This window comes from Pedobacter sp. B4-66, assembly GCF_018492665.1.
Lineage (GTDB): Bacteria > Bacteroidota > Bacteroidia > Sphingobacteriales > Sphingobacteriaceae > Pedobacter.
This window is the reverse complement of the sequence record NZ_JAFVME010000003.1, coordinates 346,029-461,371: the sequence shown is the minus strand read 5'-3', so window position 1 is coordinate 461,371 and position 115,343 is coordinate 346,029. Positions and strand designations below refer to the sequence as shown.

Sequence of the window (115,343 nt, the reverse complement as noted above, 5' to 3'; positions counted from 1 at the left end):
AGGGCCAGGTATTTTTTAGAACCACTTGTTATTTCAAACAATACTATAAATACTTTATTAAAACTAAAACATTAATTTAAAATATTACAATGAAAGCGGAATTAACCAATAAATTCTTTGAAAAGTATGGACAGCAAGCAACAGCACATTATTTTACTCCGGGTCGCGTAAATTTAATTGGCGAACATATTGATTACAATGGTGGCTTAGTAATGCCTTGTGCAGTTACTTTAGGTACGTGGTTAATTATGGCTCCAAATAACGATAATGTAATCAGATTTAAAAGTTTAAATTTCGAAGAAACCGCAGAAATTGAATTACAGCCATCTTATACCAAAACAGGTTCAGAATGGTTTAACTATCCACTAGGGGTTTTTAACGAAATCTCAAAAACACACACCATACCTACAGGTTTAGACCTTTTGTTTTTTGGTAATATTCCAATCGGTTCCGGCTTATCCTCTTCTGCTTCTATTGAAGTAACAATGGCTTATGCCTTAAATGATTACTTTAATTTAGGTTATGAAAAAATTGAGATTCCTTTGTTGGCTCAAAAAGTAGAAAACGAATTCATTGGCGTTAATTGTGGTATCATGGATCAGTTTGCTGTTGCTTTTGGAGAAACCGACAAAGCAATAGTTCTTAGCTGTGATACTTTAAAATATAAAATAGTTGACTGCAATCTTGATGGTTATTCATTGGCTATCATCAATACCAATAAACCTCGAAAACTGGCCGAATCTAAATATAATGAAAGAGTTTCTGAATGCCAGACCGCCCTTGAACAAATCAATCAGGAAATTAAACTTAATAATTTATGTGAGTTAAATGCAGAGAAATTTGCATTACACAGCCATTTAATTACTGACGAAACTGTCTTAAAAAGGGCAACTCACGTAGTTAAAGAAAATGACCGGGTAAACTTAGCAGCTAAAGCACTGAACGAAGGAAACTTACAAGAATTCGGTCGCTTAATGTATGCCTCTCACCAATCATTAAAAGATTTGTATGAAGTAACTGGAGAAGAACTTGATGCAGTGGTAGATTTCTGTACTGACTATGAGCATGTTATTGGTGCACGTATGACTGGTGCCGGTTTCGGTGGTTGTGCTATCGCTTTGCTTAAAAAAGGACAGGAAGATGATTTTGCTAAACAACTTACAGACTTCTATGCAGCGCGTATTGGCTACAATCCTGCAATATATATAAGCGAAATTGGTAACGGCGCATCTGCTATTTAATCTTAATTTTGCTGCTTAAATAGATTAAAGGTATTTGATGAAGAAGCTAAAGTTAGATGAGCTAAACCGAGTTGGGGTTGATGAATTTAAAGAACAGGAAAAATTACCGGTAATTGTGGTATTGGATAATGTGCGAAGTATGCACAATATCGGTTCTGTTTTTAGAACTGCAGATGGTTTTGCTATCGAAAAATTATATCTGTGCGGAATTACGGCTCAGCCTCCGCACAGAGAAATTGAAAAAACTGCACTCGGCGCTACCCAGTCTGTAGAGTGGGTTCATTTCGAAACTACTTTGGATGCCGTAGCTTCTTTGAGAGCTGATGGTTATCGGATTATTGGAATTGAACAGGCAGCCGGTAGTATTATGCTAAATACTTACAAACCTGATTTTTCTGAAAAATATGCGTTGATTTTTGGAAATGAGGTTAACGGAGTTAGTGATGAGGTTATGGCTCAAATTGATGAGTGTATTGAGATTCCGCAATTTGGCACAAAGCATTCTTTTAATATCGTGATCTCTGCAGGTATTGTTCTTTGGGATTTCTTTGCTAAATTAAGGCTATAAAAATATTTCAACATCTTATGGAGAACGGGTTATTAAAGAAAATGTATTTCAAACCTGGTTTTAAGGTTTTGCTTGCAAATGCTCCGGAAAATGGTGTTGCTATTTTAGGCGACACTAGTTCTATAACTTTAGTTGGCAAAGATGCTGATGACTATAATGGATTGTTACTTTTTGTAAAGGATAGTTCGGAATTAATCAGAGAGCTAAAAACCTGGGCTCCAAAAATTGATGATAAAAAAACAGTTTGGGTGGCCTATCCAAAAAAGACTTCGGGAATAGTTACTGACTTGAAGATGGAAAAATGGAAAGAGCTGGATTTGTATAAACTCACTCCTTGTGGTTCGGCTGCAATTGACGACACTTGGACGGGTCTTCGAATTAAACCAATTGATCAGGTAAAAACTTCAGGAGTTGGAAACAACGAAATTAAGAACAACGAGTTTTCTGAATTTATTGATGTAGAAAATAAAAAGGTAACTGCACCACGTGAATTGGCTGCCTTATTTTTGCGATATCCAGAAGCTCAGATTTTTTTTGACGCTCTAGCCTATTCTCACAAAAAAGAATATGTGCTATGGATACTTACTGCCAAACAAGAACTGACCAAAGATACCAGATTGCAAAAAACTATTGAAATGTTATTGGCGGGTAAAAAAAATCCGACTATGAAATAGTTTTGACATAGCTTATTCGCATATCCCCTTTCTTTGTGGTATGCGAATATTTTTACTGTTTCTACTCTGTGCTGCTTTAGCAAGTTGTAACCATTTCGAGTTTAGCCCAAATCAATCATTTGATAGACTTTCTTTAAAAGATGTAAATGCCACCAATCTTAAAAAATTGGGTAACGGGGAAAATGATGATACAGTAACTTTTGTTTTAACTGGCGATACTCAGAAATCCCGCGATGAAACTGTTCAGTTTTGTAAAGCTGTGAATGCCATTAAAGGTATTGATTTTGTTGTTCTGGCCGGTGACATTACCGAATTTGGAGTTTTAAAAGAAATGCTTTGGATTTCAAGAACCCTTGAAGATCTTAATCCTCCTTATGTTGCTGTTATTGGAAATCATGATGAAACCGCGAGAGGTAAAGAAACCTTTTTGCGCATGTTTGGCGAACTTGATTATTCTTTTGTATATGGTGGTATAAAATTTATTGGTCACAACACCAATAGTCGGGAGTATAATTTTAATGGTCAGGTACCCAATATCCCCTGGTTAAAAAATGAGTTAAAACCATCACCCGGTGTTACTGGTTTTGTCGCTATTTCCCATGTTCCGGTTAATTCACCTGATTTTGATGGTAAATTAATCAAGGATTATACAAGCACGTTTGCCGAAACTCCGGGTTTTTTGGCCTCACTTCATGCACATAATCATCGTTATGAGCTCTTTTATCCGGACAATTCAGGTATCCCCTACGTAATTACCAGCGCAATGTCGGGTAATGAATTTTTAGTTGTACAGATTGTAAATAATAAAATAAGTTTTGAGAGAGTATATTTTTAGGTTCCGTTTCGTTTTTTTACTGCTGTTAGCAACCAGTTTTAAAGTATCAGCACAAAGTTTTAAATTTTTAATTCCTGATGAAGCGATTGTACAGTATGCCGGTAGTATAGGTTATTTTAGCGGAGGCGTGGGTTATGAGCTATTTGGGAACAAAAAAGGTAATTTAGATTTGCTTTACGGATTTGTACCAGGTAGCAAAGGTGGTGTTTTGAATATAGCTACTGCTAAATTTGGCTATAAACCTTGGAGCATTAAAGTAAAGGATTGGGGAAAATTTTATCCTTTTAATCCGGCAATATTTGCTACTTATACTTTTCACAAAGACCTGTCATTCAAGTTTCCAAGCGGACAATATGCCCATGATTATTATTATTGGTCGGAAGCTTTGCGCCCCCACCTTGCTTTTAGTAGCGAGATTGAGCTAGATGCAAAAAAACTTTTGAAAAATACTGGTATCCGAGCGGTTGGCATCTACATAGAGGCAAATACCAATGATTTTTATGTGATCAACTATTTTCAAAATATGTCTGCACTAACTGCGACTGATATTTTTCAGTTAGGAATAGGTATGAGGGTTAAGTTTTAAAACGGAGGCGCTGTAAAAAATAAAAGGCTCCGGTAAATTTACCGGAGCCTTTATCTTATAATTTTTATAGAAACTTAAGCGTATGGAATACCATCTTTAGATGGTAAGCTGCTGTGTCCCATTAAATATTGATCTACTTTTCTGGCTGTTTCTCTTCCTTCAGATATTGCCCAAACTACTAGTGATTGTCCACGGCGTACGTCACCGGCAGCAAAAATCTTAGCGATATTTGTTTGGTATTTACCTTCTTCAGCTTTTACATTACCTCTGTTGTCAAGTTCAACACCAAGTTTTTCAATCAATCCTTCTTTTTGTGGATGTAAGAAACCCATAGCTAAAAGTACCAACTGACAAGGAAGATCGCGTTCTGTTCCTGCTTTTTCTTTGAAATTCATCGGGCGACCATTTGCGTCGATTTCCCATTCAACATCAACTACTTTTACAGCTTTCAGATTTCCGTTTTCATCTTTGATAAATTCCTTAGTGTTTACTCCCCATCCTCTTTCGCATCCTTCTTCGTGCGAAGAAGTTACTTTTAAAAGCATTGGGTAAGTTGGCCAAGGCATATTGTTTGTACGTTTTTCAGCTGGCATTGGCATAATCTCAAACTGAGTTACCGACTTAGCACCCTGACGGTTAGAAGTACCGATACAATCAGATCCGGTATCACCACCACCAATTACGATAACATCTTTTCCTGTTGCTAAAATGTCTTCGCCACCAACTGCGAAACCTTTAACACGTTTGTTTTGCTGTTTTAAGAAATCCATAGCAAAGTGAACACCTTTCGCATCTCTTCCTGTTGCAGGCAAATCTCTTGGAATGGTTGAACCACCTGCAAGAATAATCGATTGGTAATCTCTAAGTAATGTATTTATTTCAACATTTACACCAACGTTTGAGTTACATTTAAATACGATACCTTCTTTTTCCATTAAAGCGATGCGTCTTGTAACAACATCCTTTTGTAACTTAAAATCAGGAATACCGTAGTTAAGCAAACCACCCGGTGTGTCGTCACGTTCGTAAACAACAACCTCATGTCCGGCTCTGTTCAATTGAGCAGCGGCAGCTAAACCTGCAGGTCCCGAACCAATAACAGCAACTTTTTTACCAGTGCGAATTAGTGGTTGCTCAGCTTTGATGTAACCTTTTTCGAAGGCAATTTCAATAATGTGTTTCTCAATTTCCTCAATTGATACAGGCGATTTGTTGATCCCTAACACACATGCAGACTCGCATGGTGCAGGGCAAATTCTACCTGTAAATTCAGGAAAGTTGTTTGTGCTCAATAAGATAGTGCTAGCTAAATGCCAGTCGCCTTTATATACGGCTTCATTGAATTCAGGAATCACGTTACCTAGAGGGCAACCCGACTGACAGAAAGGAACACCGCAGTCCATACATCTGGCTGCTTCTTTGTTTACTTCTTCCAGTTCAAAATTCTTTACGAATTCATTATAGTGTTTTAAACGCTCTTTTGCATCTTCTTTTAAAGGAGCAGTTCTTTCAAATTCTAAAAATCCAGTTACTTTTCCCATTATTTAAGATATTTTCAGTTTGTTACTTTTGTTCATTAATACTGCTTTGTATTCTTTAGGGAATACTTTGATGAAATGTGCAGATTGAGTAGCCCAGTCGTCTAATAAGAATTTAGCTACTGTACTTTCGGTAAGCTGAAGGTGTTTCTTTAATAATTGGTTGATACGTAATTCGTCTTGTTCATCAAGAGGATCAAGATCTACCATTTCTTTATTGCATTTGTTTGCAAAATCACCTTTAACATTATAAATCCATGCAACACCACCGCTCATACCAGCAGCAAAGTTGCTACCTGTATCACCAATTACAAGCACTTCACCACCAGTCATGTACTCACAACCGTGATCACCAAGTCCTTCAACAACGGCAGTTGCACCAGAGTTACGAACAGCAAATCTTTCACCTGCTTGTCCTCTAACAAACAACTCACCAGAAGTTGCACCGTAAAGTGCTACGTTACCGATAATGATGTTTTGCTCAGGAACATATTTAGTAGTACTGAAAGGGAAAATTGATAATCTTGCTCCCGATAGTCCTTTACCTACATAGTCATTGGCCTCACCTTCAAGATGTAACGAGATACCTTTTGTTGCAAATCCACCGAAACTCTGACCAGCAGAACCTTTGAATTTGAAATTGATTGTATCAGCAGGTAAACCTTGAGATTTGTAAACTTTCGAAACCTCGTTTGAAAGCATGGTACCAATTGAACGATTGGTATTTTTAACTTCGAACTCTTTATATATAGGTTCTTTGTTAAACAATGCAGGCTGTGCAGCTTTGATTAATTCGTGATCTAAAATATCTGCTAAACCATGATCCTGATCTTCTGTTTTGAATAAGCTTAATCCATTATCTGGAGCTTTATATAAAATTGCAGAAAAATCAAGGTCTTTTTGTTTCCAATCTTCCTGATCTACAGCGCGCACTTTTAATGCATCAGATTGACCAACCATTTCTTCAACACTTCTGAAACCAAGTTCAGCCATTGTTTCTCTTAACTCCTGAGCTAAGAAATAGAATAGGTTAACTACGTGATCAGCCTCACCTGTGAATAGTTTTCTTAAGTTAGGATCTTGAGTAGCAACACCAACCGGACAAGTATTTAAGTGGCATTTACGCATCATAATACATCCAGCTGTTACCAAGGCTGCAGTTGCAACACCCCATTCTTCAGCTCCAAGTAAAGTTGCAATAGCAATATCTCTACCTGTTTTTAGCTGACCATCTGTTTGTAATACTACTCTGCTACGCAAACGGTTTTTAACAAGCGTTTGGTGTGCTTCGGCTAATCCAAGTTCCCAAGGTAAACCAGCATGTTGAATAGAGGTTAACGGAGATGCACCAGTTCCGCCATCAAATCCTGAAACCAAGATTACATCAGCGTGAGCTTTAGCAACACCGGCAGCGATAGTACCAACACCAGCTTTAGAAACTAGTTTTACGTTGATTCTTGCTTCTCTGTTCGCATTCTTTAAGTCGAATATTAGCTGTGCTAAATCCTCTATAGAGTATATATCGTGGTGTGGCGGAGGAGAGATCAAGCCTACTCCTGGAGTAGCGTGACGAACTTTTGCAATCCAGTCATCTACTTTGTGTCCAGGTAACTGACCACCTTCACCAGGTTTTGCACCTTGTGCCATTTTAATTTGTAACTCATCTGCATTAGTTAGGTAGTAACTGGTTACACCAAAGCGTGCAGAGGCGATTTGCTTAATTGCCGAGCGCATTGAGTCGCCGTTTTCAAGCACATCATATCTCAGTTCATCTTCCCCTCCTTCTCCTGTATTGCTTTTTCCACCGATACGGTTCATTGCAATAGCTAATGTAGAGTGAGCTTCGTGAGAGATGGAACCGAATGACATTGCTCCGGTAGCAAATCTTTTAAAGATGTTTTCAACTGGTTCAACCTCCTCTAAAGAAACAGCCGGACGGTTGTAGTTGAATTCGAATAAACCTCTAATGGTATAAGCCTGATTTGTTTGCTCATTTACCAATTTAGAGTATTGTTTATATGTACTGTAGTCGTTTTTCCTTGTAGCATTTTGTAACAAGTGGATGGTTTGAGGGTTGAACAAATGCTGCTCACCTTTACGTTTCCATTTGTAGTTACCACCTGTAGGTAAAATTGGGTCAGGACGGTTGGCCAATTTAAATACTCTGTTGTGTTTAATCAACGTTTCTTTAGCTATTTCGTCTAAACCTAATCCACCGATTCTTGAAACAGCTCCGGTAAAGTAGTTGTCTACTACAGTTTTATTTAATCCAAGAATTTCGAATATCTGAGCACCATGGTATGATTGTAAAGTAGAGATACCCATTTTAGAGAATATCTTTAATAAACCATTGTTAACTGCGTATACGTAATTTTGGAATAGTTTTTCTTTTTTCTCTTCTAATTCAGTTTCAAAACCAGCGATAGTTTCTAAAGCCAGGTAAGGGTTTACTGCAGTTGCACCAAAACCAATTAAGGTTGCAAAGTGGTGAACTTCCCAAACATCACCAGCCTCAACAACAATACCAACAGCACCTCTGTATCCTTTACGGATTAAGTGATGATGAACTGCAGATACAGCTAATAGAGAAGGGATGGCAGCATGCTCAGAATCTAAAGCCCTGTCTGAAAGGATAATTACCTGGAAGCCATCTTCAACAGCATCAACAGCGTAACGACAAAGCCTTTCTATACCTTTAGCTAAAGCACCTGGTTTACCATCAGCTCTGAAATAAGTTTGAAGTGTTTTAGCCTGGAATACTCCCGTATCTATACTTCTTACTTTCTCTAGCTCAATATTGGTTAATATTGGATGTTTAATACCTACACAATGACATTGCATCGCGTTTTCTTCCAATAAGTTACCATTATTACCCATAAATCCGGCTAAACTCATTACCACTTTTTCCCTGATCGGGTCAATTGGCGGGTTAGTAACCTGAGCAAATAACTGCTTAAAGTATGAAGATAAGTGTTGAGGTTTTTGAGAAAGAACTGCCAATGGAATGTCTGTACCCATTGAACCGATTGGTTCTTTGCCATCCTGAGCCATTGGTTTTAAGATTAGATCGATATCCTCTCTGCTGTAACCAAACACTTGTTGGTATCTAAAAATTGACTCCTGAGATAGGTTGCTAAATACCAATCTTGGATCAGGAAGTTCTTCCAGTCTGATTTGGTATTTATTGATCCAGTCGCCATAAGGTTTGCTACCGCATACCTGTTGTTTAATTTCGGCATCACTAATGATTCGGCCTTGCTCCATATCAACCACAAACATTTTTCCAGGAGTTAATCTTCCTTTCTCAATGATTTTGCTTTGATCTAGTGCTAATGCACCAGCTTCAGAAGCCATGATTACACGGTCGTCTTCAGTGATTGCATATCTTTGTGGACGAAGTCCGTTTCTATCTAATGTAGCACCGATAAGGTTTCCATCAGTAAATGAAACTGCAGCTGGTCCATCCCATGGCTCCATTAAAGTAGCATGGAATTTATAGAAAGCTTGTTTCAACTCATCCATATCATCATTACCATCCCACGCCTCAGGAATTAACATCATAAGAACGTGTGGTAAAGAACGACCAGAGTGAAGTAGCAATTCTACTATATTATCTAAACATCCTGAATCTGAGTTAGACTCATCAATAACAGGAAGTAAAATATTTAATTCTTCAGGAGTAAAGTAAGACGAGGCAAAAGATTTAACGCTTGCTCTGAACCAGTTAAGGTTACCTTGCAAAGTATTGATCTCTCCATTATGGGCAATGTACCTGAAAGGCTGTGCTAACCTCCATGACGGGAAAGTGTTTGTAGCAAAACGCGAGTGAACTAAACCAAATGCAGAAACTACACGCTTATCGCTAAGCTCAGTAAAGTAGCTTCTAACTTGTAATGAAGTTAACTGACCTTTATATACTATTGTTCTTGATGAAAAAGAAGCAATATAAAAGTCGCCGTTAATACCTTTTACAGTACTATTAATGGTTTTAGATAGGTAGTTTTTAAATACGTAAAGTTTACGTTCAAAATCAGCACCTGCTGCAATTGCGTGAGGACGGGCAACAAATACTTGTTCCATTTCCGGCTCTACTGATAAAGCCATGTCGCCAATACCATTAGTATTGGTTAATACTCTTCTAAAGCCTAGAACTTCCAGTCCTAGTTTTTCTGCAGCGCGGTAAATAATTTCCCTACATTCTTCTCTTGCCTTCACATCTTTGGGTAGGAATAGCATTCCGACGCCGTAATCTCCAGATTCATTTAAGCTGAATCCGATTTTGAGACACTCGTCATACAGGAATTCATGGGGTATTTGTATCATAATACCAGCCCCATCGCCCGTATTGATTTCAGCACCGACAGCCCCGCGGTGATCAAGATTTTCAAGAATGGTTATAGCGTCAGAAATTATTTGCTGTGATTTTCTACCCTTAATGTGGGCAACAAATCCGATACCGCAGGCATCGTGCTCAAAACGCTGGTCATATAACCCTTGGTTATCTTGTTTTGGTTCCATAAGTCTCGTTTAAATATTAGTTTTGGTATAGTGTATTTAGGACACTAAGATACGAATAAAAATCAATGAATTATAATATTTACATATTTTTTAGAAAAAAAGCAGTACTTCATAATAAAGCTAACGCTTAATTGCCATATTTATAAATTAGCTTGTTTTAATTTGCGATCTTAATAATGGTGTTATTTAGAATTATTTTGCATAACAAAAAATTTACAATGAGGTTTTTAAGGCCCAAATGTTCTTTTCTGCTTTTATTTGCCATGTTTTTCCAATTTGGCATTGTACAATTTGGCTATTTCTTCCTTTAAGTTATTTTAATATAACGGAAATATTAAATTTTTTCTCAGCTCAATCTCTTTAACGTCAATTGATTATCTTTATTTCCCTAAAAAAGTTTAAATTTTTAATGATTTTCCTTTCGTAGATTCAGGTCTTTTGCTACTTTTGTGGCGGGCAAGTCTTTTACGATCAGCTCCTTTTGAACTCCCCCAGGTCGGGAACGAAGCAAGGGTAGAAAGTTGTAGCGATGCGATAAGAGGTGCTTGCCCTTTTTTTACTTTCAATGTAAAAAAAGGCACTCCTCTCCCATTTATTCCACATTTTCTTACGAAGACCTCAATGTAATTACCTAATTTAGGCGTTTAATAATTGAGAACTTATAACATTAACCAATTTTCTAAATTAAATAACATGAAATTTTTTATTGACACAGCTAATCTTGATCAAATAAAAGAAGCACAAGATCTTGGAGTTTTAGATGGTGTAACCACTAATCCTAGTCTTATGGCTAAAGAAGGTATTACAGGTGATGCTAATGTACTTGCGCATTATAAAGCTATCTGTTCTATCGTTGATGACAATGTAAGTGCTGAAGTAATCTCTACTACTTTTGATGAAATGATCAAAGAAGGTGAAGCTTTAGCTAAATTAGATCCAAAGATTGTTGTTAAAGTTCCTATGATTAAAGATGGTGTTAAAGCAATTAAATATCTTTCATCAAAAGGAATCAGAACTAACTGTACATTGATTTTCTCTGCTGGACAGGCATTATTGGCTGCTAAAGCAGGTGCTACCTATGTATCTCCATTTTTAGGTCGTTTAGATGACATATCTACTGATGGTTTGCAATTAATTGAAGATATCAGATTAATATTTGATAACTACGAGTACCCAACTCAAATTTTAGCTGCTTCTATCCGTGGCCCATTACATATTGTTAACTGCGCTAAATTAGGTGCTGATGTAATTACAGGTCCTTTATCTGCAATTACTGCTTTGTTAAAACACCCATTAACTGATAGCGGTTTAGCTCAGTTCCTTGCAGATCACAAAAAAGCTGCTGAAGCGAAATAGTATTTCTTTAATGCATTAAAAAAGGGCTTTATCGTATGATAAAGCCCTTTTTTAATTATCAGGAAACTACTTATTCTTCAACCCTGCGCTAAGCGTTTGAAATTCACTTCCGGCAAGTACTTCTTTAACTAAGTCGTAATCTATTTGTTCATCAGGCAGAATCTCTATTCCTCTCACTCCTGCCCCATTTGCGGCTTCTACATCTCTTGGCTTATCACCGATCATTACAGAAAGTGCCGGATCAATGTTGTATGTTGCAATAGCCTCTAACAGCATTCCTGATTTAGGTTTTCTGCATTCGCAATCACCAGATACTGTAGGATGATGTGGGCAGTAGTAAGCGTGGGTTATAAGCGCTCCCTGCTCTTCAAACTTATTAGCTAATACTTTGTGCATCTCTGCCAATGTTTCTTCAGTATAACGCTTTTGAGCAATTCCGCCCTGATTTGTGATTACGATTAACAAATAACCTTCGTCGTATAGTTTCTTTAGAGGGGGTATCTGATATTCTAATACTTCAAAATCTTCTAATTTGGTAATGTAGTCGTAGATTTCGTGATTCAGGACGCCATCGCGATCCAAAAAAATAGCTTTATTCATTATTTATAGTTATTCCTTTCGGTATTAATTATACCTTACGGTGTTAGTTTATTGCCCCAAATATGGGAATATAAAGTTTATTATAGCCAGCTATTGTTTGTTTTTGTTAAACAAATGACCTTTGCTTATGTTATTAGAAGAGTTAAACATTAAATAAAATTTTATGCCTTACATTAAAAAGAACCCAGAGAGCAGCTCATCGGTTAATATATTTTTTGAAGATATAGGTTCAGGTAAACCTGTGATTTTAATACACGGATGGCCAGTTTCTCATGAAATGTGGGAATACCAAATAGATGCACTGGTAAATGCCGGATATAGATGTATAGCTTATGACAGACGTGGCTTCGGTCAATCAGATAAGCCTTGGGATGGTTATGACTACGATACCTTGGCGGCCGATTTACACGAAGTAATTACAGCGTTAAACCTTACAGATGTTGCATTGGTAGGTTTTTCTATGGGCGGTGGTGAAGTAGTTAGGTATTTAGGTAAGTACGGATCATCAAGAATAAGTAAAGCAGTACTTTTGGGTTCAGTTGTTCCAATGCTGTTAAAGACAGAAGAGCATGAAGATGGTGTGCCTCAGGAAGTATTTGATGGCATGATAGCCGGTCTGCAAAATGACAGACCTACTTTCTTAAGTGAATTTGGTAAGCAGTTTTTTAGTGGAGCTGCAGATAGCTCGCCGGTAAGCCAGGGAATTCAGAATTGGATGCATCAGCTAGCTATGGTTGCCAGTCCTCGCGCCACAACAGAATGTGTTCGTTCGTTTTCTGAAACTAATTTCAGAACAGATTTGAATGTAATTACTATTCCGGTAATGATTATTCATGGTAGCGATGATAAGATAGTGCCTATTAATATTACCAGCGAGGTAACGGCTTCTTTGTTGCCTAATTCAGATTATCATGTGATTGAAGGAGCATCTCACGGATTATTCTTTACCCATAAGGATGAGATAAACAAAGCACTGATTAAGTTTTTGAATAAATAAGCATTGTTTTTCCTCATGTTCTATGAGGAAAAACTCTTTTTTTATATAGCAGAGGGTGTTAATTGGATATGAAGAAAAGGTTAAATGTAAATAATCAGGCTAGGAATCAGCGTTCTATGCGATTTAAGGATATATTATTTGCAGAATATATATCGTAATCCTATATTTGCATCACTTTAAAGGGAAACGCTTTAGAGTAAAGTTCAGGAAAGAACTTTGATTCCGTAGCTCAGCTGGTAGAGCATTACACTTTTAATGTAGTGGTCCTGGGTTCGAATCCCAGCGGGATCACAAGAGTAAAATTAAACCCTTGCCAATTAATATGTTGCAAGGGTTTTTTGTTTTCCGGAATTTCCACCTGGTGTTTTCAGTCAGCATACCATATGGATGGTAAATAATTTTAAATCAATAGTTTATAACCTTTTTGTTAGAATATTTGTGATTTGCAGATGTTTCTATATTTTCATATATTAGCTATATCAGCGAATAGGGAGGCTGATTTATTAAATTATTTAAACACATTTAGCTATGGGGATTTTGGCAAAACAAATATCATCTATCATACCGGAAAATGTTAAGAACCCAGCAAAGAAATTACTTCAACAATTATTTTATACAGCTTTAACAAAGGTGTCAGGAGGCAAGAGCAAAGCTTTACTTTGGTCGTATACCCAGTTTGAATTATCACCCTTTATTCTTTACCAGGCATATTTATTGGGGACATATCCTATGCCAAATATGAAAAGTGGTAAAATTAGAGAGTGGTATGACCCTGAGATAAGAGGAATCATCCCCATACAAGATTTTAGACTGCGTAATGATTTATTACGTAATTTAAAAAAAGAAAAGCTTAAAGGAATAGATGAGCGATTTGAAATTAGAATAAATACCAACTTTCAGGGAGTGATAGCAGGTTGTTCAAACCCAAGAGGGGAAAATGCAAAAACATGGCTAACTTCTGAATTTATTAAAGTTGTATTAGAGCTTCATGAAATGGGTGTCGCACATAGCATTGAGACCTATCAAAATGATATACTTGTTGGTGGTGTTTTTGGAATCTCAATAAATGGTTACTTTGCTACTTTAAGTTTATTTCATTCTGTTGATAATGCGAGTAAAATTGCCTTTTATTATTTATTGGTTAAGCTCAGAGACGATGGGTTTAAATTACATGTTAGTGGGGATGCAAATTCCTGGTTCACCCAATACGGTAGTATTAATATATCAAAGGATGAATTTCGGAAAAATTTGGTAAAAGCGACTATGGCTCCTGTTACATTTTCTACCAACGTACCCAAACTGGAATTTTAGTTTATGCTATCAGCTACAGCATCTAAAATATTGTTTAAATAACTAGTTCCGGGATTCTCTGACTAAAAGTAACCGGAGTTGTAATAGCGGTCATCAGCTCTTGTCTAAAATCATTTTTAGTCATTTTAACCAATCCAAACTGTGTAAGCCAGCTATCAGGAGCTCCACTGAGATGTAGCTTAAATCCATCCTCTTTAAGCTTAACCAATAAATAATAGAAGGCAATTTTACTGGCATTGTCAACCGTTCTAAATAGACTTAAACCTACAAAGTAACCATTTAAAGCAACACCAACAAGACCACCGACAAGTTCACCATTCTGGTAGGTTTCCACACTATGGGCTAAACCCATTCTATGAAGCTCTAATATAGCCTGAATGTATTCAGGCGTTATCCAAGCGGTCATTTTCTCTCCTCTTGGTTTGGAGCAGTTTTTGAGGGTTAGTTCGAAATTGGTATTCACCTTTATTTCAAATCGCTTGTCTGCTTCTTGCAATCTGTTTTTTCTTACAAGGCGTAGTATATCACTACTTAACTTAAAATCATTTATGGGGATAACTCCTCTTGGATCTGGATCGTACCAAGTAAATATCTTGTTGTCATTTACTTTTGGCATGGGGAAGGCCCCTTGTAAAAAACCTTGGAACACCATGTAAGGGCTTAGTTTAATCTGAGCAGAGGCCCAGAACAAAGCCTCCTCCTGTCCTCCGGATACATTTACCAAACCTGCATGAAATAACTTTTGGAGCATCCTCATTGTTGGAGCTTTAAGTTTGCTAGGAATAACTGATGATACTACTTTTCGAACAACCCCCATAGCTGTAAAATTTTAGAAAGTGAAACAGAAGACTTTGCTTTAAATTTAATAAAAAATAATTATCAATAACACATATGATTAATAATGAATATTTATTTTACACTTTGTAAAGTGCAAAGCCAATTAAACATTTGGTCGCAAATTCCCCGTTAAATTGTCTTATCATTTTACTTCTTGAAACAAAGCTACCCTCCTAAATAATAACTGTAAGCTATTTGGCTTAAATCACCCTCTTTTTGTCGCGGATACCCCTCACCCCTATGAGCTGCATCACTTATTTTTGTAGTATGAGAAAGGTATCATTTTGTATGAATATTAGTCTGGATGGCTATTGCGATCACACCCTAGGCGAACCAAGCGAAGAGCTGATGGAGTATTTCGTTGGAATGATGGATGATGTGGATCTGCTCTTTTATGGTCGCGTCATGTATCAACTCATGTTTCCCTACTGGGCCGATGTTGCAAAAGATCGTTCCGGTTCTGCCGCTGAGGTACGGTTCGCGGAAAGGCTTGTCTCTATTGATAAGGTGGTGGTGTCTCGATCCCTGGAAAACGTGGACGGCAATACAACGATTATCCGGAAGGACCCGGTAACTGAATTACGGAAACTGAAACAGCAGCCCGGCAAAACGATTTCGGTGGACACCGTAAGCATGTTGCCGGAACTGATGGCAGTGGGCCTGGTCGATGAATTTCATTTAGTGGTGCACCCCGTCATGGCGGGCAGTGGAAGACATTTACTCGATGCCGGCAGCCTCCCAGAGAACTTTAAGCTGGAACTGGTAGAAACACAGACTTTCAAAAACGGCTGCGTAGCACTTTACTATCGCAAAAGAGAATAGCCATATTCTAAAGTAGAAATCTATTGCCAAACACATGCCTGGCTCCTATTCTTTTTCTTTAAAGCTCCTGACAAGAAAGTAAACCGACATTATAAAGGTTAATACATATACAATTGCCAATGCTGGTTTTTCGAATTTTAAAGTTTCAAAATCGAATTGTTTAAAAATAGTCCATCCTAAAATGATAGCTACAATTGCGAATACAAATGTTAGTCCTTTTTTATTGCCCATAAGTTTTAATATTTAATTATTAGATCTGTTATTATCCCAATTATTATGGCTGTCAATGCAAAAGTAATCATGCCTAAAATGTAAGCGAAAAAGGCTTTAACATAATTGATAGCTCTCCCCTTTTCATAAAATTGTCCAATTGCCCAAGTCGAATAAACAAACCCAATAATGCCTGCAACTTGCATTACTTTAAAATGTGTTAAACCTTGAACAATTGCAAAAACGGCATAAATCAACATTCCCATTCCAATCACGAAACAAAGAAGTATTAGAATTTCAAAGATGTTTAATTTATATTTTCTGAAAAATAGCTTTGTCCATAACGCAATAAAAACACCCATGATTATATTCGCATAACCATAATGTCCCTGTATCCATTTAAAAATTGTACTCGTTGAAGATTCTTTGCTACCCGAATAATTTATATAATCACCTTCAATATGGAAAAAGTGACTGCATGTTGAATAAATAAGAGAAGTAACAATAATGAAAATTATTGGTTTAACAAGTCGACTTCTGTTTTCTGAAAGATAATTTCTTACGTTTTGCCCCGGATTTGCTATAAGTTCTCTTATCGTGTATAAAATCCCACGTTCAAAATGCAAAACATGTTCAATTTCGTGAACGATGTAATGCCCATCAATCCTTTTAAGTTGGCTAGATTGTCCGCAGTTTGGGCAATATTTTGAAGTTAATTCGATGTTGCACGATTTACAATTCGTCATCTGTTTTTCTGTCTGTATTTTGGTTGTTAGTTTGGTTCTATATAATAACGGCCAACACACCTGCTTAGGAAAGCCTTCTCTTGTCCGTCCAAAAATTGTTTCTTGTAAAAATGGACACAAAAAAAATTTCAAAGACTACACTTTAGTGTAAATTTGCTGCTAAGCCCTAGCTACTAATGAAAAACAACATTAATTCAAGCCTGCTTACCAAGAATAGGGTTGGAAAAATATCAGAAGAGGACCATCTGCAGCAGCAACATTATTTGGATGTCGTAAAATCTTTTGCAAGGTTAACATATGAAAGTATATATGTTATTGATTATGAAAAGATGGCCTTTGAATACGTTTCGGAAAATCCATTGTTTTTATGTGGGCATTCTTCTGAGGAAGTGATGGATATGGGCTATGATTTCTATTTCAAAAATGTTCCTGAAAGTGATTTGGAATTGTTAAGTCTAATTAATGAGGCAGGATTTGATTTCTACAAGAAATTGCCTGGCAATGCGAAAAAATTGTATAGCATAACTTACGATTTTCATTTGATTAATACGGATGGCAAACATATTCTCATCAATCATAAGCTTACTCCGTTGTTTTTGACAAGCGATGATCAGTTATGGAAAGCAATGTGCATAGTTTCTATTTCGCACCATAAAAATGTTGGTAATGTTTGTATTCATAAACAAGGCACCGATGAAACCTGGGAACTAAATTTAGAAAATAACGTTTGGCGTAAATCAGAGAAGCCGAAACTCACAAAAAGAGAGATAGAGATATTGCGCTTGCATGCACAAGGATTAACAATTAACCAAATTGCAGAAAGAATATTTGTTTCTTCTGATACAGTGAAGTATTATAGGAGGCGAATTTTTGAGCGTTTAGGTGTGAGTAACGTGGTGGAAGCACTTTCTTACACGGTTAGTAACAAGATTATTTAACTTTTCATATTTAATTCGTAAATTTAGGTAACGAATTTCTGCTGCAGGCATCCTGAATTTTCTACAGCTTACTAAGTCTTAAGTTTCTCACTCCTGCAGTCACAAACTTTAACTTTCTCTGTTAAACTGGATTATTAGAAAATTTAAAAACTATTGCCATGCCTAAATATGTAATTGAACGGGAAATTCCTGGAGCAGGAAAACTAACCGCAGAACAATTGAAAGAAATTTCGCAAACATCCTGCGGAGTTCTAAGTAAAATGGGACCAGAAATACAATGGGTAAACAGCTTCGTAACAACTGATAAAATCTATTGCATATACAACGCTCCAAATGAAGAAATGGTTCGTGAACATGCAAAACAAGGCGGATTTCCTGCAAATTCGATAAATAAGGTTTCAACGGTTATTGATCCCATAACGGCTGAGTAGCCTACCCTGAGAACTGATAGAGGTTATAATCAAACCAATACCTGGGTCACATCCGAGGGCAAGGCTAGTAAAAAAGTCTTGTCCTTTTTTGTTTCCAGTCAATTATCTTTATATCAAACCAAAATTCAAAAGTTGTGAACTTTGGTTTGATATAACACACGTCACAATTACCCCCTTAATTTGTCGTTTTTCGCATTTGCACGTATATGGTATTGCTGTACATTTGAATAAAACATTTTCCTGATTTTTACTAATAAAGAAATTGTAAAAACGATAAAAAATAGAATAATATGAGAAAAATAATTTCATTTATGCACATGTCGCTTGACGGTTTTGTGGCTGGACTGAACGGAGAAATGAATTGGATTAAAGTTGATGAAGAAATTTTTGATTATGTTGGTAAGCGAATAAGCGAAGGCGATACTGCACTATATGGACGATTAACTTATCAGATGATGGAAAATTACTGGCCTACCGCAGGAGATAAACCAGAAGCGAGTAAGCACGATATTGAACATTCAAAATGGTATAGCAAAGTTCACAAAGTCGTTTTATCAAAAACACTGAAAGATGAGAGTTTGGCTAACACTGAAATTATTAGCGACAATCTATTCGACAAAATAAATGAAATAAAACAACAGGCAGGTAATGATATTTTGCTTTTTGGCAGCCCTAGAGCAACACATTCACTTATTCAACTGAACTTAATTGATGGCTTCTGGTTATTTGTTAATCCAATTATTCTTGGAAGTGGCATTCCATTGTTTGTAGATGTTAAAGACAAAATAAAACTAAATCTATTGAATACCCGACAATTTACTTCTGGAGTAACTGAACTGAATTACACTGTAGAAAGACAATAGCTATGAAAACAAAAATTTTAGTTTTGCTTATTTTACCATTGTTAATAGCCTGCAAAAAGAAAGAGACGGAGAAAGATATGATTTCTATAATAGGGAAATGGGAATTAAGAACAGATATTAATGGTTTAACAGGAAAAAAAACGGACTACCCTAATGGCAATGGAAATATCATTGTTTTTACTAAAAGTAATTATCAAAATTATTCTGGCCAGAAATTAATAAAATCTGGTACATATAAAATTGTTAGGGAAATTAGTACAACTACAAAAGTGTTGGGTAATAGAATAATTTATGATGGCGAAACCGATGCTGTTAGGTTGTTTATCGATATACATGATGGTAATCTCAATTTGAATATTGATGCTGTTGATGGACCGGGTTCGATTTATAAGGGCATTGAAAACAATAATTAATAGACAGTAAAAAAGTGCCAATTGGGTTTATGGGGTTTCACAGTCACTAACAGAAGTATAACATGTTGTCTTTCGATAAATGTTATTAAATTTGCCACCCAAATCCACAAACGGTGCTGATGCTCCGGAATACTTTAAATAATTACAAAAAAATAAATGGAAGAGAACGATTTTGTATCCATCTGGTTGGAAGAAAACGGAAACCCTGCTATAGAGGAATTGACACAATTGAATCTGGATGTTGCCAGTAAAAGCACAAAAGCGTTAGCTGATAAAGGCCTTTCGGCAAATGATCTCGCTGTCTCACTTGATATTAATCCAGACGAAATCAAAAGGTGGCTGATGGGCAGGCATACTTTCAGTATAAAAATAATAAAGGAAATCTCTGATACACTTGCAGATTATTCTATGAAGTCAGTATAACGTTGGCGCTCTCTTCTATTGTACCAAAAACATTTAATGGTATCCCTTAACTCCTCAGGAAGCTCAGATTCTTGATGATGCATTTTGAAAGATAATATATTTTCGTTTAATTTAACATCAGTTTGCAAAAAATTAGTGTAAACTGCAAACAATTATATAACTTGTGCATGTAAACAGTGTAATTTCCTTTTATTACTGTTTTGGGGTTATAAATGAAGTAATTTACAAACGTTCCTTTGCTATTTAAACTATTAAATTAATGCCTGATAAACCATTATCTGCTCCACTCTTGCTTACCGACAATGAGCTTAGCGCCATTGCTATGTTCAATGACACAATTTCTGCTTACCCTCTGGATAAAACACTGCACAGTATTTTTGAAGAACAGGTATTAAGAACTCCTGATCATACTGCCTTACAATTGGGCGACCAGTCTCTAACCTATAAAGAACTGAATGACCGCTCCAATCAATTGGCAAGACTGATAATTGAACAAGGGATAAAACCAGGAGACCAGATTGGATTACGCGTTAATCGCAGTTTTGAGATGATAATTGGACTGTATGCAATCTTAAAAAGCGGAGCTTCATATGTACCTGTGGATCCTGACTATCCTTTGGACAGGCAAGTTTACATACTATCGAATTCTAATATTAATTTGCTGCTTACAGATTCACTGCAAACACCAGATCAGCTTGTTTCAGAACTTAAGATTTTAAATATTAAGGAGACAGTGCTTTCAGGATATGAATCTACTAACTTAAATTTGGCTATTGATAGCCGACAGCTAGCCTATACAATTTATACCTCAGGCTCTACTGGAAAGCCTAAAGGGGTAATGATTGAACATCATTCTGCTATTAACCTGATTTTATGGGTAAACAATACCTTTAACGTAGGTGAAAAGGATCGTTTGCTCTTTATCACTTCAATGTGTTTTGACCTTTCTGTTTATGATATATTTGGGATTTTAGCCTGTGGTGGCACCCTTGTAATTGCTGAGCAAGCACAGGTAACTGATATCAATCAGTTACAGTATATGTTGCAACATTTTCAGATCACTTTTTGGGATTCGGTACCTTCTACTCTAGATTATCTGATTAAGGAACTGGAATTAACAGACCCTAATTATAGACAACATTCATTGAGAGTAGTCTTTTTGAGTGGGGATTGGATTCCTGTAAGCCTTCCTGATAAAATAAAGCGTTTTTTCCCATCAGCACAAGTAGTTAGTCTTGGAGGAGCAACAGAGGCTACTGTATGGTCAAATTATTTCATTGTAGAAAAAACATTGCCGGAATGGAACAGCGTTCCTTACGGCAGACCTATAACTAATAACTTTTTTTACATCCTCGATGATCAGCTTAGACCGGTAGCCCCTGGAGTTACCGGAGAACTATTTATAGGGGGCGTTGGTGTAGCTGTAGGGTATGCCAATGATCCGGAAAAAACGGCTGCATCATTCTTAAATGATCCATTTAATACTTCTTGTGGCGGCAAGATGTATCGTACAGGAGATTTAGGGCGTATGCTGCCGGATATGAATATGGAATTTATTGGGCGAAAAGATAATCAGGTAAAAATAAGAGGATTTAGAGTTGAGCTTGGGGAAATTGAACATGTACTACACCATTTTGAGCATCTTGAAAGTGCAGTGGTATTGGCCAAAGACAATAAGGATGGAAAAAAAGAATTAATAGCTTATGTAGTTCCTTTACAAGCCTTTGATAAGACTGCTGCCATAGACCATCTAAAGGTTAAGTTACCCGAGTATATGATTCCTTCGATATGGATAGAATTGCAAAGTCTTCCGCTGAATATTAATGGAAAAATAGACCGAAAGGCCCTCCTTAATATTGAATTTCAACCGCAATCGGAGAATGACTCTTATACTGAACCCGTAACACAGCTTGAAAAGGAAATGACAGCTATTTGGCAACAGGTGTTTGGTATAGAAAAGATTGGCACCAGTGACAATTTCTTTGAACTCGGCGGTCACTCACTGATGGCTTTACAAATTATGTCTCGCTTTGAAAAACAAACAGGGATAAAACTTCCTGCCGCGGCATTGTTTAAGAATCCAAGTATAGGGCCCTTATTAAATTCTGTGAGCAATGAGAATGCAGAAAAAAAATGGAAATCATTGATCCCTATTAAATCAACGGGAAATAAGATGCCGCTATACATTATTCATGGGGATGGTCTTTACGTATTAAGCTTCAAAGACCTTGCTAAATACATTGACAAGGAACAACCTTTATATGGCCTGCAACCGGCAGACCTTAATGAGGTAGATAATAGTATTGAAACCATGGCCGACATTGCTAAACGTTATGTGGCAGAAATATTAGAACACAACCCAGACGGCCCTTACGCAATTGCAGGATATTCATTTGGTGGATATATTGCAATTGAGATGCAAAAGCAATTGAAAGCTATGGGCAAAGAAATCAAAATGTTGGGCATTTTTGATACTGATGCGGAAAACAATTTCTATAGCAAATCCTTGCGGGTTACGCTGCCCAAAAAAATTGGAAGGCAGTTTCCTAAAATGATTTGGATGCTTAAATCCTTCGCTAAAAATCCTTCAGCTATTGTTAGCTACCAATACAAGTTGTCAGTGAGGAGACTTCATAAGTTATTGAATAAACTTGGCCTAGAAAAACCAGTAAAAACTGACGAAGTTTTTAACCAAATTAGGTTAATCAAACAAAGACACCAAAATGCGTTTAAAGCCTATACATTGCAACCATTTGACAATACCGTATATCTTTTTAAAGCAAAAAAACGGGTCTATTTTGTCGATGATTTTAAAACGCTGAGTTGGAAAAAATATGCTCAAAAAGGTGTAAAAATTTATGATGTACCCGGGGATCATGCAACAATGCTTCAATATCCCAATGTTGCCGAGTTTGGAAGAGTACTTCAGGATGCCCTTAATAATTGTTAATGCGACAATCTCAAATCATACATTATGACTATTAAACCCATCACTGAAAGTGATATTGAAATGTGCACAAAGGTCTTTATGGAAGCCTATAACCAACCACCCTGGAATTATCAATGGCAGTTTGAAGACGCATTCAAATATTTAAAAGAATACTATGTATCGCCAGATTTCAAAGGATTTCTTCTATTTGACGGTGAAGTTTTCGCAGGTGCAATGTTTGCTCATTCGAAAACCTGGTGGACTGGACCCCAGTTGTATATTGACGAACTTTTCATTGCACCTTATGAGCAAAAAAAAGGATATGGAAAAGCAATCATCAGGTTTGCTGAAGAAGTTGCATTGAAAGAAGGCCTAGGGACTATCACTTTAATGACTCATAAATTCATGCCAGCAATGAAATTTTATGAAAATATTGATTTTTTGCATGCTCAACCTCTAGTAATACTATTTAAACAACTGGAAGATTAATAATGAAAACAGCTCGCTATCGGACGTAAATCTGAAAACAAAGCCAGCTTATGAAAACTTAATTAGTAAGCTTTATTACTGTAGTTGAGGTTTCAATAAATAGGTTATACTCAAATTTAAATTCTAAAACTGTTCTAATCTTCTGCTTATCCCATTCACATGTTATGATTATATAATTGTAATATGAAAAAGCAGTATAACAACAATATAGTTTTAGCCGCCATATGATGATGCGTCGTGTAGTTACAAACGCCATCATATACGGTCTACCCCTACCTGTTCTTGTGATTTCTTTACTTATTGGATCATCTGATAATATTGGTTTAGGGGCATTTTGGGATTTGATAAGAAGCAAAATAGATAGCAACTATCCAAGCTCAACCATTGTAGAAAATGTGATCCTTAATGTTCGGTTGCCAAGAGCATTGATGACTTTCCTAGTAGGTGCAGCACTAGCTACCGCTGGAGGTGTGTTACAAGCCATCTTCAGAAACCCTCTGGTAGATCCATATATTTTGGGGATCTCATCCGGGGCGGCATTCGGTGCCTCACTTGCCATACTAATACCATTGTTGTCTCTTCATATATCTGCCTTTGTTTTTGGAGCTGCGGCAGTCACATTAACTTATATATTTGGCTATACCAAAAACTCATCTACTATAACCATTATACTGGCGGGTATGATAGTATCGGGCTTATTTACTGCCAGCCTGGCTTTGGTTCAATATTTAAGTGATCCTTTCAAATTACAAGCTATCGTACAATGGACAATGGGAAGTCTGCACCTGAGCTCCTGGCATAAGGTTCAACAAAGCGTACTTCCAATCTGTATTGGACTACTCGGCTTATATTTAATCCGCTGGAAACTTAATCTACTTTCCTTAGGAGATGATGAAGCCAGAGCCGTTGGTGTCAATCCGCTATATATCAAAATCATTGCAGTATTATTAACTACTTTGGTTACAGCAGTTGCAGTGGCGGGGGCAGGTATAATAAGCTTGTATGGCCTCTTTGTACCACATATTACCCGTATGTTGGTGGGTGCAAGTAATGCCAAAACAACTCCGGCAAACATATTCTTTGGCGGAACTTTTCTCCTCATTATTGATAATTTTTGCAGAACAGTATTCCCCTACGAAATTCCAATTGGAATCTTTACGATGATTATAGGTGCGCCCTTTTTTATATTCCTTATCAAAAAAAGAAAAATCAATTGGTCATGAACATAGCAGCAATTAATATAGAAAATCTGTCTTACTCCATACAAGACAAATGCATCCTTAATGAGATCTCCCTTTCTTTACCTGCTGACAGATTTAGCGTGTTACTAGGCAGAAATGGAAGTGGAAAATCTACTTTGTTTAATCTGATCACTGGCAAGTATCCCTATAAATCGGGTGTTATAGACCTACTAGGACAAGAGCGTTCCACAATATCGGAAAAAACGTTGGCCAGAACCATTGGGTTCTTACCCCAGTTTCATCAAGGTGTATTTCCCTTTTCAGTGTACGATGTTGTACTTACCGGAAGAGCTGCCTTTTACAGATTCGGCCCTTCTCGGCAAGATCATGAAATCGTTGTACAAACACTCCAGAACATGGGGATTTTGCATCTTAAAGAAAAAGCGTATACCGACCTCTCAGGGGGGGAGCGCCAATTGGTACTCATTAGTCGTGTTATGGCACAAGGGCCGCAAATCATGGTACTCGATGAGCCGACCAATCATTTGGATTTACACTTTCAGACATTGGTTTTGGAAAAATTAAAGCGTTATTCCCGTAGCGGTCACACTGTGATCTGCATTATGCACGACCCCAATATGGCCAACATTTATGCAGATCACTGTTATTTTATAAAAGACAAGAAGGTTTATGATAGCAAGTTCTTGAAACCAGAGGGTCAGTCATTGAATATATATGAGGATCTGTACAATACGCCACTAATGCAGGTGGAGGTTAAAGATAAAACCATCATTATTCCAAGATTTTAATATTATTTAATATCTTTATACTATCGATATATTTGACCAATTGATGCCAAATTAAATGGATTCTGCTGCTTACCTAAATTCTTATTGTTTTAGTTTTGAATCGGAAGATGTTTTGAAATTGCGCCTAAAATATAGTCGTCTTATGCACCACCTTTAAACGTACCTTGTTCGTACCTCGTTCGACCAGGGCCGAACGAAGTCCGAACAAGGTACGTCGCAAAGCCGAAGCAGACTTCGGACCAAAAAAAATCTACAATCTGTCTATACTAACCCTTCACCTTCAATATCTGCTGGTAAATATTGCCATAGCAATTAACGATCTGAGATGGATTTAATCTATAATTAGCCAAAGTAACCGATGAGCCATACTTTTGCTGAAGTGCAGGAAACAACCTACCGTCATAAGCAATTGCGATCTTGTTTTCATCGATCATATAAATTGGCAAATGCCTGTTTCCTACATCAAAGCAAAACAGGCCCACCACTTCCATATTATTAGAATGCAGTACTATACAAGTACAGGGTTTAATGAATATCCGGATAACTACATGTTCATCCTGATAAATCACTAAACCCTGTTTAAGTACTACTGATGAAGGTTTATCCAGATGAATCATCCTGCCTGCCATGCTTTTTCTTTTGATAATGGTACGATTTACTTCATACCATTCCAGGATCAGACTATCTTCTTCCTGATGATTCAAAGGTTGTACGACAGGCAATCTGTCTATCCTGATCACTTCATTATTTAGCATTCTTCGCTCTTTTTTCTTCTACTTTCGCTTTCAGCCAGTTACACCATTCATCCATACCTGTATTGTGTAGACTGCTGATAGAGATTACATCCAAATTAGGATTAACTTCTCTGGCATCCTTGGCTGCTGCTTCTACTGAAAAAGGAACGTATGGCAGTAAATCTGCTTTTGACACCAACATCAATTCGCTAGTCAAAAACATACGAGGGTATTTCTTTGGTTTATCGTCACCTTCAGTTGAAGCCAATACAGTTACTCTATAATCTTCTCCAAGATCGAAGGCTGCCGGACATACCAGATTACCAACGTTTTCTATAAACAACAAATCAGTTTCCGACAGGTCTATATGATCTAAAGCTTGTAAGATCATCTGTGCTTCAATATGGCACATTCCTCCAGTTACAATTTGTAAGGCATTGATACCAACTTCGCGCATGCGAACCGCATCTCGTTCTGTCTCTGGATCCCCTACCAGTACCGCAATACGAAGGTCTTTTCCTAAACGTTTACCAGTTTCCTGCATTAAAGTTGTCTTTCCAGAACCTGGTGAAGAACAAATATTGATTACACAAAGGTTAGGAATTCTATCTCTGATTGCTTTAGCTACAAAATCATTAGCTTTCAACAAATTCAGGGTTGTATTGTCACATTGTACCGACCCTACCGGCATTTGATTACTTTTCGGTGTTGCTGTCATGTTTATATTGTTATTTAATCTTTAAAAATTACTTGACTAATACGAAGTTCTTCTCCCTGCACAATCTGATCTGAAGACTGACCACACACGCACACAAATTTGTGAAAGCGGACCTCGAACTGAGATTCACATTGCGAACAATGTGCTATGATTGGTAGTAATTCAATCTCTAATTCCGTCTCCTTGAACCTCGTTTCTTCTAAAACAAATGCTTCAAATGCATTTTGAATCAGAATAGGCTGTATGTTACATAATAACCCCGCCTGTACTGTTATTTTGTCGATATTTTCATAAGTTTCTGGATAGGTTTGCTCCAGTGTTTTAAAAATATCCTTCACTATTGCTATTTCGTGCATAATTCAGGTGTTTTATGTTCTATAAAATCTGTACACATACCGGCAACCGTTTTCAGGAAATTATAAAGCAGGTCGCCATTGTTTCCTAAGGCGCGCACAAGAACCATATCGTTTGCACACATGGTAAATCCAAAAGTGATATCTTCATATTCACCGATAAAGATTTCATCCATTTCCTTTTTAAATTCTAAAGCAAAGTCAGAAGCAATAATCAGCGTAGCCTGATGGGTATATCCCTCATGAAACAGCATTTTATCGATAGGCTGATCTTTAGGCTTCAACACCTGATTATCTATGTAAACGATTTTGCCCTCTTTATATATCTTCGTAGTACTGTGCAGTTTTTGAAACTGAAAAACCTCATCACGATGTACCCTACCTGCACAGATGATATCTCCCCAAAGCAAAGTAGTTCCCTTTTCAAGATGCACCTCGTTCACAGTGTGAAATATAGAATCCTTAAAGGGAGTAATCGGGTATGGGATATATTGAAAAAAGGCATCTTGCCCGACGTTAACTACCGTCTGTTGCGTTGCCCCGGTTTTCATGGGATGCAGCTTATTATAGGATTGAGAGTACAGATGAAGATTGGCCTGCTCTCCTACCTGAATATCAATTTTCAAATGATCCCCATCCATAATTCCTGGAGACGAACTCATGATGATTAACTCCAGATACTGGTGATCACGCTGACCACCGTAAGGCACTATTTTGTATGGCATATTGTAAAAGCTGTCCTTCATAACAGTCTTTTCCTCTTCTACACATACACTAATCTTTATTGCACTATCCATGATGTTTATCTTTTACCCTTCTAATAAAGCATATTTCTTAATCCAATTCTGTACCTCATCTAAACCTTGTAGTGTCATCATATTGGTCAGAATAAAAGGACGTTCTCCACGCATGCGTTTCGCATCGCTTTGCATGATCGAAAGATCTGCACCAACATAAGGCGCAAGGTCAATCTTATTAATCAACAGCAGGTCTGATCTGGTAATTCCAGGACCGCCTTTTCTAGGAATCTTTTCACCTTCAGCTACATCAATCACGAAAATGGTCAAATCGGCCAAATCCGGACTGAATGTAGCAGTTAGGTTATCCCCTCCACTCTCTACAAAAATCAACTCCACATCGGGAAATTTCTCGGCCAGTTCCTCTACCGCTTCAATATTCATGGAACAATCTTCACGAATTGCAGTATGCGGACAACCGCCAGTCTCTACACCAGCAATACGTTCTGCTGGTAGTGAAGAATTTTTCTGAAGAAAATCAGCATCCTCACGTGTATAAATATCATTGGTTACAACGCAGATGCTGTATGTGTTACACATTGCCCTGGTCAACCTTTCGATTAATGCGGTCTTTCCTGACCCTACAGGGCCTGCGACCCCTATTTTTACATATTTTCTCTTTGCCATTTTATCTCATTATGAAATGTAAATCCGTGTATATAATTTTTCATGCTGCATACATCTGATATCCTGAGCGATACAGCAGCTTCCTAATAGTTCTTGGGGCATTTGCTCCTGTGTATCCACCAATTGATCTATCAAACCGTGAAGGTTGTACAAGATCTTTTGAGCGTCCATTTGACTGATAGGCACTAGCTTGGCGCAATTGGTTACAATCCCATTGAGTGTGTTGTAATAAAATGCGTGTAAGGCATCTTTCACCGGAATCTTTGCTGCATGTGCATACATAGCAAAAGCCATCGCATAATGTCCGTGTACCTCGCCTTTTTTAATCGACTGAAGGTATTTTGTACAGCGTGGTACGGGCTTAAGATTCTCTGTCACTTTTAAAAAGCGGATACCTAGTTTCTTGCTCGCGTCTCTGATTTCAAAAGGCGCCTTATACGCGCTGATCAAATTATCCAGCTCCTGCACTTTTGCTTTAGTAGCATTACTTTCACACATCTTCCAGGCCAGCATAAAAAATGCGGCATCATTGTAATAAAAGTTGTGTTGCAGCATAGTTTCAGCGTATACTTTTACGGCTTTACTATCTTTCACAATCCCTTTGCTTACATATGTTTCCAATCCATAAGATTGGGTAAAGCTGCCGATTGGAAATGCAGAGTCATTAATCTGTAACAGTGTCAGTAGTGCATTCATCTTACTTGCTTGCTAAAGAAATTACCTGTCCCGAAGTGCTCCATTTATGGATCATCAACGTAGAGGTTCTTTCAATTATTCTAGTCTCTTTACGCGGTTCAAATCCCCCCCTTTTCAGAAACAGATATAGGGGGGACTCAAATGCGATAATGACTTCTTTATCTTTATTTATAAAGACCGGGATATGCTTATTGCCAATTTCAAAACATACGATGGCCATGTCTCTCAACGTTTTCGGTTGAAACACGATACAATCAGAGGGTATGATCTGTACAACGATGATATCTTTGCCTTCCTGGTAAACAATATCACCATGATAAAGCTCCTCTTGCACCAGATGATGGATCGCGATTTCACGACCACCATCTGTTAGCACGCGCAGGATTCTCTTAGTTGTATCATACCACTCCACCTGTAAAACATCAATTTTACAGTTAGAGTAACGCTTAGCATCATCATATAGATTAGCAATAACCCGATCTACCTTTATCATACTAGAAAAGGAAATAACGTTGTGCCATTGGAAGTACAGCCAAAGGCTCGCAGGTAGCAATTACGCCATCTACACGTACATCATAAGTTTCCGGATCTACCGAAATATCTGGCATGGCATCATTATGAACCATGTCTTTTTTCATCACAGTTCTACATCCTTTTACCGGTAAGCTGGTACGCGCCAAACCGTATTTCTTGATGCTTCCATTTTCTAAAGAAACCTTAGAAACAAAGTTGAAACAGGTGCTTGACAATGCTTTACCGTGGTTACCAAACATCATTCTATATACAATAGGCTGAGGCGTTGGAATAGACGCATTTGCATCTCCCATTTTTGCACCAAGGATCATTCCTCCTTTAATTACGATCTCTGGTTTTACACCAAACATCTCTGCTTTCCATAAAATCAAATCGGCAATTTTACCTGGTTCAATTGATCCTACATAGGTATCAATTCCATGCGCTTTAGCCGGGTTGATGGTGTATTTAGAGATGTAACGTTTTACCCTGAAGTTATCGTTACCTTTTCCTTCATCTTCCTTAAGCGGACCTCTCTGTATTTTCATTTTGTGAGCAGTCTGGAAGGTTCTTGTGATTACTTCACCAACTCTACCCATTGCCTGACTATCAGAACTCATAATACTAAACACACCCATATCCTGAAGAATATCTTCGGCAGCGATGGTTTGAGGACGAATTCTTGAATCTGCAAAAGCCACATCTTCTTTTACATTTTTATCTAAGTGATGGCACACCATCAACATATCTAAATGCTCTTCTGCCGTGTTAATGGTGTATGGCTTAGTTGGGTTGGTTGAAGCAGGTAAGATATTAGGATACATCGCGATCTTCATAATATCTGGAGCGTGTCCACCTCCAGCACCTTCAGTGTGGAAAGTATGGATTACACGACCGTCAATTGCGCGAACTGTATCTTCGAGGAAACCAGCCTCATTTAATGTATCAGAGTGAATTGCTACCTGTACATCATATTTGTCTGCTACCTTAAGGGCTGTGTCGATTGTTACAGGATTAGCTCCCCAATCTTCGTGAATCTTCACACCAAGTGCACCAGCCTCTACCATTTCTTCAATAGGTGCCATGGTTGATACGTTTCCTTTACCGAACAAACCAACATTTATTGGCAATGTCTCAAATGCCTGAAGCATTTTTTCCATATACCATTTACCAGAAGTTACTGTTGTAGCATGCGTACCATCTGCCGGTCCGGCACCACCACCAATGAAGGTAGTTACTCCGCTATAAAGTGCAGTATCAACTTGCGTTGGACTGATAAAGTGGATGTGGGTATCAATACCACCTGCGGTAAGGATCATCCCTACACCACTGTGTACTTCTGTTGATGCACCAATTACCATGTTTGGAGTTATGCCATCCTGAACATCAGGGTTTCCTGCTTTTCCAACACCTACAATTTTTCCATCTTTAATTCCAACATCACCCTTTACGATACCCCAATGATCGATAACCATAACGTTGGTGATACAAAAATCCAATACGCCTTCATCTCCAAGTGCACGGGCAGATTGCCCCATACCATCTCTGATGGTTTTACCACCACCAAACTTGTTCTCTTCTCCATATACGGCGAAATCTTTTTCAATCTCAATAAATAACTCCGTATCGGCCAATCGTACTTTATCACCTGTAGTAGGGCCAAATAGCGCTACATACTTCGCTCTTGGTATGTAAAGTTCTCCATTTATATATTTAACTGAACCTGCTTCAATGCCAAGTTTGTCTAATCCTAAAGACCTCAAACCAACAACACTGCCTATTGCAGTCATACCGACTACCTTAATCCATTCTCTTCTATTCCAGTCTGCCATAATATCTTATTTTACGGTTTTATACTTTTCTGTTTTCATTTTTGTAATCGCAGAGGCTTTCACTTTTTCATCTGTATACTTGCCATTAGTCAAGCCGTTAAATCCGTGAATCTCTTTGTTGCCACCTATCTCTACAAGAATAATGTCTTTACTTTCTCCAGGTTCAAAACGTATCGCTGTACTTGCCGGAATGTTTAATCTCATCCCAAATGAAAGCTCTCTATTAAATTGTAAATGTCGATTCACCTCAAAAAAATGATAGTGTGAACCTACCTGTATCGGTCTATCACCAGTATTTGTAACTGCCATTGAAGCCGTACGGTAACCAACATTAGCCTTAATGTCTTCTTTTTCTATAATGTATTCTCCTGGTATCATGTCTTATTTATTTTAAAGATTAGCGAATAGGATTGTGAACGGTTACTAACTTAGTTCCATCTGGAAATGTTACCTCGATCTGCACATCATGGATCATTTCAGGAACACCTTCCATTACCTGCTTTTTAGTCAACAGCTTGGTGCCGTAATCCATAAGGGAGGCTACGGTTTTTCCATCTCTTGCTTTCTCCATGATTTCGGCACTGATGTAGGCGATACTCTCAGGGTAGTTTAGCTTCACTCCTCTTTTTAGTCGTTTGCTGGCAAGCTCACCTGCAAAATGCAGCATCAATTTTTCGGTTTCTCTGGGTGTTAAACGCATAAAATTTTATAGTGTTAAATTTATTATCTGTATGATTTGATTTGAGGGCACTAAATGGCACTTAGGTTAAAATATGTACCTAGAATAAATCGGTTGTGCTTTTCTGTTGGCAATCCAACCCTGTTTTTGTAAGAAATGGTGTTACCTATATAACCTGCAAAAAGTTTCCAGTCTTTATTGGCAATTGGTTTGTGTTCTAATGCCGCATAGCCAGTCCAGTTTTGTCTAAAATCCTGACCTATTTGTTTGTCTTTTCTGGCGCTCGCTGTTTCATAGGCGCCTTTTACCGAAATGCCCCAGTGATTAGTCAACTGTTGATCTAACCTCAATACGGCTGTTTTATAAACAATATCTCTAAGCATTGTTCTATCCGTACCGGTATTTCCATAAAATGTATGGATAGGATTAGATGCCAGCATCGTATGATCGACACCGTAGTCAGAATATTGAAGATCTAAATACACTTTTGTGCGGGCAGACTTATACATATTTGCCAGTGAAACGCCGTGGTTATCTCCTCCTGCTGCCAACTGAGAGTAATTATACGACCATTTGGTATGGAAGGTTTTGTTAAGGAAATTTCCTTCCCAGGTTAAATAAGCGCCAAGTGGACGATCAGATTGCTTAAGCTCACCTGCGGTATAGCCAGCACTTTTAATCAGCTGATCGAAACTCTCTGTAGAGGTGTTATATACCTGAAGATGAAATGTGTTTGTAGGGTTTACTTTGTAGGAAAAGTTAGCACCTACCACGAAAAGATTTAGAATACGATCTACATAGTCTGTAAAAACATACTCGTAAACCGGATTATTCACAAATTCATAGCTACCTACTGCGGCGGCCTGTTTACCTAGAATTACTTCCCACTCTTTTTGCTTACCGAATCGGTAGTTAACATGTGCAAAGTCGAGCGCTCTCGACCCATTGTCTTGTGAAGTTGTGCTGAATGCTCTATTCAGTCGGTAGCGAACCTTATAGGAAAGATCCGGATTAATATGTCCAGTTAATAATAACCTGGTTTCATCCAGTCTGAAACTGGCGTTTAAATCACGATCACTATTTTGGCCAATATTAAGTGATGTACGCCCCAGCACATTAAGGTTAAAAACAGAGGAATCTGCTTTAGCTTTTTCGGCTTTTAGGGTTACACTATCTGGAGCTTGTGCAAATGCTATTATTGGACAAATTGCACATAAACCTACTCCTATACTCGTTCTGATTTTCATATCGCTATACTTAATATTACAAGTATAGACGACCAATCTAAAAATTCGCTAAACTGAATATTAACGCAGTCTTAGCGAAAAATAAGAGCGAAATTAGAGAACTGCGATTGGGCAGTGTATGGTGACTGTAGTTCCCTCTCCCTCAGTAGAATCAATAGTTAAGGTTGCATCATGAAGTTCAAATATGTTCTTGGCAAGCACCAATCCTAATCCATTTCCATAAATACTACCTACGTTTGAAGCCCTGAAAAAGGACTCGAAAATATGTGGTTTATCCCGATCGGGTATTCCTATTCCACGATCAATTACACGGATCACAATCTTCGAATCAACCACCTCAATACTTACCTTCACTTCTTGTTCATTTCCATACTTACATGCGTTGGAAATAATATTAGAAAGGCCTATGAAAAACAGGTCCTGATTCACATAAACGGTTAACAGGTTACTATCATCCGGGATGTTCGAGAAATCAAGGAATATCCGATGATTATCATTCAAATACCCTTCAGACTCTTTTACACTGTATAATAATTCATCAATCCTTACGTGGCTCATGTTCTGTACCTTACCATCATACCCGGTTCGCGACAATAAGAGCAGGTTATTGACTATAAGATTCATCCTATCTACTTCTCTGGATACCATCTCCAAAGAGTAATGTGCTGGGTGTTTATTATCCAAAGAGTTCAGTGCCAATTCTGATTCGCCACTGATAATGGTCATAGGAGTTCTCAATGAGTGTGATGCGTTACTAATAAAACTACGCTGTGATTTCACTGCAGTCTCCAGTCGATTAAGCATGTCATTGATGTTTGAAATAAGGACTTCAATCTCGTCTTTCTCCTTTGTTTCTTTACTTGGTAACCTCAGATTAAGGTTACTGATATTGATTAACCCTATTCGTTTATTAATTGATGCTATCGGATTCAATAGCTTATCTGCAAAATAGAATGAAATTACGAAGATGAAAAACAAGAAAATCACTACTCCTGATACCAGTGCCTGATTAAGATCGGCATGTTCAGCTTTCCCAAAATCGTCAACTGCAGAGGATACCACTACCAGGTTTTTATCATGATCCTTATCTTCAAAAAACAGCGCAACATATGCTGTATCATTGAACATCAACTCAGACCTGCCCCGTTCAATGGCTTCTTCAAAAAAAGCATTGCCCATAGGTAATAGTGGTTCATAGTGAGGTTGTTTCTTATTTTTAGAAACCCTCACCAGGAAATTCTTTCCAAAAGAAAACTGATTGATGAACTTATTACTCAATTCGTAATAGCTCTTATCTTTATAAGTTTTAGAATTTAAAACATGCGTACCTACCATTCGGGCATTTTCTTCTAACCTGATAAAGAATTTGCTTTCTAGGGTCTTAGAGGTAAAATAAGAAACATACACTGCAAAAGACAGCAGGATCAAACTGCCTATTGCCGAAGACAGTAGGATGATTTTGGTTCTAATCTTCATAGTTTTCCTGCACTCTCAATACATAGCCCATACCAATTACGGTATGAATCAACTTGGGCGTAAAGTTCTTGTCTATTTTTTTTCGCAGATAATTAAGGTATACATCCACTACATTAGTACTGAGGTTGAAATCCATCCCCCAAACCTCTTCCAGAATATCAATACGAGTGATAATTCTATTCATGTTCTGCATTAAATATTCAAGTAGTCTATATTCTGTAGCTGTAAGCACAATGGTTTTCCCTGCACGGGTAACTGTTTTGCTGTCCTTATCCAAAACCAGATCTGCTATAGTCAGCAGATTTGCAGGTGTGGCACGTACAGTTCCAGATTTACGAGACTTGCGGTATACACGAGCTTTTAATTCGTCAATCTTGAAGGGTTTGGTCAAATAATCATCGGCATCTTGATTGAAAGCTGCGACAATATCTTCCGTTTGATTTAAGGCTGAAAGGATAATAATAGGAACATCAGGATCTGTTAATCTAATGTTTCGGCACACTTCTAATCCATCCATACCCGGCAGCATTACATCAAGAATAATCAGATCAAATTGATTCATTCCAGCCATTTTTAACCCTGTAAGGCCATCCATGGCTACACTAATATCCAATTCGTTATCCTCATCACTTAAGCCTCTTTTTATCAAAGAAACCACCGCTATTTCATCCTCTATCAAAAGTACCTTCATATCAACCCCTTATTGTTACTATTATAAAATTGGATGTGCAAATTTAGCGAAAATTGACTGCCCCATATTTGCACCACACAAAAAAAGACATAAAATCAATAAAGTGAGGCACCTTATGAGAGAAAACATTAACTTACAAAAGAAAAACAATTAACTATTAAGATTACAAAATCCCCCATTACAAGATTGTTGAATGGGTTTTTTATTATAGCAAATAACAAATTAATGAAAAGAGCTTTCCTTTTTTATGGTCTCCTTTTAGTAGCTGGGTTTGAAACCTTTGCTCAATCGAACAAAAACACATTATGGTATAAACAACCCGCAAGTAATTGGAATGAAGCCTTGCCTGTAGGAAACGGCCGATTAGGTGCAATGGTTTTTGGAAATCCCGAACACGAACTTTTGCAATTGAACGAAGAAAGTGTCTGGGCAGGCGCTAAGGTGAATGCCAATAATCCCAAAGCACTGCAATATCTGCCTGAAATTCAAAAAGCCATTTTTGACAATAAATTTAAGCAAGCTGATAGTTTAGCTCAGCTATATATGGTTGGAACACCGTCTCGCGTTCGCTCATACCAACCTTTAGGAGATTTAAAGTTAGATTTTCAATGGAATGCTAAACCAGAAAACTACACTCGCTCCTTAAACATTCAAACTGGAATATCAACTACCAAATATAGTATTAATGGAAACCCAATTAGCCAACAAGTTTTAGTTTCTGCTCCTGATAATTGTGTTTTCTATAGAATTGAAGGCGGTAAAAACGCATTAATCAATACTACTATTTCTCTTAGTCGCGAGAAAGACGTGAAAGTAAAAGCCTATCCTGATGGTCGCATAGAGATGGAAGGCCAGATTATTGATGAAGTTAGTGATAAAAACAACTCAAATGGTCCGGCTGGAGCGCATATGAAGTTTGCAGCTGAAGCTAGAATAAAACTTCAAAAAGGAACTTTAGAAGTGAGCGGAAGTAATTTGATTATTCGTAATGCAGAGGCAGTAGAGATCGTGTTAACTGGTGCTACTGATTATTCTCTGGCGAAACTAGACTTCGATCGCTCAATTAGTCCAATTGCATCTTGCAAAACGATACTGAACAAAGTAAAAAATAGTGATATTATACTGAGACATACAGCCGAACATCGCGCGATGTTTGACCGTGTGAATCTGGATTTTGGTGCAGATTCATTAGCGAAATATCCAACTGATGTTCGCTTAAATCAGGTGAAACAGGGAAAGCCTGACAATGGATTAATTGCTTTATATTTTCAGTATGGGCGTTACTTATTGATGGGATCATCACGCAAACCCGGAGTATTACCAGCTAATTTGCAAGGCATTTGGAACAAAGAAATGGATGCGCCATGGAATTCCGATTTCCACACCAATATCAATTTACAAATGAATTATTGGCCGGCAGAAATTTGTAATCTTTCTGAGACAAGTGAAGTGCTGGCTAGTTTTATGCAGCAAATAACCATCCCTGGAGCGACGACAGCAAAAGAAAGCTATGGCACTAAAGGTTGGACTATGCACCACCTTACAGATCCTTTTGGTCGCACAAGTATTTGTGATGGTACCTGGGGAATGACGCCAACGAATGGCGCATGGATGGCATTCCCGGTTTATGAGCATTATTTGTTTACCGGCGACAAGAAATACCTTAAAAACACTGCTTACCCATTGTTAAAAGGGGCTTGCGAATTCTTAATGGGTTTTCTTACTTTATCACCTGAGGGTTATCTGGTTACTAACCCATCTACTTCTCCTGAAAACAAATTCAAACTTCCAAATAGCAACGAAACCTCAACACTTACTTACGCTGCAACTATAGATATTCAAACTATAAATGCAGCTTTTGATTACTGTATTGAGGCTGCAGGGATTTTGGGTATTGATGCAGACTTTATAGCAACAATTAAAGCTGCACAAAAGAAACTTCCGCCGGTAAAAATATCTTCTTCCGGCACCATTCAGGAATGGATAAAGGATTATGAAGAAACGGAAATTGGCCATCGTCACATATCTCATCTTTTGGGCTTGTATCCTTTAAGTCAAATAAACCCTGAAACTCCTGAGTTTTTTGAGGCGGCTAAAAAGACCATTGCCCGTCGTTTGTCGCAAAAAGGTGGCGGTACAGGATGGAGCCGTGCATGGATCATTAACTTCTATGCTCGCTTGCTGGATGGTGATAAAGTATATGAAAACATCAATTTATTATTAAGTAATTCTACGCTGAACAATTTGTTCGACACCCATCCTCCTTTTCAGATAGACGGTAATTTTGGTGGAACGGCAGGTATTGCAGAAATGCTTTTACAAAGCACGAATGGAACCGTTCGTTTATTGCCCGCATTACCAAAAGCTATACCCAATGGTCAAATGAAAGGACTTGTTGCCCGTGGTGGTTTTGTGGTAGATATGGATTGGAAAAATGGAGAACTGATAAGTGCCACTATTTTATCTAAACAGGGCAATCCTTTAAAGCTTAGTTATAAAGGTAAAAGTGTCGATTTTAAAACAACCAAAGGTGGGAAATATACTTTATCAAAAGATTTGAAATTGGTAAAAAGTACACGCTAAGATGCTTAAAAATCTAGTAAATATGGCTTCTATACTGAGAGGGCTTCATACCTGTTATCTGCTTAAAAAACTTATTAAAGTTTGTTAAGTTATTATATCCGCTTGAGTAGCAAACATCAGCAATGGAATGTTCAGCATTCTGCAAAAGTTTACATGCATGACCGATCCTAATCTCATTAACAAACTGCGTTAATGACTTTTGGGATCGATCTTTAAAAAACCTACAGAATGAATTTGTTGTCATGTTGCACAAATCTGCTACTTCTTTCAAATTTATATCACGCTGAAAATTCTGCATTAAAAACTGATATACTCTGTTGATTCTATTGGTGTCTTTTTCGTCGTAAGGATTTTTAAAAGTAACACTGGCAAGGTATTCATACTCACTGGAAAGTGATAAAATATCTATAATCTGGAGAAAGGATATTACCTTATCAATTGCTTTTTTTTGATGCAATTTAGCCAGTAATCTTGTAACCTTACTATTTGTTTTACCATAAAATCTTATTCCTCTCCCAGCCTTTTTTATCAAATCCTGCATTAGGTTTAGTGCATTTTGGTCGTCGGTTAATCCAGAAAGGAAATCCGGAGGGAAATAAATGACAGTTGATTTTACTTTATTGTTTTCTTCAGATAAAAAGTTGTTGTCGTTTTGCCAGATATGGGGTAAGTCAGGGCCCATTAAAACAAGATCATTGTCTTCGAAATTACCAATATGATCTCCAACAATACGCTTACCATAGCTCTTTTCTACCCAAACCAATTCACAAGACTCGTGAAAATGAAAGGATGCGATTAAGGAATTCGTTTCCAGGCGTTTTACCTTAATTGTTTTTATTCCTAAAGGGTTTACTTCGATTAATTCTGGTTTCATTTAATGATTAACAACAGCCCAAAGTTAAACTAAATTAAACATTCTAGGAGAAATTGGAATATTCAAGGTAAAATACTTCTATTATTTGTTTTGTTCTTTGGCCCAATCTTTAAATTGTGCAATTGATTTACTTAGAACACCGGCTGAACCTTTAAATTTACCAGAACCACTAGGAGTCCCTCCTTTTCCATACCATTCGTAGAAACCTTTGTTTTTTATGACAAGGTCAATCATCGGCTGAACTTCCTCGTAAGCTTCTTTTACAAATCCATTTGCAATCAGTTGTTGAATCATTCTACCTCCGAACCATGTCCAATCTCCCCCATTTTGATAATAATAAGGGGCTGACATACCTCCACGGAAAAAACCTTTTGGGTAAGTAGGGTAAATTGTAAGACCAATACTTGGCATACCTGATAATTTTACATTCTCAACCATCTGCTTGTTTACAGTTTTAATTTCATCTTTTGATAATAAACCAGCTTCAATAGCAACAGCAGTTCCTCCGTGATAATGAATGTTGTTTTCATCAAATCCTGCTGGAATGGGAGATTTATCAGGATAAATATGAGGGATGAATTTCTCCCTTTTTTCATCCCACAAATACTTTCTTACGTTCAATCGAACGGATTTCTGTAATTCTTTCCATTTTTCAATCTGGCCCTTGTCTGCAGTCATTTCCTGAAGATAGTTTAATGCAATAATGAGCATCGCATTATCATAAACATCTATAGCTTCATTAGATAGCTTATTCCAATCACAACCAAAATCGTCGTTAGGCTGTACATCACCCCAATCAGCGGTCATCGCTCCATTTAATAGACCGTACTTTTTATTGTATTTGTTGTTAAGTAAATAGTCGATCATAAGTTCCATTCTGTTAAGTACAGATATGTCGGCAACCTTCTCTGTTAAAATACTTGTATCTCCAGTCTTTTTAACATACTTACCAACCAGTTGAATTAAAGAAGTTTCCTGATCTGTTTCTACAGTATTCTTGAATCCTACATGATTAGGAGCTGCATCTGAATAGTATGGAGTATCATCATTCCAGGTAAAATCCTTTTTAAGGACATAACCATCCACCATTTCATTATTTTTTTGCTGAAGTGCAAAGAAAAGAAGAATAGCGCCTCTTACTTCTTCTTTAGATGTTTCTTCAAGTGCAGTTTCAATAAATGTATTCATATCACGCGCCCAGATTTGCGAGTAACCACTTCCTGCATTAAAACCCTCTTTTATCACCCCTCTTGCCATGCTGTCTACCTTTTGGAATGATTTATCTGATAAGATCGATTGCGCCAATTTATGATCTGTTACCTGGTGATTAGATGCACATGAGCTCATAAATAAGGCTAACGGTAGAAATATAAAATAAAAGAAAACTGAAATTTTACTCATAGACTTAGGTTTGTGTTGATTTGTATATATGTATGTACAAATATAATAAAACTTCAGTTAACTATCCTGCATTAGTGCACTTCTTCCGCCATCAATCAAATAGGTTGTGCCTGATGCAAAAGCAGCGTATTCACTTGCCAGGAAAGCGCACCAGCCTCCTATCTCTTCGGGAGTACCTAAATTCTTTACCGGATGTAGCTCAATGGTTCTTTGTCTTTCTTTTGCAGGATCTAAAAATGAATCGAACCATAGTTGATTTCCGGGAGTATCAATAAAGCCCGGGGCAATTCCTACAGTCCTAATTTTAGGTCCCCATTCAATGGCTAAACTTCTTACCAGTCCTGTTAGGGCTGTTTTGGTAATGTTATATGGGAAACAACCGGGCATAGTTGAATAAGCATGATTAGAGCTCATTAAAATGATTACTCCGTTATTTTTTTCTAGATATGGCCTGCAAAGTTTTGCAATCCGCCAATGTGACGCAAGATTCAGATTCATATTGAAATCCCAGTCCATTTCACTACATCCTTCAGGCCTGTCAAAAACATTCTTACCTGCATTAGAGACAAGAATATCTATTTTACCTTTTTCGCGTTCAGTAACTGATTGAACAAGCTCCCTGATATCTTCTGGATTACGCATATCTGTTTTATTGTAACTAGCGTTGCCCCCTTCACTCCTTATTATTTCTAAAAAATTGCTTGCTTCAGGACTGTTATTTAAATGTTCAGCGCAACCTGCAATAGTACATCCAGCTTTAGCCAAAACTTTCGCAATACCCAATCCAATACCAGATGTAACGCCTGTAATAAGGGCCACTTTCCCTTTTAAATCAATTTGTAGCGCCATAATTTAATTCTAATGTTTTATAATTTTATACATAAAATCCAGATCTTGCCTCTAGAATCCCCGGGTGTTTCTCCATTTCTGATTCAACCAAATCTACTCCTAGCCCCGGACGATCGCTCAATTTCAAATGCCCTTCTACAATCATTTCTTTTATTGGATGATTGATAACAGTATCTCTCCATGGGACATCATTAAACATAAATTCCTGTCTGAAAAAATTTGGGACAGAGGCGCATACATGAGCTGAAGCCAAGGTAGAAAGTGGTCCGTTAGGATTATGTGGAGCAAGTAGAACATTATATGCCTCCATCATTGTAGCCATCCTCTTCATTTCTGAGGGGCCGCCACAACGTGTAATGTCAGGCATCATGAAATCGCATACATGTTTTTCCAGTAGGTCTCGTATGCCATGACGAGTATAATGCCGCTCACCAACACAAATAGAAACGTTCGAAGGAATTCTGTCTCTCATGGCTCTGAGTGTATTTGCATTTTCAGGTCCCGCAGGTTCCTCATACCAGGTAATATTTAGTTCCGAAAGACGCTTAGCCATTTTAACAGCAACACTATAATTAAGCATAGCGTGCGTCTCAATCATAATGTCAAAATTTGGCCCCACAGCATCACGTACAGCTTTACTTACATTGAACGCCAGATCCTGCTGTTCATTAGTTAGTTGCAAATTTGATGATAAGTCTTCGCCATATAAGTAGTTAGTATGGGCAAAAGGATCAAATTTGAGCCCTGTAAATCCTGCTTCCTTTACTTTTATAGCTTGAGCAGCATAATCTTCTGCATTATGTTCACCGCCGGTAAACCAATAGTTTGCGTATAGCTGAATATCTGTTCTAAACGCTCCTCCTAAAAGCTCATAGCAAGGCGTACCTAGCACTTTACCTTTCAAGTCAAGTAAAGCCATGTCAATCCCACTTATCGCACACATGCTGGCACCAAACGGCCCCATCCAATTAAGATCTCTGTACAGCTTGGTCCAGATAAAGTCCGTTCTCATAGGATCGAGCCCTATAATTCTTTCCCCTACATGTTTTGCAGCATGGTATACAATTGGGCTACCCGGCCAATTTGTTGCTTCTCCAACTCCGGAATGCCCTGTATCAGTATAAATTTTGAGTAAAGTCCAGTTGTACTTAACACCCTCAACCAGCCATACTTTTACATCTGTAATTTTCATATCTAATTTTCTTTTTAACGCAACCTGAATATCACGTTTCCTATTAATTGTTTGCCTTTAATATTAATTCTTTGGTCAGTAAATGGAGATCCATAAAATGGTTCAGATCCGCTGTTACTATAATCAGCAATCAGAAACTGTATGTTACTATCTTGCAACCAGCTTCTCGAAGATTGTTTTGCATCTGAAAGCACTGTAATACCATTGTTGTTACTGTTAGTAAGCTCAGCGTGAATGATGTGCTGTTTTGTAGACCTAAAATCATTAGATCCCATTTCATTTGCATCATCTTTCCAAAGAGCTGACGGCTGCTTGCCTTGCTCTTCTACCGAAGACAGCCACTTTGCATTCAGTTTTGTTGTTCCGCTATCTCTTGCTATATCATCAGGAGAATAAACTGTAAAGTCTCCGCGGCGTTTCCAGCTCAACTGATCAAAAGCGGGAGGTAACTGAAATAACATCCCATACTGGTAGGGCTTTGCAGTGGCCTCGTCCCAACATTTAATATCATAATCTACCTTTACATTACCATTCTTCATAAAAGAATACTTTATGCTTCCGTTTGCACTTTTGTAAGTAGTCTCCATAGAGATTATGATGGCATCTTCAGTTTGTTGAGTGGTTATATTTTTTACGTACAAGGTATATAGCGGATAATTCTTTATTGGGTAAATGTTATTCTGATAAGTTTCTCCTGCAACATTTGGTTTTCCTCCATCTTCGTTATTCATTGGCACTACACAAAACACGGGACCCTGGCTAAGAATCCTTTGCCCTTTACTTTCTGCGCCTGATATTATTCCGTTCGCTTTATCAACTGTATATCTGACATCTCCCTGCTGAATAAAATAAGCAGAAGGATTCTCTTCCAGGGCAAGTGATTCAATTGTTTTATATTGTACCTCTTCGGTTTTCTTTAAAACGATATGTTCTTCGTTGGTAATAAATCCGCCTGGATCCTTAAAAGTGATGTATACCTCTTTTGTTTGTTCATTAACAGGTATTTTTAAAAACCCATTTTGATGTGGCCCTATCTGTGAACTGATTTTTCCAGTGGTAACATTGGTTTTGTAGCTGATGGAAACATCCTGAAGTGATACAAAATCGTAACGGTTTTCTACCTGAAGGATCAACTGATTGTTTTGTACTTTTAGATCGTTTAAATTTTTAATTACTACCGGTGCATAAGCTTTTTTCATGCCCCAGTATTCAGGCTTTGGCCTGCGCCAGCCATCTATTGGACCCCAAGGGCCATAGCCTACAATACGTCCATCAGGAAGGTGAAAAGTATCGTCTATTCCACTCCATATTGCACCACCCAGATTGCCTTTATGATAGTACATTGAATCGTACATTTTTACCAATGGAAGTGCATAGGCACTTCTTACCCCTGGATCGGTAGCCAGCTCTCTTCTATTGTAGGTGCTAACATGCGCATATTCTCCAAACAAGGTAGGTCGGCTCATGGTATCAGTAGCTGCCGGGCCATTCATCCCCGGATAGTGATAATTGGCAATATCGGCTTTGCTTCCTGCGTTATTGAAACCACCCCAGCATTGGTCATGAAAGGAAGTTGGTCTGGTACTATCAAACTCCTTTACTTTATCCAATACTTTCTGCCACAACGGGCTCCATCTTGATTCATTTCCTAGCGACCAGATGATAACTGAAGGATGATTCTTTGCTGCCTGCATTTTTTCCAGATTTGCGGAGATCATATAAGGTAAGAATTTTTCGTCCTTATAATCCCATAGACCCCACATTGGAGAGGCATGATGCTGAATCCAGGTTAATGAAGATTCATTTTCGACAAACAAACCAATTCTATCTGCTTCTTCCAAAAACTCTTGTGAAGGAGGATAATGAGAACTACGTATGTAATTGCAGTTTGCCTGCTTAAAAAGTCCAGCATCCTTTATTTCAAGTTCAGGACTTATGCTTCGACCGGTAAGTGGGTGAACAGAATGTCTATTTACCCCTCTTAACTTAATGGGATGGCCATTTACAAAAAGCTGATTTCCTTTAATCTCCACCTGTCTGAAACCAATTTTTTGAGTATTCTTTTGAATGGCTTTGCCATTAACAATCAGTTCAGTTGTTAAATTATATAAGTAAGGATGCTCGGTATTCCATTGTCTGGGATTTTTGATAAAGAAACTCTTCCTTGATAGAGTTGATTCCCCCGGAGCGAGCGCTTTATCCAGAGGTATTATTTTTTTTAAAACAATTTTATCATCGTTATCAGTTAACATATAGCTTATTTGAGCACTTGAGGTTATTTTCGATTCATTAACGACTTTAGTCTTAAGCTGAAGGCTTGAATTCTTATAATTGCTGTCAAAACTTGTGGTTGCACTTATGTCTGCAATATTTACTTCAGGCAATGCAAATAAAGTGACCTTTCTAAGAATACCTCCTACTGTGTGTGCTGCATACTGAGAAGTACAAGCAAGGATATCACTAACAGTTAATGCTTGAACTTCGACTTCTAGTAAATTATCTCCAGAATGTAGAAAGTCTGTAATGTCAGATTCAAAAGGCACAAAACTCCCTTCATGCTCTGATACTTTGCGACCGTTTATCTTTACAACAGCATGAGAACTAACCCCATCGAACTTCAATTTTATTCTCTTACCTTGCCATGAAGCAGGTATATTGAGGTTTTTACTATAGTTTGCCGTTTCTCCTGCATTTACCGTAAAGCCCTGCATAACCCACTCTCCAGGAACCTGAATTCGCTTCCTGTAGGACTCAATTTTTGTATTTTCAGAAAATAACCACTCTCCATTTAGAGAAACTTTTAAGTCCTTTTCTGAGGGAATTGGAGATAAGCGAGCAACCTCAGTTTTTTTACCATCAGCTATTGGTAAAGCCATTTTCTGAATCTGGGCGCTAGTGCTACTTCCGATAAATAATAGACAGGCAAAAACTATATTATAGGATGTCTTCATTTTTTAATATTACTTTTTCTTATACACTTGTGGTTACATAATTCCATACTTTTCAAAAGCTTCTGTGGCACTCATTCCTTCCTGAATTTTGATTTGAACCAGCTTTTCACCTCTTGCCTTTTCAATGGCCAGATTGAAAACCTCGACTTCATGAATCTTAGGAATGATGCAAACCCCATCAATATCACCAACCACAATGTCTCCCGGATTAATAAGTACTCCGCGTATTTCAAGTGGAACCCTAAAATCAATTACCTTTCCCCTAGGTGCCTGGTCTTGAGCGTAGCTGCCATAAGAAAATGTAGGAAAGTTAAGTTCAAGAATTCCCTTCGTATCCCTGGAGTACCCATCAACGACTGCCCCAGCAGCCCCAAGCTTTAATGCTCTTGTACTCATTAATTCGCCCCATAATGCATAATTGGGAGAAGCTCCTCCACAGATATAAACTTCATCTTTTTTTAAGTCATCTAGGGCCTCTAACATAAGCCCGAAAGATTTTTTTAAGATAGGATTATTACCTGCATACTCCTTTGATTCCAGAACATCTGCCTCTAAAACAGGCATTGCCCTTCCTACTACGAACATATCTTTTCTAAGCGGCTGTATAGCTGCTGGTAAAAATTGATGCAGCAGCCCCATTTTATCCATGATGTCACCGATTACTGCAGTATAAAGTTCCCTACGAATGATCTCAAAAAGCTCAGTGTCAGTATGCCATTTCATATTTATTAATATTTTCTCCAAAATTCATTAATTCAACATGAATTTTGTACACCAAATTTACCTGTTACCTAAACTATTTTAACATATTTAATGTTGCTAAACTGCATTTTTTGCATATATGATTGTAGAACACTTAAAGCAAATGCTTAATTTAGCACACCAAAAGCAATATTTTATGAAAACACTTTTTCCAATTATTGGTATGCTTATCAGCCTGTTGTTTTTTAGCTGTAACTCTTCAGAAAACCAGGCTAAGAGTAGTGATACTTTAGTTATAGTTCATAAACCAGAAGAGCTTAGAAAGGATTCTGTTAGTAATCAAAAAGAAATGGTTAGTGAAAACACACTTAATCTCATAAAGATAGGCTTAGGTGAAATGTTTAAGGATGACCTATCCAAAAATTTGATTGATGAACAAAGTAGAAAGTTTAAAGTTTTTGAACATAACATTAATGAAGAACCTAAAAAGGAAATTTTTGTTGGGTTAACAGGGTCTTATTTTTGCGGATCCGGAGGATGTACCGTTTTGCTGCTTCATCCCGATGGAGAATTAATAACTAAATTTACTGTTACGGAATATCCACTTTTAATAGCTGAAACCTATACAAAAGGATGGAATGATTTAATACTTCATAGTCAAGGGAAAGATCACCTTATGAAATTTAATGGCAAAACTTATCCGTCTAATCCAAGTATACAACCTGATTATACCCTGGTTTCATCACAAAACCCAGTTATGGGCTTAGAGTCCTCTGATCAATCTTATTCCTGGTGACAAAGAAGATTAATCAATAAATTACTGCGTAACTATTCTTCGGCTGGTTTGTCTGTTGTATCTGCATGATGTAGATAAATATCCTGTTGAGGGAATGGGATGGCAATGCCATTGGCTTTGAAAGCAGCCACAATAGCTATGATTAAATCGCTTCTGGTAGCTGAAATGTCTCCAATATGTTTTGTCCAGAAATATATCCTCAGATCAATGGAACTATTACTGAGTTGCTCAAATTGCACAGCAGGTTCAGGATTTTTACTAATTCGCTGATCATTATTTAGAATCTCGCTGAGTATTGTCCTGGCTTTTTCAAGATCTGCATCGTAGGCAATCCCAATCAGAATGGATATGCGCTTACGGTTTCCACCAAGAGACCAGTTGACTAGGTGAGAATTAAGCAAGTCGCCATTAGGCATAACAAGATCTGCTCCATCCCAGGTTGAGATTACACTACTTCGAAAGCCAATGGATTTCATCTTGCCGCCTTGTCCGTCGACATCTACGATATCTCCTACATTTACAGGCTTTTCAAATGCGATGATAAGTCCGCTTACCAGATTATTGACTAAAGTTTGTAATCCGAAACCAATACCTACACCGAGTGCGCCCAAAACGATGGTGATCCTGTCTATTGGAATGCCTGCTGCGGCAATGGCTAAAAACAACCCAATGCAAAGTATCGAGATACGCACCAATAGTAGCCAACTGCCTATTCCTCGTTTTTCATGCTTGCTATCTGTTCCGGAAAGCTGTTTGTCTGAGGCAAAAAATGATACAATTTTTGATATCAATACCGAAATGCCCATGATTGTAAAGAACAAGATCATGTTATTGATGCTGAAAGTATAATTACCTAAGGTTCTTTCTTGACTAAAAAAGTTTTGTAAAGGTTCTGACAGGTAATCAAATGCAGGAAAATTACGACCAAATAAAACTATCCAGCCTAGAATTAACAGTATGTAAAAAAGTGCTGGTGCCCTATTGCCTACCCTTTCGAAATTAAGATAAAAAAGTTTCCTGTCTTGTCCTGAATATACGTTGAAGGCTAGAAACAGTCCTTCATTAATGAGTCGGATAGTCCATAAAAAAAGGATCGCAATGATAACATTTAAAAAGCCACTGATAAACAATGTTTTTGCGATATTATACCTTCCAAAAAGGTTCGCGATTGTAGAAACTAATTCCAGGAATGTCATAAAAGCGATTGACCAAATAATCCATTTTTCCCTGAGTTCTTCGCGATGCCCTTTTAACAGTATAGCCAATCCTGCAATTACTGCAAACATTGAAGTAAGCAACATAAACCATCTTTCGATTCTGGACGCTTGCAGTACCAGATTTCCAAAGGCCGAGATTAGGAAAAGAAGTACCATTAATAACCAGATTCGCATCCAGTATTTGCTAACATAGGCATTGAAAATTATACTGAGACAAACGCAGGAAACCAACCAAAAGATCACATTTAAAATAAATGGTGGTGATAAGAAAAAGAACTGGAAAAGGCTAATAACAATCAGCATAGCAGAAAGCAGTGGATACCGTAATACGAGTTGCCCCTCAAAACTTGACTTTAGCAGCTTATTATCAATATAAATATGTTTAAGTGAGCGTAAATAAATAAAAGAAGTTATGATAAGTAATATCAAAACGATTAATTTTCCAGTATTGTTCTCTGCATAAAAACTAAGTGTAAGTAAACCTTTTATTTTTGAAAAATTGAGTATCTCTCCAAACGGACGGTAATAAGCTTGGGGCTCCCATAAATTGTTAAATTCTCTCTTAAAGGTATGGTTCGCCATTTCTTTTTGATAGGAATCTATTTCCTCTAAACTGCTCTCCAATTTAAAAACAGTCATATTTACCTGATTCAGCAGTGTCTGGATATTATTACTTGCTACATTGAGGGTGTTATCTATTGGCCCTGTTTCGTAAGCAATCACTTTGATTTTTTGCAAGTACTTCATCAGGGTAGTCGAATCGGATGGAAACTTAAACAAAGCAGGCACGCTCAAAAGTGAATCCAGTTGATATCTGAATTGATGGAGTTCTTGTTGACGGACTTCTAGTCTGACTTTTCGTGCATTTGCTTTGTTAAGTAATTCAGCCAATATTTTAGAGGTAGCAGTTAAATTGCGGAAGGTTTGTGTAGTTCCCTTGTTTGTGAAAACTCCATCTCCAGACAAAACAAAATCCCTTTCTATTTCCTGTAGTTCAACCTTAGTTCCGGGGGTATCCAGTTTTCCTTTTAGGTAGATTTTTGCTTTTTGCATGGTTTGTTTAATCTCTTCAAAAGTCTTAATCTGACTGATAGCTGCTTTGTCGGCGTTAAATTCATCAGCGCTTTTCTTTGAAGCATTTTTAGCAAAGGCCTGCATCTTGGCAACAAAATTAAGTTGTGAGCTGTCTGGTGTAGGCCTTGAATTAAGGCTGTCTTTCTTTTGAGCATACAAGAAACCAGGGCTTAAAACAAATGTACAACATAGAAAAAAATTGATTATTTTCTTAAGAGTCATAACTTAAAGGGATTTTAAGTCAATAATACGTAAAAAATGATATTTATTTTAAGGTTTGCTTGAGGATAGCTTAGATTTCAAAACCATTGCAGCTTGAGTATAACCTCCATCTGACCCATCTACAAAGTGAATATGTCCATCTTTGAGGTCACGAACATAGCAAGACATTACCGCATCATTACTTACATGGATGCCATAAATAATCTCACCCAATTTTTCCAAATCGTCCAATGCTTCAAGCAGTTTTAACCTTTGTGCTTTATTACCAGAAATTACAGTATTGATTTTTCCATCAATGACCAGCGTATCTGACATTTCCACCAAACGGTTCAGGTAGTTTTTACCACGTTCAGTTCGAAAATAGATATATCCATATAAATTTACTAACCAAGTTTCCATGAGCTTAAGAAGTCTAACTTTGCCTATTCTGGCACGCATTTCCATGCTCAATCGGTTAAAAGTGCTTTTTAACCTAAGTTTACCTACAGAAATTGGTTGTCTTTTTTTTTGGTCTCCATAAAAATCATCCATATAGCTTACAACTTTACTGAACACAGATGCCTGATGACTTGCATTACAAGCAATAATTAAAAGTGTAACAACTTCATTGCTGTTTTCTGGCGGCCCGATTTTGTCCCAACGGCACTGCATTCCGCTAAGATCCAGTTCATCAGCTCTTCCCCATTTCTGATCCAATAAATAGTTTTCCGCCTTGATCAGTCTTTCTGCGTAACCCAAACCAGCACCTAAAACAACAGGGATAGAAAAAGATTTCGATATATTGAATTTACTTATGCTAATCTCATATCCCAGATCATAAATTTGGTGTATAGGCAAAGTTCCTACGCGAAGTTGAAGATCAAAGTTCAATTGTGTATTTTCCTGGTATAGCAGTAACAATTCCATCGCCATTTCTAATACTGAAGGGGGTACTAAAAAGGTAGCTCCGTCTCCTCCAAAAAAGAAAGGAATTTCAATTCCTTTGCTAAAGACAAAATTCAAAACAGTAACAATGCTGCCTGTTGCAATCAGGTTTATTGTTTCATGTTGTCCTTTAAATACAGCCTTAGTGGAACCTTTTATATCAGTAATGATCACATGCCAGTCTGCAGGCACTTGTAGAAATAGCTGCTTATGTTTTAACAATTCGTAAAGAGGAAGGTTGCTTCCTAACAATTGATGATAAAACTGATCATTAGTTACTGACATATGAGAGATGTTTTTTTACTAAATCAGCGATCGAGTTTTGTTGTGATTTAAGATAAATTTACAAATAAAAATCCCTTAGCCTATAGCTGACAAATAAAATTGTGTGATCTTTGTGCCAGAATACCACAACAGCATCTGTAATGCAAGATTTAATTTATGAAGATTCAGTGTTTTGCGCTTTCGAAGAAACAGCAGAAATAAATGCACTGGCCAAAGGACTAGTCTTTTCTCTAAAAGAAGAAGTCGATCCACTTTGCCTGCTGGCTGCTGATAAATTGCAACTTCACTTGCAGCATCAGCAAGATTGGATTCATAATTTTGGTTTATCTGAGGGGATTGAAGGAATAGTTATAGGAAAAATGTTTGGTGTATTAATTGTTCGGACAAAGGCTGGTAGACTTGGTTACCTTGCTGCATTTTCGGGGAAATTGGCTGGAAAAAATCATCACTCCAAATTTGTACCACCAATTTTTGATGGCTTGGAGGAAGGAGGCTTTTTAAATGCCGGAATGGAAAAATTGACTCAGATAAACGAGGAAATTAACCAACTTGAATCTTATAGAGATGAATGTTTTAAAGATGAGATTCATAGCTTAAAGTTATTACGCAAGCACCACTCGCATTCGTTACAGAATAAGATCTTTGAACAGTATCATTTTTTAAATAAAGCAGGCGAATCGAAAAGCTTAATTAAAGCATTTGAGAATACATCAGCAGGAAAACCACCTGCAGGCGCCGGAGAATGTGCTGCTCCAAAATTATTGCAATATGCTTTTAGTCATGAAATGGAGCCTTTGGCTCTCGCGGAATTTTGGTGGGGTTTATCTCCTAAATCAGCGAATTGGAAACACGGTCATTTCTATAAGCCTTGTTTAGAAAAATGTGCTCCAATATTAGCTCATATGCTAAACTAATTGGCCTGATTGATTGTCTTATAATAGTTTTATTAAAAAAGAATCAATAAGTTTAAGTCTATTTTGCCACTATTCATTTAAATACATAAAAGATTAAACACTCGATAAAAATAAAAGCATTACTACTGGTCTCATTTATGAGCGTCCAAATGTATAGCCACGGACAAGTAATAGCATCCACAGATTCGGTTAAGAAGGATTCAACAACAAAGGAATATGACGTGGTTGACTTAGCTCGTAATATTTTTCGTCCTGGGAAACCACCTAAACCAGCTCATAAATCATCAGGCATCACTCCAATGCCAAGCATTGCTTATAATCCTAGTATTGGTGCTCAGATAGGACTTAAAGCTGTAATTGGAAAGGTATTAGGGCATGAGCCAAAAACACTGATGTCTGTTGCTGCAACATCTGCATCAATTACAACCAAGGGGATTATTTACTTTTACTTTAGCCACAACGTGTACACTCCTGGTAATAGATGGAATTTACAGGGCAGTTTGGTGGCAGCCAAAACTGTTACTCCAGATTTTGGATTAGGTATTGGTAAACCTGCAACGGGGACAGACGATGAAGTAATACTATCCAATCCAGATCGTAAAGGCTATGCTATTCATGGGGAGTATTATAATTTTAGAGAAAAGATTTATAAGCAAATTCAGGATCACTTATTCATTGGAGCCGGTGCATCATTTGAGATCAGAAGGAATCTTAAAGACCCTAATAATGCTAATGGTAAGACTCCGTATCATGTGTATAGTGAGCAGCATGGTTTTGATAAAGACCACTATATGGCCAATGGCTTTTTAATGAACTTGCAATACACTACTCGTGACAATCAGAACCGCGCCTTTAAAGGTATATATGCTGATGCTGGTCTTCGAGTGAACCAAAGTTGGATTGAAAGTACAAAAAATGCAGTACAGGTAACAACTGACTTTAGGAAATACTGGAGCCTTTCTACCAGAAATCCTGAACATGTACTTGCATTTTGGAATTGGGGATCTTATCTGATAAGCGGGACACTACCCTATCTGGAACTTCCTGGGACAGGCAAGGATGCTAATTTTAGAAGTGGCAGAGGGTATACCGTTGGTTATTTTAAGGGCACTCAGTACTGTTATTCTGAAATGGAGTATCGCTTTCCAATAACGAGAAATAATTTTATTAGTGGTGTTACTTTCTTCAATGTTCAGACCGCTAACGATGAATCGGGGACCAAGCTGTTTCAAAAATGGCAACCTGCTGGTGGTGCCGGCTTACGCATCTTGTTCAATAAGGCTACTAGAACAAACCTGTGTGTAGATTATGCTTTTGGTAATTTTGGTGCAAAAGGGTTGTTTTTAGGACTAAATGAAGTCTTTTAGTACAAATTAATCTTAAAAATCGATTTTGCAGTTTAACTGAAGCAATGCATTTGTTTTCTTCATACTAGAAAAATGAGAATTAAAAGTAAGTTTATGACAACCAGCAGGTTTATTTCTTTTCTATTGTTAAATACCTTTGAGTAAAAGATACCTGAATTTTAATGCCGCTCACCTAATGAATTTTCGCTGTTTCCTGCCTAGTATAATATGCCATACATTGTTGAACGTCCCTAGCGTTTGATCAAATGATTATTTAATAGAATAAAGTTATGGAACATAATGCCGGAGAAATTGTTGAACTTGCAGTTCGCAGAAAAAATGTAAACATCAGTGATTTGTCACGACGATTACATGTAAACAGGAGAACCTTATATAATTGGTTTAGCCAGAAGAAACTACATACAGAAGTAATTGTTGAAATTGGAAAGGCTATTGACTACGATTTCTCCCGTGATTTTGACGGAGAACTTGTTGGTTTAAATTATATGGGAGATATACCCGCTTTCAAAAATGACATTAATGCAGATCATTCGAATTCAGTATACTACTGGATGGAAAAATACATTGCATTACTTGAAGATTATAAGAAGCTAGTTAGAAAAATGGCATCTTAACTCCTGATAGTTCAATTATTATCATAAAATTGTAAATACTATTTGATAGTAATAATTAGAAACTTTAATATTTTACCTTTGGAAAAGGTATGTTTATCAAAATATTTCATTTTTTATCGCTGTTCGCGTACATGAACATTATTGCTTATGAAGCTAGAGATACTTCCATAAACAATAATCAGTATATGTATGCCGGTGAATCATTTCTTGAAATTGTTCTTGATGATATATTGGATATTCCCGGAAATACTCATGATGATATTGAAATTCCAAATGAGAGTTATCGCCTGTTTAATGTAGGAGTTTATATACTTCCTGCTATCGTATTATTTTTATCCTTTTTCCTGGTTAAGCAAATTGGAAAAATAATAATAATCTTTCATCCGTTATATAAAGCAAAGAGCTTCTGCTTACCTAGCTATTATTCTCACCTATTCAGATTAAAACCATTCTAGGTATTTTTTCTTGTAAATAGTTTATGTTGGTATTTTAATTGCAAGACCCTGGTTTTGTACAGGGTAATTTTTGCTTTCGCCACCTTAAGCGTCTACCAATATCAGCTGCCATATAATGATCTCCGGTTCATTGGCTTAAAAATCTTTTTAAGTTATTTCTTAATCTTATTTCCATATCAAATAATCCATATACATGGGCGTATTGTGCGCTCAGCAAAATCATTATTATCATGAAACTTAATTATTTAGCTTATTTCCCCCTATTCATTGCTATTGGGTCAATTATTGGCTGTTCTTCTCAAAGTAAAGAGAATACTAGCGCCGACAAAGCCAAACAGGTACCAATTGCTGCTGTAAGTGTTTTGGACACCATTATTTACAAAGATTATGTAGCGGATATTCAGGCCGTAAAAAATGTTGAAGTGAGATCCCGTCTATCTGGATTTTTAGAGAAAATCTATGTTGAGGAGGGCTCAGAAGTTAAAGAAGGTCAGATTCTATTTAAAATAAATGATGAGGAATACAAAGCAGATTTCAGCAAAGCTCAAGCAGTATTAAATAATGCGATTGCAGATGCAAAAACAGTAGAATTGGAACAGCAAAGAACAAGTATTCTGGTTAAAAACAATATCGTCTCAAAATCAGAACTTGATTTGGCTGCTGCCAAAATTAAAGCAGCAGAATCGCGTGTTGCCGAAGCGAAATCAGTACTTCAGTATGCTAAATCCAGATTAGCTCATACGGAAATAAAATCCCCGTTTACTGGTCGTATTGATAGAATACCACTAAAAGCAGGTAGCTTACTTGAAGAAGGATCTTTGCTTACTACTGTATCAGATTTGAGTGCTGTAAATGTCTATTTTTCAATATCAGAAAAGGAATATTTAAGTATTGCCAGCGACTCCGCTTACACTAAAAACAGTTTTAAAAAGAGTGTTAAGTTAACACTTGCAAATGGAAGCATTTATCCTTTTGCCGGTATAGCTAAATTTGCGGAAAGCGAATTTGCGATCCAAACAGGTTCTCTCTCTCTTAAGGCAAATTTCCCAAATCCTGAAGGTTTGTTAAAACACGGTGCTTCTGGAAAGATTAGTGTTCCGGTAGAAACCGGAGAAATTCTGGTTGTACACCAAAAATCTGTTTTTGAAATTCAAGACAGAACTTATGTATATGTTTTAACCTCAAACAACACCTTAAAAATGACTCCTTTCTTAGCAGGACAAAGGGTTGGCCATTATTATATTGTTGATTCTGGTCTTAATAAATCTGAGAAAATAGTTTTCGAAGGAACCCAGAGTTTACGTGATGGTATACTAGTAAAACCTATCGAATTAAACATTAAAGAGGCGGTTAGCTCAATTTAAAACTAAATCCCAAGAAGAATTTCGCCTTAACAACGTATTATTATGTTTGAACAATTTATAAAACGACCAGTATTATCATTGGTCATATCGCTTTTTATTGTCCTTTTGGGACTATTAGCGTTATTTACATTGCCGGTCACCCAATTTCCGGATATAGTACCTCCGTCTGTAGTTGTTACAGCCAATTACACCGGTGCAAATGCCGAAGTGAGTACAAATGCTGTTGCTATTCCCCTGGAAAGAGCCATTAATGGTGTAGCAGGAATGACTTATATGAACTCCGTATCTACTAATAATGGGACTACACTAATCCAGGTCTTTTTTAAAGTAGGAACAGACCCTGATATTGCTTCTGTAAATGTTCAGAATCGGGTGACTACCGTTTTGGATGAACTACCTGAAGAGGTAATTAAGGCCGGAGTTACCACGGAAAAAGAAGTTAACAGTATGTTGATGTATTTAAATGTGTATAGTGAGGACAAATCTGCTGATGAACGCTTTATATACAATTTCACAGATATCAATATTTTAAAAGAGCTTAAGCGTATTGAAGGAGTAGGTTTTGCCCAAATTATGGGTTTAAGGGATTATGCGATGCGTGTATGGCTTAAACCAGATCGTCTTGCATCTTACAAAATTTCGAGTGATGACGTAATTGCAGCATTAAGAAGGCAAAACGTAGAAGCTGCTCCAGGGCAAACAGGGATAGGTTCTGACAAGTCTATCAATATGCAACAGTATGTTTTGCGCTACCCGGGTAAATTCTCTAATGCGGAGGAATATAAAAATATTCCTATAAGGGCAAATTCTGATGGTTCTATTATTCGTATCAAAGATATTGCTGATGTAGAATTTGGCTCATTAGATTATGAGATGGTCTCCAAAACTGATGGGCGGCCTTCGGCTTCAATAATGCTGAAACAGCTACCAGGTTCCAATGCACAGGAAGTTATTAAGAATGTGAAGGAAAAAATGGCTTCTCTTCAGGAGAACTCGTTTCCTCCCGGTATGAAGTATACTATGGGTTATGATGTATCCCGCTTTCTTGATGCTTCTATTTCAAGTGTACTGGTTACTTTATTAGAAGCTTTTATTCTGGTATTTATTGTAGTTTTCATTTTTTTACAGGATTTCCGTTCTACCCTTATCCCTGCTCTTGCAGTTCCCGTATGTTTAATTGGAGCCCTGTTTTTTATGCAGATGCTTGGTTTCTCCATTAACCTGCTCACTCTTTTTGCATTGGTTCTTGCTATAGGTATAGTGGTTGATAATGCGATTGTTGTAGTTGAAGCAGTATATGCTAAAATGGAAGAAGAGCATCTGCAGCCTATGGAGGCCACACTTGCAGCAATGAAAGAAATAACCAAGCCGGTTATAGCAATCACGCTGGTAATGTCTGCTGTATTTATTCCTGTGGCCTTTCTATCAGGACCTGTAGGTATTTTTTACAGGCAGTTTTCTTTAACCCTCGCTTCTGCAATTATCATTTCCGGAATAAATGCATTAACCCTTACTCCTGCCCTTTGCGCAATTATTTTGCGTTCGCCACATGACAATAAGGTTTCTAACGGTTGGCTGGCCAGATTCTTTTCACGGTTTAACCACAATTACAATAAGATGGCTAATGGTTATAAAGGATTATTAGGACGAATTGCAGGACGCAGAGTTTTAACCTTTGGACTATTAATAACCTTCTTTGTGGCAACCTGGGGAATTGCCAGTATTCTTCCATCTGGATTTATTCCTACTGAAGATCAGGGAATGATTTATGTAAATGTAACAACCCCACCAGGTGCAACAGTGGATAGAACAGAAACTGTTCTTAATGAAATCGACGCTATAAGTCGTAAAATGAAGGCGGTGGAGACAGTTTCAATTCTTGCTGGTTACAGTTTGGTTAACGAAGTTTCCGGCGCTTCTTACGGTATGGGGATGATCAACCTTGTATCCTGGGACAATCGAAAGGAGTCTGTTAAGGATATGATTGATGAGCTTAAAAAAGCTACGGCTCATATTATGGATGCTGAAATAGAATTCTTCCCTCCACCTACTGTGCCCGGTTTTGGTAACTCTTCGGGTTTTGAATTACGTGTTCTGGATAAAACAGGTGCAGATGATCTGAACAAAACATCAGAAGTAGTAGGTAAATTCATTGAAGATTTAAAGGCAACTCCCGAAATAGGGAATGTATTCACCACTTTTGACGTTAGTTTTCCTCAATATCTCATTAAAGTGGACCACGATCTGGCAGCAAAAAAAGGAATAAGTGTAGAAAATGCAATGAATACCTTGCAAACTTTAATGGGAAGTTATTATGCTACAAACTTTATCAGATATGGACAAATGTATAAAGTTATGGTGCAAGCTGGACCAAATTATCGTGAAAAGCCTGAAGATGTACTTAACCTTTTCATCAAAAACGACAAAGAAGAGATGCTTCCATTTTCATCTTTTATAACGATGGAACGTGTTTATGGGCCAGAACAGATCACGCGTTACAACATGTTTTCTTCTGCAATGTTAAATGGTGATGCAGCATCTGGATTTAGTAGTGGAGAAGCAATTAAAGCTGTAGAAGAGGTTTCAAAAAAATTACCGGCCGGTTATGAAATTGAGTGGTCAGGGATGACACGTGAGCAGATTCTCTCCGGAAATCAGGCTGTATACATTTTCGCCTTGTGTTTGTTGTTTGTATATTTAATTTTAGCGGCGCAATATGAGAGTTTCTTGCTTCCTATGCCAGTGCTGCTTTCCTTACCGGCAGGTATTTTTGGTGCCTTCCTGTTTTTATGGATTTTTGGATTAGAAAACAATATTTATGCTCAGGTTGCACTTGTAATGCTGATTGGTTTGCTCGGTAAAAATGCCATTCTGATTGTGGAATATGCGATCATAAAACAACAAGAAGGTATGAGTTTCTTAAAGGCGGCAATTGAGGGTTCGGTAGCTAGATTGCGTCCAATATTAATGACTTCATTTGCTTTTGCTGCAGGATTAATTCCACTAATGATTGCCAGTGGAGCTGGAGCCCTGGGTAATCGTTCTATCGGAACAGCAGCCGTAGGTGGAATGATTATCGGTACCGTAGTCGGTGTTATTGTAATTCCTGGACTTTACGTTCTTTTTTCTTCGTTATCGAGAAAGAAGACAGGCGAAAAATCCAAAGTTATTGCGGTAATTGCAGTTGTAGTATTTATTAGCAGTTGTTCTGTAAAAAAGGATGCTCCAAATTATAAACATCAAGGTGTTCCAGTAACCTACAATCAAAATACGGATACTACCACAATTGCTACAACAAAATGGAAGGATTTTTTTAAGGATAATCATTTAATTTCGCTAATTGATACCGCCTTATTAAACAATGCGGATATGAAGCAAGCCTTGCACCATATAGAAATGGCAAAGGCAAATTTACGTATGCGTAAGGGGGCTACTTTGCCCAACTTAGATCTTGCGGTTGAGGCTGGCTTGCATAGATTTGGTTTCTACACGGCAGATGGTATTGGAAATTACGATACTAATTTTTCAGGAAATTTAAAAGAAAATGAACGTTTACCTAATCCTCTTCCTGATTATTTTGTAGGTATAAGAGCTTCATGGGAAATAGATTTATGGGGTAAGTTAAAAAACAAAAAACAGGCTGCTTTAAATAAATTTCTGGCTTCTTATGAAGGACAGAAATTGGTGCAGACAGAACTGATCACTAATGTGGCGACTGCCTATTTTGAATTGCTTACCTTAAATGAGGAACTTGAAATTTTAAATAGAAATATCAACCTTCAACAAAATGGACTTAAATTAATTCAAGTTCAAAAGGAAGCCGGGGTAGCTACAGAATTAGGTGTACAGCAGTTTAAAGCAGTACTTGCCAATTCAAAAACTAAGGAACAGGAAGTTTTGCAACAAATAAGCTTAATGCAAAATCATTTGAATTTTTTAACAGGAAGGTTCGAATCTCCTATCAGTTTAAATGAAAATGGCCTTGAGCAACTTTTGTCGGAAAAAACGCTGGATAATGGCACTCCACTTCAAATGATTGCCTTACGACCAGACATCAGACAGGCAGGATTAGAATTAATCGCCTCGCAAAAAGAGATCAAAGCGGCTAAAGCGGCATTCTTACCTGCAATTGTGTTAGCACCTCGCATTGGCTTGCAATCATTCGATTTTAGCAAGCTATTTCAAACACAAACAGCATTAGCTTACGGTTTGGTTGGTGGTTTAACCGCTCCTGTTTTTAATCAACATACTATCCGTGCCGAATACGAAGCTTATAAAGCTTCGTATGGAATAGCCTTTCAAAACTACGAAAAGATTGTTTTAAAAGCATATAATGAAGTACAGGATGCTTTAAAATCACATCAATTCATCAACCAGAAAAGAGTTTATATCTCAGATGAAGTAAAGGCGCTAAATTCTTCTGTTAGAGCTGCTAATGATCTTTTTCTTGCAGGGAGAGTTACCTATTTAGACATCATTACTACTCAGAGAAATGTATTGGATGCAGAGCTTAATGAAGTTCAGGCAAAGAAACAACAAATTCTTAATCAAATATCTTTATACAAAGCCTTAGGAGGAGGTTGGAAATAAACTCGGCAATGTATTGATTTTTAATTGTAAGGGTGCGCTTAAAAAACGCACCTTTATTGTTTATGTAATTTTTCATTGAATTTAATAATTGGAATTATTTAAAAACAAATCATAGGAAAAAAAGGTATACTAATTAGATAAGTTATCTAAATTAACTACTAATCAAAGTATTATGAAAATAAGCTCCTATTTCCATCTGTTCCTTGTTATTCTATTACTTCTTAGCTGTCAAACCAAACCAACGAACGATAAGGGCGATGCCATTTATTATGGTGGCACAATTTTAACCATGGAAGATGCCGATCCAACAGTGGAAGCTGTAGTCGTAAAAACAGGAAAAATAATTTTTACAGGGAAAAAGGAAGAGGCTGACAAATTTGTCGATGATAAAACGAAAATAATCGATCTAAAAGGTGAAACGCTATTGCCTGGTTTTATAGATGCACATGGTCATATTACCTCAAGGGCGGGAATGATACAGGCGGTAGACTTATCCCCTACACCTTATGGTACTGTAAATTCAATCCCAGACTTACAGGAAGCTATCAGGAAATATATTAGAGATAAGAAAATACTATCCACCCAGCCCATTATGGGAAATGGTTATGATGATGCCATTATGATTGAGCACAGACATCCTACACGTGATGAACTGGATGCAATCAGTACAACTAACCCAATCATTGTGATACATGCTTCAGGTCATTCAAGTGTTGCCAATTCAGCTATGTTAAAGTTAGTTGGTATTGACGAAAATACAAAGGAGCCTGAGGGAGGGCATTTTGGACGTGATCCAAAGACGAAAAAATTAAGTGGAAAATTAGAGGAGAATGCCAGTTTTGGGGCGCTCATTGCCTTGATGAAGAAAATGCCTGTGAGTAAGTCAGAGGGCGAATCTCAAGCGATTAAAGACTTAATGAAAGCGCAGGAAGAATGGTTGAGCTATGGACAAACTACAATCTGTGACGGAAGGACAATGGGTGAAAGCGTGTCACTTTTAAAAGAAGCTGCGGCTAAACACTTATTTAAAGCTGATGTTTTATATTTTCCTGACTACGAACAGTTCAAAAGCCAGTTGGATAAATTTAAGCCTGAATACATGAAGTACAATAACAGGCTAAAGTTAGGTGGTTTCAAATTCTCTGATGATGGCTCTCCACAGGCCAAAACAGCTTGGTTAACCAAGCCTTATTTTGTGCCTCCTGCTGGAAAAGGTCCTGACTACAAAGGTTTTCCTATATTTACTGATGATGTTCTGTATAATGACTTAAAAACTCTTTTTCAGAACAATATCACAGCTCAACTACATGTTAATGGAGATGCAGCTATAGATCAGGCAATCAGAGTAATTAAGAGATTAAAAGATGAGGGGATTTATAAGCCAGAATTAAGGGTGACGCTAATCCATGTTCAAAATAGTCGCCCCGATCATATACAGAAAATTAAAGATCTTGGTGTAATTCCCTCTTACTTCTCTACTCATGCTTATCTATGGGGAGATTGGCATTATTCCAGTGTTTTTGGTCCAGAAAGAGCAGCTTTCATTAGTCCGGCAAACTCTGCTCTAAAAGCAGGTATTCTTTTTACAATGCACCACGACTCCCCTGTTACGCCACCAGACCTCCTTACTGCTGTTTACGCTGCAGTAAATAGAAAAACACGATCAGGAATGATTCTTGGTCCTGATGAGCGCATAAAACCATTAGAAGCTTTAAAAGCGATTACCATTAATGCCGCTCTCCAGTATCATGAAGAGGACATGAAGGGGTCGTTAAAAGTGGGTAAATTGGCTGATATGGTAATTTTAGATCAAGATCCAATAACAATTGATCCAGAGAAAATAAGAGATATTAAAGTATTGGAAACGATAAAAGAAGGAAAAACCGTTTACCAGCGAGCAAATTAAAAGATTATTTTTTCGAGTATATTTATAGTCCAAAATGTAAAAACTATGAATATTGAAATACATCAAGTTGGTGATGAAAAAATAGCGGAAGTAATTTCTGATGAAATACTGATAAAGAATGCTGAGGATGGTCTGCAAATAATGATCGACCTTTACTATCAGGATTTCGATAAGATCATCATTCATGAAAATAACATTACACCTGATTTCTTTGATTTGAAGACCGGAATAGCTGGAGAACTTTTACAGAAATTCTCTAATTATAGGTTGCGGTTGGTAATTGTCGGGGATTTTTCTAAGTATGATAGTAATAGCTTAAGAGACTTTATTTACGAAAGTAATAAGGGTAGACAGATTAATTTTTTGGCTACAGTGTCATTTCCTTAATTTCATTAAAGATTTCTTTTCATGTGTACCTCATTCACTTTTTGTTGAACGAGGCACGTATGAAAATGATTTTATTTAGCCGGTGTAATCACTATTTTTTTGAATTCAATTGGGCCGTGATCTCCTTGTATATATATTGGTCCAGGTTCCCCCTCATTGCTGTCTAAGGCACCACCTGTTATACCAGGGATTTCCTGATTGTTAATTACAGTTTTTCCGTTAACTACCACAGTAACCATTCGGCCAATTAAGGTGATATCGTAAGTTTGCCAAGTGTTGGGGCCAAGGGCATTAATCTCACTTGGTGTAAGAAAACCATAAATACCGCTAAACAGTACATTTGATGGATGTTGGTCTTTCGGGCTATCTTCAATCTGAACCTCATGACGACCTCTTAAATACACACCACTGTTACTTCCTTTTTGGTATCTGAATTCTACGTGTAATTTGAAATCGTTAAATTTCTGGTTAGAAATTAGGTTGGCTCCTGATTTAGGACTGGTTAAAATGCCATTTCTTACCTCCCATTGGTTTTCTCCCATTGCTTTCCATCCGGTTAAGTCTTTTCCATTAAACAGGTTAATGCTTTTTTCCCAAACCGGAGCAGCGGTTCTCTTTAAATATGGAGCCTTTACTCCTTTCCAGCTATATTTTTTTCCTTCACTGGTTGTCATAGTTCCTTGAATTCCACCATTCATCACTTCTCCTTCTATTACGAAATCCTGATCTCCGGCTTCCCATTGTGGAGGAATAGTGAAACTAAATTTCCCATTGTCGAAATTTACTTTTGCAACTGGTCGAGCACTTCCACTAGGTGCGACAAAGTAGCCTACTAATGTTTTGATACCTGAAAGCTTTACTTCTAACCAGCCTGGTGCCGATTTTCCATTTTCATCAATTGTAATGTCCCAGCGACCGATTAAGTCTTTAGGAGTTACTTCTGTTTTAGAGCTTAAAGGTGCATTGTTTCCTGATGCCAATAGAGATTCAACCGAACCCAGCATCAACAAACAACTCATACCAAATACAAAGAGATTTTTACGCATAATTTTCTTTTAATAATATTATTACTAATTATTTTAAAGTTAGTTTAAAAAGTTTAGCTTTTAAAATCAGGTTGGTATTGGAGTTGGTAGTTTAAGATATTAACCATTATGAATGAAATGTAGCTGTTTGGTTTACAGGTTAGTGAATCTTATTTTTGGTATTGAAACATCAGTGTTAACACACTTTTTAATATTAGGTATGCTTTAGCAAGAATCGGGTTGAATACCTTTAATTTAACCGATTTCTTTGCCTAATAAATATTGAAAATATGAAATCAATAAGTGAAAGAATTGTTGATCTTGACTGGCCAGCTATAAGGCAAGAGTTGCATGATAAAGGTTTTGCTAGTGTAAAGAATGTACTTACCAAAGAAGAATGCGACAATATGATAGCAGCTTATAATACAAGTGATACCTATCGGAAGACAATAAAAATGGAGCGTTATCGATTTGGATTAGGGGAATATAAATATTTCAGCTATCCCCTTCCTCAAATCATTACTGAATTGAGAGAGAATGTATACACTCAAATCGTACCAGTAGCCAATGCGTGGATGCAAGAATTGAAACTTGATAAGCGTTTTCCTTTAACTCAACAGGAGCTTAAGGATGTCTGCCGGAATCACGAGCAGACTAAACCTACTGTGTTGATACTAAAATATGGTGAAGGGGGATTTAATACCCTTCATCAGGATTTATACGGTGAAATCTACTTTCCAATGCAAATGGTTTTTATGCTAGATCAGGTAGACGAGGACTATAAGGGAGGCGAGTTTGTGATTACTGAGCAAATTCCAAGAGCACAATCTAAGGCAAATGTGTTAAAACCAATGCGAGGTGAGATGGTTGTCTTTACTACCAATTTCAGACCAGTGAAAGGGAGTGTTGGCTATTATCGTGTAAATATGAAACATGGTGTTAGTCCGGTTCATAGTGGGAATCGTCATAGCCTTGGGATCATTTTTCATGACGCCCTTAGCTAATTGCGGAATCTCTGTTTTTGCGTAGTTAATTAGTGCTTTTTGCTGAAATAATAGGAAGAAAAGCTAAATAAGGACTATCTTCAAAGAAATATTTGATTCCATATAAACCAATTGTATTAGCCAACATAGTTGGAACGCTGTATCAATTTAATAATATCTAAAATCTGAATGATGCGACCGGTTGTAGAAATAATTCCTTCAGACTTGAAGTCTTTTAACAAACGAATAACATTTTCTGTTGCAATTCCAGCTATTCCTGCAAGATCATTTCTGGATATATCTATCTGAATGACTTTGTTTTCAATAGTGTCAATTTTAAACTTTTCACGAAGTATAATTAAAGCGATAGCCAATCGCTCAACGGCTGTTCGCTGACCAAATATTGAAATTTTATTTGCAAAAACAGCTAATTCATTACTTAAAACTTTAAGTAAACGTTTGTTTAAAAGTGGTGATCTATTTAGGACGGTTAAAAAGTCTTCTTTAGGGATAAAGCTAATTACGCATGATTGCAGAGCTGATGCCGAATCAGTATATCTTTCTTCCGCCAAAATGGGATGATAACCTATCAATTCTCCTTTGTTAATAATATAAAGAATTTGCTCCCTGTCATTTTGATCGGCTTTATACTTCTTTACTTTGCCATAATGGATGAAAAATAGTCCTGATGGGAAAACACCTTCTTTATAAATGACTTCTCCCTTTTTATACTTCTGTTTTTCTTGTCTTGAAATAAGAAAAGCATAGTCATCCTCAGAAAGTGAATCGAGAACAGACTGTGTGCTGAAATACCAATTTTTTATGGGAAAAATTGCATCGAGGCTCATTACGCAAATGTACAAGATTTATATCTTTTCCGTGTATTCGAAAATAGAAGAAATTGTGTATCTGGAGAAATTGAATTTAGCATTAGCAAAGCCAAATAACCTTTTTAAAGTAGTTTCACTAACATTTCTGCTGGTCGCTTTATTAATTTCCAGAGATATCCTTTTGCAGTCTGCGGGAGTAATTGATCTAAGGCCAGCTTTAATACATATTTGCGATCTCAGTTCAGCTAAATCTAAATCACTCATTAAAATTGAAAATGTGGGTTTGATCGGGATTCATTAATTATAGAATCTACCTGTCTGTAGTTTTGTGCTTTCTCTAATTTTAGTTTAGTGAATGATACATATTCCTTTAACACCATTGCCGCTTAATTGATGAGGCAAAGTTACCGCTAAAATGATTTAGGTATTATAGAAATAAGTCAAGTGGAAAACTGATATATGTCAGTTTTTGAGCATTCCTTAGATTTTATTGAATTAAGCACTGCATGTGATAATAAGTTCCACCCATAAATTGTCTCTCATTAACGATTTGAAACCCCAACTTTGTATATAGTCTTTCTGCATTTGGGTTATCTTTACTTACCAATAGCCCAGCTTTGGTATGTTTTGTTGTTTTTAATTGTTCAATTAGGCTATTGATTAATTTTTTACCAATACCTTGCCCCTGCTTGTCTGCTGCAACACTAATACAATCAATATAATATTCTCCGGGTTGGGTTTCGTCTTCAGGTTCGCCTTTAAAACCATATGTTAAAGCAATATATTTTAAGAATGGCGCTCTAAGAAGGTCGAGGTCTGCTCCATCATAACCACTTATAACTCCACATATTCCCGACTCATCCTCATATAGTAGTATGTTCTCATAGCTATATTGATTGCCAGGCAATGCTGCGAAATGTTGAAACAGCGGTATGGCTTTTAGAGGATCGGGTTGTCCAACAAATTTTGAAGCCAAATCTTCCATAGCATGAATAATTAATCTTGCTATCTGAGCTGCATCGGTAGGTATAGCTGGTCTTATCATATTGTAAATAAGTATTTGAAAATTAGTTTCCTATGCCTATGACCTTATAGGTTACTTTATCTCCATCCGCAATTTTTTCATAGTAAACACCATCCTCCGAAACGTAGTATTGAGCTCCTTTAATCATCACATCTCTAGTTCCGTCTGGAAGCTGATCAACAACATCTCCAATCTGCGGTAAGTTGCCTGCATCATCTACAGCGGTTCCATTGTCGGTATCTAATACTCCATCTTTACCTGCTACTATATAAACTGTTTTGCCATCTGCATCAACTGATGTACTGTAATAAACTCCTTTATACTCGTAATAACTTTGGCCATTAATAACTATTTGTTTTGCTTCTGAAGGGATGCTTGGTACTTGAGCACCTACAGGAGGTACAACAACTTTATATCCGTCATCATATTGTCTGTAAAAGAATCCGCCTGAATAGTAGAATTGATCAGATTCAAAATAAAACGGATAATATCCATAGGGTAAAACACTTAAGCTAATACCTAAGAATGGCCTATAATAGTTGTAATAATAGCCATAATAAGGTCTGCGGTAATTATATCCAGGTCTGTAATGATACCCAGGACGGTATCCGTTGCCTGGTCTGTATCCATAACCCGGACGATTAGCCGGACGTGTTGGTCTGCTAGGTCTGTAATCAGGACGCGAGCCCGTTCCTACAGATGGTCTGGAAGGCCTGTTTCCCGGAGATATCGCTCCCTGAGAAGGTCTTGAAGGTCTATTCCCTCCCCCCGCTGATACGTGACTACCTCCACCTGCACTACCTCCACCACGCGCGGATCTTTGAGCCGAAACACTATCAGCTGTGAAACCACTAATGAGGATGATGGCTCCTGCTATAATTAACGATTTAAACTTTGAGGTTCCCATAATAATAAATTATATCAATTTTTACTATATGACATAATATAAACGAAAAGGATTATTCCATATTTATCAATTGCTTTAAACTGACAAATAAATGATAATCCTTTTCGTTTGGATGTGTTTAAAAGGCTCCTTCAATTTCCCAACCTTTTCTGTATTTTCTACGAAGGTACTTATTGGCTTCAGGGTAATTAGGGAATTTCATTTTAGCTGCATCCCATTGTAAAAGTTGATTAGGAACCTTAATGGCTACAGTGCCAAGCAGTATTGCTTCTGTCATTGGGCCTGACTGTGCAAAATGAGACTCTGTTTTTTCTCCTCCTAAACATGCGTCTACGAAGTGATGGTAATGGTTGCGGCTTTCAAATTTTTTGAAAGATTTGTCTTTAAATTTAGCTTCAGGTAAAAGTACAGGCATTTCGCCACCATGTGGTATAAGCAGAGCACCCTCAGTTCCGATAAGCATCGCACATTCGCCTGGATAATTATCTAAAGAATAAAGCGCGCGAACATCCGCGGGTGGGTATATTTCTCCATCAAACCATTCTAGTGTTAGCTTATCTGATTCTGTATAAGCGTTACCAGGGAAAATCCAGGTCATATGATCTCCCTGTGGCCAAGTGTCTCCTCTCCGTTCAGGAGAATCTTTCCAACTTTGTTGAACCTCAGCAATTACAGAAATTGGAGCTTTTAGGCCTAGACCTTTCCATACTGCATCAAATATATGACATCCGATGTCGCCAGACCATCCAGTTCCAAAGTCCTGCCAAGCTCTCCATTTAGCAGGATGATATATGGCTGGTGCATATGGGCGCATAGGTGCTGAACCGATCCATAAATCCCAGTTCAGGTTTGCAGGAGCTTCCTGACTTTCTGCTGGTCGGGGGCCAACAAGGCGATAATCTGCAATAGCCCCTGGACGGTTAGAACATAAATAAGCATGTTTGATTTTGCCAATTACACCGTCTTTTATTAACTGGACCCCAGTGCGATCGCAGGCTGTGGAAGCAACCTGTGTCCCGAGTTGAGTGACTACCCCTTTTTTTATTGCTATATTGGTAAGCGAACGAACTTCGGCAACATTGTGACACATTGGTTTCTGGCAATAAACATGCTTGCCTGCTTTAATGGCTTGATAGGCAACAGAAAAGTGGGTATGATCAGGCACTGTTACATTAACTGAATCAATGTTTTTTCCCTCTTTCTTAAGAAGTTCACGCCAGTCTGTATAGGTTCTAACTCCAGGAAGGCCTTCTGCTGCAGTTTTAAGTATGTTGCTGTCAACATCGCAGATAGCAACAATTTCTACATCAGGATGAGATTTGAAATTACTTAAATCGTGACCTCCCATTCCGCCAACACCAATGCAGGCATGTCTGAGCTTACGACCAGGGATCTTTGCCGAGGCTACAGTGTTCATTAAAAATGATGGTGCAACGGCCACGGCTGCGGCCGACATCAGGAAATTTCTACGGGAAAATTGTGGTTTTTGTTTGTTCATGTTCATTACAGATTTAGATCGTTTAAAGCTGGAGGGATCCGACTTTAAACCAGGGTTCATTTATATTTGGTTTGGGCTACTGTGTGGTTATTAGTGGCTTAATAACAAATATATAATATTTTGCTTCTTGTAAAGCACCACAATTACTATCGTTTGTAACAATTTAAATTGATTGTTCAGCAGTAAAATATTAATTCTATTTACATTTACTTTCTTATGATACATGCAAACCTACTTCTGATCCTGGCATTATTTTTTGCAATGGCGCTGCTTTACCTTTTAAGTCAGCGGTGGAAAATATCTTATCCAATTTTTCTGGTTATAGGGGGCTTAGCAATTAGTTTTATTCCCGGTGTTCCTGCAATAAGTGTTAACCCAGATATTGTATTTCTTATTTTTCTTCCTCCGCTCCTATTTGAAGCAGCGTGGTATACTTCGTGGAACGATTTTTGGAAATGGAAACGTTCCATCTTTTTATTGGGCTTTGGACTAGTTTTAATTACCTCACTTGCTATCGCCTACTTCTCAGTAAGTATTATTCCCGGTTTTACCCTTGCGTTTGGTTTTCTCCTGGGAGGGATTATTTCTCCTCCTGATGCAGTAGCAGCAACCTCAGTATTAAAGGGATTAAATATGCCAAAAAGAGGTTTGACGATGCTGGAAGGTGAAAGCCTGGTAAATGATGCTGCTTCTTTAACAGTGTTTAGATTTGCTATTGCAGCCATTCTGACCGGACAATTTGTTTTACGGGATGCCGTAACCGATTTTTTTGTTTTAGCATTTATGGGAGTTGTCGTAGGTCTTGCGATAGCTCATATTCTTTATTTTGTGTTGCGCTACTGGGCTAAATCTTCAAGTATTACTACTCCTATTACCTTAATTGCACCCTATCTGATGTATATTGTAGCTGAGGAGTTTCATTGGTCAGGTGTTTTAGCTGTTGTGAGTGGTGGACTATTCTTATCGTTTAGATCGAATGATTTTCTTAATTATCATACCCGTTTGCAGACTAAAGAAGTATGGGCTACGGTAGGCTTTTTACTCAATGGTTTTGTTTTTATTTTGATTGGATTAGAGCTGCCTGTGATTGTTCAAGGTCTGGAAGGTTACTCAATGGAAGAAGCAATAAAGGATGCATTAGTTATAAGTGCCATAGTGATTTTGGTTAGAATTATTTTGGTGTATGTTGTCGGCTATCTTCCAAGATTTTTGAGTGCAAGGATTAGAAAAAAAGAAAATAGTCCTGGCTTAAAATTGCCTTTCATTATAGGATGGGCAGGAATGCGAGGTGTAGTCTCTCTGGCTTCAGCACTTGCTATTCCTTTAACACTAAATACAGGTGAAGCATTTCCTCATCGAAACATGATTCTCTTCATTACGTTCGTAGTAATACTTGTTACACTTGTTTTCCAGGGGTTAACCTTGCCTTTGTTTTTGAAATGGTTAAAGATTGAGGAAACCGAAGAGCGTGTGCCTGAGGATGAGCAGATCGAATCTATTCGTTTACAGCTTGCCAAAGATTGCGTCAACTATCTTGATGATAAATATGATAAGGAGATGAATCAGTTTGAGACCATTGCAAGAATTAAAGAGCAACTTGAGCGAAGTATCAGAGCAACAGAGCGAACATTAATTGAGCAAACTCAAAAAGAAGAGGTGGGATCGGTAAGAAAATTATACAGGAAGATTATGCTTGAGTTAGTTACACTGAGAAGAGTTGGCCTTGAAAGACTTAAAGCTACTAAGCAATATGATCATGAGGTTCTTCGTGATATGGAAGATAACCTGGATTTAGAAGAAGCAAGATTGAATAAACACTAATTAAGTGTTAAGGAAAAAGATTATTCTTCTATAACGATTTTTGTTCTCAGAACTTCTAGGTTTTGAAGATGATCAACCATGGCAGCTGTAAACGCATCCGGTCCGCATATGTAGTACCACGTGTTTTGGTCTCCAATATATGCTTTTAGTAAAGCTTTATCAATGGTTTTACTTCGGTTTTCGGGATTCAGTGGTGCTTTTAATACGTCTAAGTAATTATTACCAAGTATATATTTTAGCTCGGCTTTGTTGATGACATCATCCTCATTATGATTGGCAAATAACAATTTATTGCCTGATAAGGAATTTTCGAGCTTAAGCTGTCTGAGGATTGCTAAAAATGGAGTAATACCAGCTCCTCCTGCTATAAAAACACCCGGTCCTTTATATCTTATTGTGCCAAATACATCATGAACAATCAGTTCATCCATTGGATTCAATAAAGAAAGTTTTGAGGTTAGACCATCATGTTCTTTATATATTTTGATTGTGAATTCCAGATATTCCGATTGATTAAGGGAAGTAAAGGTAAAGGGCCCAACAGTAGTTTCAAGGCCTGGTTTGTTAATAGAAATATCTGTTGCCTGCCCAGGTATAAATTTATAGCCCAGTGGTTTCTCTACTGTGAAACGTTTCACATTGTGTGTTACATCTTCAACGCTTAGTATTTTAACAATATGGCTGTTGGCCTTATTTAAATCTTCCATAACAACGGCTATTTCTTATATTAGAGATAAGTAACCAGAAAAGGGTTACAAATATCGTGCTGTGTTATGATTAAAATTAAAAGAATTTATGACTCAATGCTATTAGAAGATGGTTTCAGAATTCTTATAGATCGATTATGGCCACGTGGATTAAAAAAGGAGGATGCCCATTTTGATTTATGGCTGAAAGAAATCGCTCCTTCGACAGAGCTACGTAAGTGGTTTAATCATGAGCCGGAAAAATGGCAAGAATTTAAGAATAAGTACTTTGAAGAGTTGTCAACTAATAAAGCTGTTCAATTGATTCTTGAGGAATGTGAAAAGAACTCTCTCGTTACACTTCTTTATGCCGCTCATGATCATCAATTTAATCATGCTGTTGTACTTCAAAATTTTTTAATAAACGAGATTGGTTATTAGAAAATTGACTTAATCAAGTTGAATAAAATAAATACTCATGGTAAAATGTTATTTCGTTATTTTTAATAAAACTATAAGCTTATGGAGAATTTAGCTTATCCTGAAAAAGACCTTCCAAAAATAAGTCCTACTTCTGGTGATATCATTCAGACCTTAATTAAAAAAATAATTGAAGAATCAGAAAAACTGCTCCATCCTGACAAACATTAAGGTGGGTTCATTTCTGTACCCTAGTATAATATTCCCTAGTACTTGTGAATGAATGATATCGTCATACAATAGCAATTTGTGTCTTGTAAAATGATATATGAAAGAAAGATTCTAGTTGAATATTGGAATAGTTGTTATATTGTGAGGCAGATTAATTTGCATCTGGATATAATTGGAAAAGAAGATTAGTTTAAAGAAAGGGGTTATTTCCTCGTTTATTTTTGCACTCATTTTTTGTTTTGCACAAAGCGCTGTTTTCTTTGATACAGGAGTTATAAGGCAAGACCTAATTTCTGAACCCTGTTCCCATGATCCATTTTTTGAGGAAATCCCAATGGATTTCGGATACTCATTTTCAGTTAAAAAGATAAACCATTTTAAACAGCATGTCAACAGAATAAATGCTGACACATGGTATTATAAGTATCTTTTTTCTATCCCAAGGGTAGCTATAGCTTCCTGGAGCTGGCCCCAGCACGGTGAGTACAAGTTCTTATTTAGATTTACTCCTTTTTAATTCTTTCAATATATAATTAAGGCTATTCTAGTCTTGTTAGGGCTGTTTTACAGCTAAAGAATTGCTGTAATTAAAAACTACAGCATAAGTAATTAACTATTTTATATATAAAGAGATAAATTGAATTATGAATTGTCCAAACTGTCAGGAAACTTTATTGATGACTGTAAGAAACAACGTTGAAATTGACTATTGCCCTAAATGCAGAGGTATATGGTTAGACAGAGGTGAATTAGACAAATTGCTATCACACGAAGGTACTAAAAGCGAGTATGTAAAAGATCATGAGCCTTTCAGACCAGAACATCGTGATCAGCATAACTATCGTAATGGTCATGGATACCCCAAAAAGAAAAAATCCTTTTTAGAGGACCTCTTTGATTTTTAGTTAATTAAGCTCAGAGTTGTTTGTTGGAGCAGGTGATCTAATTAGATGCCTGCTATCATCTTTAATTTATATAGAAATCTTCGAATATTTAAGCATAGAAATACACAAAAAAGCATATATATTTGGGCTCAAATTTTTAGAAATATATTTTTATGGCAAAGGCATCCGAAATTAAAGTTGGAAATATTTTACGTTTCAATAACGAACTGGTAACGGTTACAGAGATTTTACACCGTACACCAGGTAAAGGTGGTGCATTCTATTTGGGAAAATTTCGTAATATTAAAACAGGGAAAATTGTAGAAGCCCGTTTAGGAACTGATGAGCAGGTTGAAATTTGCCGCGTAGAGACTAATGATTTTCAATATTTATATGAGGAAGGTGATTATTTTGTAGTAATGGATAATGTTACTTTTGAGCAGTTCAATGTTCCTAAAGCATTATTTGGACCATCTGCGAAATTTCTAAAGGAAGGAATGGATGTAATAGTCTCTTTTGAAAGTGAAGAACCTATTATGGCGCAAGCACCGAACTTTGTGGAATTAGAAATTACATATGCTGAGCCTGCAGTTAAAGGTGATACTTCTTCTGGTGCATTGAAATATGCTACTACTGAAAATGGCATCGAAATTAAGGTTCCATTATTCGTGAATCAAGGCGATAAAGTAAAGGTAGATACACGTACTGGTGACTATGTTGAACGCGTGAAATAAGTTTAAATAACTAAAAACAAAAAGCCGGCTTAAATTTCTTTAAGCCGGCTTTTTGTTTTTAGTACTTACGAGGTTAAATTCTTATGGTGTGTAAATGATGAATGCTAAGTGGAAGTTTCAAATTGACCTCAATATGTTTATTAAAACGGCTTTTTATCTGACTATTTATCTGACCAATTAGCCCATTCAATTTATCAATTTCTTCATGAAAATATTTTTTTTCCTCTAGTGTTTTAGGAGGTGTAATTGTAGTTTCAAAATAAATGCTATCATTTTCTTTAGATACATTTATATCATGATATGGATTATTATTTTTTAAAAAATCGAGAATATGATTTATAAGTTGATTATAGTGATAACTAACAATATTATCATTAGTCATAGAGGAAGGTACACTAAAGATCGAATGAGTATTTAACTTTACTTCGTTCTCACTAACTAGTTGATCGTTGAAATCTAATGTGTACAATTCTTTTTTATCATTAACTTCTTTGATGACTGTATAGATTTGATCAGCTTTTGGGGTAAAATATATTACTCTAGTTGATTTCTTAAGTTTCATTTCAATACCTCCTTTAGAGGTAAAATAAAATAAACGGAAAAAAGTTTTAAATAAAATGAAAAGCTTCAGGAAATCTGAAGCTTTTCATTTTAGTATCCACCGCCTCCATTGTTTCCACCACCCCCGGTACTGGCAGCAACGAGAACAATATTACCTCTCAATTCGCCACTTGTAAAATCTGAACTATGGATATTAATATACCATTTTCCTGATAAAAGCTGGCTGATCTCAGTAGCATTCAGTGCTCTTGTTGTTCCTGTTAGCGTACCGGAACTGCCGGTACTAAAACCTGGGATTTCAATTACAATCGGAGAGTTGACCGAATTTGATCCGTTATCTGCACCATGAAAGTGCATACCTGTTGTAGTTACAGCTGAAGAACCCAGTTGCCAATTAATGGTATAGGCAATAGTTTTAGATTGTTCACTATAAGTAATATTTGCTGTGGCTGTGCCTGTTGTTGTGACCATAGGGACCTCATTAGCACCATTTAACTGGACCGTTGCTGAATAAGTCCGGTAGGTAATATCAGGCATGTTACTTTTCTTTTTACAACCAGAAAACACAGATAAGAAGATGGCTGCAATTGTAAAAATCGCAGTAAGGGGTTTGACTGAATAAGTTTTCATCGCGAATAAATTAAATTATCTATTAATTACTCCGATTGACAGTACATGAAGGGCGATAGTTTTAGTAGACTGTAAAGGCTGTTCTGTCATCCTCGCTTCAGTCTATAATACGTTATATCTTGTAAGAAGGTTGCCTGAATACAGTGTCCACAAAAAATGTTTTTATTGAGTCTGATCTTATTTGGTGGTGCCGATTAACTTTAATCCCTTAAGCTGTATACTACAATCAAATGTTCCAGGTACCTCCCACCCTAAATTTGTGCTTTCGATACTCATGTCACTGATGGAAGAAGTTTTTAAGTATCCCTTTTCTTTTGCCTGATTGAAAGCTGCCAGCAATTGGGGATAGATATCTTTGTTAATGGAAATCCATTGTTTATCATGTAAAGATCCTGAAAACAGAGTTTCTGACGCAACATTCAAAATATATTTTTTCGTAGCATCTTCTTTGCCTAGATCTTGCGCGCCATACTCCTCTAGATTCCGATATCGGTAGTCATATAAAGGAAGACCAAACCAAAAATAGTCACCACGGCCAGTGGATTGATTATTATTGTTTTGAACTAACAGATATACCGTTATTTGACAGGTGTGTAAACCCGGATTGTAATCTTCGCCCATTTTGTTGACTGCATAGTTTAACTTGGCATCAATGTTATAGGTTAATTTTTTTAGGTTAACAAGTTTGATGGAGTTAGTTTTTTGTTCTAATAATAAGTGTGGCCATGATTCACCTTCTTTCCTGGGGGTTAAATATTCTTTTGAAGCATAAACTTCCATGTTAACAATTGCTTCTCCATTTTTCAATAAAAAGGATACTTTTTTTCCTTCATTTTTATAGATAACACTGTCATCTTTTATCTCGGGTTTCACCCCCTGTAGGTTAAATATACTACCCCATTGCGGCATTTTCCATATTGGCTGTAAATTAGTCTTCCCGAAAGGATAAAGTACTTCAATAGGTCTTGGATCAGATGAGCTAATCCCTAGCAAATTTATACCATCTCTAAAAAGATTATCAGTAATAATTTTTATAGTGTTAGCATTCTTATCATTAGTATCGATGGTAGACGACTGACTTTTGCAATTGCCTACTATTAATAAATTGATAAGGAATATCAGGGAAATATTTTTTAACATGATGAAAGTTAGTGTTTTTCTCACTTTCAAAGAAACAATGTAAGACTTCAAGCTTCATTAAGCTTGAAGTCTTGCTTGGATATAATTAACTAAATAATTCTTGCATATCACGATCGGCTGTGGGTATTTTCTTAAGAAAATCATCAAATCCAGCATTTTCCTGTGAACTATACATCCCATAAGCATCCAAAATATAGCCTATCTGCCTATCCTTATCTTCTAGTAAATAAAGAATAGAGTTGTCAGCGGGATCAGAATCTCCTTCAAAGCGATAGGTCTTAATTATTGTAAGATCATCAGGATTATAAATTTTGTTAATCCCTACACCTTGCATTTTGCCATGATCCGTCATCTTTATTTCGTTATCTAAACCTTTGGTTCTTAGCTTCTCTAAGATCTGACTAAGGCTGTTCATTTCTATCGGGTTTTCCATAATAAATCTTGTTTGTTGCAAGTAGAACAAGAACAATTACAAATGGTTTTCTTTTCTTGCAATCAACCGGCGTTGAAAACTATTAATATAACTTTATCCATATCTTGCAGGCATGATCCCCAGAGGCAAACTATACATCAGTAATAAAGATTTATTTACAGGTATTTATTATTGTTTTACTGATTATTTTAAACCTCAAAAAGTGTACATTCCTGAGCAAAATACAAGTAAGCTGTTCTGTCTTTCTGTACGCACAGGTTTCGACTTGGTTTTAAGTGCTTTAAATTTTCCGGTTGACTCGGAAATTTTAGTAACGGACATTAATATTCCGGATATGTTTAGGATCATCACTGCTCATAATTTAATCCCAATTCCTTTACCAGTAAATAAGCGAACCTTAAACGTATCGCCAACTAACCTGGAATCAGCAATAACACCAGCAACCAAAGCCATATTGATTACCCATCTTTTTGGTGGAATTATGGAAACTGATGAAATAAATGCTATTGCCAGAAAGCACAACCTAATTGTGTTTGAGGACTGTGCCCAAGCTTATGCAGGAAATGCCTATGAGGGTAATCCTACATCGGATGTAGTAATGTTTAGCTTTGGCCTCATTAAAACTAATACTGCCGTACGTGGGGCTGTAATCAATATAAAAAAAACTGCTTTACATCAAGATGTTTTATGTAGAAGTGAGCAGTATGATAAGCAAGATGTTTCAAGTTTTTTAAATAAACTGTTTAAGGTTTTATTGATAAAGCTGGTTAATATTAAAACTGTTTATACCAGTTTTTATCATCTTGTAAAAGCCGCAGGGAAAGATTTTGATGAAGTATTGGCTAGCTTTACCAAGGGTTTTCCAGGTGATGATATTTTTAAACAAATTCGTTATCGCCCTTGCTTGCCAAACAATAAACTACTACGCAAAAAACTGAATAACTTTTGTATGAATAGCATTGTTGCCAGAAAGCAATTAGCGAGTGACATTTTACTACATCTACCTAACGATTACAAAATTGGGATGCTAAATACAAAACATACCCATTGGGTTTTGCCTATCGAAACCAAGCACCCCAAGGAACTTATCAGTTTTCTAAGGAGTAATGGTTTTGATGCATCACAAAAAGCATCCAGTTTAATAAAACTGAGCGCGCCATCTACTATCCCGAATCCTGAAGATTTGGTGCTGGAGAATATTGTTTATTTGCCATCCTACCCTGCTATGAGCAAGAAAGACCGAAATAAGCTAGTTCAACTATTGGTAAGTTACGAATTGACTGCAAATTAATTTCCGAATGTTTAAGAAGTGGTCAGCTGAAAAAACTCAGCTATCGCTTTTTTATCTTTGAAGATTTCCCCAAGCTGAAAATGTAGGCACTAATATCTGCCAGGTCATTTTTGGAAAGCGCTAGTCCTCGTGGATCTGGCATAATGCTGGTGGTCAACTGTTTCTTTTCCTTCACTTTTTGAACATCTAAAACGTGCTGGTTCCCTGCAAGGTCTTTAATCACCAAAGTGTTTCCTTGAGATAACATAAAACCAGAAACAACAGTTTCATCTTTCATCGTGACTACCCAGGGCTCGTAACCAAAAACTATAGCAGCACTTGGATTAATGATGGCATCCAGTAAACTAACCTTATCATATTTCTTATTAATGTTAGTCAAGTCAGGCCCAATGGTTTTTCCGAAATCACCCACCTTATGGCAAATAGCACATTTGGTATTGAAAATAATATGACCCTTTCTAATATTCCCGGCAATTTTATTAATCTCAGGTATGGAAAAGGCTATACTTTCATGGTCCTTAGGTGATGATCCTGATCTTTCTAAATTAGCCTGAAGCTTATCCAGTTCCTTATTAGTTTTTGAGTCAGTATCTTTCTTTTCAGAAATTTTTGACCAATCATATAGAGAAAACCAATCATTGCTCTTTCTGAAATTGATCCAGTATCCTGCATTTTCTTTTACATCTGCAAGTGCACTGTTCTGAAGTTCCAGCATAGATTCTACGCTTTTTGTTGTATTGCTAAAGGCCAGGGCAGTTATTGCTCTCTTTCGTTCTTCCTTACTTATTTTCGGACTTCCTGCCCTTACAGTCAGGTCTTTGATAGCTGTAGCAGGATGGATCCTCCAGGCTATTTTAGCGAATTTATTACTCCATTGTAAGGGGTCATCATTTCCAATGGCTTTTTTTATTGCGGTATACACCAGGTCTTCTTTTCCTGTAGCGGCAATTCCCAGAGCATTTAAATACCAAGGGTCATTTCCATCAAATCCGGCAGCAAGACTTACAATTAACTTAGTCGATTCAGCAGCAGGTAAATCCCTTAGAGCAATGGCTACTTCACGTCTTACAGCTGCAGAAGTATCGTTTACTGCAATCTTTAATAACTCTGGTATTGCTGCTTTATCTTGCTTTAACGCCCGGAATGCAGTCAAACGAATAGCTGCATCTTTATCATTCAATAACTGCTTTACTTCAGCTTTACCACTTTCGCCTAATTGTGCCATAAGCCATACTGCACGGGCTCGGTGAAATGCATTAGTTGATTTCAGGACGTCTCTTACCTGATCAATCACCTGGCTGCCCTGAGCTTTTAATGCCACGAAGCCAGCGTTTCTAACATTAATTGCGGGATTAAGTAAAGCTTGAATTTGACCATTTACCGAGTTTAAATCGATACGAGGAAGTTTAAGGTTTTTTCCAGTTGGAGTAATTCTATAAATCCTACCAAAACCTTTTGGGTCATCCATCTTATGTCCGCCTACTACTGGGTCATACCAGTCTGCGATATACAGCGCGCCATCTGTACCAACTGAGATATCACTAGGACGGAACCATTTACTTTCACTGGTTACTTTTTCATCCCATTTATAATTATCATCTACTGTTTTTAGTGTAGAAATGAAATTCTTCCTTTTGAGTTCAAAACCTGCCCCTTTAGGCTTAGGCTTGTATCCATAGATTACATTTTTACCAGCTTCACAACTTAAAAGCATACCGCGGTATTGGTTACCAAAGGCATCTCCCTCGTAAACTACCATTCCAGTTGGTGATCCGGCTCCTGTATTGTCACCAGCTGGCATTACTCCCGGATCTTCCTGATGCCAATGTGCTGTAAAGGTTGATTGCCCCGGGCGTTGGTCTGCCTGCCAATATCGATTACCGTCTGCGCTAAAATAACCGGCATTACCACCCTCCATTACATAACTAGTGCGACAGGTAACTACCTGGTCATCATTATCACTTTGCCACATATTGCCATAAGAATCGAGAGCCAGTTCATAAGCATTCCTAAAATTGTGCGCCATAACCTCAAGCCCTTTTCCATCTTCCCCAATACGCAAAGCCAATCCCCCTACCCAAACTTTGCCATCATCACTTTTTTGTCCTCCGTTGTTTTCTTTGTTATAAGGGCTCCCTCCAGTGTAAAGACTTCCTGAGCGAAGATTCCATCCTGCTTTATCCTTTACCTCATGTGGGCCAGCATTTCCGACGTTAAAATACCATTTTCCATCAGGACCGGCTACCAGAGAATGAAGACTATGGTCATGGTCTTTTCCGCCAAACCCAGTAAGAAATATCTCCTTTGAATCCGGTTTGTCATCCCCATCATTATCCGTATAGACAATAATTGAAGGTGCACATGAAACGATTACTTTATTACCTATTACGGCAATTCCTAATGGTGACACTAAATCCTTATCCTCGACAAAGACTTTAGAATGGTCACTCTTCCCATCCCCATCGGTATCTTCAAGTATCATTACCCTATCCCCTTTAGCGTGATGAATAAACTTAGTAGAATCGTTGTTGTAATTACGATAATTTACCGCCTCGGTTACCCAAACGCGTCCTTTGGCATCTACATCCATATTTGTTGGGTTATAGAATTGTGGTGATTCTGCCCAAACTGTAGCAGTAAAGCCTTTAGGAAGGTACAGGCCTGCATGAACATTAGTCGAATCCAGGCCAGGAATATCCGAATGATCATCACGCTCTAACTTAAAAAATAGAAATGAAACGGCAATCAAAATCAGTAACAGATATTTTATCATAATAGTTTTTTTCTTATTCGACCTGATAGAGGTCTGGTTTTATTTTGTTTCAGGAAAAATGGAATGTAAATAATCAAGGTTCTTTACATAGCTTTCAAAAATGGGTTGATTTGCTGGAACAGCACCTTCAATCTGGATCCAGCCATTATAATCGATGTCTTCAATAGCAGAGCGGACCTTTTTAAAGTCAACCTTTCCGGCACCGAGCAAAAAGCCATTCTCCTTCATGTGAAATTCACAGATCTGACCCTGCTTACCTAGCCAGCGTATCTCTTTGTAGATATCGTACCCCATTTGCTCAGAATTACAAACATCATAATATACCTTTATGCTCTTAGAACCGACAGCATCAATAATCCTCATGTGCTCTTCAGCGCTTAACCAGGATTCTATACCAAGGACAATCCCCGCCCGTTCCGCTTTTTGAGCTACTCTTTTAAGTCGGCTTATCACCTCCTTTTGACCAGCGGCATCATTTTTTAAATCTCCCTTGCTAAAAAAAGCCAACAGGACAACTTTAACTCCCAAATCTCTGGCAACATCAATGCTGTCGCTTACCCATTCTTCTGCACGAGGATCAGATTTGTAAGGAACATCATTCAATTCTCCCAATGCCAGACCAGAAAACTGCATATTAAATTTAGTAGCAGCAGCCTTATAATTTTGTTGCACAGCCTTTTGTCTCAAATGCATTTGATTGCCTGCATTCCCCATGCTCAGTTGCACACCATCAAGGCCTATTTTTTTGCCTAATTCCATTGCCTCAACATCATTTGCTTTACCAATAGACCAATCACAGGCACCTATTTTGATCACGTTTTTACTGGCTGCAAACAATTCTGATAAATTGCCAAACGTACTTATACTAAATCCCGCTGCGCTTAACTTTAAAAGTTCTCTCCTATTCATTTTTATCTAAGGATGTATTTACATTAACAACCATTTGCCAATAGTTTTGCTTCAATAAATGCTTTGGCACGTGGCACATCGCTTTCATCAAGGTGTTCTATAATCAGCGGAATATCTGGATAGTCTTTACTCAAACGGCGCAAGTACAAGTCATAATTCAACGATCCTAAACCTGGTGCAGGCAAATCTATCAAACCTACCCCCCTTAAAGCATGTGCTTCGCTTGCATCAATATTGGCCATCTTTACACCATTCATTCCTGAAGAACGTTTTACATCTTTTGCATGCGAAACTTTAATTTTATCAGATAAGGCATCAAAAATATGGTTTAGCGTAAGATCCATATTGTCAATATTATGATCCTCAAAATAATTAGTAGGATCCATCAGCAGGCCCAGATGCGGATCATTAATATCACCAAATAATCTAAGTGTTTCCTCAACAGAGCCAATCACGTTGTTCACATAAGTTTCAGTCAAAAATATAACCCCATGTGCTCTTGCATGCTCAACAAGGTCAGCTATCACTGATCTACATTCTTCATATCCCTCCTCAGTTTTATTTTTAGGGTGATGTACCCAATCACTATCAGGATCAAAGGTTCCCGTTTCACTGATCACATAAGGAGAACCCAGATCGTGTGCAAAACGGATGATCTTTTTTAAATGATCCAGATTTTTCTTTCTTTTAGCCAAATTAGGATGAACCAGGTTTGTATATCCCGAAATGCAGCTGATAGGCAAATCATAGCGCTCAAAAGTATTGCGGATCAGCATACACTTTTCCTTAGTAATACTGTCAGTATCCAGATCCATATCTTTAAAACTCAGGTCGAGTTGAACGGTATTAAAATTGAGTGCTTTTATCCGTTTAGCAGTTTCTTCCAAAGCGTAAGGAAAATATCCCGTAAATATGCCAGTCTGTATCATTAATCAATTATTTCATTTATTTCCACTGCCCTATGTTCCTTTGCAGAAAGATAGCAAGCGTCTACTAAGGCCATTGTTTTTAGATTATCCCTCCCGCTGATTTCCGGTTCACAATTTTCTTCGACTGCACAAAGTAATTGAGCCATGGGGCCTGCAAATGCGTCAGGAAACCACACCTCATTCCACCTTGGCTTTATCCATTGTTCAGGGAGCTGAGTTGTTGTGAGGTCTAATGTGCTTGGTACACGATCAGGGTAAAATGGCCAGCCTATTGACCCTTTTGCCATTCCTTCCGTACCTTCAACTCGCCAGTTGATATAGTTGTCCTGCATAGCTCCCTCTCTTGAAGGACCTGTCCATACGTCGTCCCATGAAGATGCCCTGAATCCATTTTCATACTCTAAGATATAAAGTGCTATTCCATCTTCATGATCAAACTTTTTGCTTGTTCTCGGGTCTTTACATACACTGGTAAAAACTCTTTTCGGATCACCAAACAAGTATCTAAATGTATCCAGATGATGAATGCTCATGGTACGTAAAGTAACAAATCCCAAAGCTTCCTGCCATGGTGCCCAGTGTGGTATAGCTCGCATATCAATGGAAGCAAATACAGGAAGACCTAAAAAGCCTTGATCCAAAGCCGACTTACATGCTCTGATGGACTGGTCATAACGCATATTTTGGTTCACGCTAAGTTTGATTCCTGCTTCCTCACATAGAGATACAATTTCCTTCGCCTCGGCATAACTTGTTCCCATAGGCTTTTGAATTAAAATTCCTTTGATATGGTCAGCATGTTTTACTGCATTTCGAATCACTTCCAACTGAACATCAGGTGGCACAGCAATGTCTAAAATCTCCACTTCAGGATCTTTAAACAGGTCGATATAAGAATCATAAATTTTACCGATATCGTGACGTGCTGCAACTTTTCGTGTGTTTTCCGGAGAGCGGGATGAAATAGCAATTGGGTTAAATCCTGCCTGCCTATAAGCTACCAGTTGACAATCTGCCATAATAAAACCAGCGCCGATACATCCAATTCCAAAATGCTTATTTTTTGGTAATTGTGGCAGGTAATCTAAAACAATATCTAATGCAGAATTGATCATTAATTTTCTTTTAACGTGATTTCATTCTCCTTTTTAAGGAAGTCTGTATCAGGTGATAATCCGGCTGTGCCTGATGCTAAAAATGCAGTATCTGCTACAACTTTTACAGGAGTGATGCAGGATTTATTTTTTTCCCTGAAAGGTACATTATAACTTAGATTATATGCTGAAATAAGTGACCAGCGTGGCTTTTCAGATAAATTTGCTTCAGACATGTGCAACAGATTACTATGAAAAAACAAGATGTCTCCCGGCTTTAGCACCACTTCTACCCTTTCAAACCGTTCGAGTGCCTGTTCTACAAAATTCATATCAGCACCTTGTTGTTCACCGGCAAAAGAATGTTCCAGACGTCCCATTTTGTGTGAACCTTTTAAAACCTGTAAACAACCGTTTTGACTGTTGGCTTCAGTGAGCGCAAGCATAACACTAATCATGGCCTCAGGATATAAAAATCCATTCTTATACCAATATCCATAATCCTGATGCCATTCCCATGCTCCACCAACCTTAGGTTCCTTCTGCATCAATTTAGAATGAAAATGGCATACTTCACCTTCACCCAGCAAAGTTTGTACTGCATTTATAATTCTTTCACTTCTGATTAGCAAACCATAAACATCATCACCAGGTGTAAACCATAAGGTCAGTTTGGTGCTTTTGTTCGATTGATCGTTAAAGTCCATTGCATTGGAGCGCATCACCTGATCTTCGGTTGCAATACTGTAAAGCAATTCTACACCTTTTGTACTAATAAAATCCGGTATAATCAGGTATCCGTCATTCAGATACTGTTCCCGTTGTTGTTGCGTTAAAATTTCACCGGCCATCATTCAGGGTTTAAATTATAATTTAAACGAATATAAAGATACACCATCCTTCATTCTGATACTTTTTGATCAGTTGTTGCAATTTTCTTGCACATACCTACTTGGCGCTTACGAATTGGCTTGTCACTTTCCTGCGATGTGATCTGTCAATGGCACACAAAATAAAATATATTCGTAGCTTTAGCCTTGACCAAATATTTATTTTACAAGTTGTCTGAGTGTTACTCTTATGAAACCATTGCATGAAAAGTTAATTCTAGAGCCAAAGAATTCTTTTGTTCTACAGAAAGATATATACCCCTATTATCCTACACCATGGCATTATCACCCCGAATATGAACTTGTACTTGTAGTAAAAAGTTCAGGGATGAGGACGGTTGGCGATCATAATGAACATTTCACAGATGGGGATTTGGTGTTTTTAGGTCCAAACCTGCCACATTCATATCAAAATGATTCAATATATTATCAAGACGATTCTTCGCTTAAGGCTGAAGCTATAGTTATTCATTTCAAAGAGGACTTCCTGGGGAAAGACTTTTTTAATCTTCCTGAAATGATTCAAGTAGTGCAACTGTTTAACAAAGCTAAATATGGGATAAAGATTACAGGAAATACCCGTCAGCAGATTTCAGACATCATGCTTCAAATGCATACTGTTAACGGGCATAAAAGAATACTGCAGTTACTTTCTATCCTTGAGATACTTTCCACTTCTGATGAAATTGAGCTTCTTACCAATCCCGGGTTTGTTCAACAGCATTTAATTTCGGATGATGACAGGATCACAAAAGTACACGAGTATATCATGAAAAACTTTCAAAAAGATATTTCATTGGCCGAGGTAGCCGAGATCGCAAATATGTCAATCCCATCTTTTTGTCGGCTCTTTAAGTCCTCCACCAGAAAGGCCTTCTCTAATTTTGTAAATGAGATAAGAGTAGGTCATGCCTGCAGATTGCTTCTTGAAGACAGGGAAAGTATAGCCCAAATCTGCTACAAAAGTGGCTTTAATAATATGTCCAATTTTAATCGTCAGTTTAAACGACTAAAAGAACGATCACCCTTGCAATATAGGCAAAGAATTTCCCGATGAGTTTTAAAGCTTAGTTTTAAAAAATGGAGAGCATTACTTTAAAACACAAAAGGGGGGATGTCATTCAATGACATCCCCCCTTTTACTTTATCTGTTTTAAGCATTATAAGCAATAGCAAACTGCTTTGCAAAATCTTCAAGCTTTATCTTACCAATCGGAACATTGTTATTCAAGTCGAAGTCTTCCCAAAGTACACCACTTCTAATTGCCGTACCCATCTCTTCATAATTCTTTGCAATCTCTTCAGGAAGTCCCGCTCCTACCATTCCCTCGAATGCCTGAGCATCATCAAAAGCTACCCAAGGTAGTTCTGGTTTACCAATTGCTTTTCCTATCTGCTCAGCAACCTCTTTAAGCAAACGTCTGTCGCTTGCAATGTAAACAATGCTTTTTCCGCTAAAACCTTCCTGAATTTTACTTGCAGCAACAGCAGCGATATCTTTTGGATCTACCATAATAATCCCCTGATCTGCTCCATAGTTACCACCAATGATTCCAGCATGTTTAATCATATCTATATTCCCATACAAGTTATTGTAAAAATAGGCCGGACGCAAAATCAGGATATCGATATTTTCAAGTTTACCAAAGGTCTGTTCAACTTCATAAAGCCCGGCAATAGGTCCTGTACCTTTAGGAAGATGCGCTCCTATACTACTCAATAAAGCTACTTTTTTAACACCTGCAGCTTTTATTGCATTGGCATAATGCTCACCAATTTGTTTTATATGCCCCCTAAGATCATTAGTAGAAAAATCATTGGGTACCATTAAATACACTACGTCTGCTCCAGTAAAAACATCGGTCAAAAAGCGCTCATCAGTCACAGACCCAATTGCCGGTATACCGCCAAGATTTGTAATTTCATCTGCTTTATCTTTGTTACTGCTAACTATTGTTACCTGATGTCCTTGAGAGATCAGATTAATTGAAAGTGGCCTGCTGATATTGCCCAGCGACCCGGTTATAATTATTTTCATGATTATTCTGTTTTTATTTAATGACAAAGTTATATTTGTACTTACTTTTATACAAGTACTTACCCCAAAGTATGTAACATGACAGCAATCAAAGAAAGTTCAACTTTAAACGCCAACAGAGAAAATAACAAGGCTACCTGCCCTATCAGTTTTGTAATGAGCAAAATTGGTGGTCACTGGAAACCGATTATACTTTACCACCTTATGAGTGGTCCAAAAAGATACAGTGAGTTAAAGAAATTGATTCCTGCAATAACCGAAAAAATGCTGATACAGCACCTAAAACAGATGCAGCAAGAGGATTTGGTTATCCGTAAAGCAGAAAACATTGTTCCTCCTTTTGTAACCTATAGCTTAAGCCCTGAAGGAGAAGAATTAAGGCCTATCCTGGATGCAATGGTCGAATGGGCATTTGCACGTGATTTCTTTGCCGCTTAAATTACCCACAGGTAACCTACCAAAATGCAGGGAAATAATATTGAAATCAAATTTAAGGTACCAGCAGCACAGCTGTCAGACTTTGTAGAAAGCTTTTGGATGATCACCAATCATTCGGAAATTGCCTATGAAATAGTGATTTTACCTGACGGCAGATTTGACATTATCTTTTCCTATTCTCTGGCAGATCCCTACCATGTAACCATGATTGGATTGGGTACTGAACCTCAGAAAGCAGTTATTCCTCCCAAACTCGTAATGCTTGCCGTAAGTTTTAAACTACTTGCCATTGAATATTTGTTGGATGTAAAAGTCTCTTCCCTATTAAATGGCGCTCAACCTTTGCCTGCCGAATTTTGGGGAATAGCTAAAAACGATCTGGACAATTTCGAGAGCTTCTGCTCAAAGGTTTCTGAAAGAATGTGCGAACTGATCAAACCCAACATTGACAGCAGAAAGCAAAAACTGTTTGAATTAATCTATTCCTCTAAAGGTTCATTACCTGTAAAGGTACTATCCGAAAAAGTTTTCTGGAGCAGTCGACAAATAAACCGTTACTTTAACCAACAGTTTGGAATTCCTTTAAAAGCCTACTGTAATATTTTACGATTCAGAGCATCCCTCTCTCACATCAAAAACGGAAAACTATATCCAGAACAAAATTTCACAGATCAAAATCACTTCATAAAAGAAATAAAGAAGTTTTCGGGTGTGGTACCTAAAGAACTGTCACAAAACCATAACGACCGATTTATACTATTATCAGCATTGCCAGAGAAGTAATTTTACACCATCAAAATAAATTTAAAAATGATGGTAATACAGGATAAGAAAATTGCAATTGTTGGTGGTGGCCCCGGTGGTTTAACCCTTGCACGACTACTGCAACTAAAAGGAGTTGATGTAAAAGTTTACGAAAGAGATATCAACAAAGATGTAAGATTACAAGGCGGTGCACTTGACTTACATACAGAATCAGGTTTGGCTGCACTGGGTAAAGCAGGCTTGCTCAATGAATTCAAAGTACACTACAGACCGGGTGCTGAACTAACCCGAGTGGTAGACAATCAGGCAAAAATCCATTCAGACCAACACAACGAAGGAACAAATGCGAAATTTGGAGATAAAGATCATAGACCTGAAATTGACAGAGGGCCTTTAAGAGATATTTTATTAAATTCATTAAAACCTGATACGGTTGTTTGGGACACTCATATTCTATCAATTGAACAAATAGGAAATAGCTGGAAATTAGCTTTTAAAAATGGCGAGAGTGTTATTACTGATATCGTAATTGGCGCAGATGGGGCCAATTCTAAAATCCGACCGTTTGTTACAAATATAAAACCGTATTGGACGGGCATCACCATGTTAGAAGGCTCTATCAAAGACGCTAAAAAAACAGCACCAGTTATTCACGATCTTTTAAAAGGCGGAAAAATATTTGCCTATGGAAATGAAAAAACACTCATTGTAAGTTCAAAAGGTGACGGCAGTTTAGGTTTTGCTACAAGTTGTAAAACAGATGAGTTTTGGCACAAAGAAAGCAGAATAGATTTTAAAGACAATAAACAAGTTTTAGCATGGTTTAAAAAGACGTTCCCTGAGTGGAGCAGTGTTTGGTGGGAATTGTTTGAAGGCGAAAAAACACTTTTCATCCCGCGACCTCAATATTGTATGCCATTAAATCAGAAGTGGGAAGCCAAATCCAACATCACTCTCATTGGAGACGCTGCTCATTTGATGCCCCCTTTTGCTGGTGAAGGTGTAAACATGGCCATGTTTGATGCGCTGCAACTAAGTGAATCACTAACCAACCCCAAGTATTTAAACACACAAGCAGCCATAGGAAATTATGAGCAGCAAATGTTTAAGCGATTTGCCAAAATAGGACAAGGTACTTTATTCAATACTGAATGGATGCACCAACCCAATGCCCTTAACGATATGCTGGCGATGTTTGGTAAAAACATATTCAAGCAAAGCGTATTCTTAGGCAAAATGTGGCTAAACGTATACCTAGTTCCTTCGGTACGTAAAGCTATCGGATTTGCACCGGTGCAAAAGGTTTTTTGATGCAGAATAAAGATAATCGATTACTAATGGTTTCGAAACTTTTCAATTTCCTGGCTTGTTGCCGGAATCATCTCTGCAACTTCAGCTTGATTGTCCTTATAAACCCTCACCTTAACAGGAACATCAGCCTTATTTGCTTTTTTAATCAAATCGATGTATGAATCACTATTCTTTAATCCAAGATCAATATAGAAAAAACGGGCATGAGGATAAAGAGCTAACATAACAGTGTCATTCTTTGCTGTCCTTACTTCAGGAAAAACAAGACCAATTTCAATGGTTTCTCCCTCCTTTATCCGCTTCTCTTTTGCTTTTCCATTTTGTTTTGCACAAGAGAAAAAGAACGAAAGAAAAACAACACTTAAGGCTCTAAAAATAAAAATACTAATTGTTTTGAACTGAAGCATATAACAGGCGTTTATGCCCCCAATTTATAAATTATTTATTGATCTGCATATAGGTAAAATGGAAGTGCATATCACTCAAATTTGTTACAATAAAACAACTTACTAAAGCCATACTCTTATATTTTTTTTACTAATTTAGAATGTTGCTAAAGAAGTTCTGGGAAATAAAGTAATGACATTTTCCAACACAATTATAAAATGTAACCAGCGTTTAGACTGATAATAATTAATGGGGAAACCCGATTCAATAACTTACAAAATCAGAATTCAATGAAAAAACTGAGGTCAAAAGTAGTAAAAGCACTGAAAAGAGAATTTACCTTCGAATGTACCATTTCATCAAGAATGAATCAGGTTATTCTAAACGTTAAAAACATTGATTTTGAACAGCACCTTGGGCAGTTGATACAACAGACTCAGCAGATCATCGACAAATACTTCCCTCAAAGAGAAGAGCACCTTTGCCTGGTTATAAGGGAGATTGGTGGGAATAATCAGAATACATTTAAAATCTGGAAATCAGTATATTAAAAAAATGCCTGTAGCTTACAAACAAACTACAGGCGTTAATAATATTTGCTATGCTTTCTTTAAGCGGAAAATCTTGGTTTCATGAGAGGTTACTTTACCCGCCCATTTATTGCCTTTTCCTACAACCTTGTGTTGCCATAAATCTCTGATTTCATATTTATCAGCTAAGCCCAAATCGCTGAAAGTAATTTTAGCATTTTGAGCTGTTGCAGCTTTATTAAGTATAGCAACTGCAAAATCGCCATTTGCAAGCGGGCGAACGAATACATCCCATGTATCGTTTTTAATTTTTCGCTCCCCTTGTTTACCTAATGAATCCTGATTCAAAGCAATAACTTCTTTGTTTAATAAAATCCGTTTGGTGGTTTCATTCATCGTTCTGATATCGCTACTGGCATACAATGGCGAGTTTAACATACACCACATACTCATTTGACTTTGATATTCTGCATCAGTACAGCCATTAGCACCAAACGCACCCGATGGACCCTTAACCCCTTTTAAACCTACATTTAGCATATCGCCATCATTCCAATGTCCGGGGCCAGAAAAGCTTGCCAAACCAGCATTTTTATCAATCACATTATAAATACCAACTCCACCTTTACCATCTGTATCGTTCCATTTATCTCTGATATCAAAAGTGGTACGCCAGCTTTGTCCGCCAACTTCAGCGCCCCAGTTCCAAGCCTCACGAGGTCCCCATTCGCAAATACCTAGCGTAATATCCCTGCCAGAGTTGCGTAAAGCCTTTGCCATTTTTCCGTAGCGCTGCTTTGCTGTAGCCACATCTTCTGGCGCGTTACAGTAATCGTATTTTAAGTAATCGATATCCCACGAAGCAAATGTTTTTGCATCCTGTTCTTCAAAGTTTAAACTCGCAGTATATCCTGCACAGGTTAAAGGAGCCGCATCTGAATAAATACCCATCTTCATTCCCTTGCTATGGATGTATTCTGCTAATGCCTTAATGCCTGAGGGGAATTTTTTGGGATCAGCAATAATGTTATTCTGGTTATCCCTTCCACCCTGCCAGCAATCATCCAGAAATATATATTTGTAGCCGGCTTTCACCATACCGGTAGATACCATCGCGTCCACCATTTCTTTAATGTCTTTTTCATTCGGGTTCTCAGACATAATGTTCCAGCTCATCCATCCCATTGGTGGTGTTGCTGCTAATTTTACTTGTTGAGCAAAGGTTGTTGCGCTCAATAAAAGCAGGGCAATACTTAATTTAATTTTCATTTATTGTTTATTGGTTTATTATGAAAATAAAGGTAATGCTATTATCTATATAGTTATACATAATACTGAAATAGTCCGTAGATCATACTGAGTAAAATTAAGTAAACAATGTTTATCCGTAATTTAAAGATCAGGAGTATAGAAACTCCTATCCACATCAAGGCCATTAAATCTATTTTTCCTAATGAAAGACCATGAGGAAATAGTACATCTTTTCCTAAATAAAGTGCGAGATTTAAGATCACGCCAACAACTGCCGCTGTTACAAAAGTTAGTACATCACTAATCACTGCACTACCTCTGGAATGCTCTAACACTGGTCCGCCGACAAAGATGAACAGGAACGAGGGTAAAAAGGTATAAAACGTAGTTGCAAAAAGCCCTACAGTTCCCATCAATAAAGAGCCATCAAAATGATTAAATCCAGCCATAAAACCCACATAACAAACCACAATGATTAAAGGTCCTGGTGTAGTCTCGGCAAGCGCAAATCCATCAACCATCTGTGATTTACTTAACCAGTTAAACTTTGAAACGCTAAATTGGGCTACATAAGGTAAAACAGTATAAGAGCCGCCAATTGTAAACAGCGCGGTTTGTGTAAAAAACAAGATTAAACCTTTCCAGAAAGAAAAATCTCCACTAAAAAGGTAAAACAACAGCAATGGCAATCCCCAAATCAGAAAAAAGATTAAGCCTTGTTTAATTAATAACCCAGTATTAAAATCCTTTCCAAGCCCTTCTGTGTTCTTATTAATGTAGTACCCCTCCTCATTCAACTCCTCTTCAGCTTGATCCGTAGGCTTTCTGTAAACAAGACCAGGCCAGAAATACCTGAACAGCAATGCCAAAATGATAGTGCCGACAATGATATAAGGCATCGAGATGTTAAAGAAAAAAATACAGGAAAAGGCTACTGCAGCCAGTAAATAATGTAAAATACCATGAAGTGCCTTATTACCCACACTCCAAACTGCATGAAAAATAATGGCTACCACTGCGGGTTTTAAGCCACTAAAAATAGCATCCATCCATCCCTGATTTCCGAAAGTCACATAAAGTAGGCTAAGCCCCAACAGGATAAACATGGAAGGCAGAATAAAAAGCAAACCAGCCAACAGTCCACCACGCTTACCATGAAGCTGCCAGCCGATGTAAATCGCCAGCTGCTGTGCCTCTGGTCCCGGTAAAAGCATACACAAACTGAGCGCATGAAAAAACCTGCTGCTGCTAATCCATTTCTTTCTTTCAACCAGAAAATCATGCATAATGTTGATATGCCCGAGAGTTCCTCCGAAACTGATCCATCCTAATTTAAACCAAAATTTTAAAGCTTCTCTGAAAGTGGGTTTGGATAAAGTATCTTCTTTTTGCATACGGGGATTTCGTGTTCAATAAAGCTTCCTTTCTAAACATAGAAATGTTTAAGGGATAGAAAAATAGATAAAATTTGTAGTGATTTTCTTGATGCTAAAGATACGAAAACTATTACTTATATGGTTGTTATTGCCTTTAGAAGGATAGGGAAATACATACGTTTTAGGTCTAAATTTGAAACTAATTGACTTCAAGTGAAAATTTTATTTGGTTTGTAGTGAATACTTTATTGGCTTAGGCGAGATTTTAATTTGCAGATTCCCCTTAACTGTGACATATTGCAATACAATAGATTGCTGATGATAGATGTTACGGTACTTCCAATGATTGATGTGATGCCAAAACCAGGGACTCCTTTGGTGAAGGTAATGAATGATCGCCTTGCTGTTATGGCAGAAGAGCTTCAAAACTCTTTACAAAAGGAATTCTCTCATGAAAATGCTTGCGAAGATTTAGTAATCTATATGAGTTATAACAGTAAGTATGCAGTGCGCTGGAAGATTGTTAATGATGTTCCTTCGTCAATTCAGAATAATGTTGCAAAGTGCTGTGGCAATTTAGGCTACATTCAGTGGAAAGAGCTTGACTTGTATAGCTATAAAGTGAAAAGGTAATGAATTTTAAGATCCTCCACCTTTTCGAAAGCGCTAAACTGGTGATTATTGAGATTAAGCGCAATGACTTACCTGAAGATGCAGTAAATGCGGAGATTTATCATTGGCTCTATCTGGATAAACAAAACGGGGCCCTGTTAAAGCTATGGTTTCGTTCATTGGACTCTTCAGGCGAAATTGAAGAAAGATATTTCGAACAAGGTTTTTTAAAATTCAACAGCACTCAGGCTACCTTTATAGAAAAGTACAATTCCGCTCAGCATACATTAAACAACCATAGTATTAAGGAGCTCTCTGCTGAATTAGCAACGGTATTGGAAGACTATCTAAAGGAACCAAATCTCCAAAGTTTATAAACACCACTACTTTAAAGTTCTTATTTGGCTTTAATATAGCTCTTATTATAGCCTAATGCCTTTCTTTTTTCTTTGTAAGAAATAAAAAAAGGTATATAATGAAACACAAGAGCAGTATTATTCTAGTCGTTGTCTTAGGTTTTTCTTTGTCAGTTAATGCACAATACAAACAGCCTGACACTGTAAAAGCACACAGTTTAGATGAGATATCAATCTCCTCGAAATACTATAAAAGATATAAATCATCTCAGTTATCTGATATGTTGCGATTAACGACTCCTTTGTTAAACGTACCTCAGAATATTCAAATCCTCAGTTCAGAGATACTAAGAGATCAGGCTGCTTACAATCTCAATGAGAGTGTGACTCGTAATGTGAGTGGTACACTGCGCGAAGAACTCCATAATGGTATATCTCCTGATATTTATTCCAGAGGAGGCTATATTACTGCGCAGCGAAACGGTGTAGACATGCGTCCACTTGGCAAAGGACCATTGGCAGACGACCTCTCTATTATTGAAAACATCGAGTTTCTTAAAGGTCCTAGTAATTTCATGCAAGCCATGAGCGATCCATCCGGTTCCTATAATATAGTAACAAAGAAGCCTACCGGACAGACTAAAAAAAGTGCAGATGTTCTAATGGGTGGCTTTGGTATGCTTCGTGCTGCTGTAGATTTGGATGGCCAATTAGACGATAAGAATAAGCTTCAATACCGTGTTAACGTGATGGGAATGAAAGCTAAAGGATTTTTAAAGCACGATCGTAGCAATAGGATACTGTTTGCCCCATCCTTAAAGTACAACTTCAACAGTAATACCTCTTTAACAGGAGAATACATCTATCAGCATCTAAATTACCTGATGCTAAGTGAAGCGCAATCATCTCCATACGGTTACGGCACACTTCCTGTAAATTTTAGTATGACCGATCCGAGTATCAGACCTTTTATCGGGCAAGACCACAATGCGTTCCTTACCTTTCAAAACAAGTTTAAGAAAGACTGGCAGCTGACCGCTAAAGTATCGTATGTAAATAGCGGCTACGATGGTACATTGTTTTGGGTGTATGCGGCCGATCCTACAGACAACGATATATTGAATCGTAATCTTGTTTACGATTCAAACAAATACACTGTTTTTTCTACTCAGGCCTATGTGAATGGTTCTTACAAAACTGGAAGCATAAACCACAAATTTATGGCAGGTATAGATGTAAACAGTAAAACATCCAGAAGCAGAGATACCTGGGGAACTGCTACTACCATCTATCCGTTAAGCATCTCCAATCCGGTGTATTCTGATGTGATTTTAAACAATGGGATCGGTGGAAGCTTTGATTCTGAGAACAATGCCTCCTTAGATGCCAATAAGATCTACAGAAGCCTTAATTATACCTCCTTGTACGCTATGAACGAGCTAGCCTTATTAGACGAGAAATTAAGAGTTTCGATTGGTTTGCGTTTAACTTCGTCAGCTGGCGAAACAAATGACTATGGCCAGCAAAGTCAATCTAATGATTGGGCGCTTACGCCTCGCCTTGGTGTAAATTATGCCATTGACAATAGGTCGGCTTTATATTTCTTATACGACCAAACTTTTCTCCCTCAGGCAGGTATATCTATAGAAGGAAAAACGCTTAAACCTCAAAAAGGGATCAGCTATGAAGTTGGAGTAAAACGAGACTGGGCAGATGGCAACTGGAATACCACATTGTCGCTGTACACCATAAACCGGGACAGATTAATTACCCCCGACCCCATCTCCAATTTACTTTATCAAACCGGAAAAAGTCGGTCTAAAGGTGTCGAATTTGATTTGAAAGGCCGTATTGCAAAAGGCGCAAACGTAATAGTCAATTATGCTTATACAGATTCGAAAATTACCAAAGATGATCTCCATCCGGCAAACATTGGTATGGCTACACCCAATCGGGTAAAACACATCCAAAATACCTGGATAAACTACTTACTACCAATAGAAAAACTAGAGGGATTTAATGTATCCCTTGGGTACCAGCTATTAATTGGAAGAAGCGAACGCATGACAACCACTACTCCCGATAAGCTGAAAGATATATTCAGACTAGACAGTGGAATAGGTTGGAGTAACTCAAAATACAACATTAACCTCCTTGTAAACAATGTGCTGAATTCAAAAATTTACTCAACGGCCTGGAGAAATAATACCGGAGATATGTACTACTGGGTACAACAGGCCCCTGTTAATGCCAGACTCTCATTTCGTGTTAATCTTTAAATAATTAAGACTATGAATAAAATTACCTCAATACTATTTGTTTTAGGAACGATGATATTCATCGGATGTACAAATAACACTAAAAACAATGCTAAACAAGAGAAAGCGATAGCTGTGAAGGATGCTACCGGACACGCTGTAGAATTGGATAAACCTGCTGAAAGAGTTGTATGCTTATATGAGCCTGCCCTGGATGCCCTCTATATGTTAAAGGCAGAAGAGAAAATAGTAGGCATTTTTAACGACATTTATAGCAGCAACGAATTGTATCCTTATTACTCCAAATTGGACAATAGGATTCAGCAGAAACAACTGCCGGCCCCTGGTAGTAATGGTAATGCCAGTATAGAGAGCATCATGAAACTTAATCCCGATGTTGTCATTCTGCAATCCGCACATGAAGATCTTGCAAAAGCTTTGCGGTCGGTTGGTGTCCAGGTTTATACAACCAAAGTAGAACAATACAATGAAGTGTTTCAAACGGTTCATGATCTGGCTTTGCTTACCGGAACTAAAGAAAGAGGCGAACAGTTGGTTACCTACGTTCAAGAGGAATATGCATTGATGAAAAATAAGGTTGATACAGTACAGGCAAAGAAAAAAGCTTATTTCTCATGGGCTTATGGTCGTATATTTTCAACCGCAGGCCGCAACAGCATGATGAACTTTTGTCTTGAAGTAGCCGGTGTAGAAAATGCATGTACTTTTGAGTTAGATCAACCCAATATCAATGCTGAAACCTTGATCGGTTGGAATCCTGATTTGATTATCATATGGAACGACAGCCCAAATGAATTCTACAAAAAGAAAGAATTGGGTGGGATATCAGCAATAAAGAATAAGCAAATCTATAACCTGCTGCCTATGTTTTTCTACAACCCACATACGCTAAAGTCTCTTTCAACCGCGGTCAGCATTCATAATTGGGCTTATCCTAATAAGAATGCGGATGTGAAGAATAAAGTAGGGCAAATTATCTTAAAGCTTTATGGAGAGAAAGGCAAGTTGCTTATCCCCTTAATTTGATAATGAGGATTTACTATGTTAGAAGGCTTTATTTTAGTATTTTGGTTTTACTAAAGAATGTTATTATAGAGCTTATTTCATATGCACACACTTCTACCCTTTCTACTGGCTATGATAGCCGCAATAGTACTATTGAATATGTGGGCTACGAAACTGAAAATTGCCTACCCTATTCTATTGGTTATCGCTGGGTTATTGATCAGCTTTATTCCAGGGCTGCCAGTAGTGAAAATCGATCCTGACCTTATCTTTTTCCTATTTCTTCCACCTTTACTGTTTGAGGCTGCGTGGTCAATCTCTTTTAAGGAAATGAAAAAATGGTGGCGGATCATAGGTAGTTTTGCCTTTCTGGTGGTATTTTTTACGGCACTCTCTGTAGCATTGGTTACAAATCACATCATTCCTGGCTTTACGATTGCCTTAGGGTTTTTATTAGGTGGTATTGTCTCGCCTCCTGATGCGGTTAGTACTGGAGCAATTACAAAGTTTGTGAAAATTCCGAAATCCACTTCAGCCATTCTGGAGGGAGAAAGCTTACTAAATGATGCTTCTTCACTCATCATTTTTCGCTTTGCTTTAGTAGCAGTTGGAACAGGTCAATTCATTTGGCGAGAAGCAACACTCAGTTTTTTATGGATGGTAATTGGCGGTGTGGGTATTGGTTTATTATTGGGGTGGATATTTGTTCAGGCTCATAAACGTTTGCCGACAGACGCACCCTCAGACATTGCACTTACACTGATTGAACCATACTTTATGTATTGGATAGCCGAGCAGGTTCATAGTTCAGGTGTTTTAGCTGTTGTAGCAGGTGGTTTGTTTATGTCTTCGAAAAGGTTGATTTTTTTGAACAGCGCCAGCCGGATCAAAGGCTACAGTGTATGGGAAAGCTTTGTGTTTATACTCAACGGTATCGTTTTTTTAATCATAGGACTTGAACTTCCGGAAATCGTAGATGGACTACGTTCAAAAGGCATCCCTTTAGGTACTGCCATCGGCTATGGCTTATTGGTAACAGGCGTGTTAGTCGGCGCCAGAATCATCAGCTCTTATGCGGCAATGGTGACCACCTTTATTTTTCGGCCTAGTGTAGCCCCACGTGCTACTTCCAGGAAAAGGCAAATGCTCATGCCACTCCTATTAGGCTGGACAGGAATGCGAGGGGTGGTATCTTTGGCTGCCGCATTAGCTATACCAGTTACTCTTGCCGATGGTACCGCATTTCCGTACAGAAACCTGATTCTGTTTATCACTTTTGTAGTTATATTAGTCACCTTGGTGGTACAAGGGCTTACACTTCCATATTTCATATCAAGAACACAATTGTTTGTAGGACTTAATACAGGGAAGGAAGAGGAAACGAGTCATGAAATAAAACAAAAACTAAGGCAACATATTTATCAGTTCCTGAAAAGCAAATATGACAATGAATTGCAGGGGAATAAGGGAATGGAGAAAATGTTACATCATTGGGAAGAAAAAACTAAAGCAGCTGATGACGATTGGATGAATGACAAAACCAAAGCTATATTTGTTGAGATGCTCGAAAGCCAAAGACAATTTCTGGCAGAACTAAATAAAGACCCCTCTATTAATGAAGAAACCATTCGTCAGCAATTGTACCAGATTGACCTGGAAGAAGAACGATTGAAAATAATTTAGTATAATCGAAAAAAACTGGTTGATATTTGATACGAACGAACTCTGGGCGATCCTAAGAACCTGGGTAAAAAAGATTGACAACTTGAAATGTTTATCCATATGAAGCAATGGCTTTTCTAAGTAAATACTGTACAATTCTTCATCCTGTAGCATTCGCTACCGCTGTAGAGAAAATAAACCCCGAATTTAAAAACACATTGAAGCTTCAGCGGAAGCACAAAAGAAGTTTGACTACTTCTTCTCTGAAACCGGTTTAAATACAAAGAAACTGATCAGTGCCAGGGAGATTACCCCAATCCCGCTGGACAAAGTCAGCAGTTTAAAGCCGTTGGCCAATGCCTCATGTGTAATATCACCGGTTGGGTCTGCAGCTGCAATACCGGGTATTTTTTCCAGAATGTCTGTGAAATTGCCTGCTGCGATTTTTTCGGCTGCTAAATGTAGCTGAAGGGCGCTGAAAGTTTCCACAAATGCAAGCTTTAAATGGATGAACACACCTTTGCTTAACAAAAGTCCCATCAAAGCAATATTGATTGCAAGAGTGATTAGTCTCGCACTCATGTCTATCCCCGAGGCCATACCTGCACGGTCTTGACTCACTGAGCCTGTGGTGGTATTCGTAACTGTGGTATTGGACAATCCCAGGCCGATGCCGGACAACAGCATGCCTGGCATCATACTCCAGTGCCCAAGATGCGCGGCATGAATGCCAAACCACATCAGTATAAATCCCAATCCGATGATAAAGAGGCCTAGTGGAATGACAATACCAGGACGATATTTCAACAGGAGCCGCTCAGCCAGTGGTGGAATCACTAATGTAGGCAAAGTATAGGCCAGCAGTGCTGTACCAGCCATGAGGCTACTATATCCCAGGACACCCTGAAAATAGATGGGAAGGTAGATCATAAAGGGCCAAAAACAGAAATTCATTCCGATAGAACCAATGATGGCTCCGGAAAAGTCCCGTATTCTGAATACAGTAAAATCAAACATAGGCTGGATACTTGTCTTTTCTGCATATAAAAAAAGTAGAAAGCAAGCTGCAGATGAGCCGATGATCATTAGGCCGTGGATACTTGTAAAACCCACTTCAGGTCCTTGGGTAATGAAATAGATCAGTGTGAAAATGCTTATGGAAAGGCTAACCATCCCTAAGGTATCCAATCGCTGTATTTGAATAGACTTTGATTCCCGTACACCGGCCCATGCAAGTGCTATTGTGAGGATACTTAGTGGGACGTGTGCGAGGAAAACCCATTTCCAGCTTAAAAATGTGAGGATTAAGCCGCCAATTAGCGGTCCGAAACCCAAGCCTATTCCAAAAACAATACCCCAGGCGGCAAAGGCGAAACTGCGTTCGCGCCCATCCTGAAACTGATGAGAAAGAATCGCAACCTGGCAGATCAGCATAATCCCACCTCCGAGTCCCTGCAAAAAACGTCCGGCAATGAGTAAAGGCATTGCAGAAGCCAGTCCGCAAAGCAGGGAGGTTATACCAAAAAGTACAAGCCCGATTATGAAAACAAGTTTGCGGCCATAGCGGTCGGCAAGAGTGCCGGACGCCATCAGTACCGTGGTACAAGCAATAGTATAGGCATTCATAATCCATTGTACATCACTGAAATTACCCTTTAATATTTTTTCGAGTGTAGGCAGCAATATCGGTACACTTGAAATTTCCAATCCGAACATCAGTGAGGAAAGGCAAACGGCGGCCAGGGTTAATGTATTCTTTTTGTCTTTAAGCATATTCTTTTTTGAGGTTATTTTTAACAAAAATAGACCGAAATACTGATGCATGTTCGGTTCATTTCTATGATAAATAGGTATGTTTGCACTATGGTTCAACAGAATATGCACCAGCATGTAGAGCTGGAATACCTCAAAACTGATCATTGCCCGTTAAGTGATCGCCAGTATAGTTTTTTCGAAATGGTGTACCTTATTTCCGGTAAGGGCACCGTTAGCATCAACGGCAACCGCATGGCTTATCGTGACGGGAATCTGTTGTTGCTTACTCCCAACGACCGCCATACCTTCGAGATTACTGAAGTAACGGAGTTCCTGCTGATTCGGTTTAGTGACAGTTATATTCGCAGTTACCCCTGGAAAAGTATTCATCACCTGGAATGTCTGCTCTTTTATGCCACCCATTTGTCGGGTTGCGTAATGCGTTGCAAGGACGACAGCCGCCTGGTTGAAATGATTGTTGAATCACTCCTGTTTGGAATGAAGGTTGGCGGTGTTTATCAGCAGGATCTTGACATGAATCTAGTGAACGCGCTGATTGTTATTGCGGCAAGGAATATTTCAAAGGTAAGGCCTGAAAATGTCCGTACCAATACGGATAAGCGGATACTCCAAATCATCAACCATATTGAACGGCATATTTTTATGCCAGATCAATTGACTGCTGCGGCAATAAGTAAGACCTTTGGGATTTCACAGGCTTACCTGGGTGTCTATTTTAAGAAGCAATGCGGAGAAACGATTCAGCAGTTCATTTCCAGCTACAGAATCCGGCTGATCGAATGGCGATTAAAGTTTAGTGATCTACGGATCAATGAGTTGGCTGATGAATTTGGTTTTGCCGATGGTAGTCACCTGAACAAATTCTTTAAGAAGCAGAAAGGCATAAGCTTAACCGGATATCGACAGCGTTTGCGCTAAAGTTTGGCAAGTTTTTCTATTAATTAGGTAGATTATTTTCAATAAAAACTTTGAAATAGAAAATGACTTACTTAGCTTTGTATTGCAAAGTACTTTTTGTCATAACAAAATCTCAATAGAATGAAGATATCAAGAACAAAATTCGTCATACTATTCCTCATTTTCGGGTTTGCGTTTCAATTTATCTCAAATTCACTTTTGGGACCCGAAATTCAGCTCTTTCCTGGAAACGGTGAACCCTTCCTCGGGACTGGATCACCAATAGTTTGGAAGAGCACCGTATCTACAATTCTATTACCTATAAAAATGGTTTTGATCGGGCCTTTGTCGCCTTTGTTTGAATTGCCGGATCCCCCACCCCCATTTTTAGTTCTTGCCTTTGCTATTTACTGGACTGTCATTGCATTAGTTCTTCATTATCTCTTAAGTAAAATATACGCTCACAAAAAAAAATGATCTTTAGTGGGATCAGAATATTCTGTATTGGTTATTTCGAGAATTTGGAGTAAATAGTATTTTTTTACCATCTAAGTAAATCCTGAATTAGTAAAGCGCAGAGTCAACCTGTATATTCTAAATATTTTTGATTAGTTTTATCAAAAAAATACAGATATGAACAGAAAGAGTTGTCTTCCTCCTCCTACACCTTAATTGTTAACCTACACTGTAAAGTCAAGATTTTTGTGGGTCAATTGATTTACGTCTATTGCCTTGGCATGCACATTTAGTTTATTTATTAATTTTTAGTTCCTGTTTTTAAGAACAGGCAGACAATTCTTTTATGAAAAAATCATATTTGGTACTACACTTCGCTGTATTACTTGCGGGCTTTACCGGAGTATTCGGTAAACTCATCTCTCTTAACGAAGGACTCTTGGTTTGGTATAGAGTGTTTTTCTCTTCTATCATCCTCTTATTGATTTTAAAACTGTTTAAAATCCGGCCCGCCATGACTTCCAAAGAGAAATTTGGGATTGCAAAAATTGGGCTTTTTATTACCATACACTGGATATTCTTTTACGCTAGTATCAAGTACGCTAACATTTCTGTAGGTGTGGTGTGTTACTGTCTGACCAGCTTTTTTACCGCCATATTTAGTCCGATGATTAACAGGCAAAAATTCAATCTTAGGGAGCTTTTTTTAAGCCTTTTCACCTTGGCAGGGATTGCTCTGATCTTCCATTTCGATTCTTCCTATCAGCTAGGAATAGTTCTGGGTATAATCTCCTCTGCTTTTGCTGCCTTATACACCATTTATAATGAGCGGCTAGTCAGAAAATACGACAGTAGGATCATTAATTACTACCAGATGATTGGAGGTACAGTCGCATTGGGAGTTTCCCTTCCCTTATATCTGCATTATTTTCCGGCGCCTTCACTCCTTCCTAGCCTGAAAGATACCGTGTACTTATTACTACTGGCCTCTTTTTGCACTGTAGGCCTTTATGTGCTATTTGCTGAAACTTTAAAACGTCTCTCTGCATTTACAGTCAACTTAAGTTTTAACCTGGAGCCGGTATATGCGATCATCATTGCCTTTCTCTTTTTTAATGAGAGTAAGGAACTTAACATTTCTTTTTATATAGGTTTATTGTTCGTTATGGCATCAGTGATCTTGCAGACGATATTTTCGCTTAAACGATCTACCAAAGCAACTGAGTTTATTAGTATAGAAAGCAGTTAGGTATAGGGGGAGCTCATCACTTAGGTCGGTTCTTTTTTTCAAATTCTTCGAACGAAATTTTAATATAGTTCGCCCGATCATAGTCCGACCATTTTTTAAGTTTGTCCAGCTTTGGAGTATAGTTCAGTTTGAACGCGTCTAACTGACCGCTGTCTATTGGTACAGCCTGCTGAATAATAAGATCATTAAAGTATCTTTCAATTTCCTCTGCTTCTGCGGCTTTTTTTGCCAGCTGATTTAATCGTCTTACCCTACGCCCATCCTTACCTAAAAGCTCGTAAAAAAATGTAATAGGACTGCCGCCGAAAGGTGACAAGAGCCCTAGCGGTGGCTTTCCGCCATAAAATATCCCTTTTTCCTTACTATAGGCAGTGCTGATCTCCCTGAAGTTTTGTGAAGCAAGTTTGCCAGTAATTGAGACTTCTTTAAGCTGGTTGGTGAGTTTTAGATGAATAACCAGATCAGTAAAACTCTGAACACCTATTTTCTGTGACTGGTATCCAATCCTTTCAATTTGTAGGGTGTCGCCTATTTTACATATCAGGGCAAACAATCCAAGTTTATCAGAGTAGACCATCTGGCCACTGCGCTGGTTGCGAACTTCTACTTGCTCTATTCTTGCTTTTGTGCCGTCTTGTAAAATAGCACCACGTATCGGCTCGGCAGTTTGTGCCATGCCGTAAACAGAGGCAAACATTAAGATAGATATAATCCTGAGCGCAAAATTTAGATTCATCACAACCAAGTTACCGATCAAACTAACTTCATAACAGTTATTTAACCTTTTTTAACAATATTATCATTCTTAGATTTTAATTTTAATTTTTTTTTTTGGTTCTAAAAATGATTCGGCTTTTCTAGGTACCATGTTCGGACCTCGTTCGGGGCTCGTCGAACAAGGTCCGAACGAGGTCCCTTTAAAGCGTGTGCGAAGGACGACTATATAATGGTTTAGATTTAGAATCCAATTCCGGTCCATAACTAAAACAATATGAATTTGGGTAAGTATGAGAATCGATTAAATTTACTGCCAATTTGATGCTATTGATATGCATAACCGAATATAAGAAAATTATGGCTCAATGTCAATTCTCTACACAAAAGACGAGTTTGAAAATATTTCGTGCTATGAGTAATACTACAGTTGTTGTTATACTAGTCCCTTAAATAATTGATTTTATTTCTAAAATATAGGACAAAAGTAAAGCGGGCATCGCTTGGGGCGAACATCCCGCTTAATTAACGCTCTCAATGTCTAATATATAATATTATTTTCCTTGTTTCCAAATTCAGTTTGTTCAGTTTACATTCACATATTGTAATCACTCCAAAATTTGAATAAAAGATGTGTTTTTGGCCTACCCTTTTTGCTAATTTTAGGTTGCGAAGGTGATGATGAATTCAGTCCATGCTAGCCCAAAGTGGATGTTTGAAAAAAATGAACAAGATGTCTACAATTGAACATTCGTTAATTCCTCATCAAACAGTTCAAAAAATAGGTTTTGCAATTTATGAACATGTTGTAATGTTTTAAAGTCACCTGTATCATCATTTGCTGGAACCTGCTTGTAACACTCAAAATACTGATCTTCTTCAATATGATATAAGAAGAAATTGTAATCCGGGTGTTGAAAGTACCCATCACTATTGTCCTTAAAGCCAAACGTGTTCACCAGCCAATCTGAGGTCAATAAAATTGGTTCAAGGATTTCACTTGTATTGATGTCGGACCCAGTATTTATGGTATGAATCATTGTATTATGAGCAACATAATTCCCTATCCTTAATTCGTTTGCCTTCATGTTTTATCTTGGTTTAAAATTACAAATAATTGTTGGTCGATTATTTTTTTCTGCCCAGGAACCTGATCACAGAACCAGTTCCATTATGATAAAGCCCCTCACTGAGCTGAACTTCTACTTCAGCTAATTCCAGGATTTCAAAATCAACGAAGTCATTCTTAATCTCCTCAATTGAAAACAGCATATCAGCATCTGTGGGACCACCCACATCCTTATTTTTCGCAAGATAGCTGAGGTGATTTTTGCTAAAAGCTTCAAATATAACCTGACCTCCTTTGCGCAATTTTCTACTCAGCATCTGGTGATATGCAGACTTTATATCAGCAGGAAAATGAGCATAGATTAGTGCTATGGCATCAAAATGCTCTTCTGTATATCCCAGATCCGGTAAAAAACCAATCTGATAGTCGATCTCTACCAGATTTGCATCTGCAAGTGACGTCGCTTTTCTTTTCCCTTCAATGCTAATATCAAAAGCAGAAACTTTCCAGCCAAGGCCGGCGGCAAAAACCGCATTCCTGCCCTCTCCTTCCGCAGCAAACAAGATTTTACTCGGCTCCAGCTTTTCCAGCTGTGATTTTAAATAATTATTTGGTGCGATACCATAGGCAAATTCATCCTGCCCGTAGCGCTCTTCCCACTTTTGTAACCAGACTTCTTTCATATTTTAAACTGATGTCGTCCCGTATCTGGGACCATACTGACATATACGTGTTCCAACGATTGATGAACAAATGTATCTTAATAATTTTCCTTTTTGGAACCCCAGGTGACAAATGACTTTAGTCACACATATTGGTGGTTTAAATTTAGATTGCCTTTCTGAATTACAGATTCTTCGTCCGGTAGAAAGAAATTATAATTGAGGGAATCTAGGAAATTACTTAAGTATTCTTTTTTGTAAAATAATTCTGAACTAGTGAACCTATATAGCCAAATAGTAATCCATTCAGTACAGCAATAATAACTACCATTCCGGGCGCCAACTCATCTGAGGGATGAATATTTCTAAGAAAAATTATCTGAAACATCAAAAGGAAGCCTGTTACTCCTAGGATAAACCCGCTAATTTTACCTGCTTTATTTTTCATTATGATCAAGATTTTTAAAATGCCTTAATAAAGGTATGTATTTCACTTTGAATTTAAAAGTACTTTTTATTTAAAATTATCCGGGCGTATTTCTTTTCTAAAGTGGAAATTAAAATTTAAGACACTGCCATAGGGTTGTCAGTAGTCAGAATTTATTTTGTGTAAAAAAAGGAATGGAAAAACTAGATCTAACAAAGAAATACAAGAGTTACTACGCAGCAAAAGAGGAGCCTGAACTCGTTAGAATTGAACCCGCAAATTTCTTAAGCATCACAGGAAAGGGAGATCCCTCAGAAAAGATGTATAGTGAAAAACTTGCGGCCCTCTATGCAACAGCCTATACGCTAAAGTTTGCATATAAAGCAATTGGAAAGGACTTTGTTGTTGCAAAACTGGAGGGTTTGTGGAGTTTTGACGAAGAGAAATACGGAAAACCGAGTATTTCGGAAGCTCCTTTAAAAGTGCCGAGAAGCGAATGGTTCTACAGGATGATGATTCGTTTACCTGATTATGTAACCGCAGATCAGATCAATAATGCCACAGATTCAGTCATTCGTAAAAAGAACCTTCCATTTGTTAAGGATACTGAACTATATTCCATGGACGAAGGTTTAGTTATTCAAATGCTACATATTGGCCCCTTTGACCAGGAGCCTGTAACATTGGAAAAAATACAACAGTTTATTGTGAGTAAAGGCCTTAAAAAGAATGGGCTTCACCACGAAATCTATCTCTCCGACTTTAATAAGACCGCATCTGAAAAATTGAGGACTATCTTAAGGGAGCCTGTTGTGGAAACCTAAAATTCTTATCTAGAGCCGGCGAGATGATATCGTTTTATTTACAACCGATACCGAAGTTTGATATTTCTTCCTATCGCTTTAAGTAATTCAGGATGGTCGTTTACCGTTGCATCAACAGCATCCCAATCCCCTTTTGAGTTGCAAACGAGCTGATACTCTATGTCTTTCAGGTTAATCCGAATTGCATTAGTTTCTCTGGTTATGCCCTTTGTTAAAACAACATAGGTATAGTCTTTTTCATCGAAAGTGATGCGCATTTGTAAAATCATAATGCAAATATAGCGTAGAAAATGCGTTTTTATTGTGCTTGGTACTATTTGCATTATGATTTTACTTCAGGAAGCAAACACTTTTCCCTTGGTAAAAGAATTATGGTCAGATCCTATATATTCGGAAGTCGGGTTTAGTATCTTCCATTTTGAGTAACAGGGAGCCTGACTGTGAAAGGAATAACACAATCGAAATCCTGGGCAGCGACTTCTGCAACGACCAACCATCCCAAGAAAATTGACCATACTCCGGCAAAAGGACCAGTGACAAGAGTTATGGGTACCACAAAAAGTCATATAAATGCCTTTGTGAAATAAATATAGCAAATCGGGATATAAAAGAGACTATCATGAAAAAATACTAATTTGCATGTGAGTGACAAAAAAACTACATCAAATAAGAAGCCAATGAAAGTTAAGCGTATTGTCATAGATATATCTACTCAGGATTTAGATGCCGCCAAACAGTTCTATCAAGAAATATTAGGGCTTGAATTGATCATGGATCATGGCTGGATAACGAGCTACGGATCCGATGAACAGCAACGTCTTCAGATCAGCTTTGCAAAGGAAGGCGGCTCCGGTGCCCCAATTCCTGATTTATCAATTGAAGTGGATGATATTGAGGAAGCCCTTCAACGAATGAAAGAGGCTAAAATCCCCATTGAATATGGTCCAGAGAACGAGCCATGGGGAGTCAGAAGATTTTTTGTACGTGATCCTTTTGATAAATTAATCAATATCCTTGCCCATATCTAATGGTCTCATAATTACTATCTAGATATACATTTGTATTTGAAAATACTTAGCATGCATTTTATAAACTTGAACACTGTGGCTACTTTACTTTAGACTCACTAATATCTATCGCTTTGTTAAAAGTTGCCAAACAACTATCCAGCGGCTGACCATGTTTATAAATGCAATCGCAGAAGACTTCGCAGGCTGCTGGATTTTTGCTGCCAGCACACTGATTTCTGCATGCAGATTCAGAGTTGCAGGGGCCTATCTCAAATATATAAAATGTGCCGATGATGATAGCGGCTAAAACTGCGAAGGAACCTCCAAAAAATAGGATTCGAAGGCGATTGCCCATGGGATTTTTTAACACAGGACGCGATTCTACTTTGGGCTGCCCAAGAGGCAAAATGTGTTTCAAACGGCCATAGTCCCAAATTAATAAAAACAGGTTTGCCAGTACCATAAAGGTGACGAGCCTGGTCCCTTCAAAGCGCGTAGCATAGGTCAGTACACAAATATTGACAATCATTGGAAAATACATGAGTGCACCAAGAAGGGAGGTTCTTGGAATTAGTAAAAATACAGCAGTGATGATTTGGGTAATTCCAATAAAAGTATAGTAATAGCCTGTTAGCTGCAAGGCATCGAAGTAATGCCCTAAAGGATTATTGGATGGCAGACCAGCGGCGAAACGTTCACCCATGACCTTAACAAAGCCGGCTGGAAGAAAGCCGGCTGCTAATGCTAGGCGGCAGAAAACGGCAAACTGTTGAAACCATTTGTCAGCTTTTGCCTCATGATATAGCTCTTCAAATCTATTCATAGATCACCTTTTTCTATGTATGCTTATTTTACTGAGGAGATAATGAACAGTTAATGCGATGGCCGTCCAGTATAAAGCACAAGCAAGCCCCCGGATTGGGGGTGCCGGGTCTGGATCGTTGAATATTGATGACAAGGGTCCTACCAAAACAATTTTGACAGGATATATGACTGCGGCTACGGTGCGCTTCCAGGTTATTGCTGAGCCAGTTCCCGGGAACCACTCACCGTTTACGGGTCCCAAAAGTAAATTAGAGATAAACTGAAAGGCAAAAGCCGAAACAAGAAAGATGACCACAAATCTTGTCCTTGAAATTTTCATAGTGTTGATTTTATACTTTGTAGTCTAAAGTTAATTAAATGACTTTGTATTTCAAAGTACTTTTATTAAAAGCGTATCAATTAGTAGACTGGTAGCTATTATTTCTGTTCTATCCGAAAAGTTCCCGGAGTATAATTGGTGAAGCGTTTAAAGTAGTCGAGAAAGGTCATTACCCTTGCAAAGGAAATGGTAAGGAATATAGTTGTGTTATGGAGCATTGTTGGTCCGATAGACTACTATTGGATTATCAATGTGTTTAAAAAAATAGATAGATCAAAAACCATTTGTAACTGGCGCTGTTTATATGGATAAACCACCTGTAAATTATACGGGTTATCAGGGTTTTAAAGTTTGCATTTAAACCCAAAATTGTCGCATTAATGCCCCCTATGTGCATACTATATTCCAGGACTTTGTGAGACAAGTCTTGCTAACTAAAAAAATAGGTCTATGAAAACACTACAATTTACAAAAGAGATCAAGGCGTCTGCCCAAAAAGTTTGGGATACACTTTGGAATGAAAGCACTTATCCTCAATGGACCAAGTCCTTTAATCCAACTGGGGATTCCTACATGCAGAGTGATTGGGAGGTTGGCGGCAAAACCCGCTTTGTTGATGCAAAAGGTAATGGTATGCTTAGTACGGTTAAAAGCAAAAATGAACCCTATGATATCGTATTCGAGCATCTTGGTGAAATCGCCGATGGCAAAGAAGATACCAGTAGTGAAAAAGTAAAAAGCTGGGCGGGTTCTCTTGAGGAATACCATCTTTCTGAAGAAGGAGGTATTACTAAACTTAAAGCTTCTGTTCAAACCGGAGAAGAATGGGAAGATGTCATGAATAACGGCTTTATCAAGGGACTGGAAGAAGTAAAAAGACTTTCAGAACAATAAAAGTTAAAATCTATGATTATGGAAAATTCTATCGCTAAAAGCCTTGCAGTAATTATTCCTGCTTACCGCATGCATAGCCAGATGTTCAATAATATGCTGGTCGATATTCAGGCCGCTGATGCACTAATACGTGTTGAAAATAAAACCAATCATTTCGTCTGGATGACAGGTAATCTGGTCAACTGCCGTTATTGGATGGCCAGCGTTTTGGGTTTGGCCGAAAAAGACCCAAACGAAGTACTTTTTAAAGATGGAAAAGCTTTGGATGAGAAGGCCTCCTACCCTTCGTTGGAAGATTTGAAAAAAGAATGGCACAAAATCTCCCCGATTTTATATAAAAGGCTTTTAGCCGTTGAAGATACTGAACTAGAACAGACTTATGAGTTAGGGATGAATGTGGCTTATATGGAAGAAAATAAGCTGAATATGCTCGGAATGTGTATCGACCGTGAAAGTTATCTTTTTGGACAATTGGGACTGATGAGAAAAATATTGGGTTATCAGGGGATAAAATATGATACTGATGACCATTTAAACTATTAAGTAAGGAATATAACCCATATTGGACACTAAATTTTTGGCTATTCTGCACATGGTTGGACTTTTTTCGATGATACAGTAACGGAGATCAGCATACATTTTGCTATTACGGAGGTTGATAAGGTAAGATACTGAATAAGCACTTTGTGATTTGATAAAACGGAAGTAAGAAATGGGCACAATTTGCCCCTTACTTTGTCGTTTCTGCCCCCTCTTTCCAACACCTCTTTTTTGGATATTTGTAGTGCACACCTCCAAATTAGACGATATGAACAATACGAAGAAAACAGATGAGTTTATGGTAAAGCTCGAACATCCACTGAAAGCCGAAATGGAAGCAGTAAGGTCAATCATTGTGAATGCCAATTCTAAAATAGAAGAAGACATAAAATGGGGTGGTCCCAGTTTCTTTTATAAAGAAGATCTTGCCACCTTTAATCCCAGGATCAAAAACTACGTGGCCCTAATCTTCCATAAAGGAGAGTTATTGAATGTGAAATCCGATTTTCTTGAATCAGCCACAAAAGGAAAGGTTTATGCAAAGTTCTATTCCATGGAACAAGTAATCGCACATAAAGATCTGATTGAAAAAATGGTTAATTCCTGGATTAAATTCATGGACAGTGAATAAAAGGTTATGATCTGGCTATTTCAGGAGACTTTGTCCGATTTTGACCAGCTTTGTGATCATATGACAAGAGTTCAATGCTCGGGACATTATCACGTCCCGCTTCTTCTATGTTGAACGCAAAATCAGTTACGTTTTCTTATGCGTGAAAATCACGATTTTTAGTGATCAGTTCTTCATTGGAGATTGTTCTATTTGTGGCCACCTCTTTCGTGGAAAGTGGAATTCTTCTATATTATCTTTAGTTGCCGCTGGAAACATAATCTTGATAGGTTTCATCATAATCTAAATAGCACCATGCCTAGTAATGCTATCAGCTCCTGCCCTGAAACACAGATTGCATAAATAAATCGCAAATAGGATTTGTATAACTAAAAGTTTAGTAGTATTTTAAACTAAATAATTAGTTATAAATATGAAAACCTCAACCTATTTACTGCTGGCCTGCCTGATTGCAGGCAGCACAAAAACTACAAATGCCCAGGTGACCGGTACCATACCGGGAACAGACAAATCAACTTGGTCCCTTAGCAATAATGATGGCTGGAGCATACCGGTAATTACAGATCAGAATGGGAACTACAAACTCAATATCAAAGCACTTAAAAAAGGGATGTACAGTCTGGGTGAGGTTGGAGACATCTATTTGGAACCCAGTTATAGCCTAATCATAAGAAAAAACAATGAGGGGTATGAATTTAGCGGGAAAGGAAGCCTGGAAAACAACCTGATCCAACAAATCCAGGTTCCGTTAAACCGAATGAGTTCCAGTAGTGGATACGGCGTAAAATTTTCAGTCCTGCTCACCGAGCCAGAAAAATTTATCCCGATCATGGACAAATACAAAGAACAGGCATTGCTAACGATTGACAAATCCAGAAATAAATTCTTTAAAACATTGTTGCACGAAGAGATCAATTACATTCGCCTCAATAAAATCTATAACTGGAAACTCTTTTATGGACTGGACAGCACCAGAATGGATTCGCTAAAGAAAACGCTTTCAATCCCCCTGGCCGAACGCACAAAAGACTACACACAGCAGTTGCAAAATGCTTATCTATATCAATTCAGCAAGAAAATGACGGAGGAGGAAAAGAAAGAAGTGGATGAGCTGTTATATTCCGGATGGGACATGAACAACGAGTTGCTGTTTAAAAACTCTTCTTCCTATAGCTATGCGATCCGTAACCGGATTAATTTCGGAACAAGTTCAGGCCAATACAAGAAGCTGAGTGATTCTTTGAAAAGCCCCGATCAGGCCAAACTCATTTTCATCAGGAAAGAAATCGGTAATGACTATATCAAAGACTATTTTCTGTACACCACTACCCTATCACTAATAAAGATGTCCAAGAGCAGCACAAAAGTGGAATCCTTCTATAAGGAATACCTCAGCAGCACTAAAGTTTCGAGTCGTCTCCAAGACATTGAACAGGCTTTTAAAAACTTAAAAGCAACGGAAAAAAATGCAATTGTTCCTGATTTCAGCTATACCAATTCTGATAACCAGCTGGTAAGCCTCAAAAGTATGCGGGGCAGCTATGTTTACATCGACCTCTGGGCAACCTGGTGCGCACCATGCATTGCGGAAATTCCAGACCTTAAAAAGCTTGAACTGAAGCTGAAGGAAAAGAACATTAAATTCGTCAGCATCTCATTGGATGCACCGGCAGAGAAAAATAAATGGTTAAGCTATGTAAAGGATAACGATTTACATGGAATCCAGCTCATTGCAGACGACGATTTTAAGTCAGAATTTGTCCGGAAATTCGGCGTAAATTCTATTCCGAGATTCCTGCTGATCGGTCCTGATGGTATCGTTATTGACAATGACGCAAAGCGTCCCTCTAATCCGGAGCTACAAAAGCAGCTCGAGGTCTTATTGAAATAGCAAAACCCGCTTCCTAAAAAAGCCTTTCCTGATTATCAGGAAAGGCTTTTTTACAAATGCTTTTTACCGATAAATTCGAACTCATTACACGATAGTTTAAAATCTATCGTCTGTTCCCGAGGTCGTCTTTTCTTCTTAAATCATCGGTCGTAATTTACCCCCGATTTTAGTGCCATTTAATGTAATTATGGCGATTTAAGTAGAATTAAGAGGAGCTTGTGTATATTTACTCCTAAGAAATTCTTTCGAAAGCTATCGCTACAGGTTTCATTTTTACTTCATTGTAAAGGTTGTAACGACAAAGCCATGGTCGGAAGGATATAAAATTTCTTTGCCATTCAATTTTATTGTCTCATCAAAAAACACCTTATAGGACTCAGATTTTATAGCTTTCAACTTCGGACTTTTGTAAAATATGTAATCTATTCGATGATCATCATTTTCGCCTTTAGTGTGCCATGTAATGCCGGGATGGGTGATAGCATTTGGATTCAAGGTTCTATAAGTATCTATCAGTCCAATATCCTGTAATACTTTTGTTGAATACCAGGGAACCACTAAATTATTATGATTTTTTCTGGTTTTAGCAGCCCAATCCAGATGAGAAGGAGTATTTAAGTCTCCACCAAGAATCATAGGAATTGAATCCGTTTCTGCAACATATTTTTTTATATAGGGCAACACCTTTTGTATCATTTCATATTTAGCTCCTGATCTTTCCCAAATCAGAAGTTCTTCTACGGTTTTACCTAATTTTTCAGGCTCGTTTTCCCATGGTAAATAATGAAACCAATTCGAGAAAAACCTTATCTTTTGGTTTTGGATGATAACTTCTCTTCCACCAAGATAAAAAGGGAATTCAGTATCAATTCGTTCTCCAAAAGGATATCTTGATATTATTGATAAATTAACATTCTTATCATCTAAAGCTGTTCCTTCTGGAGCAATTAAATGAAAATTATACCCTAAGGAATCGGCTATTTCTTTACCGGAACCGTAAGTTTCCACCATCAATATTACATCCGGATTTATTTCTCTTATAATCTGTATAGCATGCGCTTTTCCATCCTTGCTATCATTTGCTCCGTGCAATATATTCCAGGCCATCACTTTAAAAGTACTTGGTTGCTTTTGAGCCTCGCAGTTTAAAAAAAATGATATCAAGGTTAAAAAGAAAAAAGTATGTTTCATCATGGGTTTTTTATTAAAATTTATCTTTAGGCTGTTGTTGAGTTACACAATGAATCATTCCGCCATTGGCATATAAATCTCTAACGTCTATCCCAACTACGGTTCTATCAGGATAGAGACTTTGTATAATTTTGTTTGCTACAGCATCATTAGAGTCATTATAATTAGGAACCAGCACTTTTTTATTTCCTATATAATAGTTTACATAAGAGCCTTTGTAACCCAATTTTTTGCCAGAAGATGTTACCACATTATTTTGCGTTAACGGAAGCTTCACAATGTTATAGCGCATTCCACTTTTATCAGTGGCTGCATAGAGGGTGTTAATATCTTCTTCGGGAACTTGCCAGTCTAGTAGATCATTTTCATTCATGGTTACTAAAGTTGTTGTACTACCAAATCGGGCAAAACCATCTATATGCATGTCAGTAATTTCCAGACCAGCCTTTCCTTTTAACCAAATAAATTTGGTGACCCCTAGGTATTTGGTAAAAACAGCTTCTGCCTGTGCTTGTGTCATATCAGGATTTCTATTCTTATTCAGTATAGCGCTTTTAGTTGCCAATAGCGTTCCATTTCCATCGATTTCAATAGCCCCTCCTTCATTTATCATAACAGTGTTTAGATCAACTTTTCCTCTATTTTGATCGTCAGCGATTTTCGCAGGGATAGCATTACAATTTTGATAATCTGCTTTTTTTCCCCAGCCATTAAAACCCCAATCTTCGATAATAAGTTGCCCTTTGTTATCTCTTACGTAGATTGGTCCGTTATCTCTTACCCAAACATCATCAGTTGGGTGAGTTTTAAAATCCACATTGATTAAAGGGGTACCTGCCTTATCTAATAATTGCATAATTCTGGTTTTTTCTGCGTCATCATAAGCAATAATATGAACATTTTCGCTTTCTACTAAGGCTTGTGTCATTTTAACCCAGGTGTCATCTAGCCTATTGCGATAAGTAATACCGTATTGATATTGATGAGGCCACTGAAGCCATGTACCCTCGTGCGGAGCGGATTCTTCGGGCATGGTATACATTATTGCAGAATCTGCAGGTTGATAATTTTCTTCATTTTTTTGACAAGAAGAAAAAATAGTTAATATAGATATCATCAGAAATAGCATTTTGTTCATTTTTTTAAGTTTAAACAGTCTTTTTTTGACAAAGGAACCGATAATACAGATCGATCTATTGTCCAAAATTGACAACTATTTTTTTTTAATCGGAATAAGGATTTCTGTAATGTAGTCATTCATGTTTTCTGTGTTATAATTATTTCTCCTATAATGTTCTATAATAGGGGAACTATCAAATTCAAGGATCGAGTTAAAAAGCCAGTCTTTATATATTTGTCTATAGGTATCTTCTATTGAACCATAACTCCCTTTATGAATGTATTTAGCATATCTGCCACCAAAAATATGAGTCGATAGAAATTCTTTACTTGGCAATTCCTTATCTATACAGGCTTCGTACCTACATTTTAATTTATTAGTAATTAATGGTTGATCCACTATGATTCCGAAATATGCTGTCTCTTTATCCTTTCCGGTCACAGTATCAATTTTATCCCATAGTGACTCTATTTCAATACCGTTATAGTTTTTTGTTTGAATTCCAATATAAAACACCTTCATTTCTTTTAAAAAGACCAGCTCATAATTGATATTTCTATCTTCTTCGCTATGGTTATTGATGAAATTTTCAAAAACAGTCAGCTTTTCTGTTCTTGCTTGAATGGGTGAAACTTTAAACTGCTTTTTAAATGCTTTTGAAAAAGACTGTAAACTATCAAAACCTACTGCGTAAGAAATGTCCGTAATCGTATCACTTGTATAAATCAGTTTTTTATAAGCATTTTCAAGTTTAAGTCTTTTTTGAAATGCGCCTAATGATTCCCTAAAAATAGCCTTAA

110 protein-coding genes, 1 tRNA gene and 1 other RNA gene (1 of these 112 only partly in view) are annotated in these 115,343 nt (G+C 37.5%); 55 read left to right on the top strand and 57 right to left on the bottom strand.

Translation table 11 applies throughout. The features are described 5' to 3' along the window. Window positions 1-89 precede the first annotated feature (89 nt). Genes J1905_RS06615 through J1905_RS06595 form a run of 5 tightly spaced genes read left to right on the top strand, consistent with a single transcriptional unit; the run spans window position 90 to window position 3,904 of the window. A complete protein-coding gene (locus tag J1905_RS06615) occupies window positions 90-1,241 on the top strand; it encodes a galactokinase (protein ID WP_214226477.1) in 1,152 nt (383 codons plus the stop codon). Window positions 1,242-1,278: 37 nt separating this feature from the next. Further along, window positions 1,279-1,809 (top strand): RNA methyltransferase, encoded by a 531-nt coding sequence (locus J1905_RS06610; protein ID WP_214226476.1) that lies wholly within the window; start codon window positions 1,279-1,281, stop codon window positions 1,807-1,809. 17 nt (window positions 1,810-1,826) lie between these two features. Beyond that, window positions 1,827-2,483 (top strand): YdeI/OmpD-associated family protein, encoded by a 657-nt coding sequence (locus tag J1905_RS06605; protein ID WP_214226475.1) that lies wholly within the window; start codon window positions 1,827-1,829, stop codon window positions 2,481-2,483. 40 nt (window positions 2,484-2,523) lie between these two features. Continuing rightward, window positions 2,524-3,318, top strand: a complete 795-nt coding sequence (locus J1905_RS06600) for a metallophosphoesterase family protein (RefSeq protein ID WP_214226473.1) — start codon at window positions 2,524-2,526, stop codon at window positions 3,316-3,318. Continuing rightward, window positions 3,299-3,904 (top strand): hypothetical protein, encoded by a 606-nt coding sequence (locus J1905_RS06595; RefSeq protein WP_250318025.1) that lies wholly within the window; start codon window positions 3,299-3,301, stop codon window positions 3,902-3,904. The genes J1905_RS06600 and J1905_RS06595 overlap by 20 nt, the downstream gene beginning before the upstream one ends. Before the next feature lie 74 nt (window positions 3,905-3,978). On the opposite strand, the gene J1905_RS06590 is transcribed toward J1905_RS06595, so the two are convergent. Both J1905_RS06590 and gltB read right to left on the bottom strand, forming a co-directional pair. After that, the gene (locus tag J1905_RS06590; RefSeq protein WP_173091340.1) at window positions 3,979-5,445 is read right to left on the bottom strand and encodes a glutamate synthase subunit beta; all 1,467 of its coding nucleotides are present in this window, start codon (window positions 5,443-5,445) and stop codon (window positions 3,979-3,981) included. Window positions 5,446-5,448: 3 nt separating this feature from the next. After that, entirely contained in the window at window positions 5,449-9,960 is a 4,512-nt protein-coding gene (gene gltB / locus J1905_RS06585) for a glutamate synthase large subunit (protein ID WP_214226471.1), read from the bottom strand. Between the two features lie 454 nt (window positions 9,961-10,414). On the opposite strand from gltB, the gene ffs reads away from it, so the two are divergent. Both ffs and fsa read left to right on the top strand, forming a co-directional pair. Then, an RNA gene (ffs, locus tag J1905_RS06580) (signal recognition particle sRNA small type) lies at window positions 10,415-10,514 on the top strand. A gap of 139 nt (window positions 10,515-10,653) precedes the next feature. Continuing rightward, the gene (fsa, locus tag J1905_RS06575) at window positions 10,654-11,316 is read left to right on the top strand and encodes a fructose-6-phosphate aldolase (protein WP_173091338.1); all 663 of its coding nucleotides are present in this window, start codon (window positions 10,654-10,656) and stop codon (window positions 11,314-11,316) included. 66 nt (window positions 11,317-11,382) lie between these two features. On the opposite strand, the gene J1905_RS06570 is transcribed toward fsa, so the two are convergent. Further along, window positions 11,383-11,916, bottom strand: a complete 534-nt coding sequence (locus J1905_RS06570; protein ID WP_173091337.1) for a D-glycero-alpha-D-manno-heptose-1,7-bisphosphate 7-phosphatase — start codon at window positions 11,914-11,916, stop codon at window positions 11,383-11,385. A gap of 163 nt (window positions 11,917-12,079) precedes the next feature. Here J1905_RS06570 and J1905_RS06565 point away from each other — a divergent pair, with 163 nt between their 5' ends. The 3 genes from J1905_RS06565 (at window position 12,080) to J1905_RS06555 (ending at window position 14,224) form a co-directional block, all read left to right on the top strand. Then, window positions 12,080-12,913, top strand: coding sequence for an alpha/beta fold hydrolase (locus J1905_RS06565; RefSeq protein ID WP_214226469.1), 834 nt, complete (start codon window positions 12,080-12,082; stop codon window positions 12,911-12,913). 218 nt (window positions 12,914-13,131) lie between these two features. Then, window positions 13,132-13,204, top strand: a tRNA-Lys gene (locus J1905_RS06560). 237 nt (window positions 13,205-13,441) lie between these two features. After that, the gene (locus J1905_RS06555; protein WP_214226468.1) at window positions 13,442-14,224 is read left to right on the top strand and encodes a leucyl/phenylalanyl-tRNA--protein transferase; all 783 of its coding nucleotides are present in this window, start codon (window positions 13,442-13,444) and stop codon (window positions 14,222-14,224) included. Between the two features lie 34 nt (window positions 14,225-14,258). On the opposite strand, the gene J1905_RS06550 is transcribed toward J1905_RS06555, so the two are convergent. Then, window positions 14,259-15,041, bottom strand: coding sequence for a leucyl/phenylalanyl-tRNA--protein transferase (locus J1905_RS06550; RefSeq protein WP_214226467.1), 783 nt, complete (start codon window positions 15,039-15,041; stop codon window positions 14,259-14,261). Window positions 15,042-15,328: 287 nt separating this feature from the next. On the opposite strand from J1905_RS06550, the gene J1905_RS06545 reads away from it, so the two are divergent. After that, window positions 15,329-15,883 (top strand): dihydrofolate reductase family protein, encoded by a 555-nt coding sequence (locus J1905_RS06545; protein WP_214226463.1) that lies wholly within the window; start codon window positions 15,329-15,331, stop codon window positions 15,881-15,883. Window positions 15,884-15,928: 45 nt separating this feature from the next. Here the strand turns inward: J1905_RS06545 and J1905_RS06540 are convergent, their stop codons facing one another. Further along, entirely contained in the window at window positions 15,929-16,114 is a 186-nt protein-coding gene (locus tag J1905_RS06540; RefSeq protein WP_214226460.1) for a hypothetical protein, read from the bottom strand. A 5-nt stretch (window positions 16,115-16,119) separates the two neighbouring features. Then, entirely contained in the window at window positions 16,120-16,971 is an 852-nt protein-coding gene (locus J1905_RS06535; RefSeq protein ID WP_250318024.1) for a DUF3667 domain-containing protein, read from the bottom strand. A gap of 44 nt (window positions 16,972-17,015) precedes the next feature. Between J1905_RS06535 and J1905_RS06530 the strand changes: the two genes are divergently transcribed. The 9 genes from J1905_RS06530 (at window position 17,016) to J1905_RS06490 (ending at window position 25,315) form a co-directional block, all read left to right on the top strand. Next, window positions 17,016-17,777: a response regulator transcription factor gene (locus J1905_RS06530; RefSeq protein WP_214226458.1), complete on the top strand. Its 762-nt coding sequence runs from the start codon at window positions 17,016-17,018 to the stop codon at window positions 17,775-17,777. Between the two features lie 158 nt (window positions 17,778-17,935). Further along, entirely contained in the window at window positions 17,936-18,208 is a 273-nt protein-coding gene (locus J1905_RS06525; protein ID WP_214226457.1) for a DUF4242 domain-containing protein, read from the top strand. Between the two features lie 290 nt (window positions 18,209-18,498). After that, the gene (locus J1905_RS06520) at window positions 18,499-19,071 is read left to right on the top strand and encodes a dihydrofolate reductase family protein (protein WP_214226455.1); all 573 of its coding nucleotides are present in this window, start codon (window positions 18,499-18,501) and stop codon (window positions 19,069-19,071) included. A 2-nt stretch (window positions 19,072-19,073) separates the two neighbouring features. Then, window positions 19,074-19,484 carry a hypothetical protein gene (locus J1905_RS06515; protein ID WP_214226454.1) on the top strand — a complete coding sequence of 137 codons (411 nt, stop codon included), beginning with the start codon at window positions 19,074-19,076 and terminating at the stop codon, window positions 19,482-19,484. Between the two features lie 156 nt (window positions 19,485-19,640). Next, window positions 19,641-19,907, top strand: a complete 267-nt coding sequence (locus J1905_RS06510) for a helix-turn-helix domain-containing protein (RefSeq protein ID WP_214226453.1) — start codon at window positions 19,641-19,643, stop codon at window positions 19,905-19,907. 259 nt (window positions 19,908-20,166) lie between these two features. Beyond that, window positions 20,167-22,857, top strand: a complete 2,691-nt coding sequence (locus tag J1905_RS06505) for a non-ribosomal peptide synthetase (RefSeq protein ID WP_214226451.1) — start codon at window positions 20,167-20,169, stop codon at window positions 22,855-22,857. Window positions 22,858-22,881: 24 nt separating this feature from the next. Next, window positions 22,882-23,325, top strand: coding sequence for a GNAT family N-acetyltransferase (locus J1905_RS06500; protein ID WP_214226450.1), 444 nt, complete (start codon window positions 22,882-22,884; stop codon window positions 23,323-23,325). 224 nt (window positions 23,326-23,549) lie between these two features. Beyond that, complete coding sequence (locus J1905_RS06495) at window positions 23,550-24,548, top strand: FecCD family ABC transporter permease (protein ID WP_250318023.1); 999 nt, start codon at window positions 23,550-23,552, stop codon at window positions 24,546-24,548. After that, window positions 24,545-25,315, top strand: coding sequence for an ABC transporter ATP-binding protein (locus J1905_RS06490; RefSeq protein ID WP_214226449.1), 771 nt, complete (start codon window positions 24,545-24,547; stop codon window positions 25,313-25,315). The genes J1905_RS06495 and J1905_RS06490 overlap by 4 nt, the downstream gene beginning before the upstream one ends. 266 nt (window positions 25,316-25,581) lie before the next feature. On the opposite strand, the gene J1905_RS06485 is transcribed toward J1905_RS06490, so the two are convergent. The 13 genes from J1905_RS06485 to J1905_RS06425 all read right to left on the bottom strand — a co-directional run bounded on the left by J1905_RS06485 (window position 25,582) and on the right by J1905_RS06425 (window position 35,678). Continuing rightward, window positions 25,582-26,070: an urease accessory protein UreE gene (locus J1905_RS06485; protein WP_214226447.1), complete on the bottom strand. Its 489-nt coding sequence runs from the start codon at window positions 26,068-26,070 to the stop codon at window positions 25,582-25,584. Next, window positions 26,060-26,767, bottom strand: a complete 708-nt coding sequence (gene hypB, locus J1905_RS06480) for a hydrogenase nickel incorporation protein HypB (protein ID WP_250318022.1) — start codon at window positions 26,765-26,767, stop codon at window positions 26,060-26,062. The genes J1905_RS06485 and hypB overlap by 11 nt, the downstream gene beginning before the upstream one ends. 14 nt (window positions 26,768-26,781) lie before the next feature. Continuing rightward, window positions 26,782-27,123 (bottom strand): hydrogenase maturation nickel metallochaperone HypA/HybF, encoded by a 342-nt coding sequence (locus J1905_RS06475; protein ID WP_214226445.1) that lies wholly within the window; start codon window positions 27,121-27,123, stop codon window positions 26,782-26,784. Beyond that, on the bottom strand, window positions 27,111-27,917 hold the full coding sequence (locus J1905_RS06470) for an urease accessory protein UreD (protein ID WP_214226444.1): 807 nt from the start codon (window positions 27,915-27,917) through the stop codon (window positions 27,111-27,113). Before J1905_RS06470 ends, J1905_RS06475 begins: the two co-directional genes overlap by 13 nt. 12 nt (window positions 27,918-27,929) lie before the next feature. Next, window positions 27,930-28,544 carry an urease accessory protein UreG gene (gene ureG / locus J1905_RS06465; protein ID WP_214226440.1) on the bottom strand — a complete coding sequence of 205 codons (615 nt, stop codon included), beginning with the start codon at window positions 28,542-28,544 and terminating at the stop codon, window positions 27,930-27,932. A 9-nt stretch (window positions 28,545-28,553) separates the two neighbouring features. After that, window positions 28,554-29,240: an urease accessory protein UreF gene (locus tag J1905_RS06460; RefSeq protein WP_214226438.1), complete on the bottom strand. Its 687-nt coding sequence runs from the start codon at window positions 29,238-29,240 to the stop codon at window positions 28,554-28,556. A 1-nt stretch (window position 29,241) separates the two neighbouring features. Beyond that, complete coding sequence (locus tag J1905_RS06455; RefSeq protein WP_214226437.1) at window positions 29,242-29,733, bottom strand: urease accessory protein UreE; 492 nt, start codon at window positions 29,731-29,733, stop codon at window positions 29,242-29,244. A 1-nt stretch (window position 29,734) separates the two neighbouring features. After that, the gene (gene ureC, locus J1905_RS06450) at window positions 29,735-31,585 is read right to left on the bottom strand and encodes an urease subunit alpha (protein WP_214226436.1); all 1,851 of its coding nucleotides are present in this window, start codon (window positions 31,583-31,585) and stop codon (window positions 29,735-29,737) included. A 6-nt stretch (window positions 31,586-31,591) separates the two neighbouring features. Continuing rightward, window positions 31,592-31,963, bottom strand: a complete 372-nt coding sequence (gene ureB / locus J1905_RS06445; RefSeq protein ID WP_214226435.1) for an urease subunit beta — start codon at window positions 31,961-31,963, stop codon at window positions 31,592-31,594. A gap of 19 nt (window positions 31,964-31,982) precedes the next feature. Further along, the gene (ureA, locus tag J1905_RS06440) at window positions 31,983-32,285 is read right to left on the bottom strand and encodes an urease subunit gamma (protein WP_214226434.1); all 303 of its coding nucleotides are present in this window, start codon (window positions 32,283-32,285) and stop codon (window positions 31,983-31,985) included. A 50-nt stretch (window positions 32,286-32,335) separates the two neighbouring features. Further along, window positions 32,336-33,511 carry a porin gene (locus J1905_RS06435; protein WP_214226433.1) on the bottom strand — a complete coding sequence of 392 codons (1,176 nt, stop codon included), beginning with the start codon at window positions 33,509-33,511 and terminating at the stop codon, window positions 32,336-32,338. Between the two features lie 93 nt (window positions 33,512-33,604). Continuing rightward, the gene (locus tag J1905_RS06430; RefSeq protein WP_214226432.1) at window positions 33,605-34,987 is read right to left on the bottom strand and encodes a sensor histidine kinase; all 1,383 of its coding nucleotides are present in this window, start codon (window positions 34,985-34,987) and stop codon (window positions 33,605-33,607) included. Continuing rightward, window positions 34,977-35,678 (bottom strand): response regulator transcription factor, encoded by a 702-nt coding sequence (locus tag J1905_RS06425; RefSeq protein ID WP_214226431.1) that lies wholly within the window; start codon window positions 35,676-35,678, stop codon window positions 34,977-34,979. The genes J1905_RS06430 and J1905_RS06425 overlap by 11 nt, the downstream gene beginning before the upstream one ends. 225 nt (window positions 35,679-35,903) lie before the next feature. Between J1905_RS06425 and J1905_RS06420 the strand changes: the two genes are divergently transcribed. Then, window positions 35,904-38,261 carry a glycoside hydrolase family 95 protein gene (locus tag J1905_RS06420; protein ID WP_214226428.1) on the top strand — a complete coding sequence of 786 codons (2,358 nt, stop codon included), beginning with the start codon at window positions 35,904-35,906 and terminating at the stop codon, window positions 38,259-38,261. Between the two features lie 13 nt (window positions 38,262-38,274). Here the strand turns inward: J1905_RS06420 and J1905_RS06415 are convergent, their stop codons facing one another. The 6 genes from J1905_RS06415 to J1905_RS06390 all read right to left on the bottom strand — a co-directional run bounded on the left by J1905_RS06415 (window position 38,275) and on the right by J1905_RS06390 (window position 46,272). Beyond that, a complete protein-coding gene (locus J1905_RS06415) occupies window positions 38,275-39,135 on the bottom strand; it encodes an AraC family transcriptional regulator (RefSeq protein WP_214226426.1) in 861 nt (286 codons plus the stop codon). 81 nt (window positions 39,136-39,216) lie between these two features. Beyond that, window positions 39,217-40,536, bottom strand: coding sequence for a GH36-type glycosyl hydrolase domain-containing protein (locus tag J1905_RS06410; RefSeq protein ID WP_214226424.1), 1,320 nt, complete (start codon window positions 40,534-40,536; stop codon window positions 39,217-39,219). A 57-nt stretch (window positions 40,537-40,593) separates the two neighbouring features. Continuing rightward, a complete protein-coding gene (locus tag J1905_RS06405; protein ID WP_214226423.1) occupies window positions 40,594-41,385 on the bottom strand; it encodes an SDR family NAD(P)-dependent oxidoreductase in 792 nt (263 codons plus the stop codon). 25 nt (window positions 41,386-41,410) lie between these two features. Next, window positions 41,411-42,577: a mandelate racemase/muconate lactonizing enzyme family protein gene (locus J1905_RS06400; protein ID WP_214226421.1), complete on the bottom strand. Its 1,167-nt coding sequence runs from the start codon at window positions 42,575-42,577 to the stop codon at window positions 41,411-41,413. Window positions 42,578-42,591: 14 nt separating this feature from the next. Then, complete coding sequence (locus tag J1905_RS06395) at window positions 42,592-45,528, bottom strand: glycoside hydrolase family 2 TIM barrel-domain containing protein (RefSeq protein ID WP_214226420.1); 2,937 nt, start codon at window positions 45,526-45,528, stop codon at window positions 42,592-42,594. Between the two features lie 33 nt (window positions 45,529-45,561). Next, a complete protein-coding gene (locus J1905_RS06390) occupies window positions 45,562-46,272 on the bottom strand; it encodes an RraA family protein (RefSeq protein WP_250318021.1) in 711 nt (236 codons plus the stop codon). Window positions 46,273-46,426: 154 nt separating this feature from the next. Between J1905_RS06390 and J1905_RS06385 the strand changes: the two genes are divergently transcribed. Continuing rightward, complete coding sequence (locus tag J1905_RS06385; protein WP_214226419.1) at window positions 46,427-47,026, top strand: COG3650 family protein; 600 nt, start codon at window positions 46,427-46,429, stop codon at window positions 47,024-47,026. A gap of 32 nt (window positions 47,027-47,058) precedes the next feature. On the opposite strand, the gene J1905_RS06380 is transcribed toward J1905_RS06385, so the two are convergent. Both J1905_RS06380 and J1905_RS06375 read right to left on the bottom strand, forming a co-directional pair. Beyond that, window positions 47,059-49,539, bottom strand: a complete 2,481-nt coding sequence (locus J1905_RS06380) for a mechanosensitive ion channel family protein (RefSeq protein WP_250318020.1) — start codon at window positions 49,537-49,539, stop codon at window positions 47,059-47,061. 48 nt (window positions 49,540-49,587) lie between these two features. Beyond that, entirely contained in the window at window positions 49,588-50,748 is a 1,161-nt protein-coding gene (locus J1905_RS06375) for a DUF3095 family protein (RefSeq protein ID WP_214226417.1), read from the bottom strand. Between the two features lie 140 nt (window positions 50,749-50,888). Between J1905_RS06375 and J1905_RS06370 the strand changes: the two genes are divergently transcribed. The 8 genes from J1905_RS06370 to J1905_RS06335 all read left to right on the top strand — a co-directional run bounded on the left by J1905_RS06370 (window position 50,889) and on the right by J1905_RS06335 (window position 62,345). After that, a complete protein-coding gene (locus tag J1905_RS06370; protein WP_214226415.1) occupies window positions 50,889-51,662 on the top strand; it encodes a hypothetical protein in 774 nt (257 codons plus the stop codon). Window positions 51,663-51,799: 137 nt separating this feature from the next. After that, window positions 51,800-53,029, top strand: coding sequence for a BamA/TamA family outer membrane protein (locus J1905_RS06365; RefSeq protein ID WP_214226413.1), 1,230 nt, complete (start codon window positions 51,800-51,802; stop codon window positions 53,027-53,029). Between the two features lie 269 nt (window positions 53,030-53,298). Next, on the top strand, window positions 53,299-53,643 hold the full coding sequence (locus tag J1905_RS06360; protein ID WP_214226411.1) for a hypothetical protein: 345 nt from the start codon (window positions 53,299-53,301) through the stop codon (window positions 53,641-53,643). Window positions 53,644-53,774: 131 nt separating this feature from the next. Then, a complete protein-coding gene (locus J1905_RS06355; protein WP_214226409.1) occupies window positions 53,775-54,098 on the top strand; it encodes a hypothetical protein in 324 nt (107 codons plus the stop codon). Between the two features lie 230 nt (window positions 54,099-54,328). Beyond that, window positions 54,329-55,462, top strand: a complete 1,134-nt coding sequence (locus J1905_RS06350) for an efflux RND transporter periplasmic adaptor subunit (RefSeq protein WP_214226408.1) — start codon at window positions 54,329-54,331, stop codon at window positions 55,460-55,462. A gap of 42 nt (window positions 55,463-55,504) precedes the next feature. Then, window positions 55,505-60,052, top strand: a complete 4,548-nt coding sequence (locus tag J1905_RS06345; protein ID WP_214226406.1) for an efflux RND transporter permease subunit — start codon at window positions 55,505-55,507, stop codon at window positions 60,050-60,052. 172 nt (window positions 60,053-60,224) lie between these two features. Further along, entirely contained in the window at window positions 60,225-61,958 is a 1,734-nt protein-coding gene (locus tag J1905_RS06340) for an amidohydrolase (RefSeq protein WP_214226405.1), read from the top strand. 45 nt (window positions 61,959-62,003) lie between these two features. Further along, a complete protein-coding gene (locus J1905_RS06335; protein ID WP_214226403.1) occupies window positions 62,004-62,345 on the top strand; it encodes a DUF4180 domain-containing protein in 342 nt (113 codons plus the stop codon). A 71-nt stretch (window positions 62,346-62,416) separates the two neighbouring features. On the opposite strand, the gene J1905_RS06330 is transcribed toward J1905_RS06335, so the two are convergent. Further along, window positions 62,417-63,391 carry a 3-keto-disaccharide hydrolase gene (locus J1905_RS06330; protein WP_214226401.1) on the bottom strand — a complete coding sequence of 325 codons (975 nt, stop codon included), beginning with the start codon at window positions 63,389-63,391 and terminating at the stop codon, window positions 62,417-62,419. 269 nt (window positions 63,392-63,660) lie between these two features. Here J1905_RS06330 and J1905_RS06325 point away from each other — a divergent pair, with 269 nt between their 5' ends. After that, on the top strand, window positions 63,661-64,374 hold the full coding sequence (locus J1905_RS06325; protein ID WP_214226399.1) for a 2OG-Fe(II) oxygenase: 714 nt from the start codon (window positions 63,661-63,663) through the stop codon (window positions 64,372-64,374). 116 nt (window positions 64,375-64,490) lie between these two features. Here the strand turns inward: J1905_RS06325 and J1905_RS06320 are convergent, their stop codons facing one another. From J1905_RS06320 to J1905_RS06300, 5 genes are all read right to left on the bottom strand, one after another. Continuing rightward, complete coding sequence (locus J1905_RS06320; RefSeq protein WP_214226398.1) at window positions 64,491-65,201, bottom strand: Crp/Fnr family transcriptional regulator; 711 nt, start codon at window positions 65,199-65,201, stop codon at window positions 64,491-64,493. A gap of 18 nt (window positions 65,202-65,219) precedes the next feature. After that, complete coding sequence (locus J1905_RS06315; protein ID WP_214226397.1) at window positions 65,220-65,447, bottom strand: hypothetical protein; 228 nt, start codon at window positions 65,445-65,447, stop codon at window positions 65,220-65,222. Between the two features lie 223 nt (window positions 65,448-65,670). Then, window positions 65,671-66,228 (bottom strand): GNAT family N-acetyltransferase, encoded by a 558-nt coding sequence (locus tag J1905_RS06310; RefSeq protein WP_214226396.1) that lies wholly within the window; start codon window positions 66,226-66,228, stop codon window positions 65,671-65,673. Window positions 66,229-66,250: 22 nt separating this feature from the next. Next, complete coding sequence (locus tag J1905_RS06305; protein ID WP_250318019.1) at window positions 66,251-67,114, bottom strand: DUF6515 family protein; 864 nt, start codon at window positions 67,112-67,114, stop codon at window positions 66,251-66,253. A gap of 118 nt (window positions 67,115-67,232) precedes the next feature. Further along, window positions 67,233-68,672, bottom strand: coding sequence for a Gfo/Idh/MocA family protein (locus J1905_RS06300; protein WP_214226395.1), 1,440 nt, complete (start codon window positions 68,670-68,672; stop codon window positions 67,233-67,235). 156 nt (window positions 68,673-68,828) lie between these two features. Between J1905_RS06300 and J1905_RS06295 the strand changes: the two genes are divergently transcribed. After that, window positions 68,829-70,433 (top strand): Na+/H+ antiporter, encoded by a 1,605-nt coding sequence (locus J1905_RS06295; protein WP_214226393.1) that lies wholly within the window; start codon window positions 68,829-68,831, stop codon window positions 70,431-70,433. Window positions 70,434-70,453: 20 nt separating this feature from the next. Here J1905_RS06295 and J1905_RS06290 read toward each other — a convergent pair whose 3' ends face one another. Beyond that, a complete protein-coding gene (locus J1905_RS06290; protein WP_214226392.1) occupies window positions 70,454-71,140 on the bottom strand; it encodes a ferredoxin reductase domain-containing protein in 687 nt (228 codons plus the stop codon). A 66-nt stretch (window positions 71,141-71,206) separates the two neighbouring features. Between J1905_RS06290 and J1905_RS06285 the strand changes: the two genes are divergently transcribed. The 4 genes from J1905_RS06285 (at window position 71,207) to efp (ending at window position 73,388) form a co-directional block, all read left to right on the top strand. Next, entirely contained in the window at window positions 71,207-71,560 is a 354-nt protein-coding gene (locus J1905_RS06285; protein ID WP_214226391.1) for a DUF488 domain-containing protein, read from the top strand. Between the two features lie 81 nt (window positions 71,561-71,641). Then, a complete protein-coding gene (locus J1905_RS23700) occupies window positions 71,642-71,770 on the top strand; it encodes a hypothetical protein (RefSeq protein ID WP_284445100.1) in 129 nt (42 codons plus the stop codon). Window positions 71,771-72,414: 644 nt separating this feature from the next. Continuing rightward, a complete protein-coding gene (locus J1905_RS06280) occupies window positions 72,415-72,675 on the top strand; it encodes a TFIIB-type zinc ribbon-containing protein (RefSeq protein ID WP_214226389.1) in 261 nt (86 codons plus the stop codon). Window positions 72,676-72,827: 152 nt separating this feature from the next. Next, window positions 72,828-73,388, top strand: a complete 561-nt coding sequence (gene efp / locus J1905_RS06275) for an elongation factor P (protein ID WP_214226388.1) — start codon at window positions 72,828-72,830, stop codon at window positions 73,386-73,388. 73 nt (window positions 73,389-73,461) lie between these two features. Here efp and J1905_RS06270 read toward each other — a convergent pair whose 3' ends face one another. From J1905_RS06270 to J1905_RS06255, 4 genes are all read right to left on the bottom strand, one after another. Then, entirely contained in the window at window positions 73,462-73,950 is a 489-nt protein-coding gene (locus tag J1905_RS06270; RefSeq protein ID WP_214226386.1) for a hypothetical protein, read from the bottom strand. 89 nt (window positions 73,951-74,039) lie between these two features. Next, complete coding sequence (locus tag J1905_RS06265) at window positions 74,040-74,579, bottom strand: CHRD domain-containing protein (RefSeq protein WP_214226382.1); 540 nt, start codon at window positions 74,577-74,579, stop codon at window positions 74,040-74,042. A gap of 177 nt (window positions 74,580-74,756) precedes the next feature. Continuing rightward, window positions 74,757-75,719 carry a hypothetical protein gene (locus J1905_RS06260; RefSeq protein WP_214226380.1) on the bottom strand — a complete coding sequence of 321 codons (963 nt, stop codon included), beginning with the start codon at window positions 75,717-75,719 and terminating at the stop codon, window positions 74,757-74,759. Between the two features lie 85 nt (window positions 75,720-75,804). Then, window positions 75,805-76,152, bottom strand: a complete 348-nt coding sequence (locus J1905_RS06255) for a hypothetical protein (RefSeq protein ID WP_214226379.1) — start codon at window positions 76,150-76,152, stop codon at window positions 75,805-75,807. A 112-nt stretch (window positions 76,153-76,264) separates the two neighbouring features. Between J1905_RS06255 and J1905_RS06250 the strand changes: the two genes are divergently transcribed. Then, window positions 76,265-77,443, top strand: coding sequence for a DegT/DnrJ/EryC1/StrS family aminotransferase (locus J1905_RS06250; RefSeq protein WP_214226378.1), 1,179 nt, complete (start codon window positions 76,265-76,267; stop codon window positions 77,441-77,443). 40 nt (window positions 77,444-77,483) lie between these two features. Here J1905_RS06250 and J1905_RS06245 read toward each other — a convergent pair whose 3' ends face one another. Genes J1905_RS06245 through J1905_RS06225 form a run of 5 tightly spaced genes read right to left on the bottom strand, consistent with a single transcriptional unit; the run spans window position 77,484 to window position 84,002 of the window. Then, window positions 77,484-80,216, bottom strand: coding sequence for a PVC-type heme-binding CxxCH protein (locus tag J1905_RS06245; RefSeq protein ID WP_214226368.1), 2,733 nt, complete (start codon window positions 80,214-80,216; stop codon window positions 77,484-77,486). Between the two features lie 39 nt (window positions 80,217-80,255). Then, complete coding sequence (locus J1905_RS06240) at window positions 80,256-81,125, bottom strand: sugar phosphate isomerase/epimerase family protein (RefSeq protein WP_214226366.1); 870 nt, start codon at window positions 81,123-81,125, stop codon at window positions 80,256-80,258. 23 nt (window positions 81,126-81,148) lie between these two features. Further along, complete coding sequence (locus J1905_RS06235; protein WP_214226365.1) at window positions 81,149-82,054, bottom strand: sugar phosphate isomerase/epimerase family protein; 906 nt, start codon at window positions 82,052-82,054, stop codon at window positions 81,149-81,151. Beyond that, window positions 82,054-83,169, bottom strand: coding sequence for a Gfo/Idh/MocA family protein (locus J1905_RS06230; protein WP_214226363.1), 1,116 nt, complete (start codon window positions 83,167-83,169; stop codon window positions 82,054-82,056). Before J1905_RS06230 ends, J1905_RS06235 begins: the two co-directional genes overlap by 1 nt. Next, complete coding sequence (locus tag J1905_RS06225) at window positions 83,169-84,002, bottom strand: phytanoyl-CoA dioxygenase family protein (protein WP_250318018.1); 834 nt, start codon at window positions 84,000-84,002, stop codon at window positions 83,169-83,171. The genes J1905_RS06230 and J1905_RS06225 overlap by 1 nt, the downstream gene beginning before the upstream one ends. A gap of 226 nt (window positions 84,003-84,228) precedes the next feature. On the opposite strand from J1905_RS06225, the gene J1905_RS06220 reads away from it, so the two are divergent. Beyond that, complete coding sequence (locus tag J1905_RS06220) at window positions 84,229-85,095, top strand: helix-turn-helix domain-containing protein (protein ID WP_214226361.1); 867 nt, start codon at window positions 84,229-84,231, stop codon at window positions 85,093-85,095. 96 nt (window positions 85,096-85,191) lie between these two features. Here J1905_RS06220 and J1905_RS06215 read toward each other — a convergent pair whose 3' ends face one another. Further along, window positions 85,192-86,076, bottom strand: a complete 885-nt coding sequence (locus J1905_RS06215; RefSeq protein ID WP_214226360.1) for an NAD(P)H-binding protein — start codon at window positions 86,074-86,076, stop codon at window positions 85,192-85,194. A 78-nt stretch (window positions 86,077-86,154) separates the two neighbouring features. On the opposite strand from J1905_RS06215, the gene J1905_RS06210 reads away from it, so the two are divergent. The 3 genes from J1905_RS06210 to J1905_RS06200 are packed head-to-tail and all read left to right on the top strand — an operon-like array spanning window position 86,155 to window position 88,590. Beyond that, window positions 86,155-86,514 (top strand): winged helix-turn-helix transcriptional regulator, encoded by a 360-nt coding sequence (locus J1905_RS06210; RefSeq protein ID WP_173091259.1) that lies wholly within the window; start codon window positions 86,155-86,157, stop codon window positions 86,512-86,514. Window positions 86,515-86,538: 24 nt separating this feature from the next. Next, a complete protein-coding gene (locus J1905_RS06205; protein ID WP_214226359.1) occupies window positions 86,539-87,297 on the top strand; it encodes a helix-turn-helix domain-containing protein in 759 nt (252 codons plus the stop codon). A 27-nt stretch (window positions 87,298-87,324) separates the two neighbouring features. Then, window positions 87,325-88,590 (top strand): FAD-dependent oxidoreductase, encoded by a 1,266-nt coding sequence (locus J1905_RS06200; protein WP_350027970.1) that lies wholly within the window; start codon window positions 87,325-87,327, stop codon window positions 88,588-88,590. Between the two features lie 23 nt (window positions 88,591-88,613). On the opposite strand, the gene J1905_RS06195 is transcribed toward J1905_RS06200, so the two are convergent. Further along, complete coding sequence (locus J1905_RS06195; protein ID WP_214226357.1) at window positions 88,614-88,997, bottom strand: hypothetical protein; 384 nt, start codon at window positions 88,995-88,997, stop codon at window positions 88,614-88,616. A 270-nt stretch (window positions 88,998-89,267) separates the two neighbouring features. Here J1905_RS06195 and J1905_RS06190 point away from each other — a divergent pair, with 270 nt between their 5' ends. After that, window positions 89,268-89,528 carry a hypothetical protein gene (locus tag J1905_RS06190; protein ID WP_214226355.1) on the top strand — a complete coding sequence of 87 codons (261 nt, stop codon included), beginning with the start codon at window positions 89,268-89,270 and terminating at the stop codon, window positions 89,526-89,528. Between the two features lie 48 nt (window positions 89,529-89,576). On the opposite strand, the gene J1905_RS06185 is transcribed toward J1905_RS06190, so the two are convergent. Both J1905_RS06185 and chrA read right to left on the bottom strand, forming a co-directional pair. After that, entirely contained in the window at window positions 89,577-90,776 is a 1,200-nt protein-coding gene (locus J1905_RS06185) for a glycoside hydrolase family 27 protein (protein ID WP_214226353.1), read from the bottom strand. Window positions 90,777-90,829: 53 nt separating this feature from the next. Continuing rightward, window positions 90,830-92,152, bottom strand: coding sequence for a chromate efflux transporter (gene chrA / locus J1905_RS06180; RefSeq protein WP_214226352.1), 1,323 nt, complete (start codon window positions 92,150-92,152; stop codon window positions 90,830-90,832). A gap of 279 nt (window positions 92,153-92,431) precedes the next feature. On the opposite strand from chrA, the gene J1905_RS06175 reads away from it, so the two are divergent. From J1905_RS06175 to J1905_RS06155, 5 genes are all read left to right on the top strand, one after another. Further along, window positions 92,432-92,767 (top strand): hypothetical protein, encoded by a 336-nt coding sequence (locus J1905_RS06175; RefSeq protein ID WP_250318017.1) that lies wholly within the window; start codon window positions 92,432-92,434, stop codon window positions 92,765-92,767. Beyond that, the gene (locus J1905_RS06170; protein ID WP_173091254.1) at window positions 92,767-93,123 is read left to right on the top strand and encodes a hypothetical protein; all 357 of its coding nucleotides are present in this window, start codon (window positions 92,767-92,769) and stop codon (window positions 93,121-93,123) included. The genes J1905_RS06175 and J1905_RS06170 overlap by 1 nt, the downstream gene beginning before the upstream one ends. Window positions 93,124-93,221: 98 nt before the next feature. Continuing rightward, complete coding sequence (locus J1905_RS06165; RefSeq protein WP_214226351.1) at window positions 93,222-95,381, top strand: TonB-dependent siderophore receptor; 2,160 nt, start codon at window positions 93,222-93,224, stop codon at window positions 95,379-95,381. A 12-nt stretch (window positions 95,382-95,393) separates the two neighbouring features. Then, the gene (locus J1905_RS06160; protein WP_214226350.1) at window positions 95,394-96,407 is read left to right on the top strand and encodes an ABC transporter substrate-binding protein; all 1,014 of its coding nucleotides are present in this window, start codon (window positions 95,394-95,396) and stop codon (window positions 96,405-96,407) included. 81 nt (window positions 96,408-96,488) lie between these two features. After that, window positions 96,489-98,069, top strand: coding sequence for a Na+/H+ antiporter (locus tag J1905_RS06155; protein WP_214226349.1), 1,581 nt, complete (start codon window positions 96,489-96,491; stop codon window positions 98,067-98,069). A 231-nt stretch (window positions 98,070-98,300) separates the two neighbouring features. On the opposite strand, the gene J1905_RS06150 is transcribed toward J1905_RS06155, so the two are convergent. Continuing rightward, window positions 98,301-99,872 (bottom strand): MFS transporter, encoded by a 1,572-nt coding sequence (locus J1905_RS06150; RefSeq protein ID WP_250318016.1) that lies wholly within the window; start codon window positions 99,870-99,872, stop codon window positions 98,301-98,303. 39 nt (window positions 99,873-99,911) lie between these two features. Here J1905_RS06150 and J1905_RS06145 point away from each other — a divergent pair, with 39 nt between their 5' ends. Together J1905_RS06145 and J1905_RS06140 are read left to right on the top strand one after the other, a co-directional pair. Further along, the gene (locus J1905_RS06145; RefSeq protein ID WP_214226348.1) at window positions 99,912-100,742 is read left to right on the top strand and encodes an AraC family transcriptional regulator; all 831 of its coding nucleotides are present in this window, start codon (window positions 99,912-99,914) and stop codon (window positions 100,740-100,742) included. 781 nt (window positions 100,743-101,523) lie between these two features. After that, window positions 101,524-102,426 (top strand): DMT family transporter, encoded by a 903-nt coding sequence (locus J1905_RS06140; RefSeq protein ID WP_214226347.1) that lies wholly within the window; start codon window positions 101,524-101,526, stop codon window positions 102,424-102,426. A gap of 16 nt (window positions 102,427-102,442) precedes the next feature. On the opposite strand, the gene J1905_RS06135 is transcribed toward J1905_RS06140, so the two are convergent. From J1905_RS06135 to J1905_RS06120, 4 genes are all read right to left on the bottom strand, one after another. Next, window positions 102,443-103,162, bottom strand: coding sequence for a hypothetical protein (locus tag J1905_RS06135; RefSeq protein ID WP_214226346.1), 720 nt, complete (start codon window positions 103,160-103,162; stop codon window positions 102,443-102,445). Window positions 103,163-103,877: 715 nt separating this feature from the next. After that, on the bottom strand, window positions 103,878-104,228 hold the full coding sequence (locus J1905_RS06130) for a hypothetical protein (protein WP_214226345.1): 351 nt from the start codon (window positions 104,226-104,228) through the stop codon (window positions 103,878-103,880). Window positions 104,229-104,268: 40 nt separating this feature from the next. Continuing rightward, a complete protein-coding gene (locus tag J1905_RS06125; RefSeq protein WP_214226344.1) occupies window positions 104,269-104,892 on the bottom strand; it encodes a class I SAM-dependent methyltransferase in 624 nt (207 codons plus the stop codon). A 220-nt stretch (window positions 104,893-105,112) separates the two neighbouring features. Continuing rightward, entirely contained in the window at window positions 105,113-105,319 is a 207-nt protein-coding gene (locus tag J1905_RS06120) for a cation diffusion facilitator family transporter (RefSeq protein WP_214226343.1), read from the bottom strand. A 173-nt stretch (window positions 105,320-105,492) separates the two neighbouring features. Here J1905_RS06120 and J1905_RS06115 point away from each other — a divergent pair, with 173 nt between their 5' ends. Then, the gene (locus J1905_RS06115; RefSeq protein ID WP_214226342.1) at window positions 105,493-106,122 is read left to right on the top strand and encodes a GyrI-like domain-containing protein; all 630 of its coding nucleotides are present in this window, start codon (window positions 105,493-105,495) and stop codon (window positions 106,120-106,122) included. Window positions 106,123-106,160: 38 nt separating this feature from the next. On the opposite strand, the gene J1905_RS06110 is transcribed toward J1905_RS06115, so the two are convergent. Next, complete coding sequence (locus J1905_RS06110; protein WP_214226341.1) at window positions 106,161-106,391, bottom strand: hypothetical protein; 231 nt, start codon at window positions 106,389-106,391, stop codon at window positions 106,161-106,163. Between the two features lie 372 nt (window positions 106,392-106,763). Between J1905_RS06110 and J1905_RS06105 the strand changes: the two genes are divergently transcribed. Next, on the top strand, window positions 106,764-107,150 hold the full coding sequence (locus J1905_RS06105; RefSeq protein ID WP_350027973.1) for a VOC family protein: 387 nt from the start codon (window positions 106,764-106,766) through the stop codon (window positions 107,148-107,150). Between the two features lie 79 nt (window positions 107,151-107,229). Here the strand turns inward: J1905_RS06105 and J1905_RS06100 are convergent, their stop codons facing one another. Beyond that, entirely contained in the window at window positions 107,230-107,955 is a 726-nt protein-coding gene (locus J1905_RS06100; protein WP_214226340.1) for a hypothetical protein, read from the bottom strand. 771 nt (window positions 107,956-108,726) lie between these two features. Here J1905_RS06100 and J1905_RS06095 point away from each other — a divergent pair. The 4 genes from J1905_RS06095 (at window position 108,727) to J1905_RS06080 (ending at window position 112,232) form a co-directional block, all read left to right on the top strand. Then, window positions 108,727-109,170 (top strand): SRPBCC family protein, encoded by a 444-nt coding sequence (locus J1905_RS06095; RefSeq protein ID WP_214226339.1) that lies wholly within the window; start codon window positions 108,727-108,729, stop codon window positions 109,168-109,170. Window positions 109,171-109,188: 18 nt separating this feature from the next. Next, a complete protein-coding gene (locus tag J1905_RS06090; RefSeq protein WP_214226338.1) occupies window positions 109,189-109,713 on the top strand; it encodes a DinB family protein in 525 nt (174 codons plus the stop codon). 265 nt (window positions 109,714-109,978) lie between these two features. Next, window positions 109,979-110,341 carry a DUF1801 domain-containing protein gene (locus J1905_RS06085; protein WP_214226337.1) on the top strand — a complete coding sequence of 121 codons (363 nt, stop codon included), beginning with the start codon at window positions 109,979-109,981 and terminating at the stop codon, window positions 110,339-110,341. Window positions 110,342-110,753: 412 nt separating this feature from the next. Next, window positions 110,754-112,232 (top strand): TlpA family protein disulfide reductase, encoded by a 1,479-nt coding sequence (locus J1905_RS06080; RefSeq protein ID WP_214226336.1) that lies wholly within the window; start codon window positions 110,754-110,756, stop codon window positions 112,230-112,232. 273 nt (window positions 112,233-112,505) lie between these two features. On the opposite strand, the gene J1905_RS06075 is transcribed toward J1905_RS06080, so the two are convergent. From J1905_RS06075 to J1905_RS06065, 3 genes are all read right to left on the bottom strand, one after another. Then, window positions 112,506-113,426: an endonuclease/exonuclease/phosphatase family protein gene (locus tag J1905_RS06075; RefSeq protein ID WP_214226335.1), complete on the bottom strand. Its 921-nt coding sequence runs from the start codon at window positions 113,424-113,426 to the stop codon at window positions 112,506-112,508. Window positions 113,427-113,436: 10 nt separating this feature from the next. Then, window positions 113,437-114,561 carry an agmatine deiminase family protein gene (locus tag J1905_RS06070; RefSeq protein WP_250318014.1) on the bottom strand — a complete coding sequence of 375 codons (1,125 nt, stop codon included), beginning with the start codon at window positions 114,559-114,561 and terminating at the stop codon, window positions 113,437-113,439. 75 nt (window positions 114,562-114,636) lie between these two features. Further along, on the bottom strand, window positions 114,637-115,343 hold the 3' portion of the coding sequence (locus J1905_RS06065; RefSeq protein ID WP_214226334.1) for an AraC family transcriptional regulator. The gene runs 121 nt beyond the window's last position; the window shows 707 of its 828 coding nt (coding positions 122-828); its start codon lies beyond the right edge, outside the window; the stop codon is at window positions 114,637-114,639.

Excerpts from the sequence above, each read along its gene's own strand:
- J1905_RS06615 (WP_214226477.1), top strand. The coding sequence starts at position 90 with ATGAAAGCGGAATTAACCAATAAATTCTTTGAAAAGTATGGACAGCAA.
- J1905_RS06610 (WP_214226476.1), top strand. The coding sequence starts at position 1,279 with ATGAAGAAGCTAAAGTTAGATGAGCTAAACCGAGTTGGGGTTGATGAA.
- J1905_RS06605 (WP_214226475.1), top strand. The coding sequence starts at position 1,827 with ATGGAGAACGGGTTATTAAAGAAAATGTATTTCAAACCTGGTTTTAAG.
- J1905_RS06600 (WP_214226473.1), top strand. The coding sequence starts at position 2,524 with ATGCGAATATTTTTACTGTTTCTACTCTGTGCTGCTTTAGCAAGTTGT.
- J1905_RS06590 (WP_173091340.1), bottom strand. The coding sequence starts at position 5,445 with ATGGGAAAAGTAACTGGATTTTTAGAATTTGAAAGAACTGCTCCTTTA.
- gltB (WP_214226471.1), bottom strand. The coding sequence starts at position 9,960 with ATGGAACCAAAACAAGATAACCAAGGGTTATATGACCAGCGTTTTGAG.
- fsa (WP_173091338.1), top strand. The coding sequence starts at position 10,654 with ATGAAATTTTTTATTGACACAGCTAATCTTGATCAAATAAAAGAAGCA.
- J1905_RS06570 (WP_173091337.1), bottom strand. The coding sequence starts at position 11,916 with ATGAATAAAGCTATTTTTTTGGATCGCGATGGCGTCCTGAATCACGAA.
- J1905_RS06565 (WP_214226469.1), top strand. The coding sequence starts at position 12,080 with ATGCCTTACATTAAAAAGAACCCAGAGAGCAGCTCATCGGTTAATATA.
- J1905_RS06555 (WP_214226468.1), top strand. The coding sequence starts at position 13,442 with ATGGGGATTTTGGCAAAACAAATATCATCTATCATACCGGAAAATGTT.
- J1905_RS06550 (WP_214226467.1), bottom strand. The coding sequence starts at position 15,041 with ATGGGGGTTGTTCGAAAAGTAGTATCATCAGTTATTCCTAGCAAACTT.
- J1905_RS06545 (WP_214226463.1), top strand. The coding sequence starts at position 15,329 with ATGAGAAAGGTATCATTTTGTATGAATATTAGTCTGGATGGCTATTGC.
- J1905_RS06540 (WP_214226460.1), bottom strand. The coding sequence starts at position 16,114 with ATGGGCAATAAAAAAGGACTAACATTTGTATTCGCAATTGTAGCTATC.
- J1905_RS06530 (WP_214226458.1), top strand. The coding sequence starts at position 17,016 with ATGAAAAACAACATTAATTCAAGCCTGCTTACCAAGAATAGGGTTGGA.
- J1905_RS06525 (WP_214226457.1), top strand. The coding sequence starts at position 17,936 with ATGCCTAAATATGTAATTGAACGGGAAATTCCTGGAGCAGGAAAACTA.
- J1905_RS06520 (WP_214226455.1), top strand. The coding sequence starts at position 18,499 with ATGAGAAAAATAATTTCATTTATGCACATGTCGCTTGACGGTTTTGTG.
- J1905_RS06515 (WP_214226454.1), top strand. The coding sequence starts at position 19,074 with ATGAAAACAAAAATTTTAGTTTTGCTTATTTTACCATTGTTAATAGCC.
- J1905_RS06510 (WP_214226453.1), top strand. The coding sequence starts at position 19,641 with ATGGAAGAGAACGATTTTGTATCCATCTGGTTGGAAGAAAACGGAAAC.
- J1905_RS06505 (WP_214226451.1), top strand. The coding sequence starts at position 20,167 with ATGCCTGATAAACCATTATCTGCTCCACTCTTGCTTACCGACAATGAG.
- J1905_RS06500 (WP_214226450.1), top strand. The coding sequence starts at position 22,882 with ATGACTATTAAACCCATCACTGAAAGTGATATTGAAATGTGCACAAAG.
- J1905_RS06495 (WP_250318023.1), top strand. The coding sequence starts at position 23,550 with ATGATGATGCGTCGTGTAGTTACAAACGCCATCATATACGGTCTACCC.
- J1905_RS06490 (WP_214226449.1), top strand. The coding sequence starts at position 24,545 with ATGAACATAGCAGCAATTAATATAGAAAATCTGTCTTACTCCATACAA.
- J1905_RS06485 (WP_214226447.1), bottom strand. The coding sequence starts at position 26,070 with ATGCTAAATAATGAAGTGATCAGGATAGACAGATTGCCTGTCGTACAA.
- hypB (WP_250318022.1), bottom strand. The coding sequence starts at position 26,767 with ATGACAGCAACACCGAAAAGTAATCAAATGCCGGTAGGGTCGGTACAA.
- J1905_RS06475 (WP_214226445.1), bottom strand. The coding sequence starts at position 27,123 with ATGCACGAAATAGCAATAGTGAAGGATATTTTTAAAACACTGGAGCAA.
- J1905_RS06470 (WP_214226444.1), bottom strand. The coding sequence starts at position 27,917 with ATGGATAGTGCAATAAAGATTAGTGTATGTGTAGAAGAGGAAAAGACT.
- ureG (WP_214226440.1), bottom strand. The coding sequence starts at position 28,544 with ATGGCAAAGAGAAAATATGTAAAAATAGGGGTCGCAGGCCCTGTAGGG.
- J1905_RS06460 (WP_214226438.1), bottom strand. The coding sequence starts at position 29,240 with ATGAATGCACTACTGACACTGTTACAGATTAATGACTCTGCATTTCCA.
- J1905_RS06455 (WP_214226437.1), bottom strand. The coding sequence starts at position 29,733 with ATGATAAAGGTAGATCGGGTTATTGCTAATCTATATGATGATGCTAAG.
- ureC (WP_214226436.1), bottom strand. The coding sequence starts at position 31,585 with ATGGCAGACTGGAATAGAAGAGAATGGATTAAGGTAGTCGGTATGACT.
- ureB (WP_214226435.1), bottom strand. The coding sequence starts at position 31,963 with ATGATACCAGGAGAATACATTATAGAAAAAGAAGACATTAAGGCTAAT.
- ureA (WP_214226434.1), bottom strand. The coding sequence starts at position 32,285 with ATGCGTTTAACACCCAGAGAAACCGAAAAATTGATGCTGCATTTTGCA.
- J1905_RS06435 (WP_214226433.1), bottom strand. The coding sequence starts at position 33,511 with ATGAAAATCAGAACGAGTATAGGAGTAGGTTTATGTGCAATTTGTCCA.
- J1905_RS06430 (WP_214226432.1), bottom strand. The coding sequence starts at position 34,987 with ATGAAGATTAGAACCAAAATCATCCTACTGTCTTCGGCAATAGGCAGT.
- J1905_RS06425 (WP_214226431.1), bottom strand. The coding sequence starts at position 35,678 with ATGAAGGTACTTTTGATAGAGGATGAAATAGCGGTGGTTTCTTTGATA.
- J1905_RS06420 (WP_214226428.1), top strand. The coding sequence starts at position 35,904 with ATGAAAAGAGCTTTCCTTTTTTATGGTCTCCTTTTAGTAGCTGGGTTT.
- J1905_RS06415 (WP_214226426.1), bottom strand. The coding sequence starts at position 39,135 with ATGAAACCAGAATTAATCGAAGTAAACCCTTTAGGAATAAAAACAATT.
- J1905_RS06410 (WP_214226424.1), bottom strand. The coding sequence starts at position 40,536 with ATGAGTAAAATTTCAGTTTTCTTTTATTTTATATTTCTACCGTTAGCC.
- J1905_RS06405 (WP_214226423.1), bottom strand. The coding sequence starts at position 41,385 with ATGGCGCTACAAATTGATTTAAAAGGGAAAGTGGCCCTTATTACAGGC.
- J1905_RS06400 (WP_214226421.1), bottom strand. The coding sequence starts at position 42,577 with ATGAAAATTACAGATGTAAAAGTATGGCTGGTTGAGGGTGTTAAGTAC.
- J1905_RS06395 (WP_214226420.1), bottom strand. The coding sequence starts at position 45,528 with ATGAAGACATCCTATAATATAGTTTTTGCCTGTCTATTATTTATCGGA.
- J1905_RS06385 (WP_214226419.1), top strand. The coding sequence starts at position 46,427 with ATGAAAACACTTTTTCCAATTATTGGTATGCTTATCAGCCTGTTGTTT.
- J1905_RS06380 (WP_250318020.1), bottom strand. The coding sequence starts at position 49,539 with ATGACTCTTAAGAAAATAATCAATTTTTTTCTATGTTGTACATTTGTT.
- J1905_RS06375 (WP_214226417.1), bottom strand. The coding sequence starts at position 50,748 with ATGTCAGTAACTAATGATCAGTTTTATCATCAATTGTTAGGAAGCAAC.
- J1905_RS06370 (WP_214226415.1), top strand. The coding sequence starts at position 50,889 with ATGCAAGATTTAATTTATGAAGATTCAGTGTTTTGCGCTTTCGAAGAA.
- J1905_RS06365 (WP_214226413.1), top strand. The coding sequence starts at position 51,800 with ATGAGCGTCCAAATGTATAGCCACGGACAAGTAATAGCATCCACAGAT.
- J1905_RS06360 (WP_214226411.1), top strand. The coding sequence starts at position 53,299 with ATGGAACATAATGCCGGAGAAATTGTTGAACTTGCAGTTCGCAGAAAA.
- J1905_RS06355 (WP_214226409.1), top strand. The coding sequence starts at position 53,775 with ATGAACATTATTGCTTATGAAGCTAGAGATACTTCCATAAACAATAAT.
- J1905_RS06350 (WP_214226408.1), top strand. The coding sequence starts at position 54,329 with ATGAAACTTAATTATTTAGCTTATTTCCCCCTATTCATTGCTATTGGG.
- J1905_RS06345 (WP_214226406.1), top strand. The coding sequence starts at position 55,505 with ATGTTTGAACAATTTATAAAACGACCAGTATTATCATTGGTCATATCG.
- J1905_RS06340 (WP_214226405.1), top strand. The coding sequence starts at position 60,225 with ATGAAAATAAGCTCCTATTTCCATCTGTTCCTTGTTATTCTATTACTT.
- J1905_RS06335 (WP_214226403.1), top strand. The coding sequence starts at position 62,004 with ATGAATATTGAAATACATCAAGTTGGTGATGAAAAAATAGCGGAAGTA.
- J1905_RS06330 (WP_214226401.1), bottom strand. The coding sequence starts at position 63,391 with ATGCGTAAAAATCTCTTTGTATTTGGTATGAGTTGTTTGTTGATGCTG.
- J1905_RS06325 (WP_214226399.1), top strand. The coding sequence starts at position 63,661 with ATGAAATCAATAAGTGAAAGAATTGTTGATCTTGACTGGCCAGCTATA.
- J1905_RS06320 (WP_214226398.1), bottom strand. The coding sequence starts at position 65,201 with ATGAGCCTCGATGCAATTTTTCCCATAAAAAATTGGTATTTCAGCACA.
- J1905_RS06315 (WP_214226397.1), bottom strand. The coding sequence starts at position 65,447 with ATGAGTGATTTAGATTTAGCTGAACTGAGATCGCAAATATGTATTAAA.
- J1905_RS06310 (WP_214226396.1), bottom strand. The coding sequence starts at position 66,228 with ATGATAAGACCAGCTATACCTACCGATGCAGCTCAGATAGCAAGATTA.
- J1905_RS06305 (WP_250318019.1), bottom strand. The coding sequence starts at position 67,114 with ATGGGAACCTCAAAGTTTAAATCGTTAATTATAGCAGGAGCCATCATC.
- J1905_RS06300 (WP_214226395.1), bottom strand. The coding sequence starts at position 68,672 with ATGAACCCTGGTTTAAAGTCGGATCCCTCCAGCTTTAAACGATCTAAA.
- J1905_RS06295 (WP_214226393.1), top strand. The coding sequence starts at position 68,829 with ATGATACATGCAAACCTACTTCTGATCCTGGCATTATTTTTTGCAATG.
- J1905_RS06290 (WP_214226392.1), bottom strand. The coding sequence starts at position 71,140 with ATGGAAGATTTAAATAAGGCCAACAGCCATATTGTTAAAATACTAAGC.
- J1905_RS06285 (WP_214226391.1), top strand. The coding sequence starts at position 71,207 with ATGATTAAAATTAAAAGAATTTATGACTCAATGCTATTAGAAGATGGT.
- J1905_RS23700 (WP_284445100.1), top strand. The coding sequence starts at position 71,642 with ATGGAGAATTTAGCTTATCCTGAAAAAGACCTTCCAAAAATAAGTCCT.
- J1905_RS06280 (WP_214226389.1), top strand. The coding sequence starts at position 72,415 with ATGAATTGTCCAAACTGTCAGGAAACTTTATTGATGACTGTAAGAAAC.
- efp (WP_214226388.1), top strand. The coding sequence starts at position 72,828 with ATGGCAAAGGCATCCGAAATTAAAGTTGGAAATATTTTACGTTTCAAT.
- J1905_RS06270 (WP_214226386.1), bottom strand. The coding sequence starts at position 73,950 with ATGAAACTTAAGAAATCAACTAGAGTAATATATTTTACCCCAAAAGCT.
- J1905_RS06265 (WP_214226382.1), bottom strand. The coding sequence starts at position 74,579 with ATGAAAACTTATTCAGTCAAACCCCTTACTGCGATTTTTACAATTGCA.
- J1905_RS06260 (WP_214226380.1), bottom strand. The coding sequence starts at position 75,719 with ATGTTAAAAAATATTTCCCTGATATTCCTTATCAATTTATTAATAGTA.
- J1905_RS06255 (WP_214226379.1), bottom strand. The coding sequence starts at position 76,152 with ATGGAAAACCCGATAGAAATGAACAGCCTTAGTCAGATCTTAGAGAAG.
- J1905_RS06250 (WP_214226378.1), top strand. The coding sequence starts at position 76,265 with ATGATCCCCAGAGGCAAACTATACATCAGTAATAAAGATTTATTTACA.
- J1905_RS06245 (WP_214226368.1), bottom strand. The coding sequence starts at position 80,216 with ATGATAAAATATCTGTTACTGATTTTGATTGCCGTTTCATTTCTATTT.
- J1905_RS06240 (WP_214226366.1), bottom strand. The coding sequence starts at position 81,125 with ATGAATAGGAGAGAACTTTTAAAGTTAAGCGCAGCGGGATTTAGTATA.
- J1905_RS06235 (WP_214226365.1), bottom strand. The coding sequence starts at position 82,054 with ATGATACAGACTGGCATATTTACGGGATATTTTCCTTACGCTTTGGAA.
- J1905_RS06230 (WP_214226363.1), bottom strand. The coding sequence starts at position 83,169 with ATGATCAATTCTGCATTAGATATTGTTTTAGATTACCTGCCACAATTA.
- J1905_RS06225 (WP_250318018.1), bottom strand. The coding sequence starts at position 84,002 with ATGATGGCCGGTGAAATTTTAACGCAACAACAACGGGAACAGTATCTG.
- J1905_RS06220 (WP_214226361.1), top strand. The coding sequence starts at position 84,229 with ATGAAACCATTGCATGAAAAGTTAATTCTAGAGCCAAAGAATTCTTTT.
- J1905_RS06215 (WP_214226360.1), bottom strand. The coding sequence starts at position 86,076 with ATGAAAATAATTATAACCGGGTCGCTGGGCAATATCAGCAGGCCACTT.
- J1905_RS06210 (WP_173091259.1), top strand. The coding sequence starts at position 86,155 with ATGACAGCAATCAAAGAAAGTTCAACTTTAAACGCCAACAGAGAAAAT.
- J1905_RS06205 (WP_214226359.1), top strand. The coding sequence starts at position 86,539 with ATGCAGGGAAATAATATTGAAATCAAATTTAAGGTACCAGCAGCACAG.
- J1905_RS06200 (WP_350027970.1), top strand. The coding sequence starts at position 87,325 with ATGATGGTAATACAGGATAAGAAAATTGCAATTGTTGGTGGTGGCCCC.
- J1905_RS06195 (WP_214226357.1), bottom strand. The coding sequence starts at position 88,997 with ATGCTTCAGTTCAAAACAATTAGTATTTTTATTTTTAGAGCCTTAAGT.
- J1905_RS06190 (WP_214226355.1), top strand. The coding sequence starts at position 89,268 with ATGAAAAAACTGAGGTCAAAAGTAGTAAAAGCACTGAAAAGAGAATTT.
- J1905_RS06185 (WP_214226353.1), bottom strand. The coding sequence starts at position 90,776 with ATGAAAATTAAATTAAGTATTGCCCTGCTTTTATTGAGCGCAACAACC.
- chrA (WP_214226352.1), bottom strand. The coding sequence starts at position 92,152 with ATGCAAAAAGAAGATACTTTATCCAAACCCACTTTCAGAGAAGCTTTA.
- J1905_RS06170 (WP_173091254.1), top strand. The coding sequence starts at position 92,767 with ATGAATTTTAAGATCCTCCACCTTTTCGAAAGCGCTAAACTGGTGATT.
- J1905_RS06165 (WP_214226351.1), top strand. The coding sequence starts at position 93,222 with ATGAAACACAAGAGCAGTATTATTCTAGTCGTTGTCTTAGGTTTTTCT.
- J1905_RS06160 (WP_214226350.1), top strand. The coding sequence starts at position 95,394 with ATGAATAAAATTACCTCAATACTATTTGTTTTAGGAACGATGATATTC.
- J1905_RS06155 (WP_214226349.1), top strand. The coding sequence starts at position 96,489 with ATGCACACACTTCTACCCTTTCTACTGGCTATGATAGCCGCAATAGTA.
- J1905_RS06150 (WP_250318016.1), bottom strand. The coding sequence starts at position 99,872 with ATGCATCAGTATTTCGGTCTATTTTTGTTAAAAATAACCTCAAAAAAG.
- J1905_RS06145 (WP_214226348.1), top strand. The coding sequence starts at position 99,912 with ATGGTTCAACAGAATATGCACCAGCATGTAGAGCTGGAATACCTCAAA.
- J1905_RS06140 (WP_214226347.1), top strand. The coding sequence starts at position 101,524 with ATGAAAAAATCATATTTGGTACTACACTTCGCTGTATTACTTGCGGGC.
- J1905_RS06135 (WP_214226346.1), bottom strand. The coding sequence starts at position 103,162 with ATGAATCTAAATTTTGCGCTCAGGATTATATCTATCTTAATGTTTGCC.
- J1905_RS06130 (WP_214226345.1), bottom strand. The coding sequence starts at position 104,228 with ATGAAGGCAAACGAATTAAGGATAGGGAATTATGTTGCTCATAATACA.
- J1905_RS06125 (WP_214226344.1), bottom strand. The coding sequence starts at position 104,892 with ATGAAAGAAGTCTGGTTACAAAAGTGGGAAGAGCGCTACGGGCAGGAT.
- J1905_RS06120 (WP_214226343.1), bottom strand. The coding sequence starts at position 105,319 with ATGAAAAATAAAGCAGGTAAAATTAGCGGGTTTATCCTAGGAGTAACA.
- J1905_RS06115 (WP_214226342.1), top strand. The coding sequence starts at position 105,493 with ATGGAAAAACTAGATCTAACAAAGAAATACAAGAGTTACTACGCAGCA.
- J1905_RS06110 (WP_214226341.1), bottom strand. The coding sequence starts at position 106,391 with ATGATTTTACAAATGCGCATCACTTTCGATGAAAAAGACTATACCTAT.
- J1905_RS06100 (WP_214226340.1), bottom strand. The coding sequence starts at position 107,955 with ATGAATAGATTTGAAGAGCTATATCATGAGGCAAAAGCTGACAAATGG.
- J1905_RS06095 (WP_214226339.1), top strand. The coding sequence starts at position 108,727 with ATGAAAACACTACAATTTACAAAAGAGATCAAGGCGTCTGCCCAAAAA.
- J1905_RS06090 (WP_214226338.1), top strand. The coding sequence starts at position 109,189 with ATGGAAAATTCTATCGCTAAAAGCCTTGCAGTAATTATTCCTGCTTAC.
- J1905_RS06085 (WP_214226337.1), top strand. The coding sequence starts at position 109,979 with ATGAACAATACGAAGAAAACAGATGAGTTTATGGTAAAGCTCGAACAT.
- J1905_RS06080 (WP_214226336.1), top strand. The coding sequence starts at position 110,754 with ATGAAAACCTCAACCTATTTACTGCTGGCCTGCCTGATTGCAGGCAGC.
- J1905_RS06075 (WP_214226335.1), bottom strand. The coding sequence starts at position 113,426 with ATGATGAAACATACTTTTTTCTTTTTAACCTTGATATCATTTTTTTTA.
- J1905_RS06070 (WP_250318014.1), bottom strand. The coding sequence starts at position 114,561 with ATGAACAAAATGCTATTTCTGATGATATCTATATTAACTATTTTTTCT.